Source organism: Pseudarthrobacter sp. NS4, from assembly GCF_024758005.1.
Taxonomy (GTDB): domain Bacteria; phylum Actinomycetota; class Actinomycetes; order Actinomycetales; family Micrococcaceae; genus Arthrobacter.
The window spans coordinates 1540671-1653768 of record NZ_CP103288.1; the positions used below are offsets into that span (position 1 = coordinate 1540671).

The window sequence follows — 113098 nt, forward strand, 5'->3', positions numbered from 1 at the left end:
CAGTTCCTGCAGCGGGCACGTGTATCACTGGAAACCCCTGAAGCCGCAGCCCAGCCGGTGAACAGCGCGGATGTCCGCGCCGTCTCCTTCGACCCGGTCAAAGGCGGGTACTCCGCTTCCGTCGTGGACGCTGCGCTGGACCGGCTCGAAGACGCCTTTGCCCGCAGGGAACGGGACGAACTGATCGCAGCCCACGGCGAGGAAGCCTGGCTCCGGGAGATCGGAAACCTGTCGGCGATCCTGCGTGGCCGGCTCCACCGTCGCGACGGTGACCGTTTCCGCCGGCCTGCCAGGAAGAAGACCCGCAGCTACAACACCACGGACGTGGACAGGCTGTGCCGTGAGCTTGTTGCATACCTGGAACAGGACAAGCCGCTCAGCGTGGACAGCGTCCGCCGGGCCGTGTTCCGCCCCGCCGCCGGGCCTGACGGCTATGAGGAAGCCCAGGTGGACGCGTTCCTGGACCGCGTGGTCGAGCTCATGGCGGCCATCGACTAATAAGGTGCTCGCAGTCCCCAATATGCCCGCTGGCGGGCAACTGGGCCCGCATGGACGGTGGCACCGCCTCCTGCCGGGCTTTCGCCGTAACTGGTCAGGGCGTAGTTGTCCGCCCTATCAGCGTTCGGTAGCCAGCGGTCTTTCGGGGGTATGAAGCCGGGTCATGACCCGCGCCATGGTTTTGGGCACCCGGTTGGCTGTGGCCCGGGAGACGAGCACCATAACCGCAAAGGCAGTGGGCACGCTCCACGCCGCCGGCTGTGCGAGCCAGGCCGGTGTGGAGGCGGCGCCGCCAAGGGCTCCCGCGATCATGGCCCCGCCGCAAAGCACCCCGCCGGAGACCATGCCCGCCACCGCGCCGGCGTCGGTCAGCCCCCGCCACCAGATGCCCAGAAGCAGCACCGGGCAGACAGTGGAGGCAGTAAAGGCGAACACCAGGCCCACGCTCCCGGCCAGGGCAAAGGAATCGGTCATGAACGCAAAGCCGAGGGGCACGACGGCGGATATGACGGCTGCGAGGCGGAATCCACCGACGCCGCCGCCCAGGACGTCCTGGCTGATGACTCCTGCCAGGGAAACCACCAGCCCGGACGTGGTGGACAGGAAAGCGGCGAAAGCGCCTGCCACCACCAGTGCCGAGAGCAGGTCTCCCGCCGTGCCGCCGACAAGTTCGCCGGGGAGCAGCAGCACCATGGCGTCCGCCTGGCCGGCGCGCGCCAGGCCCGGCGCGAACATCCGCCCCACCAGGCCATACGCGGTAGGGAACAGATAGAACACGGACAGCAGCCCCAGGACGATCAGGGTGGTCCGCCGTGCGGACTGCCCGTCGGGGTTGGTGTAGAAGCGCACCAGCACATGCGGCAACCCCAGCGTTCCGAACAGCAGTGCCACCAGCAGGGAGACGTTCTGGTAGAGCCCGGCAGGGGGTGCGTTGGTGGGGTTGACGGCAGGCGGCGACAGCGCGGGGGTCCCGTTGCCGGCCAGCATGAACATGATGAATAGGATGGGGACGGCCAGGGCAGTGAGCTTAAGCCAGTACTGGAATGCCTGGACGAAGGTAATGGAGCGCATCCCGCCTGCGACCACCGTCAGGCATACAACAATTACCACGGCCACTGATCCCACCCAGGACGGAAGTCCCGTAGTGATCCGGATGGTCAGCGCGGCACCATGCAGCTGGGGGACGATGTACAGCCATCCAACCAGCACCACCACCAGGCTGGTGACCTTCCGGACAACCCGCGAATCCAGCCTGGCTTCGGTGAAATCCGGAATGGTGTACGCGCCGGAGCGCCGCAGCGGCGCCGCGACGAAGAGCAGCAGCATCAGGTATCCAGCGGTGTAACCCACCGGAAACCACAGCGCGTCGGTTCCGGACAGCAGGATGAGCCCGGCCACGCCGAGGAAGCTTGCGGCGGAGAGGTACTCGCCGCCGATGGCCGAGGCATTCCACCACGGGCGGACGGTCCGGGACGCAACGTAGAAGTCACCCGTGGTCCGGGAGATCCGCAGCCCGTAGAAGCCGATGACTGCCGTTGCCACCGAAACGACGGCAACGGCGGCTATTGCAACGCCGGGATTCACAGTGCCGTCACCGGTCCTCGGCCAGGTCGCGGTACCGGGCCTCGTTGCGGGCCGCCGTCCGGATGTAGAGCCAGGCGCTCAGGCCAATCACCGGATAAATGCCGGCCCCGAGCAGCAGCCAGCCGAACGGAATCCCGGCTATCCGGGTTTCGGCCAGGCCGGGGACCACGGCCAGCAGCAGCGGAAACGCGCCAAGGATCAGCAGGAACCCGCCGGCCACCACCAGGGCCAGCCGCAGCTGCGACCTGATCAGGGAACGGACAAAGACCTGGCCCACATCCGACTCCTGGGCTGCTTCGCGCGTCTCCTGCGCCGGACGGGCGGCCGTCGTTGGAGCCGTGACCCGCACCCGGGTCATGCCTGCGGCCTGATCCGGTTGGCCTGCAGCTTCTCCCGCACGGTGGGCAGGTGGCGCCTGCTGATGGGAAGGCCGGCGCCTGCCACCGTTACACGGGGCCCGTCCGCGGCCAGCTTCATGGAGGTGACGTGCTTGAGCGCCACCAGGTAGGAACGGTGCGTACGGATGAAGCCGGCGTCCGCCCACTGCTGCTCGAGATCGGCCAGCGGCACCCGGATCAGGTAACTGGCATCGGCGGTGTGCAGCCGCGCGTAGTCTCCCTGCGCCTGGACGTACGTGACGTCGTCGCGCCTGATCATCCTGGTGGTTCCGCCCTGGTCGACGGTGATCATCTCCGGGGCGCTGCCGCCCTCGCGCAATTCACTGATCCGCCCCACCGAACGGGCAAGGCGTTCCGCCCGGACGGGCTTGAGGAGGTAGTCGACGGCGGCGAGTTCGAAGGCTGCCAGGGCATGTTCCTCGTCTGCGGTGACAAAAACAACGGCCGGGGGATGGCTGCTTGTCGAGATGGCACGGGCAATATCCAAGCCCGAAACCGCCGGCATGTGGATGTCCAGGAAAACCGCATCCACGGTTCCGGTCGACAGGGCCCGCAACGCTTCGCTGCCGGACGTGGCGCGGAGGATCTTGCCGATGCGCCCGTCCCTGCCCAGCAGGAATGCCAGTTCTTCCACCGCCGGCAGCTCATCATCAACGACGAGGACGTTAATCATGCTCCTAGATTAGCCTTCCGGGTCCAGTGGCCAGGTCCAAAGGCCAAGTTCAACGGCCAGCTCAGGCGTCGTGGCCCGGCTGCGACTTCGGCACCCGCATGGTGATCAGGGTCCCTTCACCCGGGGCCGTTTCAATGACCAGCCCGTGGCCGGCGCCGTAGACCTGGCGGAGCCGCGCGTCCACGTTCCGCAACCCCACATGCTCGCCGTCGGTATGGCCGGCGAGCATTGACTGGAGCTGTTCCGGGTCCATGCCCACGCCGTCGTCCTCGATGGTCACCTCGGCGAAAGCGCCGGCGTCCTCCGCGGTGATGCTGATGTGGCCCGACCCTTCCTTGGCCTCCAGCCCGTGCCGGACGGCGTTCTCCACCAGCGGCTGCAGGCTAAGGAACGGGATGACCGTGCTGAGCACCTCCGGCGCCACCCGCAAACTGACCTGCACCCGGTCGCCGAACCGGGCGCGCTCCAGGAGCAGGTAACGGTCGATGCAGCGCAGTTCTTCGGCAAGGGTGGTGAAGTCCCCGTGCCGGCGGAAGGAGTAGCGCGTGAAATCGGCGAATTCGACCACCAACTCCCGCGCCCTTTCCGGATCCGTGTTGATGAAGGATGCGATGGCGTTGAGCGAGTTGTAGATGAAGTGCGGGCTGATTTGGGCACGCAGCGCCCGCACCTCGGCTTCCATCAGCAGGGTCCGGGACGCGTCCAGTTCCGCGAGCTCCACCTGCACAGCCACCCAGTCCGCCACCTCACCCGTCGCCCGCACCAGGCCGGCACCGGCGGATGGCGCGAAGGCCGCAACCGCGCCGACCACCCGGGAGCCCGCCCGCACGGGAGCGATCACCGCAGCCAGCTGACTGCCTGTGCCGTCTGCCGCGGCCGGCAGGACCGCCGTTCGGCCACCCGCCAAAACATCTGCCGCAAGGTCCATCAGCCGGGGCTTCAGCTCCTCAGCCTCGCCGTCCCAGGCCAAAACCCCGGACGTATCCGTGATGGCCAGGGCGTCACAACCCAGCAGGCCACGCAACTGGCGGCTGGCTTTCGCCGCACCGGCGGGGTTGAGGCCGCGCCGAAGGTGCTGGCCTGCCTGGGACGCGGCGTGGAGTGTGTGGTAGGTGGCGCGTTCGGCGTCCGTGCCCAGGTCCCGGAAGGAGCGGAGCACCTTCAGTCCCACGCCGACGACGACGGCGATGGCCATGGCGATGACGGCCACGGCCGCGGCTGTCAGGAGGGGGGAGTCCGGCATGGTGCCCAGCGTAACGGCGGGCGCCGTTTGTCGCAGCATCGCGACCGCTGAGCGACCGCAGGCGGCCGAACTCTGGATGTGGCGGCCAGCGCCCAGCACAGTGATTGGAGTCACACTCGTGGTCACCCTGCCAGGGCGGGCCGGCCGGTGTGTCCCGGCAAGTCTCAATGAGGAGGAACGATGGGTCACGATGCCCATACTCCGGACGCAGCAGCGGCGTCCGTGGACTTTGAACAGGTCCAGTCGACCGCGCAGTTCCAGGAACTGCGCAAGCGTCACCGCAGCTTTGTCTTCCCCATGGCAGCTGCATTCCTGCTGTGGTACTTCGCATACGTCCTGCTGGCCGACTACGCGGTGGGCTTCATGTCCACCAAAGTCTGGGGCAACATCAACATTGGCCTGATCCTCGGACTGCTGCAGTTCGTTTCCACGTTTGCCATCACCAGCTGGTACGTGAGCTACTCCAACCGGCGGCTCGACCCGATCGCCGCGGAAATCCGCAATGAAATTGAAGGACACGAATTTGATAAAGACGGCAATCGAGTGGGCGGGGTAAACAAATGATCGGGATCGCCACGGCGGTGGACGTTGCCGCCCTCCAGGAGACAACCCTGCTGAACATGGGAGTCTTCGGCCTGTTCGTTGCCGTGACCATGGTGATCGTTTTCCGGGCCAGCCGGAACAACAAAACGGCAGCGGACTACTATGCGGCAGGCCGCTCCTTCACCGGCTCCCAGAATGGAACCGCCATCGCGGGGGACTACCTCTCTGCCGCCTCGTTCCTGGGCATCACCGGCGCCATCGCCATCAACGGCTACGACGGGTTCATGTACTCCATCGGATTCCTGGTGGCCTGGCTCGTTGCGCTGCTGCTTGTTGCCGAACTCCTGCGCAACACGGGCAAGTTCACCATGGCTGACGTCCTGTCCTTCCGGCTGAAGCAGCGCCCCGTCCGCATCGCCGCGGCCATCTCCACCCTTGCCGTCTGCTTCTTCTACCTCCTGGCGCAGATGGCCGGCGCCGGAAGCCTGGTCTCCCTGCTGCTGGGCATCAGCGACTGGGGCGGACAGGCCCTGGTGATCATCGTCGTCGGCGGCCTGATGATCATGTACGTCCTGATCGGCGGCATGAAGGGCACCACCTGGGTACAGATCATCAAGGCAGTGCTGCTCATCGCCGGCGCCGCCGTGATGACCCTTTGGGTCCTGGCGATCTACGGGTTCAACCTCTCGAGCCTGCTGGGCGCGGCTGTGGAGACGGCCAACAACCCGGCGGTTCTCAACCCAGGCCTGCAGTACGGCAAGACCGAAACGTCGAAACTGGACTTCATGTCCCTGGGCCTTGCACTGGTCCTTGGCACGGCGGCTTTGCCGCACGTCCTGATGCGCTTCTACACGGTGCCCACGGCAAAGGAAGCCCGCAAATCGGTGGTGTGGGCCATCTGGCTGATCGGGCTCTTCTACCTCTTCACCCTGGTGCTCGGCTACGGCGCCGCCGCACTCGTTGGTCCGGAAACTATCCGGACAGCGCCGGGCGGGGTGAATGCCGCAGCGCCGCTGCTGGCCTTCTACCTGGGCGGGCCGCTGCTGCTGGGCTTCATCTCCGCGGTGGCCTTCGCAACCATCCTTGCCGTTGTGGCCGGCCTGACCATCACGGCCGCGGCGTCCTTCGCCCACGACATCTACGCCAGCGTCATCTCCAAGGGCAAGGCCGACGCCGACACTGAGGTGAAGGTGGCCCGCCGCACCGTCGTGGTCATCGGTGTCCTGGCGATCCTGGGCGGGATCCTCGCCAACGGGCAGAACGTGGCGTTCCTCGTGGCGCTTGCGTTCGCGGTTGCCGCCTCGGCCAACCTGCCCACCATCGTCTACTCCCTGTTCTGGCGGAAGTTCACCACCCAGGGTGCGGTGTGGAGCATGTACGGCGGGCTTGCCTCGGCAATTGTCCTGATCATCTTCTCGCCGGTGGTTTCCGGCGGAGCAACGTCCATGATCAAGGACGCCAACTTTGCGCTCTTCCCGCTGAGCAACCCGGGAATCGTGTCCATCCCGCTGGCGTTCTTCCTGGGCTGGCTGGGGACTGTCCTCGACAAGAACCGCGAAGACACCGCCAAGCAGGCCGAGATGGAAGTCCGTTCCCTCACCGGAGTGGGCGCCGAGAAGGCTGTCAACCACTGACGTTCCGTCAGCTGCAAGAGAGGAGCCTCCCGGCCGTGACAAGTTCACGGCAGGGAGGCTCTTCTAGCGTGGGTGGTGTCCGCCGGGCGGGGCGTTGCTGTCGTGTTCCCCGTGGGGGACAGCGAACTGCCCGGCCGTCGAAGCGGCGAGTCCCGGCGTCGTAATTCCAGCCACCAGCACTGCACCCGCGAAGGCGGCCAGCAGCAGCCAGCCGGGCTGCCCGGCCGGGGGAGCTGCAGTCCCGGGTGCCTGGTGCCGCCCGGTGTTCCGGCGCAGCCAGGCCACCGCCGCGATGATCATCAGTGTCAGCAGCAGTGCAGCGAGATGGCTCAGGTTCAACCCGGAAGCGGACGGGGTGCTGATTGCGATGGCTGCTGCATGGGCCGCCGCCGCAACCATGAGGACGGATCTTGCTGTCCGGCTGTCCGGGAAACTTCCCCTGACAAGGTAGACCACCGCAGCGGAGAGCAGTACTGCGCCCCAGAGTCCTGCAATGCCCCCTGCGGCGTATTCGGCCGGTCCCGGAGCCCCGGCTGCCCCTGCGAAGAAGCTCGAGGAGACGGCCAGGTTTACCGACCCCGCCCCGAACACCGCGAAGCCGCTGAAGAGCCGGACGGCGGCAGGTCCGGCGGGCTCCCCGTCCTGCAGCGGCACAGGATGCTGCCGCAGGAGGGACTGTGGACGGGCAGGAAGGAGACTAACCGCGGACGCAGCCCGTCGGGACATGGCGGTAGGGCAGGGAAGTATCCCCGCCGGACTGCGGGTCCCTGGCCGGGACCCCGGAAGCAATTCGGACCATACGGAGGAGCGGATGGGTAAAGATCAGCCACCTTCCTGTGCGGAAGGGCGGTTATGCCGCCGGCCTCAACTTGATGTTGGTCATCTTGAGCTCATCGGTGCCTTCAAAGCGGTAGGCGAGGTCCACGTTCTTGCCATCACAGGTGATGAGCCCGGCAATGTCCGCGGATTTCACGCCGTTCTCCGTGGCCACCTGGAGATCGTTGTAGGCGGGCTGGCAGGTCTCGTCCATTCCCAGGCTTTCGACGCCGGAAATGAAGGCCTCCTTGGACAGCTGCTCCTGCAGCGCCGGGTCCAGGTAGTCATCGTAGGCTCTGGAGCTGTCTCCGGCGATGACCAGTTTGGTGAAGCCGTCCGCCAGGCCTTTTGCCTGGTTGCTGGCGCTGCCTGCCACGTTGACCAGGATGACGACGCCGAGGATCACCAGCAGCAGCACTGCCACCATCGCTGTCAGGATGATCCACAGCTTCTGCCGCTTTCGGGCCGGAGGCTGCTCACCGGGGAGGCCGAATGGCCCGGACCCAGCGTACTGGCCTTGTTGGGGCCGGCCGTACTGATGCTGCGGGTTCCCTGATACGGGCTGCTGCGGGGGCAGGGGCAGCTGCTGCGGCCCGGAGCCGGTGTGGCCACCTGGTTGGTACGGTTCCTGGGGACTGCTCAAGGTGGAGCCTTTCCGGAAGTGGTGCAATGCACGCCTGGTTGCGGGGTCCTCTTCCGGCCCCGACGGATATCCGGGACCAAGCCTATAACCCGGGCCGTCACCATTGCTGGCGCCTCTCCCACTTCGGGCAGCCGTTGGGCTTTGGTGGTTCGGAAACGGGGTTTACTGGCCGGCAGAAAGTGGGTAATTTTTGAACATGCCTCGGCCTTCCCGGAATGTGGCACAAGCCACGCAAATTCTGCTCACGACGCCGCCACTGAAATGCCCTTGACGCGGCGAAGCGCCCTGGCTCTGTTCGGTGCGGGGGCTGTAGCGGCGGGCTTCGGATTGCGAGGGTCCGCTCCCGCCTCGGATTTCAGAAAGACGCTCTACGTCAGCAGCAAGGGCGACGACGGAAACTCCGGCAGTGAGGCGTCTCCGTGGTGCTCCCTGGCACGGGTACGGGCGGCCCTGGAGAGCGGAGAAGCAGGGCGCGGGGACGTTGTCCTGCTGCGGCGGGGAGAAGTTTTCCCGGGCTCGATTGAGATTCCCGCACTGAAAGGCGCTGGCGGCCAGTTCACCCTGGGCGCTTACGGCACCGGTCCCCGGCCCAGGCTCAGCGGCTACAAGGTCAGCGGCAAGGCCTGGGTTCGGCACGCGGCCAACGTCTGGAAGCTGGATATCCGCGCCAACTCGGGGAAGTACACCGGAAACACTGACGAGGCCTCGACAAACGTTGGGTTCCTCCTGATCCCGAACGGATCCGGCGGATACGGGATCAAGGGGCGGAAGCGGTGGAGCCTGGCCGGGCTGGTGGATGACTGGGAGTTCTACAGCGACGAAACCTACGTCTACGTCCGGAAGGCCAAGAGCCCCGGGGCGGGCGTTCAGATGGCTGTGCGGGCAAACGCGATCCGGACTTCTTCCTACAACATCGTCTCGGGCCTGCACATTGACGGCTACGGGGCGCATGGCGTGGCCAACGTCTCCACTCACCGGGTGCGGATCATTGACAACCTGATCGAGAACATCGGCGGATCCCAGCTCTACGAAACCACGCGCTATGGCAACGGCGTGGAAGTCTGGATCGGCTCGGCTGAGGTACTCGTTCAAGCCAACACGATCCGACAGACGTACGACGTGGGGGTGACAATGCAGGGAACCATGGAAGGCACGAACAAGTCCTGGGTTGACTGCCGCTTCGTGGGAAACACCATCGAGAACTGTAACCAGACGTTCGAGGTATGGTCTCGGGGAACACCGGGCGCAGACACCGGCTATATCCGCTGTTCCTTCACCGACAACATCTGCCGGGACGCGGGAATCTCCTGGGCCGCGAACATCCGGCCGGACCGGGACGGGACAGGATCCCACCTGTTGATCTATGACATGCAGTTGCCGGTCGATATCGAGATCACCCGCAATAAGTTCCTGGGAGCAAAGGACCACTACGCCTACTGCAGCGGGAACTGGCAGATCCCGGCAGGGGTCAACACCCACCACAATACGATCGCGCTGCATTCGGGGAGGAAGATCGCGTATCGGAATCCCGAATCGATTGAACAGTACGAAGCCTGGCGCGCCCGTACCGGCAAGGAAAATGGCTCCAAAACTTCCGTACTGCCGGGACGCCGGCCCCAGCGTTTGACGCCCTGACGGTCCCAGCCCTGGGGGCGGCTAGCTCCGCTGCGGCCCGCGTTCCAGCAGCGGCTGCACGCGGAAGGGGATGAGTTCCCCCATTGCCAGGGCCGTATCCGTCCGTTCGACGCCGTCGCACGCGAGGATCTTTCCGTTGATGCGGAACAAATCTTCGGCGTCCAGCGCCACCACGCGCAGCAGCAGGTCCGCGGATCCGGTAAGGCCGTAGCCCTCCAGGATTTCCGGAATGTCAGCCAACTCCTTCGCCAGCCGGGTCAGCTTCTGCTGCTGGACGTGGACGGAAATGAACGCCATCAGCGGATAACCCAGCGAGGCCGGATTGATGCGCCGCTCAAAGGACAGGAAGACGTGTTTCTTTTCCAGCTGGGACATCCGTGCCTGCACCGTGTTCCGGGACAGGCCAAGCTTTTGGGCGAGCGCCACCACCGTTCTCCGGGGGTCCTGCGCCAAAGCCGAAAGCAGGCGGGTGTCAGTGCCATCCAGAGCTTGCATAATGCGCAACGCTAGCACGGTCCTCAGTCTTCAAACAGAGCATTGTGCTCAACGAATGCCATGGTGGTTGTACCTCCTGTGCATTGTGAGTAGGGTCACAATATCCGGGGCAACGGCGCCCGGGAGGCCTGCGGAATACGGGACCACAAGTTCCAACGCTGCGGGTCAACGACGTGAGAAGGTTGCGGGCTATCGTGTCTACAGACGAAGCGGGCCAGGGCGGCGCACAGGCCCAGGGGAGCGCCCAAAGTACCCAGGGAACGGCCCATGGGCTGGTCCAGCTGATCACTCCTTCCGGGGAACGGGTCAGCCATCCGGAATTCGATTTCTGGGTCAGGGACATCACCGACGAACAGCTGTGCTCGCTGTTCGAGGATATGAGCGTCATCCGGCGCATCGACGTGGAGGCTACAGCCCTCCAAAGACAGGGTGAGCTTGCCCTGTGGCCCCCGCTGCTCGGCCAGGAGGCTGCCCAGATCGGATCGGGCCGGTCCCTGCGCCCCGATGACTTTGTCTTCTCCAGCTACCGGGAAAACGGGGTGGCCTACTGCCGGGGCGTGCACCTGACAGATCTGGTCCGCGTCTGGCGCGGCAATGCGTCCGCCGGCTGGGATCCCTACACGGTGAATATGGCAACGCCGCAGATCATCATCGGCGCCCAGACGTTGCACGCCACCGGTTATGCCATGGGCATCCAGAACGACGGCGCCGATTCCGTGGCTGTCACCTATTTCGGCGACGGCGCAACCAGCGAGGGCGACGTCAACGAGGCCATGGTGTTTGCCGCCAGCTTCCAGGTTCCGGTGGTGTTTTTCTGTACGAACAACCAATGGGCAATCTCCGAGCCGGTACGGCTCCAGTCGCACATCCACCTGGCGGACAGGGCCACCGGCTTCGGAATTCCCAGCATGCGCGTGGATGGCAATGATGTCCTTGCCGTGATGGCTGCGACCCGGGTCGCGCTGGACCGGGCACGGCGGGGAGGCGGTCCCACTTTCATCGAAGCCGTCAGCTACCGGATGGGTCCGCACACCACAGCTGACGACCCCACCCGCTACCGTGACCCCAACGAGCTCGAGGACTGGGCTGCCAAGGACCCCATCAGCAGGGTGGCGGGCCTCCTGGAGCGGAAGGGACTGCTCACCGAAGAGCTGCAGCAACAGGTTAGGGACAAGGCCGACGCCGTGGCCCGCGAGATGCGCGACGGCTGCACCACCATGGCGGATCCGCAGCCGCTGGACGTATTCAAGCACGTGTACAGCACGCCCAACTCCTGGCTGGATCGGCAGCAGGACCACTATGCCCGTTACCTGGCCTCCTTCGGTGATCCCGCCGGGGCCACTCTTGAAGAAGGTGCACGCTGATGACCCAGATGACCTTTGCCCGTGCCATTAATGCGGGCCTGCGAAAGTCCCTCGAGAACGATCCCAAGGTGGTCCTCCTGGGTGAGGACATTGGGATGCTCGGGGGCGTGTTCCGGGTGACTGACGGGTTGCAGAAAGACTTCGGAACACACCGGGTTGTGGACACGCCGCTTGCCGAGTCCGCCATCGTGGGGACCGCCGTCGGCCTCGCCTACCGGGGCTACCGCCCGGTGGTGGAAATCCAGTTTGACGGCTTTGTCTACCCCGCGTTCGACCAGATCGTCAGCCAGGTGGCCAAGCTGCACTACCGCACCCGCGGAGCGGTGAAGATGCCCATTACCATCAGGGTTCCGTTCGGCGGTGGCATCGGTTCACCCGAGCACCATTCCGAATCACCGGAAGCGTACTTCACCCACACCTCCGGCCTGCGGGTGGTCACCGTTTCCAACCCGCAGGACGCCTACACCGTGATCCAGCAGGCCGTCTCCTGCGACGACCCCGTCATCTACTTCGAACCCAAGCGCCGGTATCACGACAAAGCCGACGTGGACGAGACCGCCGACGCTCGAACGGCCGTTTCCATGGAGCAGGCCCGGGTCCTCACAGAGGGTACCGATGTCACCCTGGTTGCCTACGGCCCGCTCGTAAAGACTGCCCTGGATGCCGCTGCCGCTGCCGCAGATGAGGGAATCTCCATCCAGGTCATCGACCTGTGCTCACTGGCGCCCGTGGATTACGACACTGTTGTGGCATCGGTCCGGCGCACCGGCCGCCTGGTAGTCACCCATGAAGCCGGCCAGTCAGGCGGCCTGGGCGCGGAGGTGGCAGCCAGCATCACGGAGCGGTGCTTCTACTACCTGGAGGCAGCGCCCGTCCGGGTCACCGGCTTCGACATCCCGTATCCCTACTCAAAACTGGAAATGCACCACCTGCCGGGCCTGGACCGCATTCTCGATGGCGTGGACCGTACCCTGGGCCGGCCCAACTCCCTCAGCGGGCTGGAAGGATGAGCGCTACCATGATCAAGGAATTCCGGCTCCCGGACCTGGGCGAAGGGCTCACCGAGTCAGAGATTCTCAGCTGGAAGGTGGGAGTGGGTGACACCGTCAGCCTGAACCAGGTCATCGCCGAGGTCGAAACTGCCAAGGCAGTGGTGGAACTTCCCTCGCCGTTCGCCGGGGTCATCAAGGAACTTCACGAACAGCCCGGCACCATCGTGGAAGTGGGCAAGCCGATCGTGTCCTTCGAGGTGGCGGACGACGCCGGGACGTCGCCTTCGGTGCCCGCGGACACTTCCGGCGGGGCCGGGGCAACGGTGAGGGAGGCCCCAAAAAGGGAACCCAACCTTGTGGGGTACGGCGCCGTCGTCGAAAGCTCCGGGCGTCCGGCACGCCGTCCGCGCGCCTTGGCGGGGGAGCGTGTCCAAACCAAGCCGGCCGAAGCCGCCCCGGTGGTTGAGTCTCTCGAAACCAAGCCTCTCGAAACCAAGCCTGTCGACACCGGGTCCGTTGAAACCGCGTCCCTGGAAACTAAGCCTGTCGAAACCCTGTCCGGCGAGCGCCCGCGCTCCACACCGCCGGTGCGCAAGCTGGCCAAGGACCTGGGGGTGGACCTGGCCGAAGTTGCGGGTACCGGCCCGTCCGGACTCATCACCCGCGAGGACGTGCAGGCCTACCTTCGCGGCACGCCGGCGGAAGCCGCGGCTGCCCGCCAGCCGGCCCCGGACGTACCGGGGGCCCGGACGGGGGAGCGGGAAACCCGGACCCCCGTAAAGGGTGTCCGCAAATTCACGGCCGCCGCGATGGTGCAAAGTGCTTTCACCGCACCTCATGTCACAGAGTTCCTCACCATCGATGTCACTCCCGCAATGGAACTCCTTGCCAGGCTCAAGGGCAGCAGGGAATTTGCAGCGTTGAAGCTGACGCCGCTGACCCTCGCAGCGAAGGCGGTACTCATCGCCCTGCGCCGCAATCCAGCCCTGAACTCCCGCTGGGACGAAACCAACCAGGAGATCATTACCTTCAACTATGTGAACCTGGGGATCGCGGCGGCCACGCCGCGCGGTCTCACCGTCCCCAATATCAAGGACGCCGATTCGCTGACCCTGCAGCAGCTCGCCGAAGCGCTGGCGGCTCTGGCCGAAACTGCCCGCGCGGGAAAGACCACGCCGGCCGACCTGTCCGGGGGGACCATCTCCGTCACGAACATCGGCGTTTTCGGCATCGACGCAGGCACGCCGATCCTCAACCCGGGGGAGGCCGCCATCCTGGCCATGGGCGCCGTGCGGACCATGCCGTGGGAGTACCGCGGCGAGGTAGCCCTCCGGCAGGTCATGACCCTGAGCCTGTCCTTCGACCACCGGCTGGTGGACGGTGAACAGGGCTCGCGGTTCCTTGCCGACGTCGGGGCCATCCTGGCCGACCCAGGCATGGTCCTGACCATGGTCTAGCGGGAGGACTCCGAAGGCGGAACCGCCGACGGGTTGCCTGCGGTGAGGGCCGCCAGTGCCATCCCCTCAAGCAGCGGACGTGCAGCCGCGGCCGCGATCCTGCGGCCGTGGCTGCGCACCGAGTGGGGTGTGGAATTGATAAGGCCAAAGGTGGCGTGGGCGCGCATCCGGAGCTCTGAAGAGTCAGTCCCCGGGTGGATCCTGGCGAGGACGTCCACCCACACCTCCACGTAGCTGCGCTGGAGGGCACGTACCTCGGACTGGTCCTGCTCAGAGAGGTTGCTGAAATCCCGGTCCTGGACCCGGATTACATCCGGCTTTCCCAGGGCAAAGTCCACCTGGAACTCCACCAGCCGCCGCAGGGCGGCCAGCGGGTCGGGATTGTTCTCCACCACATGCCGGCCGCCCTCCAGCAGCTCCCGGCTGACTGTCACCAGCAGATCCGCCAGGACCGCCTGCTTGCCCGGAAAATGCCGGTATACGGCCGGGCCGCTGACCCCTGCAGCTGCCCCGAGGTCCTCCAGCGACACCCGGTTGAAACCGTCCGCCGCAAACAGCGAAGCGGCAGCGGTCAGCAGCGCCTGGCGCCGGTTCTCCTTGGCCCTGCTGCGCTGGGTTGTACTGCCCTGCTGTGTTGTACTGCCGGGCCGGGTTGTGTTGCCCTTCTGGGCAGGGCTGCGCTCGCTGGTCTGCGTGGCGTCGGTGCTGGGCACATTTCCTCCTCGGACCCGCAGATTCTAGCAAGACGCCTGTGGGTTGGACATCACAGTTAATAGAGACTAACCTGAATTTCAGTTATTGGGCACTAACCGAGTTGGCCTTGGCCGGCCAGGATTACAAAGGAACGGACCCGTCGATGGAGACCCTAGCCAGCCTGCTGGACCCAGCCAGTGAGGCGTTCGGTGCAAACCGCGAAGCGCAGCTCCAGCTGGCCGGGGAGCTGCGGAAAAGGCTTGCTGACGCGGCGCTGGGAGGTCCCCAAAAGTCCCGGGAACGCCACGTTGCACGGGGAAAACTCCTGCCCCGGGAACGCATCGACCAGCTGCTGGATGACGGCAGCCCGTTCCTGGAAATTGCCCCCCTCGCCGCCACCGGCATGTATAACGACGAGGCGCCCGGTGCCGGCGTCATTGCCGGTGTAGGACTGGTGCACGGCCGCCAGGTGCTGGTCATTTCCAACGACGCCACGGTCAAGGGCGGTACCTACTACCCAATGACTGTGAAGAAGCACCTTCGGGCCCAGGAGGTCGCCCTCGAAAACCGGCTCCCGTGCGTCTACCTGGTTGACTCAGGCGGAGCATTCCTGCCGAAGCAGGACGAGGTGTTTCCGGACAAGGACCACTTTGGCCGCATCTTCTACAACCAGGCACGCCTCTCAGCGGCAAAGATCCCGCAGATCGCCGCGGTGATGGGCTCCTGCACTGCCGGCGGCGCGTACGTTCCCGCCATGAGCGATGAAACCGTCATCGTCCGCAACCAGGGCACGATCTTCCTGGGCGGTCCGCCGCTGGTGAAGGCAGCAATCGGTGAGATTGTCACCGCAGAGGAGCTCGGCGGCGGGGAAATCCATTCGCGGATCTCCGGCGTGACCGACCACCTGGCCGAAAACGACGAGCACGCGCTGCAAATCATCCGCGACATCGTGGCTACGCTGCCGCCTCCGGCCCCGCCCGCCTGGCAGGTGGAAGCCGCAATCGGCCCCGCCGCCGACCCCGAGGAGCTGTACGGTGCTGTGCCCACTGACGTGAACGCACCCTACGACGTCCATGAAGTCATCGCCAGGCTGGTAGACGGCAGCAAATTCCACGAGTTCAAAAAGGACTACGGCGCCACGCTGGTCACGGGATTCGCCCGCCTGCATGGGCACCCCGTGGGCATCGTCGCCAACAACGGCGTACTGTTCAGCGAGTCTTCCCTCAAGGGCGCACATTTCATCGAACTCTGTGACCAGAGGGGTATCCCCCTGGTCTTCCTGCAGAACATCTCCGGGTTCATGGTGGGCAGGGACGCCGAGCAGGGCGGCATCGCCAAGAACGGGGCAAAGATGGTCACGGCCGTGGCCACGGCCCGGGTACCCAAGCTGACGGTGGTCATCGGGGGCTCCTTTGGGGCCGGCAACTACTCAATGTGCGGCCGCGCGTATTCGCCGCGCTTCCTCTGGATGTGGCCCGCAGCCCGGATCTCCGTGATGGGCGGCAACCAGGCTGCCAGCGTGCTGGCCACGGTCAAGCGGGACCAGTATGAAGCGGCAGGCGAAGAGTGGACAGCCCAGGCAGAGGAAGAGTTCAAAGCGCCCATCCGCCGGCAGTACGAGGACCAGGGCAGCCCCTACTACTCCACGGCCCGCCTCTGGGATGACGGCGTGATCGACCCCGCGGACACCCGCACCGTCCTGGGCCTCGCCCTGGACGTCGTCTCCCGCACCCCCTTGCCGGAAACCTCTTTCGGCCTCTTCCGGATGTGAGCCAGCCATGACCCTGCATTCAACCGCCAACGTTTCGCCAGCCAGTTCCTCCGCCGCCCGCGAGCCACTGTTCGGCACAGTCCTGGTGGCCAACCGCGGCGAGATCGCATGCCGGGTGATCCGGACCCTGCGCGCCCTGGGCATCCGCTCAGTGGCCGTATACAGCGACGCCGACGCCGGTGCCCGGCACGTGCGCGAAGCCGACACCTCCGTACGGATCGGTCCGGCCCCGGCCGCGGAAAGCTATCTCAACATCGAGGCGGTTATCGGCGCCTGCCGGCAAACGGGAGCCAAAGCCGTGCATCCGGGCTACGGCTTCCTGAGCGAGAACGTTGATTTCGCCCGCGCACTGGAAAAGGCCGGCATCACCTTTATCGGCCCCGGCGTGGAAGCCCTGAATGTCATGGGGGACAAGATCCGCTCCAAGAACCACGTCGCCGGCTACGGCGTCCCGGTGGTTCCCGGCGTGGCCCGCCCCGGGATGACGGACGCCGAACTGGTTGAGGCCGCGGCCGCCGTCGGATTTCCGCTCCTGATCAAACCCTCCGCGGGAGGTGGCGGCAAAGGCATGCACGCCGTGGAAAAAGCGGAAGACCTGCCGGCAGCCCTGGCTACTGCGCGGCGGGTGGCGGCCAGCGCCTTTGGTGACGACACCCTTTTCCTGGAACGCCTGGTCACCACTCCCCGCCACATCGAAGTACAGGTGCTGGCGGACAACCACGGCAACGTCATTCATCTCGGGGAACGCGAATGCTCCCTGCAGCGACGGCACCAGAAGGTCATTGAAGAGGCGCCCTCGCCCCTGCTGGAAAGCCTCCCGGATGGCGCTGCCGTCCGTGCCCGCATCGGCGAGGCGGCCTGCAACGCCGCCCGCAGCGTGAATTACAGCGGCGCCGGAACAGTGGAGTTCCTGGTTTCCGATGACGCCCCGGACGAGTTCTATTTCATGGAGATGAACACCCGCCTGCAGGTGGAGCACCCTGTCACGGAGATGGTCACGGGCACCGACCTCGTCGAATGGCAGGTGCGGATTGCCGCAGGCGGGGAGTTGACCGTCCGGCAGGCCGACGTCGAACTTTCCGGCCACTCAGTGGAGGCACGCGTGTACGCCGAAGTGCCGGAAAAGAACTTCCTGCCGTCAACAGGGCGGGTATACCTGCTGGACGAACTGCCGTCCGGAACCGCCGGGACGGTGCGGGTGGATTCCTCACTGGTCGAGGGGCTGCAGCTGTCGTCGAGCTACGACCCGATGATGGCCAAGGTTGTTGCCTGGGGTGCGGACCGGGCAGCGGCCCTCGACACTTTGGACCAGGCGCTCGCCGGTTACACCGCCCTCGGCCTGGCAACCAACGTGGAGTACCTCCGGCTGCTGATCAACGACCCCGACGTCCGGGACGGGCGCCTGGACACCGGCCTGATTGAGCGGAAGCTGCCGGGGCTGGCTTTCCGCCGTGTCAGCGATGCGGAGTTGGTGGCCGCTGCCCTGTTCGCCGTGCATGCCGGTGAACAGGCTCCGCACGGGCCAGGTCCCTGGCAGGGACGTAGCGGCTGGCGGCTGGGAGCCCCTGCCCCCCGCCGGGTCAGCCTGGGAACGCCCGACGGCGGCCTGGCCACCGTTGCCGTCAGCGGCAGTCCCGGCGGGAGCATCGTGACGGTCGACGGCGGTAAACGCAGCAGGGCCTGCCTCCGCTTTCCTCGGCGCGGCCACATGGAGCTGACCCTCGACGGCGAAGTCCACGAGTATGCGCTGGCACCGGTCTACCCCGGGCCGGGGACCCCGCTGTCGGACGCTCCACTCCAGCTTTTCCTCGGCAACGAAGGCTGGTCCTGCCGGCTGGACGTGCTGACCCGCGAAGCGCGGCTGGAACGGGTCCTCGCGGCCATCCAGCAGGAGGAGGGATCCGCCGACCCGGCCGTACGTTCGCCCATGCCCGGCACCGTAGTGTCCGTAGCGGTTGCCGACGGGGACACCGTGAAAGCCGGCCAGGTCCTTGTTTCGGTGGAGGCCATGAAGATGGAACACCAGCTGCCGGCCCCGCTGGCCGGGACGGTGCACCTCAGCACGCGGCCCGGAGAGCTGGTGAAGGCTGAACAGGTAGTAGCCACCATCCACCCCGACCCGGAGCACAAACCCGGGCCCGGTACTGCCGGCACCTTCCCCGGCGGCGATACAGCCCAGGAACCAACCCACGGCAAAGGAGCCTAGACATGGCAGGTTTTGAACTCAGCGAGGAGTACCAGGACCTCAGCGAAACCGTCCGCGATTTCGCGGACACGGTGGTGGCCCCGGTATCGGCCAAGCACGACGAGGAGCACAGCTTCCCCTACGAAGTGGTGAAGCAGATGGCGGAGATGGGACTGTTCGGGCTGCCCTTCCCCGAGGCGTTCGGCGGGATGGGCGGGGACTACTTTGCCCTTGCCCTGGCGCTGGAGCAGCTCGGCCGGGTGGACCAATCGGTAGCCATCACCCTGGAAGCCGGCGTCTCCCTGGGCGCCATGCCCGTGTACCGCTTCGGTACCGACGCCCAGAAGGAGGAATGGCTGCCAATGCTGGCCTCGGGCCAGGCGCTCGCCGGCTTCGGGCTGACCGAACCCGAGGCCGGTTCCGATGCGGGGGGTACCAAGACCACGGCACGCCGGGACGGCGGGGACTGGGTGATCAACGGCAACAAGGAGTTCATCACCAACTCCGGGACGGACATCACCCGGCTGGTCACGGTCACCGCCGTGACCGGACAGAAGGAACGGGCGGACGGCACCCTGCAAAAGGAAATCTCCACCATTCTTGTGCCCACCGACACGCCCGGCTTCAAGGCGGAAAAACCGTACAACAAGGTGGGCTGGAACGCCTCGGACACACACCCGCTCACCTTGCGGGATGTCCGTGTCCCGGAGGAAAACCTGCTGGGCGCCGAAGGGCGCGGTTACGCCAACTTTCTCTCCATCCTGGACGAGGGCCGCATTGCCATCGCGGCGCTGGCCACCGGCGCCGCGCAGGGATGCGCGGACCTCTCCGTCAAGTACGCCAGGGAGCGCAGGGCCTTCGGCCAGGAGATCGGCAAGTACCAGGCCATCTCCTTCAAGATCGCCCGCATGGAAGCCAGGGCCCACACCGCCCGCCTGGCCTACTACGACGCGGCTGCCCGGATGCTTGCCGGGAAGCCGTTCAAGACGCAGGCGGCCATCGCTAAGATGGTCGCAGGCGAGGCGGCCATGGACAACGCGCGGGATGCCACCCAGGTATTCGGCGGCTATGGCTTCATCAACGAGTTCACCGTGGCACGCCACTACCGCGACTCCAAGATCCTTGAAGTGGGGGAGGGCACCACGGAGGTCCAGCTGATGCTGATCGCCCGCGAACTGGGACTGTAGTACCTGGGACTGCAGCCGGCCTGAAAGGATCAATGATGATTGACAAGGTTGTTGCCAGCGCCGACGAAGCAGTGGCGGACATACCGGACGGCGCCTCTCTGGCCGTGGGCGGGTTTGGACTCTGCGGAATTCCCGTCACCCTGATCGATGCGCTGCACCGCGCCGGCACCTCGGAACTGGAAACCGTCAGCAACAACTGCGGCGTGGACGACTGGGGCCTGGGCATCCTGCTCCGGGATGGACGCATCCGCCGCACCATCAGCTCCTACGTGGGCGAAAACAAGGAGTTCGCCCGCCAGTACCTGGCCGGCGAACTGGAAGTGGTCCTCACGCCCCAGGGCACGCTTGCGGAGAAGCTTCGCGCGGGCGGCGCCGGCATCCCTGCCTTCTACACGAAGGCGGGGGTAGGCACGCAGGTGTCCGAGGGTGGCCTGCCGCAGAAGTACGACGCCGACGGCGGCATCGCGGTGGCATCAGAACCCAAGGAGGTGCGTTCCTTCGGCGATGTGGACTATGTCCTGGAGGAAGCCCTGACACCCGACTTCGGGCTGGTCCATGCCTGGAAGGGAGACCGGCACGGCAACCTCGTCTTCCACGCCACCGCCATGAACTTCAACCCGCTCTGCGCCATGGCCGGCCGGATCACCATCGCGGAGGTGGAGGAACTCGTGGAGCCGGGCGAACTGGACCCCGGGCGCATCCACACCCCCGGGATTTTCGTTCAGCGGGTGGTCCTTGCCCCCAACGCCGAGAAACGGATCGAGAAGCGGACCGTGGCCCTTGCTGTCCCCGCCGGCGGCGGATCCGCAACAGGACCCGGCAGCAACCAGCAGGCAGGAGCATAACGATGGATCCCAACAGCCCCTACGCTCCCCGTCCGGAAGGCGTCCGGCCCGAGTTCCGGCGCGCGCCCTCCCAGCAGCAAGCCGCCCCCGGTGACGGAACCGGTGAGGCCGAAACCAAAGGCTGGACACGCAACGAGTTGGCCGCACGGGTGGCCATGGAGCTCAGCAACGGCCAGTATGTGAACCTCGGGATCGGCATGCCCACATTGATTCCCAACTACATTCCCGAGGGCGTTGAAGTGGTCCTCCACTCCGAGAACGGCATTCTGGGCGTAGGCCCGTATCCGGCAGAGGATGCCGTGGATCCGGACCTGATCAATGCGGGCAAGGAAACCGTCACCGTTAACAAGGGCGCCGCGTTCTTCGACTCCGCAGCTTCCTTCGGAATGATCCGGGGCGGCCATGTGGACGTTGCTGTCCTGGGTGCCATGGAGGTGGCCGCCAACGGCGACCTGGCCAACTGGATGATCCCGGGCAAGATGGTCAAGGGCATGGGCGGGGCCATGGACCTGGTGTTCGGCGCCAAGAAGGTCATCGTGATGATGGAACACGTGGACCGCAGCGGCAACCCCAAGATTGTCCAGCAATGTTCACTTCCGCTGACCGGCAAGGGGTGCGTGGACCGCATCATCACGGACCTCGCCGTCATCGACGTCGTCCAGGACACCTTCGGGTCCCGCCTGGTACTGCGCGAGCTGGCCCCCAACGTCTCGGTGGAGGACGTTGCCGCCGCCACCGGCGCCGAGCTGTTCGAGGAAGACCGGGAACTCACCGTATGACCGGCGGCAGCAACGGTCAGGATGCCCGGCAGAAGGACGACGGCGGACGGCGCGTCATCGAGCAGCGCGGGCTGTACTTCGATGAGCTCGAAGAGGGAGTGGTTTATGCGCATCGTCCCGGACGTACTGTGACGGAGGCGGACAACGTGCTGTTCACCACCCTCACCATGAACACGCAGGCACTGCACCTGGATGCGGCCTGGAGCGCCGCCCAGCCCTTCGGCCAGCGGCTGGTCAATTCCATGTTCACGCTCGCCACTGTGGTGGGCCAGTCCGTCACCCAGCTGACCCAGGGAACCATCATTGCCCAGCTGGGCCTGACTGACGTTTCCTTCCCGCACCCGCTGTACCACGGGGACACCCTCTATACGGAGACGGTGATCGCCGGCAAGCGGCTCTCCGAATCACGGCCGGGCCAGGGGATCGTCACCATGCAGCACACCGGCAGGAACCAGGACGGCACCGTGGTGGCGCTCGCCACCCGAAGCTGCCTGATGTGGACGCGTGAGGCCCACAGGAGGCAGTCCGGCAGCGGACAGGAGAGAATTCCGGTATGACCTTTCTGATGGGCCCTGCCCTGCTCTTTTGCCCCGCTGACCGGCCGGAACGCTACCAGAAGGCTGCCACGCGCGCCGATGCCGTGATCCTTGACCTTGAGGACGCAGTTGCCCCCGCCGACAAGCAGCGCGCACGCGGTGCCATCCTCGCCCAGGTGGGAACCACCGGTGACATCCCGGAGCTGGAGCCCAGCCGGACCATCATCAGGGTGAATCCTGCCGGGACGGAGGAATTTGAAAAGGACCTGCACTGCCTGGCGCACACGCCCTACCGGACCGTCATGCTGGCGAAGGCGGAAAGCGCCGACCAGTTGAAAGCCCTTGGGGGCTACCAGGTCATCGCGTTGTGCGAGACCGCCCTGGGTGTCCTGAATGCCCCGGCCATTGCAGCCGCACCCAATGTGGTGGCACTGATGTGGGGAGCCGAGGACCTGCTGGCGACCCTGGGCGGCACGTCCAGCCGAATGGACGACGGCGGCTACCGGGCAGTGGCGCTGCACGCCCGTTCAACCGTGCTGCTGGCAGCCCGTGCTTTTGGCAAGGAGGCCGTTGACGCCGTCTACGTCAACATCCCGGACCTTGCAGGCCTGGCGGCGGAAGCCGGCGACGCTGTCGCATCCGGATTCAGCTCCAAAGCCTGCATCCACCCCAGCCAGGCGGCAGTAGTACGGGGCGCGTATGCTCCCTCCGAAGCTGACGTGGCCGCGGCAACAGCCCTGCTGGAGGCCGCCCGGACGGCGGGTTCCGGGGTTTTCGAGCACAACGGAAAGATGATCGACGGACCAGTCATCAAACAGGCCGAGGCCATCATCCGTCGTGCAGGGAAGCACGCCTAGAAGCGCCCGACGCCGGGTGTTCGCCTCTGCGGGACGCTCACCTTTGCCCGCTGTTCACCTCTGCGGGATGCCCACCTTTGCCCGCTGCTCACCTTCGCCGGCCGTGGGACCGCCGCAGGGAAATGGGCGGGATGGGTTCGTAGAGCAGTGTCCGCACCCACCGGTTTCCCGTCTCCCGGAACTCCTGCCGGGTGGCGAAGCGATAGTGGTAGCTGAGCACGCGCACCCAGCGGGGTGGCTCGCCGTCGAACGGGTCGTGGCGCAGGAGCCGCAACGTTTTCCGGTCCGCCTCCAGCAGCTTGGTGAGGAACGCGTAGAACCACTCTTCGTGCACCGTCCTCAGCGGCAGGAACCACATCAGCCAGTCCAGCCGCAGGTGGTACGGCGCCCATTGCCGGGGGATGCGCCTCACATCCCCGGGCTTGCCCTTGAAGCCATACTCTCGCCAGTCCGAGGAGTCGTCGGGATCTTCATCCAGGGTCCCCTCCACCACGATCTCGATCCGCTGCTTGGTGACAGTCCCGAAGGCGCCGTACGTGTTGACCAGCTGCCAGCGGTTGAAGCTCGCGTTCATCAGCTGCCGGCGGGAGAACAGGTTCCGCAGTGGCCAGTAGCTGAGCACCACCAGCAACAGGGTGGCTGCGAGCGTGATGGCCAGCCACCAGACCGGAGTTTCCCTGTCCACACCCGCTCCGTGCCAATCCAGGGGGATTGCCGGCAGCACCGCATGGGCCACCGGGTCGCTGACAGCGGCGAAGGCCAGCACAATGGCGATCCAGTTCAGCCAGGCGAAGTTTCCGGTAGCCACCAGCCACAGCTGGGTGAAAATGACAATTCCCGCCGCTACGCTGGCCACCGGCTGCGGTGCGAACAGGAAGAACGGGACCACCAGTTGGGCGAAGTGGTTGCCCACCACCTCCACCTTGTGGAGGGGCTTGGGCAGGAGATGCGCCTGCCGGCTGAGTGGACCGGGCATCGGCTGCGTTTCATGGTGGTAGTACAGGGCAGTCAGGTCCCGCCACTCCCGGCCGCCGCGGATCTTGATCATCCCGGCACCGAATTCCAGGCGGAACACGAGCCACACGATCAGGATCAGGATGGTGCGGGGCGGGTCCGTCTGGTCAGAACCGAGGAACGCCACGGTGAAGCCCGCTTCAAGGAGCAGCATCTCCCAGCCGAAGCCGTAGAACGTCTGGCCCACGTTCACGATGGACATGTACAGCAGCCAGAGCGCCAGGAATGCAATCAGCGGCACCCACGGCGGTCCCAGTTGCGGAATTCCGGCCATAAGCAACGCCGACACCACGAGCCCTGCTGCGCAGACGGCCCGGAGCAGCCCGTCGGAGTACCGCCAACGGAACAGGGTGGGCCGGGGCATCCTGCTGAAGACGCCGAGGTACTGCGGGACCGGGAGGAGCCCCCGCTCACCCAGCAACGCGGGGAACTGGTTCAGTGAGGACAGAAATGCAACAAAGTACAGTGCTGCCACCCCTCGCTGCAGCACTTGCCGGGCGAACTCGTATTCCGGCGCGTCGAACCATGACAGCCAGTCCACGGGATCCACGTTACGCCCGCCCACCGGGAAGCTGCCACTAGGATCGAGGGATGTTTGTACTGGTGCTGATGGCCGTAATCGCAGGCGCGTTGGCCCAGCGGATCGCAGGCCTTGGCTTCGGGCTGCTCGTTGCACCGGTGCTGGTGGTTCTCCTGGGCCCCTTCGACGGCGTCATGATCGTCAATCTTTGCGGTGCGGCCTCGTCCCTGCTCATCCTCTCCCGGGTCTGGAGGCATGTGGCCTGGAAGAAGTACTTCGGACTGGCGCTCGCGGCCCTGGCCGGCGTCCTGCCTGGTGCGTGGCTGGCCAGCAACGTGCCCGAAGCGCCGCTGCAGATCTGCATCGGCATTCTGCTCGTCATTGCCCTGCTCGCTTCACAACGGCTGACCAGGACATCGTGGCGTGCCAGTGGGGCGGTTCCCATGGTGTCGCTGGGGTTTTCCAGCGGTCTCATGAACGCCGCGGCGGGCGTGGGCGGTCCGTCCATCACGGCGTACGCCATCGCCACGCGCTGGGAGCAGAAAAGCTTTAGTGCCACCCTCCAGCCGTACTTCATCACCACGGGCTTAAGCTCGCTCATCAGCAAATACGTGCTGTCGGGCGGGCATGTTCCCGGCCTGGAAGGCTGGCAGTGGCTGGCGATCCTTGCGGCCATGATCGTTGGAATCGTGGCCGGGGATCTGTTGTCCGGCAGGGTGCCTGCAGCTGCCGCGCGGCGGATCGTCACGGCCATCGCCTACGTGGGAGCGGTGGCCACCCTGGGCAAGGGCCTGATGGAACTGGCAGCGGCCTGAGTGCCGCGGTTCCTGCGGGCTGTCCGGGCACCCCGGTGGGAGATACTTAAGCAATGCAGCCACGCAGAATCGTCCTCCTCGGATCCACCGGTTCCATCGGCACCCAGGCGATTGACGTCGTCGACGGCGCCCCGCACCTGTTCGAGGTCGTGGCACTCAGCGCAGGCGGCGGCAACCTGGAACTCCTCGCCCGGCAAGCGGTCCACACGGGTGCTGCAGCGGTAGGAATAGCGGGCGGTGACCCGGGCCGGCTGGCAACGCTGATTGATGAAGCGGCCGCCGCAGCAGGAAAGCCCGGCTACCGGCCGGAGATCGTATCCGGCATCGATGCTTCCACCCGCATAGCGCAGATCGAGGCGGACGTGGTGCTCAACGGGATCACCGGTTCGATCGGCCTGGCACCCACCCTGGCGGCACTGGGCTCCGGCGCCACACTGGCCCTCGCCAACAAGGAGTCCCTTATTGTGGGCGGGGAGCTCGTCAAGGCTGCCGCCCGGGAGGGTCAGATTGTTCCCGTGGACTCCGAGCACTCCGCGATTGCCCAGTGCCTGCGCGCGGGCACTGCCGGCGAAGTGGAAAAATTGATCCTTACCGCGTCCGGAGGGCCGTTCCGGGGCAGGAGCCGGGAGGAGCTTCACGGGGTCACCCCGCAGGAGGCGTTGGCGCATCCCACCTGGGACATGGGCGTCATGGTCACCACCAATTCGGCCACGCTGGTGAACAAGGGCCTTGAGGTGATAGAGGCGCACCTGCTGTTCGATGTTCCGCTGGACCGGATAGACGTTGTTGTCCATCCCCAGTCCGTAGTGCATTCCATGGTCGAGTTCGTCGACGGTTCAGTCATTGCTCAGGCGTCCCCGCCGGACATGCGCCTGCCCATAGCCCTGGGGCTGGGCTGGCCTGAGAGGGTATCCAACGCCGCGGCAGCCTGCGACTGGACCAAGGCCGCCACCTGGACCTTTGAACCACTGGACGTGGCCGCTTTCCCCGCCGTCGAACTCGCCAAGGAGGCCGCCAAGCAGGGGAGCACCTTCCCCGCAGTCTTCAATGCGGCAAACGAGGAGGCGGTAACGGCCTTCCATGACGGCCGCATTCGGTTCACTGACATAGTGGACACCGTGGAAGACGTCCTCAGCGAACACTCAGGCTCCTCACGGCTGACGGTGGAATCCGTACTCGATGCTGAGAGCTGGGCACGTGCCCGCGCACACGAACGTTTAGCAGTCAGCAGTCTCTAGGAAGCAGCAGCACCTCCATGACCCCCGTTCTTCTTTTTGTCCTCGGCGTCGTCTTTGTGGCCATCGGCATCGCTGCCTCCATCGCGCTCCACGAAGTGGGCCACCTGGTGCCCGCCAAGCTCTTCAAGGTGCGTGTGACCAAGTACATGATCGGCTTTGGCCCCACCTTGTGGTCCAAGCGGAGAGGCGAAACCGAGTACGGCGTAAAGGCCATACCGTTGGGCGGTTACGTATCCATGATCGGCATGTACCCACCCAACAAGGACGACGGGTCCGTCCGCCCCTCCAGCACGGGGATGTTCCAGACCCTGGCCACCGAAGCGCGGTCAATGGCGCACGAGGAAGTGGGCCCGGGCGACGAAAACCGCGTCTTCTACCGGCTCCCGGTATGGAAAAAGATCATTGTGATGCTGGGCGGACCGGCCATGAACATGGTCCTCGGCCTGATCCTGACCGCCGTCCTGCTGATGGGCTTCGGGATGGCAACGGCCACCACAACCATCTCCGACGTCTCCAAGTGCCAGGTGGCCGCGGGCGAGACAGTCGATCCTGATTCTGCTGATTGCCAGCTCACGCCTGCTGCTGCCGCGGGCCTGCAGCCCAATGACACCGTCACTTCCTTTGATGGAAAGGACGTGACCAGCTGGGACCAGCTGACCGAGTGGATCCGCGCCTCCGCCGGCCGCGAAGTGGCCATCACCGTGGAACGCGGCGGGGCCCCGGTTTCGACGACGGTCACACCCGTTTTGTCAGCCCGGCCCATCATCGGCGTGGACGGCAGGCAGGAAACGGACGACGCGGGGAACCTCCGTTACCAGGATGTCGGCTTCCTGGGAATCGGTGCGCAGACAGAACTGGTGCCCCAGCCGGCATCGTCCGTCCTGCCGATGGCGGGGGAGAACATCCGCCAGGTGGCCGGGGTGATCTTCAACCTGCCGGCACGGGTGGTAGGCGTGGCGAAAGCTGCCTTCAGCGAAGAGCCGCGCGACCCCAACGGTCCCATCAGCGTGGTGGGTGTGGGCCGGGTGGCCGGCGAAGTCGCTGCCATGGAGGAAATCCCGGTCCAGTCGCGGGTGGCCACCCTGGTCGGCCTGATGGCCGGGCTGAACTTTGCCCTGGCAGTCTTCAACCTGGTCCCGCTTCTGCCGCTCGATGGCGGCCACGTTGCCGGGGCGCTCTACGAAGGCGCCCGTCGACGGGTCGCCAAGCTCTTCGGACGGCCTGATCCCGGTGCCTTCGACATAGCCAAACTGCTGCCCGCGACCTATGTGGTGGTGGTCCTGCTGATGGGGATGAGCGCGCTGTTGATCTACGCGGATATCGTAAAGCCCATCAATCTCTTCGGCTGACCGTCAGTCATAAAAGGGTGATTCACAGGGATCAGTCATTTTTGGTTGATTATTGGTAGTCAGCCTCTTATGGTTGCTTTATGTTCGTAATGACAATCGACCAGCAGGGCAGCACCGGTGACAGGGACCGGGTTCCGGACCTCATCTCGGAGCTTGCGGAACTGACCCCTTCTGCCTTTGAGCGGTCGGTAGGCGACGAGCTCCAGGGAGCAGTCAGAGACGCGGCCGACGTCGTGGACATTGCCCTGCATGCACTGCGTACCGGTCGCTGGTACGTGGGCATCGGCGTAGGCACTGTATCCCTTCCCGCCGGCGCCAGCCCGCGGGAGGGGACGGGCACCGGGTTCGTTGCCGCACGAAAAGCCGTTGAACAGGCCAAAACCTCAGGCCATCAGGTTCCCTTGTCGGTGGTGTCGGGCACCATGGGCAAGGAAGCGGGAAGCCAATCCGCAGGCGGCGAGGGGGTAAGGGCATGTGCAAATGCCGAGGCAGTGCTGCGCCTGCTGGGCCGCCTCGTCCAGGAGCGCACGGAAGCCCAATGGCGGGTGGTGGATGCCCTCCGCCGCCAAGGTACGGGCAGGCATGGTCGCCAAAAACAGGTTGCGGCGGAGCTTGGAATCAGTGAACAGTCGGTGAGCCGTACCGTTCTTCGGTCCGGCTGGCAGGAAGAATGGGCAGCCAGGCCGGCAGCAGCGATGCTCCTGGACTATTCGCATTCAAGGATTGCCGGTTCCCATAGCGAAGGAGCGCAGTGAACGCACTGTGGATCACGGCCGCACTGCTCGTGGCGGGTTTTGCCGGCTGGCCCGTGACGGCGCTTGTCTTCAAGGTCGCCAGGACCATTGACGACAAGGCGGATGCGGCCAAGGCGGCAGAGCAGGCCCGGCGGGCTGCAGAGGATCCGTCCGCCGACGTCACTGTTGACCCTGCACGCGCAGGGCACCCGGACACAGCCGGCCAGAATGTGGACGGCGAGCTGACTGCCGGGCCGGACCATCCGGCGTCGGGCGCTTCAGCTGCAGAACCCTTGCTGCCAAGCCAACGGATCCTGCGCGGCGGGGCCATTATCGGAATCCTTGAACGGCTGGGCGTGTGCCTGGCCATCCTCACCAGCCAGCCGGTGGCCATCGCCTATATTGTGGCCATCAAAGGCCTGGGCAGGTTCGCGGAGTTGAAGGAGACGCCAGTAGCGGCTGAGCGGTTCATTATCGGAACACTGACCTCCATGCTCTGGGCTGCCGGTATCGCGGCTGTGGTCAAGGTCCTCTTCCTCACCTGAAACAGGGTTTGCCGTCCGGCCTGGAAGTGCCACCCGGATGGGTGGGAAGGCAGCCATGGCGATAGGGTAGCGGTATGACAGTTTTTGCCGTTGAGTACGTTTACGCCGCCGATTCCACCGAAGCCCGGAACGAGGCCCGCCCCGCCCACCGTGAATGGACCGGGACCCTGGCGCAGGACGGCGCCATCCTTGCCAGCGGCCCCTACGGCGACGGCGCGGGCGCTCTGCTGATCTTCAAGGCAGCAGACGAAGCCGGGCTCAACTCAATCCTCAAGCAGGACCCCTTTGCAGCCGCCGGAGTCATTGCAGGAATCCGCATCACTGAATGGTCTCCGGTGACCGGCGTGCTTGCCGGGCTCGCCGCGTAACCGCTTCTTCACCCTTTCAACTCTAGGAGTCCACGTGACCTCGGTCAGCCTGGGAATGCCGTCAGCACCGCCACCCGTCCTTGCCCCGCGCCGGAAGACCCGCCAGATCAAGGTCGGATCCGTTGGGGTGGGCTCAGATTTCCCTATCAGTGTGCAGTCGATGACCACCACACCCACCACTGACATCAACGCCACCCTGCAGCAGATCGCGGAGCTGACGGCGTCCGGCTGCGACATTGTGCGCGTTGCCTGCCCCTCTGCGGACGATGCCGAGGCGCTGCCCATCATCGCCCGGAAATCCCAGATCCCGGTTATCGCGGACATCCACTTCCAGCCGAAGTACGTGTTCGCCGCTATCGAGGCCGGTTGCGCGGCGGTGCGCGTGAACCCCGGAAACATCCGCAAGTTCGACGATCAGGTCAAGGAAATCGCCGCTGCCGCGCGCGATCACGGCACATCCATCCGCATCGGCGTCAATGCCGGTTCACTGGAGCCGGGCATCCTCAAGAAGTACGGCAAGGCCACCCCCGAAGCGCTGGTGGAGTCCGCAGTCTGGGAAGCGTCGCTCTTCGAGGAGCACGGGTTCCATGACTTCAAGATCTCCGTGAAGCACAACGACCCCGTCATAATGGTTGCGGCGTACGAAATGCTGGCGGAGAAGGGCGACTGGCCACTCCACCTTGGCGTGACCGAGGCAGGGCCTGCATTCCAGGGAACCATCAAGTCGGCCACAGCTTTCGGAGCACTGCTGTCCCGCGGTATCGGCGACACCATCCGCGTCTCCCTCTCGGCCCCGCCGGTGGAAGAAATCAAGGTTGGAAACCAGATCCTGCAGTCCCTGAACCTGCGCCCCCGCAAGCTCGAAATTGTGTCCTGCCCGTCCTGCGGCCGCGCCCAGGTGGATGTGTACACGCTGGCGGAGCAGGTTACGGCAGGGCTGGAGGGTATGGAGATCCCGCTGCGTGTGGCTGTCATGGGCTGCGTGGTGAACGGGCCGGGCGAGGCACGTGAAGCCGACCTCGGTGTTGCTTCCGGTAACGGCAAGGGCCAGATTTTTGTGAAGGGTGAAGTCATTAAGACTGTCCCCGAGAGCGAAATTGTTGAGACACTGATCGAAGAGGCCATGCGTATCGCGGAAGAGATGGGGGAGGCCGATGGCGAAGATGCTGTCAAGGGTAGCCCCGTGGTTAGCGTCTCGTAGGGACGTTTCCGATCTGGCGGGGATGTCGGTCCGCACGCTGGACGGCCGGGATACTGATGCCCTGAAGCGGCTGGCACAGCAGGATCCGGTCACCAATGTGTTCATCCTGGCCCACCTGCGCGCCGCCGGCACGGCCGCCCCCACCAGCGGCGGTGCCGGCATTTTTGGAGTTTTCGACGACGGCGTCCTGGTGGGTGCGTGCTGGGCCGGTGCCAATCTGGTTCCGGTCCAGCTGGATCCTGCCCTGGCCGGGGCGGTGGCCGAGGCAGCCAACAGGTCCGGCCGCCGCTATGCCTCCGCCTTTGGTCCTGCAGACTCGGTGCTGGCCCTTCACACGGAACTTGTGGAGCGGGGCCACCGCGCACATGAAGTGCGGGCCGAGCAGCCCTTGATGATTATTGACGGGCCTCCCTGCGTTGAGCCGAACCCCGGCCTCGGACTGGGAAACCTCGCGGATTTTGACCGCATCCTTCCCGCCTGCGCCGCCATGTTCGAGGAGGAAGTCGGATATTCGCCTTTCCTGGGCGGGAGGGAATTCTACAGCCGCCGGGTGGAAGGGCTGATCCGGCAGGGCCATTCCCTCGTCCACCTCAATGACGCCCGCGAAGTGGTGTTCAAAGCGGAGCTTGGTGCTGTTACATCGGATGTCACCCAGATCCAGGGCGTTTGGATGAACCCGCTCTTCCGTGGACAGGGTTTAAGCTCCGGCTACATGTCTGCCGTTGTGGAGCAGGCACAAAAGGTTGCACCTGTCACCAGCCTCTACGTCAACGGATTCAACACCAGGGCGCGGTCAACCTACGAACGCGTCGGTTTCCGGCAGGTGGGCACGTTCGCTACCGTTCTCTTTTAGTCCCGCGCTACCGCAGGTCGACAGGCCGAGGCGAAAAATTACTTGTCAACGTGCCGCCCATCACATAGGTTCGATCTAGCTGCGCTGGAGTGGCGTGGGCGGTCTCACCAGTCCTCACCAGTACTTGGGCGATAACGGCGCTGAGCCACGTCCGGATGCGATGACCAGCCTTTTGGGGGGCCAGGGGCTTTGTATTTCCGGGCGTGGCTCTTCTGTGTCCGCCTCAGGACAGCAGCAGTCTGAGCGGGGCGCCGTGTGCCGGTAGATTAGTACCCAGACGAATTGTCCGGCCCTGCTGATCCAGCACTTCCCCAGAAACGGATACCCACCCGTGGTTACACGACTGTCCCAGCTGTTCCTGCGCACCCTGCGTGAAGATCCCGTCGATGCCGAGGTGGCAAGCCACCGGCTCCTGGTCCGCGCAGGCTATATCCGCCGCGCGGCCCCCGGCATCTATACCTGGCTGCCGCTGGGACTGAGCGTCCTGCGCAAAGTGGAAGCCGTCATCCGTGAGGAGATGGCCGGCATCGGGGCCCAGGAGGTTCACTTCCCGGCTCTCCTGCCCCGCGAACCGTACGAGGCCACCAACCGCTGGACCGAGTACGGCGAGGGCCTGTTCCGGCTCCAGGACCGCAAGGGCGCCGATTACCTGCTGGCCCCCACCCATGAGGAAATGTTCACGCTGCTGGTGAAGGACCTGTATTCCTCCTACAAGGACCTGCCGCTGAGCCTCTACCAGATCCAGAACAAGTACCGGGACGAAGCGCGTCCCCGCGCTGGCCTGCTTCGCGGACGCGAGTTCATTATGAAGGACTCTTACTCCTTTGACGTGGACGACGCCGGCCTCGACGCCAGTTACATGGCCCACCGAGGTGCCTACCTCCGCATCTTCGAGCGCCTCGGCCTGGAGGTCATTCCCGTTACCGCCACGGCCGGCGCCATGGGTGGCTCCAAGAGCGAGGAATTCCTCCATCCCACGGACATCGGCGAGGACACGTTCGTGCGCTCCGCCGGCGGATATTCAGCCAATGTCGAGGCCGTCACCACCGTTGTCCCGAAGGATATCGACTTCAGCGCGGCTCCCGCCGCCGAAGTCCTTGACACCCCGGATACCCCCACCATCGAAACGCTGGTGGCCGCGTCCAACGAACTCGCGCCGCGCAGCGAGGCCGACGGCGGCGCATGGACTGCCGCCGATACGCTCAAGAACGTGGTGCTCGCCGTCACCCTGCCCACCGGAGAACGCCAGCTGGTGGTCATCGGCCTTCCGGGTGACCGCGGCGTGGACCTGAAACGCGTTGAGGCAAACATCGGCTCCTTCCTGCCCATCGGCGGCGAAATCGGCCTTGAGGCTGCCAATGACGATGACCTCAAGAAGCAGCCCCTCATCGTCAAGGGCTACCTTGGCCCCGGCCTGTCCCTGGATGAGCCGCTGCTGGGCGCCGAAAGCCCAACCAAGCTCCTGTACCTGGTGGATCCCCGCGTGGTCCGCGGCACAGCCTGGATCACCGGCGCCAACGAAGCCGGCAAGCACGTCTTCGGCCTGGTGGCCGGCCGTGACTTCACCTGGGACGGCGTCATCGAATGCACCGATGTCCGCGCAGGTGATCCCGCCCCGGACGGTTCCGGCCCGCTGGAGATCGCACGCGGCATCGAGATGGGGCACATCTTCCAGCTTGGCCGCAAGTACGCCGAAGCCCTGGAACTGAAGGTCCTGGACCAGAACGGCAAGCAGGTCACGGTGACCATGGGCTCCTACGGCGTGGGCGTTACCAGGGCGGTTGCGGCGCTGGCCGAGTCCAACCACGACGCAAGGGGCCTCGTTTGGCCCCGGACTGTTGCTCCCGCCGACGTCCATGTGGTGGCGGTGGGCAAGGGCGAGGAAATCTTTGCAACCGCGGAGCGCCTGGCAGCGGACCTTGAGGCAGCGGGCCTTGACGTTCTCCTCGACGACCGGCCCAAGGTGTCGCCCGGCGTCAAGTTCGGGGATGCCGAACTGGTGGGTGTTCCCACAATCCTGGCCGTCGGCCGCGGCCTGGTGGACGGCGTTGTCGAAATAAAGGACCGGCGCACGGGCGAGGCAGAGAACGTAGCGGTTGACAAGGCGGTTGACTACGTGGTCAACGCCGTCCGCAACAGCTGATCCCCGGCGGTGGACCTGGGACTTGAATCCCTCCAGCTGACAACGCTCCTCCTGCTGGTGCTGGCAGGTTTCGCTGCCGGCTGGGTGGATGCCGTGGTGGGCGGGGGCGGGCTGATCCAGCTGCCCGCCCTGCTGCTGGTCCCGGGCATCACGCCTGTGCAGGCCCTGGCTACCAATAAACTGGGCTCCATTTTCGGAACGGCCACCAGCGCCACCACCTATTACCGGCGGGTGGGGCCGGACCTGAAGACGGCGCTGCCCATGGCCCTGATCGCCTTGGCGGGCAGTTTCGGCGGTGCCGTGTTGGCGGCCACCCTGCCCGCCAACGTCTTCAAACCCATCATCGTCACCGCGCTGGTCGCCGTCGCGCTTTTCACGGCACTCAAACCCTCTGTCGGAGACCTCACAGCACTGCGGCATGACGGCCACAGGCACTACGTGGTGGCTTGCCTCATCGGCGCCGTCATCGGTTTCTACGACGGCCTCATCGGCCCGGGCACCGGCTCGTTCCTGGTCATCGCCCTGGTCTCGGCCATGGGTTACGCCTTCCTGGAAGCCAGCGCCAAAGCAAAGATCGTGAACATGGCCACCAACGCGGGCGCGCTGTTGTTCTTCCTGCCCCACGGCTCCATTTTGTGGGGGCTGGGGCTGCTGCTGGGCCTGTCCAACATGGCCGGCGGGTACCTGGGCGCACGGACGGCCGTAAAGCAGGGGAGCCGCTTCGTCCGCGTGGTTTTCCTGGTGGTAGTGGCGGCCCTCATCATCAAACTCGGGTATGACATCTGGCAGGAAAATTTTGCCTGACCCTGGCCGGTTTTGGCCCCTCGTGGCTGACCGCGGCGAGGCGTAGCATGCAGGTATGTCACGCGGCGACGAGGACTACGCCCGGGCCATGGCAGCTGCCGTGCGCCACTCCACGGCCTGGCTGCAAAGCCTTCCCGAGCGGCGGGTGGGACCCAGCGCCGCTGCCCATGACCTTACCGATGCTTTCGGCGGGCTCCTGCCCCGGCAGGGAATGCCGGCCGAAGACGTGGTGGACTTCCTGGCGCGGACGGCCGAACCCGGGCTGATGGCAATGCCCTCCGGCCGGTTCTTTGGCTGGGTTATCGGCGGCACCCTGCCGGCAGCACTTGCTTCCGACTGGCTGGTCAGCGCCTGGGACCAGAATGCCGGGCTCCGCTACGCCACCCCGGCCATGGCAGCCATCGAGGAAGGCGCCGGAAACTGGCTTCTGGACTTGCTGGGGCTGCCTGCGGGCTCCGACGTGGGATTTGTCACCGGTGCCACCATGGCCAACTTCACCGGGCTGGCCGCCGGGCGATGGCGGCTTCTCACCGACGCGGGCTGGGACCTGGACCGGGACGGGCTCTCCGGTGCCCCGCGGATCCGCTGCTTCGTGGGCCGGGAGCGGCATGACACTGTGGACCTCGGCCTGCGGTACCTGGGGCTGGGGCGGCCCGCCGTGGTTGACGCCGATGGCCAGGGACGCCTGATTCCGTCAGCGCTGGATGCGGCGCTGCGGGAAGGTGCGGGGCCGGCTTTAGTATGCCTGCAGGCCGGGAACCTTCACTCCGGTGCCTTTGATCCGTTTGCCGACGCGATCGCCGTTGCGAAGAAGCATGGCGCATGGGTCCACATTGACGGGGCCTTCGGACTGTGGGCGGCCGCCGCGCCGGAGCTGCGCCACCTGACCAGCGGCTGCGAGGACGCGGACTCGTGGGCGACAGATGCCCACAAGACATTGAATGTGCCGTATGACTGCGGTGTCGCCATCGTCCGGGACGCCTCCGCACTTCGCTCGGCCATGGGCCTGCACACCAGTTACCTGGTGCACGACGCGGAAGGGCCCGGGGACCCCTTCGAAAGAGTCCCGGAACTGTCCCGCCGGGCCCGCGGCGTGCCGGTGTGGGCTGCGTTGAAAAGCCTTGGCCGCGACGGTGTGGCAGCCCAGGTCAGGGGTCTGGCTGCGGCTGCCTCTGACATCGCCGCCGGACTGGCCGGGCTGGACGGCGTGGAGGTGCTGAACGACGTCGACTACACCCAGGTGTGCGTGGCTTTCGGTGACGATGACACCACCCGCGCGGTAACAGCCCGCATCATCGAGGACGGCAGGGTTTGGATGTCGGGCTCCCGCTGGCGCGACCGGGACATCCTGCGGGTTTCAGTCAGCAACTGGCACACGGCCGGTGAAGATGTGGGCACGGCAGTGGATGCCGTCAGGTCCGCCCTGGCTGCCGTACGCGGTACCTGACCGGAACCCTCATCGGCACTTTATCCGGCGCCGGGTGCCTGTCCTGGTTCGCGCAGAGCATGCGCCGGCGGCAGCCCTTCCAGCGTCCGGCCGGCAAGGGTGCTGGCCACCCAAAGCGAGCGTGCCATGTCGCCCTGGTGGTCCGGCATACCGGCGTACCACAGCGCGTTGGCTACTTCCCTGGCAATGCCCCATTGCCGGGCCACATCAGTGTCCAGGTCCGCCGCCGCGCTGAAGTCGGCACACCGGCGCAGGAGCGCGTCCCCGGGCTGGCTGGCGGGCAGATCCCTGATCCGGTTCCACAGGAGCGGGGCCACGGCAAATTCCGGTTCGCCGATCATGGGCTGGGGATCGATGGCGGCGTATCCCGCCGCCGTCGGCCCTCCATCCATTGCGGGGACGCCGGGCCGGGCCAGGACATTGAGGAAGTGCAGGTCCGTATGCACCAGGGCATCGCGCCCGGAGCGCCGTCCCACCGCGCCGCGGGTCTGGCATACCTCCAGGGCCGCTTCGAGCAGCCAGCGGGGGAAGGGCCGCCCCAGCTGTTCCCAATCGGCGGGGAGGTCATCGCTCCACTGTTCAGCACGCGCTGCGATGTGCTGGAACTCGTGCCACTGGGGCCGGTCGTCCGGGCGGAGGCTTAGCTGCCGGACCAGTCCGCCCCAGACATTCACGGCGTCCTCCAGCGGCACGTTGTTGAGCGAGTGCATTGCCTCCAGCCGCTCCAGGAGCATGGCGCAGGTGCCCGCGTCCGATTCGAGCAAAGTTACCGCCCCGCGGCCCTGCCACAGAGCCAGGGCATGCCGTTCAACCCTTGCTTCATCATGCGGAAAAGCAACTTTGAGGACCGCAGGGGAGCCGTCCGCCTGAAGCACCGGGATCACCACTCCGCCATGGCCGTTCCACGGCAGCGTGCCGTCAGGAAGGTCGGGCTCCAGGCGCCAGTGTTCAAGCCGTCCCTGGATCAGGCCGGGAAGTGAGCCAAGCCATGCCCGTCCTGCACTGCTCCGGCGGTACCGTGCGGTGAGGTCCGGGGGAATGGGTACTGCTGTGTGCTGGCTCATCAGGTCCAGCCTAAGCGCAGCAGGGGCGCGAGCGGCTGCGGCCCGTCGGACGGAGCCGAAAGGCGGAGCTGGTGCCTTACCCGGGGAGGGGCGGAAGCTGTGCCTCATCCAACGCCAGTCCCGGAACCGGACCGGGGTCACCGCCCCAGTGGAGGGCGCGGTCCGCCGCGGACTGCATCGCCGACAGTGCCCATGCGCGGGCAGGACCATGCGTGAGTGCCACCACGTCTCCGTAGGCCGGCAGGGTTGCGGCTTCCAGCCGCGCCAGGCCGGCCGCCGGTGCGGCCAGGAAGCCGGCATCCAGAACATAGCCGGGCTGCTGTGGCGGGGGAGTGCCGCAGTAGAGGCGGCTGAGGGCTTCAGCGTCTACCGCGAGGACCTGGTGCCGGTCCAGGAATTCCGACGCCGGCCCGGCCTCCGCGGGAGGCAGCCGGGTCAGGGCGGCCTGGTAGCCGTAAACCGCCTCTTGTTCGGCGACGGCAGCCGCCGCAAGGGCAGTGCCCGGGCCCGTCGCGGCAGGCGGAACCGATGGGCAGGGTGTGGGGGGTGTCCCGGGCTCCGGTGCATTTGCCGCCGCCCGGCCGTACCCGGCTACAGCCTCCGGCGCGCCCGCGGCGGCTGCGAGGTCACGGGCCGCGAGAAGCTGGGCTGTGCCTGCCCCTGCCAGCAGCCGGGCCATTCCGCCGTCGGCAGTTTCCGCATCCTTCAACCGCTGGGAACCGCTGGCGGCCAATGCGGTGGCAAGCCCGGCCATCGTCATCTCCGGGGCAGCGGAGGCCGGGGGAGCAGTGGACGTGGCGGACGCGGATGCCGGGGCTGCGTCCTCCGGCAGCAGCAGCGCACGGGCCTGGATGGTCAGCAAGGTCACAACCCGGTGTGCGGAGGCGGCAGCACCGCCATCGGTGGTTCCGGCAGCGAGCTGCCGCCCGGCTGTGCGGAGCTTCAGGGCGTCTTCGAAGGCCGCTGTACGCGCCTGCTCGGAGAACGGCGGCGCCTGCGGAGCCGGGGGTTCGGCGGGGATGAGGGCGAATCCCAGGCTAAGGACGAGGAGGGCTGCGAGCGACAGGACGGCGTACCGGAAATAGCGCATCCGGGGGCGGTTTTCCTGGTTGTCGTCGTTCACAACAGACCATGGTGTCACGCCGGGGAGGGAACTCCGTGCACCACTAAGCCGGTAAAATAGCTACGCTAGTACACACAACATCATCTATAGGGAGGCGGCCGGCATCGTGAGCAATGCAGAAGCCACGGCTTCACCAGACCACACCGGAACGGGTCGGCCTGACTCCGCAGCCGCACACAATCCGGAAGCTGCCCGGCTCCGGGCGCTCCTTGAACCCCCGGTCCGGGCAAACCGCCTGTACCTTGAGGACGTCGCCATTAGCGTTGCCGGCTCCCACCGGGTGGTCCACGTTGTGGTGGACCTGCCACAGGAGGAAACCGGCGGGGTCAACCTGGATGTCATTGCCGAGATTTCCAAGGTGCTCTCCGATGTGCTGGATAACGACCCCGGTGACGACGGCCGCCCGTACGATCTTGAAGTGTCCTCACCTGGCGTGGGGCGCCCGCTGACGGAACCACGGCATTGGCACCGGGCCAAGGGCCGGATGGTCAAGGTCAACGTGGTCCAGGGCGACAACATCACAGGCCGCATCCAGTCCGTGGACGACAGCGGCGTGACGCTCATCCCGGAGATCGCGGTCAAGAAGGGCATGAAGCCCAAGCAGGGCGACCCGGTAAAACTTCCTTTCGACAGGATCCGCAGCGGAAAAGTCGAGATCGAATTCAGCCACCTCGATGAGGGCGGTCTGGAACCTGAACACAATGGACCTTCTGAGGAGGCCTGATGGATATTGACATGAGCGCACTGAGACTTCTGGAGCGTGAGCGTGAAATCCCGCTGGACCTCCTGATTCCCACCATCGAGCAGGCGCTCCTGGTGGCGTACCACAAGTCTCCCGGCGCATTTGAAAAGGCCCGGGCCGAGCTCGACCGCAAGAGCGGCCACGTGACCATCTGGGCTGTCGAGATTGACGACGACGGCGCCCCCATTGGCGAGTTCGAGCACACGCCGGAAGGATTCGGCCGCATCGCCGCAAGCACCGCGCGCCAGATCATCCTGCAGCGGCTCCGCGACGTTGAAGACGACAACGTCCTGGGCGAGTTCAAAGGCCGCGAAGGTGAGCTGGTATCCGGCACCATCCAGCAGGGCAACAACCCGCACATGATCCAGGTCAACCTGGGGTCCGTGGAAGCGCTGCTGCCGCCGCCCGAGCAGGTCCCCGGTGAGAAGTACGTCCACGGCAACCGGCTTCGTGCCCTGGTCATCGACGTCCACCGCGGCTCCAAGGGCCCGTCCGTCACGTTGTCCCGGTCCCACCCGGGCCTCGTGCGCAAGCTCTTCGAACTCGAAGTGCCGGAGATCGCCGACCGCTCGGTGGAAATCGTTGCCCTCGCGCGTGAAGCAGGACACCGCACCAAGATCGCCGTCAAGGCCAACATTCCGGGCATCAACGCCAAGGGCGCCTGCATCGGTGAAATGGGTTCGCGGGTCCGTGCCGTCATGACCGAGCTCAACGACGAGAAGATCGACATCGTGGACTTCAGCGAGAACCCCGCCACGTTTATTGCCAGCGCTCTCTCACCTTCGCGGGTGAATTCGGTCACCATTACCGATGAGGCAACCCGGTCCGCGCGCGTGGTGGTTCCCGACTACCAGCTGTCCCTGGCCATCGGCAAGGAGGGCCAGAACGCCCGCCTGGCCGCGAAGCTCACCGGCTGGCGGATCGACATCGTTTCCGACGCCGCTACGGCCAAGGAAAACTGACCACCTTACCGGTGGACCTGCCACGCCGGAACACCAAGTGGTTCGGGCAGAACGGCCCGGAGGGGCTAGAATAGATAGGACCGCGCCTAACGGTCGGCAGCCGTGCGCCTTGGGTGTGCCCTTTCCGTGACAGCGGGAGGGCAATACCTGTGGCCAGCAGAGATGAACGTCAGGACGATGACCGTGGCAGAAGTACTTACCAGCGGGAGTCAACCGGAACGGACCTGCATCGGATGCCGGAAGAAAGGGCTGCGGTCTGAGTTACTCCGGCTCGTCGCCGAAGGCAGCGGTTCAAACGCTGTCCTGGTGGATGAACGACGCCGGATGGCTGGCCGGGGTGCATGGCTGCATCCCAGCGAATCGTGCCTGGCTCTGGCGATCAAGCGGCGAGCATTCGGGCGTGCCCTTCGGGGCGCAACCGGAACCTCCGCCGTGGAACACCGGATCAAGTCGGGCCCGAACGTCGCAGGCGCCCCGGTGGCTGCGACACCAACCGTCCAACCTGAAAGCGGGTCAGAAATCTGATGGAAACCCGATGAGTTCCCAGCGATGAGTGCGTAACGATGACAACTTTGTTGCGCTCTGCAATGGGCCCTTCTGCAGCATGTGCGGCTGGGGCCCGCAGTAAGAAGTAGACGGTTCGTGCCTGGCTCGGTGCGGACCGAGACAGGAGAAATGTGGCCAAGGTCCGCGTACACGAGCTCGCGAAAGAGCTCGGTATTACTTCCAAAGATGCAGTGACAAAACTGCAGGAACTGGGCGAATTCGTTCGCTCTGCCTCTTCCACCATTGAGGCCCCGGTGGTGCGCAAGCTGCGCAACGCCTACCCCGACGCCGCGGCCAAGTCCGCAGCTCCGGCAGCCGCGCCCAAGGCGCCGGCTCCGGCGGCAGAAGCACGCCCTTCAACCCCCGCTCCCGGCCCGGCTGCGCCCAAGGCTCCGGCCCCCACGGCGCAGGCACCTGCACCCGCTGCTGCTCCGGCAGCACCGGCACCGGCCGTTGCTCCGGCAGCACCCGCTGCCAGCACGCCTGAAGCACCGGCTGCACCCGCCGCGCCGTCCACAGGCGCCAAGCCTGGTGCACGCCCGGCTCCCAAGGCTGAAACCCCGGCTGCACCTGCTGCCCGCCAGGGTGGCTCCACTCCCGGTGCATCCGCACCCCGTCCCGGCGGTCCCCGTCCGGGCAACAACCCCTTCGCCACCTCGCAGGGCATGCCCCGCGGCCGTGGCGGCGACGGTGACCGCGCTCCGCGTCCGGGCAACAACCCGTTCGCTACGTCCCAGGGCATGCCCCGTGCGGGCGGCGGCCGTACCGACGGCGATCGTCCCGGTGGTCCGCGTCCCGCAGCCGGTGCCGGTGGTCCCCGTCCGGGTGGTCCGCGTCCCGCAGCCGGTGCCGGCGGCCCCCGTCCCGCAGCAGGCGCAGGTGGACCCCGCCCGGGTGCACCGCGTCCCGGTGGTGCAGGTGGAAACCGTCCTACTCCCGGAATGATGCCCAACCGCACTGAGCGTCCCGCACCTGCCGGTGCCGGTGCCGGCCGTCCCGGTGGCGGTGGCCGTGGTCCCGGACGCCCAGGTGGCGCCCCGGGCACAGGTGCTCCCGGTACCGGCGGCGGTGCTCCCGCCGGCGGTGGATTCGGCAAGGGCGGCCGCGGCCGCGGCGGTACCCAGGGCGCCTTCGGCAAGGGCGGCGCCGGTCGCGGCAAGCAGCGCAAGTCGAAGCGTGCAAAGCGCCAGGAACTTGAGCAGATGAGTGCCCCGTCGCTGGGTGGCGTGAGCGTACCCCGCGGCGACGGCAACACTGTCATCCGCCTGCGCCGCGGCTCGTCCATCACGGACTTCGCTGACAAGATCGAGGCAAACCCCGCAGCACTGGTAACTGTTCTCTTCCACCTCGGTGAAATGGCTACGGCCACCCAGTCGCTGGATGAAGAAACTTTTGCGCTGCTGGGCGAGGAGCTTGGCTACAAGCTCCAGGTTGTGTCGCCCGAGGACGAGGAGCGCGAGCTGCTCTCTGGGTTCGACATCGACTTCGACGCCGAGCTGGAAGCCGAAGGCGACGAGGAACTCGAGGCACGTCCTCCGGTTGTCACCGTCATGGGCCACGTGGACCACGGTAAGACCCGCCTGCTTGACGCCATCCGCAAGTCCGACGTCATGGCCGGCGAGCACGGCGGCATCACGCAGCACATCGGTGCCTACCAGGTCACGCACCTCCACGAAGGCGACGATCGCAAGATCACCTTCATCGACACCCCGGGCCACGAGGCGTTCACCGCCATGCGTGCCCGTGGTGCGAAGGTCACCGACATCGCCATCCTGGTGGTTGCAGCGGACGACGGCGTCATGCCGCAGACCGTTGAAGCCCTCAACCACGCCCAGGCAGCCAACGTGCCGATCGTGGTGGCAGTGAACAAGATCGACAAGGAAGGCGCCAACCCGGAAAAGGTCCGCGGCCAGCTGACCGAGTATGGCCTGGTTCCCGAAGAGTACGGTGGCGACACCATGTTCGTAGAGGTCTCTGCCCGGCAGAACCTCAACATCGACGAGCTGCTTGAGGCTGTCCTGCTGACCGCAGACGCTGCCCTGGACATGCGCGCCAACCCGAACAAGGACGCCCGCGGCATCGCGATCGAAGCCAACCTGGACAAGGGCCGCGGTGCGGTTGCTACCGTCCTGGTCCAGTCCGGTACGCTGCGCGTCGGTGACACCATCGTTGCAGGCACGGCCCACGGCCGCGTCCGTGCAATGTTCGACGACGACGGCAGCGCCCTGACCGAGGCCGGCCCGTCCCGCCCCGTCCAGGTGCTGGGTCTGTCCAACGTGCCGCGCGCCGGTGACACCTTCTTCGTGACCGCTGACGAGCGCACCGCCCGCCAGATCGCCGAGAAGCGTGAAGCAGCCGACCGCAACGCCGCCCTGGCCAAGCGCCGCAAGCGCATCAGCCTCGAAGACTTCGACCAGGCAGTGGCCGACGGCAAGATCGACACCCTCAACCTCATCCTCAAGGGTGACGTGTCCGGTGCCGTGGAAGCCCTCGAAGACGCCCTGCTCAAGATCGACGTCGGAGAAGGCGTGCAGCTGCGCGTCATCCACCGCGGTGTTGGTGCCATCACGCAGAACGACGTCAACCTGGCAACGGTCGACAGCGCCGTCATCATCGGCTTCAACGTCAAGCCCGCCGAGCGGGTTGCCGAACTGGCAGACCGCGAAGGCGTGGACATGCGCTTCTACTCCGTCATCTACTCCGCAATCGATGACATCGAGATGGCGCTCAAGGGCATGCTCAAGCCGGAATACGAAGAATTCCAGCTCGGCACTGCCGAGGTCCGCGAAGTCTTCCGCTCCTCCAAGTTCGGAAACATCGCCGGCTCGATCGTCCGTTCCGGCATCATCCGCCGTAACACCAAGGCCCGCATCAGCCGCGACGGCAAGATCATCGGTGACAACCTCACCGTTGAGACGCTCAAGCGCTTCAAGGATGACGCCACTGAAGTCCGCACGGACTTCGAGTGTGGTATCGGTCTTGGCTCGTACAACGACATCAACGAAGGCGACATCATCGAGACCTTCGAGATGCGTGAGAAGCCGCGCGTCTAAGCGTTCTCACGGTGGGGCGCCTCCGAGTTTTGGGGGCGCCCCGCCCCTACGCTGGGCGGCAAAGGATCTTGCGATCCTTTGCCGCCCAGCTCCGGTAGGCCCGATGCCACTCCCGGGCGCCCCCAAAAATTCTCCGGCATCGTCCCTGACTCACCAAGGCCGCGTGGCAGCGACGGCAACTCTTGAAGCCGAACCGCCTCCGCGCCGTCGTACGTCCCAATTTTTTTAGGAGTTGTTCATGGCTGATCCGGCACGTGCTGCCAAGTTGGCGCAGCGGATTAAGGTTGTTGTTGCTGAGGCCCTGAGCCGGAAGGTTAAGGATCCCCGGCTGGAGGGGATTACTGTTACCGATGCACGGGTGACCAATGACCTTCAGCATGCCACCGTCTACTACACCGTCTTCGGTGACCAGGCTGTGCAGGCTGATGCTGCCAAGGGGCTTGAGAAGGCCAAGGGTGTGCTTCGGCAGGAAGTGGGCCGGAACGTCACTGTCCGGCTGACGCCCAGCCTCGAATTCGTGGCCGACCAGATTCCCGTAGTTGCCTCCAACCTTGAGGAATTGCTTCGGGAGGCCAAGAAGCGTGACGCTGAGGTGGCCGCCCTGGCTGCCAAAGCCAAGCACGCAGGTGACGCCGATCCCTACAAGAGTGACGCGTCCGCCGATGTGGACCTCGACGAAGACGACTTCGACGAAGAGGACCTTGAACCCAGCGACGACGGGGATCTCGACGAAGACGGCAACAAGTAGCCCAGAACGCCAGCAGCAGAAGGCCCGGACCGCAGATGTGGCCCGGGCCTTCTGCTGTGCTGGAAACTGTTTCCTTTGCTACTTCAGGCGGGCTTTGATCACCCTGCCTTGAGTGGGATCAGCGAAGCTGAAGCCAGCCGTGGCATAGAGGCCCGTTCCACGGATTTCCACTGCCGCTGGACCGTCGATCGCGAGGAACTGTGACCTGTGGCACGTGGAGGCGTCGAACTCAATGATCTCGTTGCCGAACAGGGATGCCACGTAGACGTCGCCGTCATCAGCGATGGCCAGGCCGGTCGGGCTCAGGATGTCTTCCACCCATACGTGCGTGCTGCCGGTCGAAGGGTTCACACGGAAGATGGCACCCCGCGTTCCCAGGGAAGGATCCTCGGGCCCGCCGGGAAGGGACGTGACGTACAGCCGGCCGTCCGGACCGAACTCCAGGTCCGTGGGCACGGGTTCAAAGGCGTATTCGTGTCCCACCACGCATGCAGGAACATCCACAGTGGTCCCATCCATATCCACGGGGATCTTGGTCCCGGCGGGGATCACCGCCGGGCGGGGCGGCAGGACTGCCAGCGTGGAAACATCCCCTGTTTCGATGTCCACTTCCAGGATTGCGTTTGCTCCGGCATCCGCGATGTACGCCGTATCACCTCGTATTGCTACGGCGTAGGGATTCGAGTCCAGGCCGCCCTGGTAGCGGGCCGGCGGGAAGGCGGGCCACTCAGCCAGGCATGCATCCGGAACCTCGGGTCCAAAACCGTAGTGCTGGCCGCCGTCAGGGTTCTTTTCCCGTTCATGGCCGGCGAGGTCGGCCAGTGTATCCACGTCTCCCTGTGGGTCGATGGACTTCAAATACCCTTTGAGAGCGGCCGGGTCACCTTCCCCGGCGCCTGTATTCTCCACGAAGTACCTCGTGCCGTGCCGGGTTTCAACGCCTCCAACGCTCCAGCCCTCTGCGCCTTGATAGAGGGTAGTAGTCGAACCGTCGCCGTTGACACGGCTGAGGAGACCGGCGAAATTCTGGGTCACCAGGACGGATTCATCGTAGGTTACGGTAAGGCTCAACGGCGCGGTCAAGCCCTCAGCCAACGTGCGCGGCTCCGAATGTTCAGCGGTGGACACTGCCACGGCGGGCCCGGCAGGAATAACTATCGCCGCAGCAGCGAGACAAGCGACGATCTGAAACTTTGTTTTCATTGGGTACTCCGGTTTGGCGCCCTTGACGGGCCGGATAAGGAGCCTCCCGGTGGGAGGCAAAAAATTCGGAAACCCCCGGCGCCAGATTATTCCTGCCGGGCAGGAAATGTCGCCGGGATTTCCCCCTATTCCACCCCCTAATCTCATCACCCAATGCCAGCGCCTTGGCTAGGATCTAGCTATGACCATGGGAAAAGACTCCGACGCCGCCGCCCATTACCTGAAGCAGGCCGTGGAGTTGGCCACCGGAAACGTTGGGAAAGGCGGCGGACCCTTCGGCGCCGTGGTGGTCACCCCGGACGGCCGCGTGTACGAAGGCGTCAACAGGGTCACACTCGACAATGACCCCACGGCCCACGCCGAGGTGGTGGCCATCCGCACCGCGGCCGCGGCACGGGCCACCTTTGATCTCCACGGCGCCGTCCTCTACGCGAGCTGTGAACCCTGCCCGCTCTGCCTCGCCTCCGCCCTCTGGGCGCGCATCGACCGGGTTTACTTCGCCGCTGACCGGCACGGTGCCGCCGCCGCCGGCTTCGACGACGCCCTCTTCTACGAGTACTTCAGCGGGGCACGTCCGGAACTGATGCCGGTCACGCGCAGTGACATCCCGGCGTCGGACGCCCCGTTCCAGGCCTGGGGAGCCCATGAACGCCGGAAGGAGTACTAGGAATGGAACCAACACTTATCGCCTGCCCTGCCTGCGGAAAGACCAACAGGATCCCTGCCCAGGCGGCCGGCCAGCCGCGCTGCGGCAACTGCAAGGCAGGACTGCCGTGGATCGTGAACGCCGGAGATGCGGACTTCGGGGCAGTAGCGGAACAATCGCCGGTACCGGTGCTCGTGGACTTCTGGGCTGACTGGTGCGGCCCGTGCCGCACGGTGAGCCCCGTACTGGACAAGCTGGCGCGGGAACGGCCGGGCCTGATCAAACTGGTCAAGGTTGACGTGGACAAGTCACCTGCCCTGTCCCGGCGGTTCGACGTGCAGGCCATCCCCACGCTGATGGTGCTGGTTGATGGCAAGGTCGCGGCCCGGCAGGCCGGAGCTGCGCCCGCCGACGTCCTGCGGTCCTGGCTGGACGGGGCACTCGCGGGAGCTGCCCGCTGATTCTGTCCAGCTGAAGTGGCTAGCCGTGCTGCTCCCTGGCCGGCAGCCGGGACAGGCCCTCCATCAGGTCCTGTTTCCGGCCGCACAGCGCGATGCGGACCCAGCCCTCGCCAATGGAGCCAAAAGCTGTGCCGGGTGCCAGGGCCACCCCGGAGTCTGCCAGGAACCGGCGCACCCAGCTCCGCACGTCGCCGCCGCTGACGTGGGAGACGTCGGCCCACAAGTAGAACGCGCCCTGGGCCTGCAGGTAGGGAATGCCGAGGGAATCGAGGATTGCAGAGGCTGCGTCGCGGTTCCCGCGGTAATGCCTGGACGCGTGCTGGACGTAGTCCTGCGGGCCGGTGAGGGCAGCGAGCGCGGCATACTGCGATGGTGCCGCCACGCAGGAAACTATGGATTCCATCACGTTGTCCATCTTCTGCTTGAGCTCCGGCGGACAGACCAGGGCACCGATCCGCAGCCCTGTGAGGCCGTAGGTCTTGGACAGCGTAAGGGAGGTGAAGACCCGCGCCTCCCCGGGCGTCCCGACGTCGAACCTTGCCGGGCTGATATGTGGCACATCGTAGGTAAACGCCTCGTAGCATTCATCCGAAATGACCCAGAGATCGTGCCGGCGGGCCAGCTCCATCAGTTCCCGGGTCAGGTCCCCGGCCAGGACGGCACCCAGCGGATTGGACGGCGAGTTCAGGACCAGAACCCTTGTCCGGTCGGTGATGAGGGCTTCGAGGTCTTCCGTCCTGGGCTGGAAGCCGTGGTCCGGGTAGAGCGGGTAGCCCACAGGGACGGCGTTCAGGAGCCGGCCCGTCATGGCGAACGTGGGATAACCCGGATTGGGGATCAGGATCTCATCGCCGGGGGAGAGCAGCAGGCTCATGGCGAGGTGCAGGCCCTGCTGGGCGCCGGCCACCACGTAAACCCGGTCGGCACCGACGTCGCAGCCCTGCTCTTCCCGGAACCTGGCAGCAAAAGCTTCGCGCAGGGCCGGAATGCCGGCGTTGGGGGTGTAGTTGGTCTCGTCCCGGTCGAGGCAGGCCATCCCGGCATCCAGGACGTGGCGGGGGAGCGGGAAGCCAGGTTCACCGATGCTGAGGACCAGCGCGCCCGGGGTGCGCCACGCCAACTCGGTGATTTCGCGGATCTGGTTGACGGGCACGTCGCGGACATGGGCGGCAAGCTCAGGCATGCCTGCCATCCTAACTGGCGAATTTGCAGCAGTCGGCGTTGCCGCTCTCCGGCCGGCCCCTTGTGTGCGCGGGCGCGCCAACCAGCGCCGATATACTGGGAGGCGTGCTTTCTGGACTGGTGATAGTGGACAAGCCGCAGGGATGGACCAGCCATGATGTGGTTGGCCGGATGCGGCGCCTCGCAGGTACCCGGAAAGTGGGGCACGCAGGGACCCTGGATCCGATGGCCACCGGAGTCCTGGTGGTCGGCATCAACAAGGCCACGCGCCTGCTCACCTACATCGTGGGCACCTCCAAGACCTACACGGCCACCATCCGCCTGGGCCAGTCCACAGTGACGGACGACGCCGAGGGTGAAGTGATTGCCACGGCCGGGACCGCCGCCGTAACAGGGCAGGCAATCCACGACGGCGTTGCAGCGCTTACGGGCGCTATCCAGCAGGTGCCCAGCAGTGTCAGTGCCATCAAGGTCAACGGCGAACGCGCCTACGCACGGGTCCGCTCCGGCGAGGACGTGAAGCTTGCCGCCCGTCCCGTCACCATCCACCGCTTTGAGGTGCATGGCATCCGACGGGATGAAGAGGCCGATGTGCTGGATGTGGACGTTACGGTCGAGTGCTCCTCGGGCACGTACATCCGCGCCCTGGCCCGGGACCTGGGCAATGTGTTGGGCGTGGGCGGGCACCTCACCGCGCTCCGCCGGACGCATGTTGGTCCGTACTCGCTCGACCATGCCCGCACCCTCGAACAGCTGGCCGAGGAGCTCAACGTCCTGGAAATGTCCCAGGCGGCCCGGGCGCTCATGCCAAACCGGGAGCTCACCGCTGAAGAAACAACGGAAATCTCCTTCGGCCGGCGCATTGCCGCCGGCGCAGCTCCCGGAAGTCCCCTGGCAGCCACAGCAGACCATCCGGCCGCTGCTTTCGCCCCCGACGGCAGCCTGGTCGCGCTGCTGGCGGACGCCGGCAGTTACGCCAAACCTGTCCTGGTCTTCGCCCCCGGCAACGGCAGTGACACAGTGCCCAACTCCGCGGAGGCGTAAGTGGACGCATATTTCTGGATCATCCTGGTGACTGGGCTGGTGTCCACGGGCATCTGCCTCGCCGCGGGCATCATGAAGAAGGCCCCCAACGACATCACCATCCTGTCCGTGGCCGCCGTGGAAGTTGCCCTGGTGGTTTACCTGGTGGGTTCCATCATCCGCGTCGTAGCCGGCGAACCCATTGCCGGTGAGGCATGGGAATTCTGGGGTTATCTGGCCACGGCCATGCTCCTGCCCCCGGCCGCCGTCTACTGGTCCATCCTGGAACGGACGCGGTGGAGCAATTTCGTCCTGGCCGCCGTCGGTGTAACCGCCCTGGTGATGGCCGCCCGAATGAACCAGATCTGGTACTGAAGTGGAAGAAGCACAAAACGTGAAAGACCAGCGTTCCTCCGTCCCTATGGGCGACGCCCCCGCCCGGAGCACCCGCAATACGGGTCCGGGGCGCCTGCTGATAGCTGTCTATGCCGTCTTCGCCATCTCGGCCTCGGCCCGTGCCGGCTACCAGATCCTCACCAAGTTTTCCGAGGCCCCGCTGGCATACCTGCTGTCCGCGTTCGCCGCCCTGGTGTACGTGGTGGCCACGGTGTCCCTGGCCAAGGCCGGCAGCACCTGGTTCAAAGTGTCCGTCGCGGCCGTCCTGGTTGAACTCGTGGGCGTGCTGGTGGTCGGTGCGCTGAGCGTCTTCGATTCCGTGGCATTCCCGCATGAAACCGTGTGGTCCCTCTTTGGCCGCGGCTACGGCTTCATCCCCCTGGTACTTCCGGTCCTCGGCCTGGTGTGGCTGTACCGGCGCAGGCCGGGTGCGGAACGCGCCGCTTCCTGACAGCCCGGCCCTCCCTTGTCCGAACACATGAATTATGTTTCACTATTTCATGTTGGAGGGGAGTATCCCCGAATGCCTTGTCGTCAATCCGGCCGCCCCTGAGCGGCCCGGCGGGGCAGGCTTCCCTGGCGGGGCCGGGAAAGACCTCCGGTTGGTACATCTGACTGGAAGTGGGTTCCCCAATGATCGTTCCTTTATGGGCCTGGCTTGCCGTACTTCTCTTCATCGTTCTGATGCTTGCCGTTGACCTTTTTGCCCACCGCAGGGCCCACGTCATCGGGGCCCGCGAAGCGGCGCTGTGGTCGGCGGTGTGGGTCGCCTTCGGGGTTGGCTTCGGGGTCCTCGTGTGGCAGGTCTACGGCGCGGAGTTTGGCCAGCAGTACTTCGCCGGATACCTGATAGAGAAGTCCCTCGCCGTGGACAACGTGTTCATCTGGGCCATCATCTTCACCTACTTTGCCGTGCCCCGCGAATATCAGCACCGCGTCCTGTTCTTCGGCGTCCTGGGTGCACTGGTGTTCCGGGGCATCTTCATCGCAGCCGGCGCTGCCATTATCGCCAGCGCCGGCTGGGTGCTGTACTTCTTCGCCGCATTCCTGCTTGTTACCGGCTACCGGATGCTCCGGCAGCGGAACAGCCACCTGGATCCGGAGAAGTCCCGCGCACTCCGGCTCTTTCGGAAACATGTGCCCATGACTGACGACTTCCACGGGCAGCGGTTCCTGGTCCGGCGGCCGGGAGTTTTACTGGCCACCCCGCTGCTCGCGGTCCTGGTCCTTGTTGAGGCGACGGACATCATCTTCGCCATCGATTCCATCCCCGCTATCTTTGCCGTGACGGACGACGTGTTCCTGGTCTTCACCGCGAACGCGTTCGCCATCCTGGGGCTCCGGGCCATGTACTTCCTCCTGGCCGACCTCATCCACCGCTTCATCTACCTCAAGACCGGTTTGGCGCTGGTGCTGATCTGGGTGGGCATCAAAATGCTCCTCAAAATTGACGTCTACTACATCCCCACTCAGGTCTCGCTGGCCGTCATTGCCGCGATCCTCTCCGTATCGGTGGCAGCAAGCCTGTGGGCTACCCGCGGGCAGGGGCGCCGGCCGCTCCCCGCGCCGGCGCGGCCACCATTCGGGACCGCGTCCCCGCAGGACATCGCGGACCTGGAACCACTGTGGCGTCGTCCCGGGACTGGTTCGGCACCGGTACTTCACGCAGTCCCGAAACAGCAAGGGGACGATGCCATTGACCAGCAGTCACGCAGTGGGCCTGACAACGTATGAAACCGAAAGGGCGGGGCACCGATGACAGCTGAAGATTCCGCCGGCAGCCGCCAGGAGGAAGCCCCGCCTTCGACGCCGGGCGGGCCGGCCCGGCCCGCCTGGACGTTCCTGACGAACCATGGGCACGTCCTGCTGTCCGTGGCGCAGGACCCCGGGATCCGCGTCGCTGACATCGCCGGGCGGGTGGGCATAACCCCGCGGGCGGCCCTGCAGATCCTTAAGGATCTTGAAGACGGGGGCTACCTGCACCGGACCAGGGTGGGACGCCGCACCCGCTACACCATCGAACCCCACCAGCATTTCCGGCACCCCGCCACCGCGTCCCAGGAAGTGGACGGGCTGATCCGCCTGTTCTCCGGGACCGCGCCGGGCACAACATCGGAGCCGCAGGTTGACCGCTGACGGCCCAACCGGGTGCTTCCCGGCCGTCATGGCACAGCCCGGAATGCAGGTAACCTTGAAGAGTTCCGCGGCCGCTTTGGTTGCGGATTGTTGATGCTTGCAGGCAGTTTAAGGCGAGGGTGATGGTCTACATCTGGAACGATCCGTCCGAGGTCCCGGCGGACTTCGGCCCATCTGTTGTCACCTTTGGGAACTTCGACGGCGTTCACCGCGGGCACCAGCAGGTGCTGTCCCAGCTGATCCGCTCGGCACGGCTCAACCACGCCAGGGCGGTTGCCGTGACCTTCGACCCGCATCCCGCCCTGGTCCACCGGCCCGAAGCCGCGCCGGAGATGATCATGGGCCTCGACGACAAACTGGAGGCCCTGGGCGAACTCGGCCTGGACGCCGTCCTGGTGGTGAAGTACTCACTGGACCTGGCCAGCCTGACCGCTGAAGAATTCGTGGAGCAGTACCTGGTGGACTGCCTGCACGCCAGCCACGTGGTGATCGGCCACGACGCCCGCTTTGGCCGCGGCAACTCCGGAGACCTGGATACCATGAAGGCGCTCGGCCAGAAATTTGGGTTCGAGGTGCAGGTGATCAGCGAGTTTGGCTCCGAGGGCTACCCCCTGCACGACGACGACGGCAAGGACCGCCGCTGCTCGTCCACCTGGGTGCGCGAGGCCCTTCAGGAAGGCGACGTCGCCACAGCCGCCGCCGTGCTGGGCCGGCCGCACCGGATGCGCGGCGAAGTTGTCCACGGTGCTGCACGGGGACGCGCCCTTGGCTTCCCCACTGCCAACCTCGCCTCCAACGCGAGCGGCCTGATCCCGGCCGACGGGATTTACGCCGGCTGGCTCGTGGACCAGGCTGGCAAACGCTGGCCCGCTGCCATCTCAGTGGGCTCAAACCCCACCTTCGACGGCGTCAGCCGGCAGGTGGAGGCGCATGTCATTGACCGGCCAAAGGAAGCCGTGGAGGACTTCGATCTCTACGGCCAGACAGTAGTTGTGGAATTCGTGGACCGCCTCCGCGGCATGGTGGCCTATCGTGGGCCTGAGGCGCTGGTGGACCAGATGAAGCTGGACGTCGTCCAGGCGCACGATCTCCTGATCAGGCGCTGACCGGCCACCTGGACAGCAGCAGTCCCGGCCGCGGCCACCCGGCGGCGTGCCCGCCAGGGCGGCAGCAAGGAAAGGCAGAATGTGTCCGTCGAAAAGAACACCCGCAAGCTGGACGAGGGCATCGTCCGTGATTTCAGCTCACGGATGAGCTACGCCTCCTATCTTCAGCTGCCCACCCTGCTGAGCGCCCAGCAGCCGGTCAGCAAACCGGAACACCATGACGAACTGCTGTTCATCATCCAGCACCAGACCACGGAACTATGGCTGAAACTGGTGTTGCATGAACTGCGCAGCGCCGCCGCGTGGCTTCGTACAGACGATCTCGGTTCGGCGCTGAAGGGCATCGCCCGGGTCAAGCACATCCAAAAGACCCTGACGGAGCAGTGGTCCGTGCTGGCCACGCTGACGCCCACGGAATATTCGCAGTTCCGCGGCTTCCTGGGCAACTCTTCGGGCTTCCAGTCCGCCCAGTACCGCGCCGTGGAGTTCGTGCTGGGCAATAAGAACCGCAAGATGCTGCCGGTGTTCGAATCCGATCCAGAGGCGCACGCCATGCTCGAAGAGCTGCTCGGCGCGCCCAGCATCTACGACGAATTCCTCGCCTACCTTGCCCGGCAGGGATTCGACGTTCCGGCCGCCGTTCTGGAACGGGACGTCACCAAGGCACACCAGTTCACCCCCGAACTCGTGCCGCTCTTCAAACACATCTACGAGCATGCGGCGGACAACTGGGGCGCCTACGAGGCATGCGAGGAACTGGTTGACCTTGAGGACAACTTCCAGCTGTGGCGCTTCCGCCACCTGCGGACGGTCCAGCGGACCATCGGCATGAAGTCCGGGACCGGCGGATCCAGCGGTGCGGCCTTCCTGCAGAAAGCCCTGGAGCTGACCTTTTTCCCGGAACTGTTCGCCGTGCGGACGGAGATCGGGCAGTGAACGGACAGCCGCCAGCCGGCACCAGCCAGAAAGTCAGCACTGGCCTGCCGACCACAAGGGAAGAGGCAAACATGAGCCTGCAGCAGCGCGCAGCAGAGCTCGACCGCCAGGATCCGCTGGCCGGTTACCGCAGCCACTTCATCGGCACCGATACCCCGCTGTCCTACCTGGACGGCAACTCCCTGGGCCGTCCACTCAAGAGGACACCCGAGGATATCGGCGTGTTTATCAGGGATGGCTGGGGAGGGCGCCTGATCCGCGGCTGGGACGAGGAGTGGTTGAACCTGCCGCAGGCCATTGGCGACCAACTGGGCCGGGCGGTCCTGGGAGCAGCGCCGGGACAGACCGTCATCGCTGACTCCACCACCGTGGTCCTCTACAAACTGATCCGCGCTGCCCTGGCCGCCGTGGCTGATCCGGACCGCAACGAACTCGTTCTGGACACCGAAAACTTCCCCACCGACCGTTACCTCGTGGAGGGCATAGCGCTGGAGGAGGGCCTCACGCTCCGCTGGATCGAAACGGATCCCGCAGCCGGGGTGACCGCTGAACAGGTGCGCGACGTGACGGGGCCGCGCACCGCCGTGGTACTTCTGAGCCAGATCGCCTACCGCTCCGGCCACCTGGCGGACCTCCCGGCCATCACCGCCGCAGTGCACGACGCCGGCGCGCTGGTGGTATGGGACCTCTGCCATTCCGCGGGGTCGGTGGAGATCGACCTGGACGGCGCAGGCGTGGACTTCGCCGCAGGCTGCACGTACAAGTACCTCAACGGCGGTCCGGGTTCTCCCGCGTTCGCCTATGTCAACCGGCGCCACCTGTCCTCCCTTAACCAGCCCATCTGGGGGTGGATGGGCCGGAAGGACGCCTTTGAGATGGCCGCGGGGTACGAACCCGCGCCCGGCATCCGCGGCTTCCTGAGCGGCACGCCCGCCATCTTCGGGATGCTCGCCACGCGCGGCACCCTGGACCTCATAGAAGAAGCATCGATGGCGGCCATCCGGGAGAAGTCGGTGAAACTGACGGGATTCGCCGTTGAGCTGTTCGACGCCTGGCTGGCACCCCTCGGCGCTGAATTGGCCACGCCCCGTGATCCGGGGGAGCGGGGCAGCCACATCACTGTTGACCATCCACGGTTCACGAAAGCGACGGTGGCATCGCTGTGGGAGGACGATGTGATCCCCGATTTCCGGTCGCCGCGCGGCATCCGGGTGGGCCTTTCGCCGCTGAGCACCAGCTTCCAGGAGGTGCTGCAGGGGATGGCGGCGATCCGGGACCGGCTCCAGGGCTGACGCGGCACGGTCCAGGCATCACCTGTTTCAGGCACTGACTGCCTGGTGCTGCCGGGCTGTTTCGACAACATTAGGCAGGGGCCGGTAAACTGGACGATGGATCCGGCTGCAGTCCGTGGCGGCTGGTTCCTGTTGCGTACGGCACCCCGGTTCTTCCGGGACCAGGCCGCGGCGGCAGACCCGGCAGTGAATTTCTGACCTGGGCCCACACGGCACATTTCTAGGAGTTATTGTGGCACTTGACGCCGCTGTAAAGCAGTCCATCATCAAGGAATACGCAACCGTAGAAGGCGACACCGGTTCACCGGAGGTCCAGGTTGCTGTCCTGACCCAGCGGATCAAGGATCTGACTGAGCACATGAAGGAGCACAAGCACGATTACCACACCCAGCGCGGTCTGCTGGCAATGGTTGGTCGTCGCAAGCGTATGCTGGGCTACCTTAAGAAGACCGACATCGCCCGCTACCGTGCGCTCATCGAGCGCCTCGGCCTGCGCCGCTAGTCGGACTTCGGGGGCGGCCCTTTCCAGTTCGGAACGGGCCGCCTTCTTCAAATAAAACTAAACAGGAGGATCAACCGCATCACGCATTCGCGGTCCTCGGTAGTGATCCCCGGGAAAGGCTTCTTCGACTGAAGCCCCGGCCCGTGGGTCTCGATCGATGACCGGGTGCAGGGCCAGTAGACAGATGCTGGCTGGGTTGATGCGGCTGGACTCCGTGAAACAGAAACGGAGGTGACTCTCTTGGAGGGTCCCGAAATCCAGTTCTCAGAAGCAGTCATTGACAATGGCCGCTTCGGCAAGCGTGTAATCCGCTTCGAAACCGGCCGCCTCGCCAAGCAGGCAGCCGGCGCAGCCATGGTGTACATCGACGATGACACCGCGCTGCTGTCCGCCACCACCGCCGGCAAGCACCCGCGTGAAGGCTTCGACTTCTTCCCGCTGACGGTCGACGTTGAAGAGCGCATGTACGCAGCCGGCCGCATCCCGGGCTCGTTCTTCCGCCGCGAAGGACGCCCTTCCACCGAAGCCATCCTGGCCTGCCGCCTGATGGACCGTCCGCTGCGTCCCGCCTTCATCAAGGGCCTGCGCAACGAGGTCCAGATCGTGGTGACCGTCCTGGCCATCAACCCGGACGAGCTGTACGACGTGGTGGCCATCAACGCCTCCTCGATGTCCACGCAGCTTTCCGGCCTGCCCTTCTCCGGCCCCATCGGCGGCGTCCGCGTTGCCCTGGTCGCCGACGAAAACGGCTCCCAGTGGGTCGCTTTCCCCAAGCACTCCCAGCTGGAAAACTCCGTCTTCAACATGGTGGTTGCCGGCCGCATCGCCGGCGACGACGTCGCCATCATGATGGTGGAAGCAGAAGCTACCGACAACTCCTGGAACCTCATCAAGGAACAGGGCGCCACCGCCCCCACCGAAGAGGTCGTCTCCGAGGGCCTTGAGGCTGCCAAGCCGTTCATCAAGGCACTTTGCGAAGCCCAGGCGGACCTGGCTGCCCGTGCAGCCAAGCCCACCGTCGAGTTCCCGGTCTTCCTCGACTACGAGGACGACGTCTACGCCGCTGTTGAGGCTGCTGCCGCTGAGAAGCTGGCCGCTGTCTTCCAGATCGCCGACAAGCAGGAGCGGGACAACGCTTCGGACGCCCTGAAGGACGAGGTCACCGCTTCCCTGGCCGGCCAGTTCGAAGGCCGCGAGAAGGAGCTGTCCGCAGCATTCCGCTCGGTCACCAAGCACGTTGTGCGCCAGCGCATCCTCAAGGACCAGATCCGCATCGACGGCCGTGGCCTGACGGACATCCGCCAGCTCACCGCCGAGGTTGAGGTCCTGCCCCGCGTTCACGGTTCCGCCATCTTCGAGCGCGGCGAGACCCAGATCATGGGTGTCACCACGCTGAACATGCTGAAGATGGAACAGCAGATCGATTCGCTGTCGCCGGTCACGCGCAAGCGCTACATGCACAACTACAACTTCCCGCCGTACTCCACCGGTGAAACCGGCCGTGTGGGTTCGCCCAAGCGCCGCGAAATCGGCCACGGTGCCCTGGCAGAGCGTGCACTCGTGCCGGTCCTGCCGTCCCGCGAGGAATTCCCGTACGCCATCCGCCAGGTATCCGAGGCCCTCAGTTCCAACGGTTCCACGTCGATGGGCTCCGTCTGCGCCTCCACCCTGTCCATGCTGAACGCCGGCGTGCCCCTGAAGGCTGCCGTCGCCGGTATCGCCATGGGCCTGGTTTCCGACCAGGTTGACGGCCAGACCCGTTACGCAGCCCTGACCGACATCCTCGGTGCCGAAGACGCCTTCGGTGACATGGACTTCAAGGTCGCCGGCACGTCCGAGTTCGTCACCGCCATCCAGCTGGACACCAAGCTGGACGGCATCCCCGCCTCGGTCCTGGCAGCAGCGCTCAAGCAGGCCCGCGAAGCCCGCCTGCACATCCTCGAGGTCCTCAACTCGGCCATCGACACCCCGGACGAGCTCTCCGAGTTCGCACCGCGCGTCATCGCCGTGAAGATCCCCGTGGACAAGATCGGCGAGGTCATTGGCCCCAAGGGCAAGATGATCAACCAGATCCAGGAAGACACCGGCGCCGACATCTCCATCGAGGACGACGGCACGGTCTACATTGGCGCCACCAACGGCCCGTCTGCAGATGCAGCACGCTCCGCCATCAACGCCATCGCGAACCCGCAGGTCCCGGAAATCGGCGAGCGTTACCTGGGTACGGTCGTCAAGACCACCACCTTCGGTGCCTTCGTGTCGCTGACCCCGGGCAAGGACGGCCTCCTGCACATCTCCGAACTGCGCAAGCTGGCCAACGGCAAGCGCGTGGACAACGTGGATGACGTCGTTTCCGTCGGCCAGAAGGTCCAGGTGGAAATCACCAAGATCGACGACCGCGGAAAGCTCTCCCTCGCTCCGGTGGTAGCCGAGGAAGAGGGCGCCGAGGTCGAAACCGAGCGCAGCCACACCACGGAACCCGCTGAAGGCGCTGACGTCTAACAGCTCCGGTTTCCGGCGCACAAGCATGAATCGGCGGGGCCGGTGGATGATCCACCGGCCCCGCCGCTGTTACGATGGCAGCCAGATCCGGCTGCCCGCTTTTTGAAAGGCCTCAATGACTGTTGTACCCCTGCCTCTTGAGCAGAACCACCGCGGCGACACCCTGGTCCACGGTTCGGACGGCGGCTCCGAAGTCCGCCGTTCCGTGCTGCCCGGGGGATTGCGGGTGCTGACAGAGGCGATGCCCGGGCAAAGGTCGGCCACCATCGGTTTTTGGGTTGGCGTGGGGTCCCGCGACGAAGCCCCCGGCCAGCACGGGTCCACCCACTTCCTGGAACACCTGCTGTTCAAGGGCACCAAACGCCGCACCGCCCTGGAAATCGCGTCAGCTTTCGACGAGGTGGGCGGAGAATCCAACGCGGCCACCGCGAAGGAAAGCACCTGCTACTTCGCACGGGTCCTCGATACTGACCTGCCGATGGCTATCGACGTCATCGCAGACATGATCACCGGCGCGGTCCTGGACCCCGCGGAGATGGAGCAGGAACGGGACGTCATCCTTGAGGAAATCGCCATGGACAGCGACGACCCCACCGACGTCGCCCACGAGCACTTCGTTTCGGCAGTCCTCGGCAGCCATCCCCTCGGCCGGCCCATCGGCGGCACTCCGGCTGCGATCAAGGCCGTAGCCCGTGATTCCGTGTGGGAGCACTACCGCCGTTATTACCGGCCCGATGAACTCGTAATCACTGCCGCAGGCGGCCTGGACCACGATGTTGTCTGCGATCTTGTGGTTGATGCCCTTGGATCGGCCGGCTGGGCGCTGGAATCGAACGCCTCGCCCGTGAAGCGCCGCTCCACGGAGCGGGCACTGATTACTGGAAGCGCCGGTCTTCAGGTGGTGAAGCGGGCGGTGGAGCAGGCCAACATCATCATGGGCTGCCCAACCATCGTTGCCACGGACGAGCGCCGCTATGTCATGAGCGTCCTCAACGCTGTCCTGGGCGGGGGCATGTCCTCCAGGCTCTTCCAGGAGATCCGCGAGAAGCGGGGCCTGGTCTATTCCACCTATTCCTTCGCTTCCTCCTACGCTGATGCCGGCTACTTCGGAATGTACGCCGGGTGCACGCCGTCCAAGGTACGGCAGGTGCTGGACCTGTTGGGCGTTGAGCTGGACAAGCTCGCGGAGCACGGCATCTCCGACGACGAGCTCCGCAAGGCGGTGGGCCAGCTCTGCGGCGGCATCGTCCTTGCGCTTGAGGACACCGGCTCACGGATGTCCCGGCTCGGCCGCGCTGAGCTCGTTTCCGGTGAGTACCAGGACATCGACGAAACGCTTCGTCTCATCAAGGCCGTCACGGCCGAGCAGGTCCAGGATCTGGCAGCTGAGCTCGCCGCGGCCCCACGGACCGTTACGGTCGTTGGGCCGTTCGAAGAGACGGAAACGTTCGGTCTCTGACCTACGCCAACTGCACGACCGACTGTAGGACGAAGGCTGTAGCGGGCGGGCTTAGGATGGAGCCATCCGTGGTCAATGTGTCACGGTGTGGGTGAGTGGATCGTGTGAGGGGTGAACGCATGAGCGGATCCCGTCCGGACGACGAGCACCAGAATCATGACCACGAGGGCCATGAGCATCAGAACCACGACCGTCCTGGCGAGGACCATCCGGCCCTTTCCGGCCTGCTCGGCCACTGGCAGGGAACAACGCGCCTCGCCGCAGGCCCTTGGGGTCCGGAGCGCACCGTCCACGCGGAGGTAACGTACAGGGCGGTGGCCGGCGGGTTTGCCGTGGTGCAGACTTACCGTCACAGCGAGGCAGATGGGACGCACTTCGAGGGACACGGTGTTTTCACCGTCGATCCGGATCACCAGGATATTTTCTGGTACTACGTGGACAGCAAAGGCCCGGCGGCCGAAGGCCCGTCCCGTTGCACCTGGCACGACGGCGTCCTTCGCGTGGAGCGCCGTGGCAGTGGCGGATGGACACGGCACGCTCTTTACGTGCGCGGCGACGTTCTCACACACGTCACGGAGCTACGCGTTCTGACACATGCCACCGAACGGCGACCGGACAGCAACCCCCGGGTTCACTTAGGCGGTGCTGACAGCGTTCCAGGAGTGGAAAGCGACGGAACTTCTGGGGAGTACCGGCCTTTTATGGAGTCCCGCTACCGCCGTACCAGCGCACCCTAGGGTCCGACAGTGCCAGCTGGAGATCCCCAGCTGGTATTCCGGCCTGGCGGCTTCCTATCGGACTTTTCCACCACAGTATGCCCGGACAGGGCGAGCATGAGGTAGAACTCCGCGAAGGGATCCTGGGGCAATTCGCTTTCCGGCACCCCTGGATCTTCGGGGAATTCCAGCTCAGGCGCCTCCAGCCCGGCCAAGTCCTCGTCAGCAACGTATCCGCCAGGTAAGACTCTCCCAGGCATGCCCAAGCCGGGTGAAGAGTGTTCCTGAAGACGCGCCACTTCCGCACGATGCGAGACGTGCTCCAGCAGCCGTTGGGGAAGGTGCAGGTCCAGGCTTCGGCTGATCCGGTACAAAACCTGAGGGCCAGTGTGGTGGTTCCCGTCCTGGTGTTTGCTGGTGTAGTGCCGGCCGGTGGGGGAGGTCCAGCCGGGTGGTTCGTTTTTGGTGGCGGGGGTGGGTGTCCAGGTGCTGGTGACCCTTCTATAGTTGTCAACCGCTGCAGGGGCTTGGGTTTGCGGCATTGAGGGTCCGGTAGATTCGTCGGGCGAGATAGCGTTTCACGCACCGGCGAATTTCCCTTGGGGTCCGTCCGCTGGCTTGTCGTTTCTCGACGTATTCGACGGTCCGGGCGTCGAATGTCATCCTGCTGCGAGCGACCATGTGCAGGGCTTTGTTCAGGGTTCTGTCGCCGCCGCGGTTGAGACGGTGCCGGACGGTGTTGCCGGAGGAGGCCGGGATCGGGTTGACCCCGGCGAGGGAGGCGAAGGCGGCCTCGGAACGGACCCGGCCGTGGTGGGACCAGGCGGTGAGGCATATGGCGGCGGTGACAGGACCGAATCCGGTTTCCTGGAGCAGTGGTGCGGCTTCGCTGATTCCGACCAGTTCGGTGATCTGGGCGTTGTTGGTTTTGATGTCCGTGTCGAGCTGGCTGATGTGTTTGGCGAGCCGGACTGCTTCGGAGCGGGCCACGGACAGGGCCAGCGGTTCTTCACGGGCACGCCAGCGGGAGACCTCGGCGATCTGGGTTCCGGTCAGTTTTTTGCGGGCGTCAAGACCGAGCTCGTTCACCCGTGCCAGCGCGGTCAGCGCGTTTACGGCCCGGGTGCGGTCGGTGGTCATGGATTCACGTGCGCAGACCAGGATCCGCAGGGCTGCGCGGACCCCTTCGTTGAGCCGGGGCCGGCGCAGCTGCTGCTCTTCCATGGGCAGGACGGCGGCGGCGATCCGGTGCGCGTCCAAGGTATCGGACTTGCCGACCCCGTGATGGGCCCGGGCATCCATTCGCGGCGCTTCGGCGACATGATAGCCAGCTGCGCCGGCAGCACCGGCCAGCAGCGCCCCGTAGGAGGCGGCGCCCTCGATCACCCACAGGGTGGCCAAGTCAGCGCCGGTAAGCCGCGCGACCCAGGCGATGGCCCGGTTGATGCCGGCGCTCGTGGTGGGGAATTCCCGGGTCTGAAGCAGTTCACCGGTTGCGGTGGCGATGATGGCGTAGACATGGTTTTTGGCGTGAGTGTCGATGCCGACGACAAATGGGCGGGAATGAGCAACGATAGACATAGCGGTTCTGGCACTTTCCTCTATTTCGCGGATATGGTCAGGGCCGCGCACGGCCGGTACCAGTCCGGGTAGAGGTCACTTCGGAACAGCACTGTGACGAGCCACGCCCCCAGTCATTTGAGGGGCGGGCAACCTTCTGATCAAGTTACCGAGGTGGGCCGGGCAGGTACCGGCCGCCCCACCCCACGGACGGACAAGTCACCAGCAGAGCACCCACGGGGGCCATGTGTTTGATGAGTCACGACTACAGGGCAGAACGACCAGTACCTACTCTGCCAGCCAGTCCCAGACCAGCCACCACAATCCTCACAGTGTTTGAGTCTGTGGTGTTTGGGGCAGGCCTGGCCGAGGTTGCTGACCCCGGTGGTTTCGCCGTGGTGCCAGGCGAGGAGGTGGTTGGTTTCGTTGTCGAGGGTGTGGTTGGTGCAGCCGGGGAAGGTGCATTTTCCGTCCCGCATCCGCAGCCAGCGCTTCACCGCTTCCGGGAGCCGGTAGTTCTTGCGGCCGATCTCCAGCGGCGCCCCGTCTCTCGGGTCGACCAGGACCCGGTAGAAGGAGTTGGTTCCGTCCGTGACCAGTTTCCGGGCCCAGCGCGGCCAGCTGCGCTTCCAGCTCCATTGCCGATGCACCACCGTTGCCGATTCCCATACTCACAGCATCCCAGCACCCACCGAGATTTGAGTGCGAGGGGCGATGAGCCCAGGTGGTTCAGGTGGAAGCCCGGACTGCTGGTTGCATTACCCGCCGGCGAACGGGGGCAGCACGTCCACCACGTCATCCGGGCCGAGGACAGCCGACTGGTCCCGGACCGCAACCTCGTTGAGCAGGAAGCTGCTCCTGGACAGGATGCGGGGCAGCGGGGGAGTACCGGCAGGAGGTTCGGGGCGTTCCACGGACAGCACGGCCTCCAGGAGCTCCGCCACGGTGGCGCCTTCCGGCAGGTCGAACTTTTCCTCGTCGAGGCCTGCAGCAGCGCGTGCGGCAGCGAAGTAACGTACGTTCATAGTTGTCAGCCCCCGATGGCGCTCATGCTGCGGTCCGGCTGGACGAAGTCCGGAGCGTCAAGTCCCACATGGTCCATGCCGTGAGCTTTTGGTTTGAGCCACATGGCATCCTGCCACCGCCTGGCCAGGTCATCATCGCCGGCACCTGAACGCAGGAGACCCAGGAGGTCGAACTCCTCCCGCGAGAACAGGCAGCTCATAATCTTGCCCTCGGCAGTGATGCGCGTGCGGCGGCAATCCGAACAGAACGGCTCCGTGACGGAGGCGATGATTCCTACCGTGCCCAGCACCGGACCGGTGGCATCCGCCGACCCGGCCACCCGCCGTCGTACTTCAAAACGCTCGGCAGGGGCGCCGTCGCGGGCCCGGGGATCCGGGGTGAGGACGAAGTCGGCGGACAGCAGTTGGCGAATCTCCGCTGCCGTGATCATGTCGCGGCGCGTCCAGCCGTGGTCGGCGTCCAGCGGCATCTGTTCGATGAAGCGCAGCTCGTAGCCACGGCCCAGCGCCCAGGCGAGCAGTGACGGGGCTTCGGCGTCGTTGATGCCGCGCATCAGTACGGCATTAAGCTTGACGGGGCCCAGCCCGGCGGCCCACGCCGCGTCCACCCCGGCCAGGACCTGGTTTAGGAACGGCCGGCGGGTCAGCTTGGTGAAGGTTTCCTCGTGCAGTGAATCCAGCGACACATTGATCCGGGTCAGCCCGGCTGCCTTGAGCGGCGCCGCCTTCTTCGCGAGTCCCACCGCATTGGTGGTCATGGAGATGGGCAGGCCGGGATGGTTGCGCCGCAACTGGGCGATGATGTCCAGCAGGTCGTGGCGGACCAGGGGTTCACCCCCGGTGAGCCGCAGCTCGCGGACTCCGAGGCTCTCCACTCCGATCCTGACAATCCGGACAATCTCGTCGGCTGACATGACCGCCTGCTTCGCCAGCCATTCGAGGCCTTCAGCCGGCATGCAGTATGTGCAGCGCAGGTTGCATTTATCGGTGAGGGACAGGCGCATGTCCGTGGCGCGGCGCCCGTAGCGGTCCACAAGTCCGGCACCAGCGCCGGCCGGACGGGCAGCAGGCGCGGACAGGGCAGAATTCTGCGCTGCTTCTTCCCGGGGCTGTGGCATGCCTAGCTGGACACTCATGAATTCAGGCTACGCCACGGTGGGCTGTAGATCACACCCATGACCACGGAGTGGGCTGCAGGCAGAATCCGGGAAACACCGGCGCTACCTGCCACCCCCGAACCTAAGCTGGAGGTGTGAACAGCTACCAGCCCCAGCAGGCAATGCACGACGACGGCACGGGCGCTGGGGAGCACGCCGGCGGCCACGTGCAGCAACAGTTAACACAAGGTTCGCGGCGCCGCCTTGCGGCGGCCGCCGGTGCTGTTGCCGTAGGTGCCGCTGTGGTGGTGGGAGAACTCCTGGCGGGAGTGTTGAGTCCCTCGCTCTCACCGCTGACCGCCGTCGGCGGCGCCGTCATCGACACCGTTCCTCCGGGCGTCAAGGATTGGGCTGTGGTGCTGTTCGGGACGGCGGACAAGGCTGCCCTCCTGGTGGGCATGGGGCTGGTCATCGCCGCCCTGGCGGCCCTGGCCGGGAGTGCAGAAGACCGCCGCAAATTTGCCGGCGCAGCGCTTATCGGGGTGTTCGGGGTGGTGGGAGTGGTGGCCGTCCTGACGCGTGCACAGCTCACGCCGGCCGCCCTTGCCCTGCCTGTGGTCACCGCGATCGTTGCGGTGGTCTTGCTGGTATACCTGATCCGCAGGCTGCAGGAATGGGCTGACCCAACCTCCAACAACTCCAGCCCGCCCGCCTCCGGACGCCGCCGCTTCCTGCAGAACCTGGCCGCAGGTGCAGCAGCCACGGTGACCGGCGGAATCTTTGCCGGCATCTGGCGCGGAGCCACTGCGGGAGTCAGCGAAGCCAGGGAGCGCTTGACGCTTCCTGAACCTGCGGTGCAGGCACCGGCCATACCGGCAGGTGCTGAAGCGGGTGTCGAGGGGATGCCGCCCCTGGTCACCCCCAACCGTGACTTCTACCGCATCGACACAGCCTTGTCCGTGCCGACGGTCAACCCTGACACTTGGGTCCTCAAAGTGACAGGCATGGTGGACCGTGAGATCGAACTGGACTTCGCCGGGCTCCTGGCCAAACCACTGACCGAACGCCACGTGACCATCGCCTGCGTGTCCAATAACGTGGGCGGCGACCTCATCGGCAACGCCCGCTGGCTGGGCTGGCCAGTCCGCGATCTGCTGGCCCTGGCCGGCCCACGGGCGGGCGCTGACATGGTGCTCTCGCGCAGCGCTGACGGATGGACTGCCGGGACTCCATTGGACGTACTCACCGACAGTAGGGATGCGCTGCTGGCCGTGGGCATGAACGGAGAACCGCTGCCGCTCGAACACGGTTTCCCTGTCCGTCTGGTGGTGCCGGGGCTGTACGGGTACGTCTCCGCAACAAAGTGGGTCACGGAACTCAAGGTGACCAGGTTCGCCGATGACGTCGCCTACTGGACACCCCGGGGCTGGTCCGGGCGCGGACCCATCAAGACGTCGTCCAGGATTGACGTGCCACGGAGCGGGAGGTCCGTGCGGACGGGCACTGTCATGTTCGGTGGCGTCGCCTGGGCGCAACATACGGGCATCGGAAAAGTGGAACTCCGCATCAACCGCGGACAGTGGCGGGAGTCCGAACTGTCTCCGGGTATCTCAGTGGACACCTGGTACCAGTGGAAGCTTGGCATGGACCTGGCCCCCGGCCAATATGAGGTCCAGGTTCGGGCCACCGACCTCCGTGGCGCAGTCCAGGACGAAGAAACAAGGCCGGTCGTGCCGGACGGGGCCACAGGGTTCCACACAGTTAGAGTGGACGTGAATTCCTGACGGCCGCAACCAAAGGCGTATCCATGACCAGCCCGCATACCCGCAACCATCTTGGGCAGAAAACAGCGCACCGGGCCCGGCCCATCGCCGACCACCTGGCGGCCGTCATCGAGCTCTTGCGCCCCCTTGGAACTCCGTCACGGACCGAAGTCTTGCCGCTTTCCAGGGCACTCGGCAGGGGGCTGGTGCACGATGTCGTGGCGCCGGTGAGCCTCCCGCCCTTCGCCAACTCCCAGATGGACGGCTACGCCATCCGCTGCAGTGACGTGCCCGACGGCGGCGCGGAGTTGCGTGTCGCCGCCCCCGTTCCGGCAGGGGCCAGCGCCGCTGCCTTGGGCCCCGGCATGGCGGTCCCCATCATGACAGGCGCGATGATCCCGGCAGGTGCCGACGCCGTCGTACCTATTGAGCGGGCCGTTCCGGACCGCTTCCTTCCCCCGGGGGAAGGAAGCTTCGTGAAGCTGCCGGCTGCCGTCCCGGGAACGTTTGTCCGTGTTGCCGGGAGCGACATCGCCGAGGGGGAGCGGGCGCTGGCCGCCGGAACGTTCCTGGGTCCTGCCCAGCTGGGGCTGCTCGCCGCATTGGGCATCCCTGAGGTCACGGTGTACCGAAGCGTCAAGGTGCTGCTGGTGGCCACAGGGGACGAGGTGGTGGAACCGGGCCAGGCGCTCTCCGCCGGCAAGATCTATGACGCCAACGGCACGCTCCTGGAAACGGCCATGACGCAGGCCGGACTGCAGGTCCTGCGCGCCGGAATTTCCACGGACAACCCTGAAGCGCTGCAGAACCTGCTGCAGGCTGAAGGTGTGGCAGCTGACCTGATTGTTACCACCGGCGGCGTAAGCAAAGGCGCCTACGAAGTGGTGCGGCAGGCAATGGCCGGCCAGCCTGTCGAGTTCCTGCACGTGGCAATGCAGCCCGGCGGTCCGCAGGGCATCGGCACCTTCGACGGGATCCCGTTCCTGGGTTTCCCTGGAAACCCGGTCAGCTGCCTGGTCTCGTTCGAAATGTTCCTCCGCCCCGCACTGGCGGTGCTACTGGGTGCGCCGGCACCACGCCTCCCCGTCCGCGCCCGGCTCCGCCACGGGCTCACGTCGCCGGAACACAAGCACCAGGTCCGGCGCGGCAGCCTGCAGCCGGACGGCACCGTGCAGCTGGAAGGCGGCGAAAGTTCGCACCTGATGCACGCCCTGGCCGGATCAAACACGCTGGTGCACGTACCGGAAGGGGTCTCCGTGCTCTCAGCCGGGGATGAGGTGGAAGTATGGATGCTGTGAATGCAGAACAGAACCCCGCCGCACTGACGCATCTGCGCCAGGACGGCAGCGCCCAGATGGTGGATGTCTCCAGCAAGGCAGAAACCACCCGCGAGGCCACAGCCGCCGCCACCGTCCGCACCACTCCGGAGGTGATGGGGCTCCTCGGTTCCGGCGGGCTTCCTAAAGGAGACGCCCTGGCCGTGGCCCGCGTGGCCGGGATCATGGCGGCCAAGAAGACCCCTGAACTGATCCCGCTGTGCCATCCGCTGCCGCTGTCGAAAGTCACGGTGGACTTCGAACTGGCGCCGGACTCCGTCGCCATCCTGGCCACCGTGAAAACGCGTGGGGTCACCGGCGTGGAGATGGAAGCGCTCACCGCGGCATCCGTAGCCGCACTGAGCGTTTACGACATGATCAAGGCCGTGGACAAACACGCGGTCCTTACCGATATCAAGGTGCTGGCCAAGAGCGGCGGCAAGAGCGGAGACTGGGCACTGTGACCACCCCAAGCACCCCCACCACTTACAGTGCCCCCGAGCCGCACCGGCACGGCGACGTGCAGGGCCGCAAGGCAGGCGTTGTCATCGCCTCCACCCGGGCAGCCGCAGGAATTTACGACGACGAGACCGGCCCCGTGATCACCGACTGGCTGATCGAGCATGGCTTCGACGTGTTCCCCGCCATGGTGGTTCCCGACGGTGAGCCCGTGGGCGCCGCCATTCGCGCCCTCCTGACCCAGCATCCCGCCGTCGTGATCACCAGTGGGGGCACGGGCCTGAGCCCGGATGACCGCACCCCCGATGTCACACTTCCGCTGTTGGACCGGGAAATTCCCGGGATCATGGAGGCCATCAGGCGCGCCGGCGCGGCCAAAACACCCCTGGCCGCGCTAAGCCGCGGGTACGCCGGGGCTGCGGGAAATACCTTTATTGTTAATTTGCCCGGATCACCGAAGGGGGTCATGGACGGACTGGCCGTCCTGGACCCGGTCATCGGGCACCTTTGCGACCAGTTGGAAGGCGGACATGGGCACTGAATCAGCATTCGAGGTGGTCTCCGCAGTACTCAGCGCGGAACCCATCTCCGTGGACCAGGCCATCGCCGCCGTGGAAAGCGACACCGCCGGTGCCGTGGTCAGCTTCAGCGGCGTGGTGCGCAACCACGACGCCGGGAAACCAGTGGACCAGCTCAGCTACAGTGCGCATCCCACGGCCCATCAGGTGATGGCCGACGTCGTGGCGCGCCTCGTGGCGGAACAGCAGGCAATGGGGCCCGAGGACTCCGAAACTCCGCCGGTCCGCATCTGGGCCGCCCACCGGATCGGCATGCTGGAAATCGGTGACCCCGCACTGGTCTGTGCCGTTTCCGCCGCCCACCGCGGCCAGGCCTTTGCCGTGTGTTCGGAGCTGGTGGACCGGATCAAGGAGCAGGTGCCCATCTGGAAGGAGCAGTTCTTCTCCGACGGAACCGTTGAGTGGGTGGGTGCCGGCGGCTGACGCCCGGACATCCTGCGAGGTAACGCACATCCTCCGGTTCCTTGGCGTGCGGGGCCCGACGGTAGGGTTAAGCCATGACCGAACAACACTCCGATCCCAAGCTGGTGGCCGTGCTCGGCGCCAACGGACGTATGGGCGCCGAAGCCGTAAAAGCCGTTGAAGCCGCACCTGACATGAAGCTCGTCGCAGCCTTGGGGAGGGGCGATGACCTAGGGCAGGTGACAGCCGCCGGGGCCCGGTTCCTGGTGGACCTGACCGTTCCGGAAAGCACCGAAGCGAACGTTCGTTTCGCCGTCGAGAACGGTATCCACGCTGTTGTGGGCACCACGGGATGGGACGCCGGCCGCCTGGCCGCCCTGCAAGCGCTGCTCGCCGAACACCCGGAAACCGGCGTCCTGATCGCGCCAAACTTTGCCTTGGGTTCAGTGCTGGCGTCGGCTTTCGCCGCAAAGGCCTCCAAGTACTTCGAGTCCGTGGAGATTATCGAGCTGCACCATCCGGACAAGGTTGACGCGCCCTCGGGTACAGCCGTCCGTACTGCCCAGTTGATCGCTGCCGAGCGCAGCGGCGCCCAGGTGGCGCCGGGTCCGGACGCCACCATCAGCGAACTTCCCGGCGCAAGGGGCTGTGAGGTTGACGGCGTGCGGGTCCACAGCGTGCGGCTTCGCGGGCTGGTGGCACACCAGGAAGTACTGCTTGGCGGTCCCGGCGAGCAGCTGACGCTCCGGCACGATTCCTTTGACCGTGCCTCCTTTATGCCCGGGGTCCTCCTGGGCGTGCGCAACGTAGCCAGCCACCCGGGCCTCACGGTGGGCCTGGACGGCTATCTGGACCTGGGGCTCTAGGCAGTGGGCGGGTTACTGGCAGCTTTCCGGAAGAACCGCACCAAGATCTGGGTGGGGGCGGTGACGCTGCTGCTGGTCTTCTACCTGGTGGTGTCCTTCCAGCGCTCCATCCTGCTCCTGACGGACAGCAACCTGGCGGCGCAGGCTATTGGAGCGGCATACCTGGTGCTGCCCGTTATCGGCGCCTGGGCGCTCATCCGCGAGCTGATGTTCGGAGCGCGCACCGAGCAGATGGCAAAGGTCCTGGAGGCTGAAGGCGGCCTGCCCGTGGACGAACTGCCGCGTACGCCTGCCGGCCGGATCGTCCGTGCGGCTGCCGACGCAGAGTTTGAAAAGTACCGGGCCGAGGCCGAAGCCGCTCCTGAGGACTGGCGCTCCTGGTTCCGGCTGAGCTGCGCCTATGACGCCGCCGGCGACCGGAAAAGGGCGAGGGCGTCCATGCGTGACGCCGTCCGGCTCTTCCAGGGCAAGGTTCCTGCGTAACTGGGCAGGCATAAAAGTACGGGCAACGGCCTCCAGCGGGCAGAGCCCAAGGGGCCCGGCGTCATCGGATGGCGTTGACCTGGCCCCGGCCCACCTGGCTGGCTGCGTGGCCCAGCCATTCCAGCGGGCCGCGCCACCTGAGCAGGACGAACACCATGCCGACGATGATCGCGGCGGCCGCGTGGGCGAAGTACATTCCGTCCTCCGTCCACCCGGCAGGCAGTGGTTTCAGGTAGAAGCCTGACACCACCCAGACGTGAACCGTGTACAGGGTCAGCGTCATCGCGCCGGCCCCGCGCAGGGGCAGCAACAGGTCCAGGTCAACCCACTCGGCCAGCCGGCCCAGGAGCAGGCAGGCACCGATCACCGCCGCTGCAACACCCGAGGTGTGCAGGAGGTCCAGGGAGGTTGCCGAGTGTGGTGCCGCGGACGCCAGCCACCACCACGAGCCTTCCTGCGGGATTCCCGTCAGGTTGACCTGCAGGACGCTGTCCAGCGGGTACCCCGGAGAATCCAAAATCCCTTCCAGGGCAGCCCTGCCGCCCCAGTTCTCCATCGCCGTTACACCCAGGGCTTTTGCTGCTGCTGCCACTACTGATCCCGCCGCCAGCAGCACCACCGGCACCAGTGCCTTGTTGAGCATCAGGCGGCCGACGACAAGCCCCACCAGCAGGTAAGACAGCCACTGGAACACAGGGTAGTAGCCGGTGAAGAACAGGTCGGCGAGCAACCGGGCAGGGGTTCCCAGGTCCTCCCACTTCGGATTGTGACCCAGCTTGAGGGGAGGTTCGGCGGCCAGCAGCCACGGACGCAGCAGGTAGGCAAGGACCGGCGAAGCCAGGATCCAGCCGCCGGCCCAGGCACAAAGCCGTTTCAGCCCCATGCCCAGGAACGGCAGGACGCACAGGAACAGCACCGCGTAGTGGACCAGGATGATGGCCAGGTTCACTTCCAGGCCGCCCAGGGTGAGTCCGGCGGCGGCGATCACCAGGGCGCGCATTGCCACGCCGCGCTGCGCTGCCGACAGTCCGGTGCCGTCAAGGGGCTTGTGTTTCCCCGTGGACAGTGCCAGTCCGACGCCGGCCAGGACCGCGAACAGGGCTGCCGCCCGTCCCGAGAACGTGAGGCCGATCCACGTAGGGGTGAGGTCCGCATTCGACTCGAAGGTGGGCAGCAGATGGGTGGCCATCATGCCCAACAAGGCAAGCCCGCGGGCAGCGTCGATACCGTTGAGCCGGGCCGGAGCCGCCGTGCCTGCCGTCTTCCGGGATGCTCTGGCGGGGGTGCGGGACGTCATGACCAGATCGTCTCACACCTGCCTTTGAACCTTCTGTCAAGAGCCGGTCCACCTGTTCAAGGCTTGGTGCCTTCCGGAAAAGAATCCTTGTATTCGAATATATGTTCGAATAGGATGGGCGCCATGCACACCCCATCACACGGAATCCCTGGAGACGGACAACACCGCTCCGAATCCGGCAGCACCGGCCTCCTGAAGGCCATGAGCCCGGGAGTCGTGGACTTCCTCTTCCGCCAGATGGTCGCAGGCCGGCCGGCAGAAGACGTCCACTGGGAGCAGGAAGGCATCAGCCTGTCTTCCCAGCCCGAAGGGGCCGAGCTGGCCCGGCGCCTGGCCGAAACGGACCTCGACGCACTGACGCCCGTGGAATTGTTCCACTACGTCAGGGCAGCGCAGCGGCTGGCATCCTGGGCGGAGGGCCTGAGGCAGGCGGCGGTCGGGCGGTATTGCCACACGCCGGGGGAGGTGCCGCGGCAGGACGGGAGCCCTGCCTCCTGACGGTCTGCTGCCCACGGCACTGGATGTTCGGATGCGGCCGGCCCGCCCGGGGCCTTGCCGTCCTGCCTAGGATAAAGACGTGAGCGAGACACTTCCCGTTGCGGTCGTCCAATACGAACCCGTGCACGGGGCCCTTGCCGGGGGGATCGCAAAGAACGCGGCAGAACACGTGCGCCTCATCGAGGATGCCGACTCGCACGGTTCCCGGCTTGTCCTCTTCCCGGAACTGTCCCTCACCGGCTACCGCCTGGACCTTTTGTCAGATGCGGACTGCTGGCTGGTGCCTGGTGACGCCCGGCTGGATCCAGTCCGTGAAATCTGCCGGCGCACCGGAATCACAGCGGTAGTCGGCGCTCCTTTTCGCGAGGCCTCCGGTGCGGCGCGGCTGGCCTCGTTGGTGCTGCACCCCGACGGCAGCACCGAAACAGCGTTCAAAACGCACCTGCATGGCCAGGGGCAGGAGCTGTTTGAGCCGGGGGACGGACCCAGCCTTATTGAGGTGGACGGCTGGCGGATTGCGCTGGCGTTGTGCTTTGATGCCGCAACGCCGGGCCACGCTGCCGCAGCTGCCGATGCCGGGGCGGATGCCTACTGCGTGTCCGCGCTCTACACCCGTAACGAGGAGCACCGGCTTGCCCTGCATCTCGGCGCCCGCGCCATGGACTACCGGATGTTCACCCTCCTGGCCAACCTGGGTGGCAGCACCTCGCTGGGGGAGTCCTGCGGGCTGAGCGGTATCTGGAGTCCCGACGGACTCCGCCTGAAGGGCGCATCGGGTATCCGAACCGAAGTGGTGACCTGCCTCCTGCAGCGCAGCGTCGTCAGGAGATTCCGCAGCAAGTAGGCAATTCCGCACTGGGCAAGGCCTTATTTGACGTTCATCACGCCCGTGGCATTGTCCTAACCAGCCGGGGACAGGGTAACGTTTTTTCCATGGCTGATTCTTCCGCGCACATCCCTGCCCTCGGTACCCTCCTGACCGCCATGGTCACGCCGTTCACCAAGGACGGCGCAGTGGATTACGACCAGGCAGCAGAACTGGCCACCAAGCTGGTCGACGACGGCTGCGACGGCCTCGTTGTCACTGGAACTACCGGCGAAACCTCCACCCTCACGGACGAAGAGAACCTGGGGATGTTCCGCGCCGTCAAGGAGGCCGTTGGTGGACGGGCTGCCATCATCGCCGGCACCGGAACCAATGACACCGCGCACTCGGTACACCTTTCCCAGCAGGCTGCAGCCCTCGGCGTCGATGGCCTCCTGCTGGTCACGCCCTACTACAACAAGCCCAGCCAGGCAGGCGTCCGCGCCCACTTCGAGGCTGTCGCCTCCGCCGTCGACGTGCCCGTCATGCTCTACGACATCCCCGGCCGCTCCTCCATCCCGATCGAACCCGACACAATGATCCGCCTGGCGCAGCACCCCAACATCGTGGCCGTCAAGGACGCCAAGGCCGACTTCGTCGCCGCAACCCGGGTTATGGCAGAAACGGACCTTCTCTTCTACTCCGGCGATGACGGGCTGACCCTGCCGTGGATGGCGCTGGGCGCCGTCGGACTGGTGGGTGTTACAACGCACGTGGCTACGCGGCGCTTCCGCGAACTCATCGATGCGGTCAACGCCAACGACCTCGGAACCGCCCGGAAGATCAACTTTGAACTCCAGCCGGTAGTCCGCGCCACCATGACCCGCGTCCAGGGGGCCGTGGCGGCCAAGCAGATTCTTAAATGGCAGGGAGTCCTGCCCAACTCGATTGTCCGTTTGCCCCTCGTGGAGCCGGACGAAGCCGAGATCGAAATCATCCGCGGGGATTTGGCGGAAGCGGGGCTGGTCTACTCCTGAGGGCGAAGACCGGCACCCTTCCGCCTGGAAAGTAGTGCAATATGACCCAAATCGCCCTAACCGGCCTTGTCACCCCTCCCCGCCTGCCCCAGGGCGCGCTGCGGATTGTTCCGCTCGGCGGACTGGGGGAAATCGGCCGGAACATGGCTGTGTTCGAAATCGACGGCAAGCTGCTGATCGTGGACTGCGGCGTCCTCTTCCCGGAGGAAACCCAGCCCGGCGTTGACCTGATCCTGCCTGACTTCTCGTACATCGAGGACCGGCTGGACGATGTTGTGGCCGTTGTCCTCACGCACGGCCACGAGGACCACATCGGCGCTGTCCCGTACCTGTTGCGGCTCCGCAACGACATTCCCCTGGTGGGCTCGCAGCTGACCCTCGCCCTGATCGAGGCGAAGCTGCAGGAGCACCGCATCCGGCCCTACACCCTCACGGTGGAGGAAGGGCAGGTGGAAAAGTTCGGGCCGTTCGAGTGCGAGTTCGTTGCCGTAAACCACTCCATTCCGGACGCCCTTGCCGTGTTCATCCGCACCGCGGCCGGCACTGTCCTGCACACCGGTGACTTCAAGATGGACCAGCTGCCGCTTGACGGCCGCATCACCGACCTGCGGCACTTCGCCAAGCTCGGCGAAGAGGGTGTGGACCTCTTTATGTCCGACTCGACCAACGCCGACGTCCCCGGCTTCACCACCGCGGAAAAGGAAATCGGTCCCACGCTGGAACGGCTTTTCGGCCAGGCCACCAAGCGCATCATCGTGGCGTCCTTCTCCTCCCACGTCCACCGGGTCCAGCAGGTCCTGGACGCAGCCGCCAAGCACAACCGCAAGGTGGCGTTCGTGGGCCGTTCCATGGTCCGCAACATGGCCATCGCCGAAAAGCTCGGCTATCTGGATGTTCCGCCCGGGCTCATCGTGGACATCAAGAACATCGACAACCTGCCGGACAACCGCGTGGTCCTGATGTCCACCGGCTCCCAGGGCGAGCCGATGGCTGCGCTGTCCAGGATGGCGAATGGCGACCACCGGGTGGTGGTGGGCGACGGCGACACGGTCATCCTGGCCTCCAGCCTGATCCCCGGAAACGAAAACGCCGTGTTCCGGATCATCAACGGACTCCTGAAGCTGGGCGCCGATGTGATCCACAAGGGCAACGCCAAGGTGCACGTCTCCGGGCACGCCGCCGCCGGCGAACTGCTCTACTGCTACAACATCCTTGAGCCGCTCAACGCCATGCCAGTGCACGGTGAGACCCGCCACCTGATCGCCAACGGCAAGATTGCCATCGAGTCGGGCGTTCCGGAGGCAAGCGTCATTCTCGCGGACAACGGCACTGTCATCGACCTGAAGGACCACCGGGCAGACGTGGTGGGACAGGTCGAGGTTGGCTTCGTGTATGTGGACGGCTCAAGCGTGGGCGAAATCACCGACGCCGACCTCAAGGACCGCCGCATTCTCGGCGACGAAGGCTTCATCTCCATCATCACCGTTGTCAACCGGACCACCGGCAAGGTGGTGTCCGGGCCCGAAATCCATGCCCGCGGCGTCGCCGAGGATGACTCGGTCTTCGACGACATCATCCCGAAGATCAACGCCGCGCTGGAGGAAGCCGTCCTCAACCATGCCGACCACACCAGCCACCAGCTCCAGCAGGTGGTTCGCCGCGTGGTGGGCACATGGGTGAACCGCAAGCTCCGCCGCAAGCCCATGATCATCCCCGTGGTGCTCGAGGCCTGACAGCAAGGCGTCGACCGCCAAGTCGCAGCCGCACTCCGTGATGCGGCACCGCGAAAGGCCCGGTTCTCCGGAACCGGGCCTTTCGCGTCCCACCAGGCAGGACCAGCCGCCCGGAAATCCGCGGAATACCGGTCCGGTTCCGGTACCGTGGCTACTATGGCCACACGTACTACTTCCGCGCGCAGTGGAACAGCCAAAGGCAGCTCCGGCAACAAAGCCGGCAGTTCCACGGGCCGCGGTTCCGGGTCGACGGCACCCAAAACCGGCCGGTCCGGAGGCTCCTCCAGCACTGCACGCACCCGCCAGCTTCCCGCCGTCGAACATCACCAGCCGTGGCTCCTGCGGGTGGTGGGCGGCGCCTGGCTGGGCATCGGCCACCTGGTAGGCGGAGGAGTCCGGCGGATTGGCCACGACGTCAGCGACCTTCCCGCAGAGGAGCGCCGTGACGGCGCCGCCCTGTTTAACCTGGTCCTCGGCACTTTCATCGCCACCTTTGCCTGGTGGGGCCTGACCGGCTGGTTCCCGGACGCCGTGCATGCCGTGGTCAACGGCACGTTCGGCTGGATGTCCCTGCTCCTTCCGCTGATGCTGTTCGTGTGCGCCTTCCGGCTCTTCCGGCAGCCCTCCGATGGCCGGGGCAACAACCGGGTGGGCATCGGCTTCCTGATCATGACGTTCGCCGGTTGCGGCCTCGCCCATATCCTGGGCGGCCAGCCCACCGTTGCCCAGGGCTTTGACGGCCTGCGCCAGGCCGGCGGCATGCTGGGATTCCTCGCAGCCACTCCACTGGCAGCCATCCATCCGGCCGTGCCCCTGGTTCTTTACGGACTACTGGCCTTCGTGTCCCTGCTGATCATCACCGCCACGCCGTTCACCGCCATCCCGCGGCGCCTGCGGGGAGCTTACGAGCACCTGATGGGCATCGACCTGATGGATCAGGAAGACCCCGGGAACAGGCACGATCGCAGCTACCTGGAACGCACCCCTCCCGCCGCGCCCAAAAAGAAGAAGCGCCGCTTCTTCGGAAAGGACGAGGAGTCCGACGCCGGGCTGGAAGGCTACGTGGGCGACGAAGCCTTCGAGCACGCCGTCATAGACGACGACGAACCGACGCCCCCGCGCCCCGCGCCCGGAGTCCGGCGGCCCACGCAGGCCGAAATCGCCGTCGAAAAGATCAAGGCGGCACAAGGCCTGGGTGCGGTTGGCGCCTCCGCTACTCCGGTGGAAAACGCCACGGAAGCCATTCCGCTGATCACTCCCGGCATGACGGCACCTGGTGCGCCTGCTCCCGGCGGCCAGACGGGCGCAGTGGCACCCACCGTCCCTTCGAACCCGGTGGCTCCCGCGCCACCGCCCGTTCCGATCCCCCAGCGCACGGAGCAGTTGTCGCTGGCCGGCGACGTCACCTACACCCTGCCTGCTTCGGACTACCTGACCCCGGGCTCAATCCCCAAGGAACGCACCGAGGCCAACGACGCCGTCGTCGCCGCCCTCACCGACACCCTCCAACAGTTCAACGTGGATGCCACCGTGACCGGCTTCAGCCGCGGTCCCACGGTGACCCGCTACGAAATCGAACTGGCCTCCGGTACCAAGGTGGAAAGGGTCACGGCGCTGTCCAAGAACATTTCCTACGCCGTGGCTTCCAGCGACGTACGCATCCTGAGCCCCATCCCGGGCAAGTCCGCCATCGGCATCGAAATTCCCAACACGGACCGTGAGACCGTGTCCCTCGGCGACGTCCTCCGCAGCCAGAACGCCCGCCGGACGGACCACCCGATGGTCATGGGCGTCGGCAAGGATGTTGAAGGCGGCTACGTGGTGGCCAACCTGGCCAAGATGCCCCACCTGCTCGTGGCCGGTGCGACCGGTGCCGGTAAGTCATCCTTCGTGAACTCGATGATCACCTCGATCCTCATGCGCGCCACCCCGGACGAAGTCCGCATGGTGATGGTGGACCCGAAGCGCGTGGAACTCACCGCCTACGAAGGCGTGCCGCACCTCATCACCCCCATCATCACCAACCCCAAGAAAGCCGCCGAGGCGCTCCAGTGGGTGGTCCGCGAAATGGACGCCCGCTACGACGACCTCGCCAACTACGGCTTCAAGCACATCGACGACTTCAACAAGGCGGTGCGCGCCGGCAAAGTCCAGCAGCCGCCGGACTCCAAGCGGGTTATCCGGCCGTATCCCTACCTGCTGGTTATTGTCGACGAGCTTGCAGACCTCATGATGGTGGCTCCCCGCGACGTGGAAGATTCGATCGTCCGCATTACGCAGCTTGCCCGGGCGGCCGGCATCCACCTGGTCCTGGCCACCCAGCGCCCGTCCGTTGACGTGGTCACGGGCCTCATCAAAGCCAACGTGCCCTCCCGCATGGCCTTCGCAACGTCCTCCGTCACCGACTCCCGCGTGGTCCTGGACCAGCCCGGAGCCGAAAAACTCATCGGCCAGGGCGACGCCCTCTTCCTGCCGATGGGTGCCTCGAAAGCCATGCGCGTCCAGGGCGCCTGGGTTACTGAATCTGAAATCCACAAAGTGGTGGAGCACGTCAAGGGACAGCTTCAGGCCGTCTACCGTGACGACGTTGCCCCCGAGGCGGAAAAGAAGCAGATCGACGACGACATCGGGGACGACCTCGAGGTGCTGCTGCAGGCCACCGAACTTGTGGTTACCACCCAGTTCGGGTCCACCTCGATGCTCCAGCGCAAGCTGCGCGTCGGGTTCGCGAAGGCCGGCCGCCTTATGGACCTCCTCGAGTCCAGGGGAGTGGTGGGGCCCTCCGAAGGATCAAAGGCCCGCGACGTGCTGGTGAAGCCGGACGACCTCGCCTCCGTCCTCGCTGCGATGAAGGGCCAGGAGGCTCCGGCGCCGGCAGACCCGCAAACGGCTGCCCTGAGTGACAACGCCAACGCGAACATCGCCCAGGGCGGCTATGCCGAGGATTTGGTGGCAGCTGACCTGGACCAGCGGAAGCAGAAGGTGGAATATTACGACGGCTCGGATTCAGCGCCAGGCGGCTACGGCGACGATGATGAAGGGTCAGAAGACGCCTGGTCACTCACCGGACGGTAGCCTAGGAAGGTGACTAGCACCGATGCAACCGCCGCCGGCCCGGGCCGTGCCGGGGTCTGGAACCTTCCCAACATCCTGACCATGCTCCGCATCGCGCTGGTGCCCTTCTTCGTCTGGTTCCTCATTGCGGATGCCCCCGGGTTGCGCAGCGAGTCCGGGCTGTGGCGCTGGGCGGCCGTGCTGGCGTTCGCCGTCGCCATCTACACCGACAAGCTCGACGGCGACATCGCCAGGAGCCGGAACCTCGTTACGGACTTCGGCAAGATCGCCGATCCCATTGCGGACAAACTCCTCATCGGCTCGGCCCTGGTCATGCTGTCGGTGCTGGGGGAACTGCCGTGGTGGATGACTTTGGTGATCCTGGTCCGTGAATGGGGCATCACCGGCCTGCGTTTCTTCGTGATCCGTTACGGCGTCATTCCCGCGTCCCGCGGCGGCAAGCTGAAGACCGTGGTGCAGACCGCGGCGATCTTCCTCTACCTCCTGCCGCTGGGAGCCTTCGCTCCCTGGCTCACCTGGGTGGCGTTCGCCGTGATGCTGGCCGCCGTTGTCATCACGGTCTGGACCGGCGTCGAGTACGTCATTGAAGCCCTGCGGCTCCGGGCCAGGGGAAAGCTGCAGCCCAGGGCCAAGCGCGGACAGGAGCAGCCATGACCAACCTCCACCACCTGGCCGCACAGGCAGTTCGGCAAGCCCTGGAGTCCGGGCGGACCGTAGGCACCGCAGAGTCACTGACCGCAGGCATGGTGTCGGCTGTCCTGGCCGATACCCCGGGTGCTTCCGGGATGCTGCAGGGCGGCGTGGTCGCCTACCAGAACTCCATCAAGGAATCAGTCCTGGACGTCCAATCCGACCTGCTGGCCCGCGTTGGCTCGGTGGACGGCGGCGTCGCCGAAGCCATGGCGGCAGGAGCCCGCACTGTTCTCGGTGCAGACGTCGGACTCTCCACCACTGGCGTTGCCGGACCTGAGGGACACGACGGGAAACCGGTGGGCACCGTTTACATCGGCATAGCCACCGCCGCAGGAACTTCAGCCTTCGAGTACGCGTTCCAAGGCAACCGTGCCGAGATCCGCGGGCAGGCATGCGGAGCAGCCCTTGAGAGGCTGCTCGAGGCCCTGTCCTCCTGACCCCATGTCCTGGCCACCCTTGTCCTGGCAAAGTTACCGGTCGTAAAGTTACCGGGAACAAAAGCCGGTACCGATTAGTTATTACATTGTGTCGCTTCCGAAGAGCGGAGGCGCCTAGGATGAAAACACCACGACGGTTCGCTCCACGGCGGACCTGACCAATGAGGGAGCAAGGCGATACAGATGGTAAAGCAGCCCGTATCCGTAAACGGCGTTGTCCGCTGGAAGGATGTGGGCCTCGCCGATCAGGGTAAGAGCGAACAGAAGGAGCGCAAGATGGTTGTACTTCGTCACGAAATTGGTGATGTCCTGCGCGATGTCCGCCAGCGCCAGGGGCGCACGCTCCGTGAAGTTTCGCACAGCGCCCGTGTCTCCCTGGGATATCTCAGCGAAGTGGAGCGCGGCCAGAAGGAAGCGTCATCCGAGCTTTTGTCCTCGATCTGCTCGGCCCTGGATGTTCCGTTGTCCAGCATGCTTCGCGAAGTCAGTGACCGTGTGGCAGTAGCCGAAGGCGTTGCCGTTCCGGACACCGTTCCGCAGGAATTCTCGCAGCGTTACGGCCGGGACCTTGAGCGCGACCTTAACACTGAACTCAACGACGAACTTTCCACCGGCCTGCTCTCCGGCGCCCGCTAAGGGCAGCCCCCGCCCGCAGGTGGGCCCTGGAACGTGTGAAGCCCCTGGCCGCAAGGCCGGGGGCTTCAGTTGTTTGTGCGGACTTCGGTCTGGTTCGTCAGTTTTCCGGGGCCACGGGTGATCCCGGCCCGTCCTTCGGGAACCCGTCCCGCTCGTACGTGGAGTTCAACATGGCCATGTAGCGGGCCAGTTCTTCCAGGTCCCGCACTGGCCATTCGCCCAGCCGCTCCCGGAAAACCTGCCGCCGGGCATCCTGTACCTGGTGCATCTTTTCCTCGCCCTTGGGCGTCAGCCGGATGGCCTGGGCCCGGCCGTCCAGCGGGTCAGCCTCCTTGGAGACCAGGCCGATACTTTCCAGGAACGCGATCTGGCGGCTGACCGACGGCTTACCCACCCCGATATTCATTGCCAGGTGTGTGAGGCGGATGGGGCCTTCCCGGCGGATGACGGTCAGCAGGCCGTAGGCTGCCGGTTCCATGTCAGGGTGGACCTGGCGGGACAACTGGTTCGAAATGGCCCGCGCCCGGCGCCAGAAAAGGCTGATCTGGTGTTCGACGTTCTGCAGTGCAGCATCGACCACCGCGTCGTCCGGGCGGCCGTCCGGCAGGGCATCGGGGGAGTTGCTCATGGCAACAATTCTATGGTCCCCGGCCGTGAGAGAATTTTTTGATGCGAATCAGCGACTACTGGCGGCTCATGGATGACGAATTTGGGGCGGGGTACTCCCGCGTGCTGAGCAGCACCCTCGTCCTTGCCGGAGTGGGCGGCCGCACCGCGGACCAGGCACTGGCCGCCGGTGTGGAACCGCGCAGGGTGTGGCTGGCCGTCTGCGACGTCCAGGACGTCCCTGCTGAACGGCGCCTGGGCCGCGATATCAAACCCCTGCGCGACTAGTCCTTCCATGCCGTGATTCCCCGGCAGTTTTCCCCTGACACGCCGCGCCGTTGTTCGAATACCTGTTCGGATAAAGCTATGCTTTTCACAGCAGGTTATCCACATAGCCGTCGTCATCCGGCAGGAATGTCAGTGGGTCCCCTTAGCGTCAGAGATGACCAATAAACGGCCGCTGAGGCCACCATCGAGAAAGCATTAGAGGTGTCAACCATGGCGGCAGCCCCGGATCGTGCAAAAGCGCTGGAAGCAGCGCTTGCCCAGATTGACAAACAGTTCGGCAAGGGCTCGGTCATGCGCCTGGGCGATGAAGTCCGCGCCCCTATTGAAGTCATCCCCACGGGTTCCATTGCCCTGGACGTTGCTTTGGGAATTGGCGGCCTGCCCCGCGGCCGCGTCGTGGAGATCTACGGACCGGAATCCTCCGGTAAGACCACAGTTGCCCTGCACGCGGTGGCCAACGCCCAGCGCCTGGGCGGCATCGCGGCGTTCATCGACGCCGAGCACGCCCTGGACCCGGAATACGCCGCCAAGCTCGGGGTGGACACCGACGCGCTCCTGGTCTCGCAGCCGGACACCGGTGAGCAGGCCCTGGAAATCATGGACATGCTGGTCGGTTCGGGCTCCCTGGACGTTATCGTCATCGACTCCGTCGCAGCCCTTGTGCCCCGCGCCGAAATCGAAGGCGACATGGGCGACAGCCACGTCGGCCTCCAGGCCCGCCTCATGAGCCAGGCCCTGCGTAAGATCACCGGCCGCCTGAGCCAGACCAAGACCACCGCCATTTTCATCAACCAGCTCCGCGAGAAGATCGGCGTGTTCTTCGGTTCTCCTGAAACCACCACAGGTGGTAAGGCGCTGAAGTTCTACGCCTCCATCCGCATCGACGTACGCCGGATCCAGACCCTGAAGGAAGGTGCCGATTCCGTCGGCAACCGGACCAAGGCGAAGATCGTCAAGAACAAGATGGCCCCGCCTTTCAAGGTTGCCGAATTCGACATCATCTATGGCCAGGGCATTTCCCGTGAGGGCGGCATCATCGACATGGGTGTGGAGCACGGCATCATCAAGAAGTCCGGCTCGTGGTTCACCTATGACGGCGACCAGCTCGGCCAGGGCATGGAGAACTCGCGCCGGTTCCTCCGCGACAACCCGGAACTTGCTGCCGAACTGGAGCGCCTGATCAAGGAGAAGCTTGGCGTCGGCGTGAAGCCGGCTGAGCCGGAGTCCAAGGATTCCCCGAAGCTGAAAGCCGTCGACGGGTTCTAGCAGTTGACGGGATTTGAACAGGAACGGCAGACCCGGGGCGGGAGGACCCGCTCACGGCGGGCCCGCCAGGCTACCCCTGGGGATGGGGCGGCGGGCGGGCCCGGTGACCCCGACGCTCCGGGGTTTGGCGATTCCGAGCCCGATCCTGTTTCCGTTGCGCAGGCCATTGTGTACCGCCAGCTGACTGCCTCCTCCAAGAGCAGGCTCCAGCTTGCACGCAAGTTGGCCGAACGCAACATCCCGGAAGACGTGGCCGAGGCGGTGCTGGACAAGTTCCAGGAAGTCCGGCTGATTGACGACGCGGAATTCGCGGACATGTGGGTTCGAAGCCGCTCCCAGTCCCGGAAACTGGCAAAGGGCGCGCTTAGGCGTGAACTGGCAGAGAAGGGCATTGACCAGGAGACTGCCAGTGCGGCGCTGGAGCAGCTGTCGGACGCCGACGAGGAAGCTGCGGCACGGAGCCTGGTTGAGCGGAAGATCCGTCCCGGAATGGATTTCACGGACCGTGCTGAGCGGGACAAATCGACCCGGCGCCTGGCATCCATGTTGGCACGCAAGGGCTACCAGCCCTCTCAGGCGTTCCGGATCGTGAGCGAGGTTCTTGATGCACAGGCCGGCCCTGACAACGACCAGCTGGGAAGCCGGTACCCTTAACAGGTGAGTTTGACCATTCCTCCCCCCCTTTCCGGCGCAAACCCCTCCGAAGCGGCCGGGTCCGCTCCGCAGGCCGGCGTGCAGAAGGCGCGTACCTACCAGGTGCGGACCTTCGGCTGCCAAATGAACGTGCACGACTCCGAGCGCATGGCCGGCATGCTCGAGGATGCCGGCTACGTCCCTGCAGACGGCGAGCAGGCGGATGTGGTGGTGTTCAACACCTGCGCGGTGCGGGAGAACGCCGACAACAAGCTCTACGGCAACCTCGGAATCCTCGCACCCGTGAAGGCGGCGAACCCCGGCATGCAGATCGCGGTGGGTGGATGCCTGGCCCAGAAGGACCGGGAAACCATCCTGAAGAAGGCTCCATGGGTGGACGCCGTCTTTGGCACGCACAACGTGGGAGCCCTGCCGGCACTCCTGGACCGCGCGCGGCACAACAACGAAGCGCAGCTGGAAATCCTGGAATCCCTGGACGTCTTCCCGTCCACGCTTCCCACCAAGCGGGACTCCGTCTACTCGGGCTGGGTATCCATTTCCGTGGGCTGCAACAACACCTGCACGTTCTGCATCGTGCCAGCACTTCGGGGCAAGGAGAAGGACCGGCGGCCGGGGGACATCCTCGCCGAAATCCAGGCCCTTGTAGACGACGGCGCCATCGAAGTTACCCTCCTCGGCCAAAACGTCAACTCCTACGGGGTGGAATTCGGGGACAGGCAGGCCTTCTCCAAGCTTCTGCGTGCCTGTGGCGACATCGAAGGCCTGGAACGTGTGCGGTTCACCAGCCCGCACCCCGCCGCCTTCAACGACGACGTCATTGATGCCATGGCAGAAACCCCCAACGTGATGCCACAACTGCACATGCCGCTCCAGTCCGGCTCGGACAGCATCCTGCGCGCCATGAAGCGGTCCTACCGGTCCACGAAATTCCTCGGCATCCTGGACAAGGTCCGCGAAAAAATCCCGCACGCCGCCATCTCCACGGACATCATCGTGGGCTTTCCCGGTGAAACCGAAGAGGACTTCCAAGCCACCCTGGATGTTGTGGAGAAATCCCGTTTCGCAACAGCATTTACCTTCCAGTACTCCAAGCGTCCAGGGACGCCGGCCGCTGACCTGCCGGACCAGCTGCCCAAGGCAGTGGTCCAGGAACGCTTCGAACGGCTCACCGCCCTGCAGGACCGGATTGCCGCAGAGGAAAACCGGAACCAGCTCGGCCGCCGGGTGGAAGTCATGGTGACAGCACAGTCAGGCCGTAAAGCCGGGGAAACCCACCGGTTGTCCGGCCGTTCCCAGGACCAGCGGCTGGTGCACTTTTCCGTCCCTGAGGGTGCACCCGCCCCGCGTCCCGGCGACCTCGTTACCGTCACCATCACCGGGGCAGCCGCCTTCCACCTCGTGGCCGACCCCACCTTAGAGGACTACAGCCTCCGCCGGTCACGTGCCGGTGACGCCTGGGACAGGTCGCAGGCAGATTCCTGCGGCGCGCCTGCACCCGGAGCCGGCTCCGGCCGTTCAGGCGTCTCCCTCGGCATGCCCTCGCTGCCGCTGCCCACCCGCTGACCCGGTGGGCACGCCGCCAGTCATCGCCGTCGTCGGCCCCACTGGTTCCGGCAAGTCGGACCTGGCCGTCAGCCTTGCCCTTGAGCTGGACGGCGAGGTGATCAACGCCGATGCCATGCAGTTCTACCGCGGCATGGACATCGGCACAGCAAAAATCACCATGGCCGAACGCAGGGGAGTGCCGCACCACCTCCTGGACATCCTGGACGTGACGCAGGAAGCAAGCGTTTCAGATTTCCAGGAGCAGGCACGGAAGCTCATCGAAGATATCCATGCCCGTGGAAAACGCGCCATCCTGGCGGGCGGGTCGGGACTCTACGTGCGGGCTGCGCTTGATGTCCTGGAATTCCCGGGGACCGATCCTGACCTGCGCCGGCAATTGGAGGCCGAACTGGCGGCACAGGGTACCTCCGCGCTGCTGGCACGGCTCCAGGCGGTTGACCCTGTTTCGGCCGGCCGGCTGTCCGATGACCGGCGGATTATCCGTGCGCTGGAGGTCCACCAGCTCACCGGCCGCCCCTTCAGCTCCTTCATGCCCCAGCGGGAGTACCTCCAGCCTGCAGTGCAGATCGGCCTCGCAGTGGACCGTGAGGTCCTCCGGGAACGCCTGGCCCAACGGGTCCATGCAATGGTGGACAAGGGTTTGCTGACCGAAGTCCGGCAGCTGGACGCCCAAGGGCTGCGCCAGGGAAAGACAGCACCCCGGGCGCTCGGCTACTCCCAGTTCCTGCAGGTGATCGACGGCACAGCGACCGTGGCACAGGCGGCCGATGACACGATTGTGGCTACCCGCCAGTTCGCACGGCGCCAGCTCACCTGGTTCCGCGCCGACCCCCGTATTGGCTGGCTGGACTGGCAGGACCCGCAGCTCGTTGACCGGGCTGCGAAGCTCTGCCGCTAGCGGGGTTTCCAGCCCGCCCGGCGCGGCCGGTACCCTTGGAACCATGGATGCAACCCTGGCAGAGACTACCGAGCCCGCCTTCCGCACGCTGGGCGGACTCCGCTTCTCGAAGGGGCACGGCACAGGCAACGACTTTGTCCTGGTCGCGGATCCCGAAGGCATTCACACCATCGCCGCTGACCAGGTTGCAGCCCTGTGCGACCGGCACCGCGGTATTGGCGGAGACGGCCTCATCCGCGCCGTCCCCTCGCGTTTGCTTCCGGAAGGCCGTGAGCTGCTGGCCACCATCCCCGGGGCAGAGTGGTTCATGGACTACCGGAACGGCGATGGTTCGGTAGCGGAGATGTGCGGCAACGGCGTCCGGGTGTTCGTCCACTTCCTCCGGTCAGAGGGACTCATTGAGCTTCCCGACGGCGGCGCCCTCACCATCGGCACGCGGGCCGGGGCCAAGACAGTGGTCCGGACGGGCGATGACTACGCAGTTGACATGGGCCCTTGGGAGTTTATTTTTCCGGGCGAGGCAACGGCTAAGGCCATGGATTCGCTGGTGACTGCCGAGGGGCTGGAAGTTCCCCGGCCTGCACTGTCCGTCAGCATGGGCAACCCGCACACGGTCGTTGCCCTGGCTGAGTTGTCGGAACTGGCGGCGACCCGGCTTTTCATTGCGCCGAGCGTCGAGCCGGTCCCGGCCAACGGCACCAACGTGGAGTTCGTTGTACCGTCAGAGCCACTCGTCCACGACGGCATCGGATCGGTGACCATGCGGGTCCACGAACGGGGCGTGGGGGAGACCCAGTCCTGCGGAACGGGAGCATGTGCCGCCGCCGTCGCCATCCGCCACTGGGCGGGCGCGGAGGCGCCTGACTCGTGGCGGGTCCACGTCCCCGGAGGCGTGGTGGGCGTTAAGTTCTTCGCCGGCCCCGCCGGGCATGAGCACGTAGAGCTGAGCGGCCCGGCCGTTATTGTGGCAACCGGGACGCTTTCCTGACCTTCAGGATGCGGAAGGACTTTGATGTGGATTCGCGGGTCACGCTGAAACTATCGTCCAGTTCGGTTGCCAGCCAGCGCTGAAGGGAGTCTGATCCCAGGTTCTTCTGGACCACCAGCCAGGCCGCTCCGCCGGGGGCCAGCCGCGGCAGCCACATCTTCAGCAGTGAGTGCAGTTCATCCTTGCCGATCCTGATGGGCGGATTTGACCAGATAGTGTCGAAGCGCACGTCCGGATCCACTGCCTCGGGTGTGCTGGCAACAACATTGGACAGCCCAAGCGCCGCGGCGTTTTCGTTGGTCAGGGCAATGCAGCGTTCGTTGACGTCCACGGCATAGACCTGTGCATGCGGCGCGCGCAGGGCCATGGTGAGCGCAATCGGGCCCCAGCCGCAGCCGATGTCCAGCAGGTTTCCGGTGGGGGCAGGTGCCGGGACCTCGGCCAGGAGCACCGCTGTTCCCTTGTCGATCCCGTCCGGGCTGAAGATTCCGCTGGAGGTCTGCAGCCTGCGCGTTTCACCGGCCAGTTCCACCGTAAGGGGCTTGCGGGTAAAGGGGCCGGCAGGTGATGCGCTGAAATAGTGTGCGGACTCCATAACTGGCCAGAGTAGTTCCCCTTGCAGCGTAATGGGAAACCGGGCAGGAGTGGCTTCTGCTAATCTGAAAGGCATGTTCCTGATCTTCGAGTAGTCGGCACGGGCCCTGCCCGTCCCGAGTGCTGTCCCCACCGCGACAGCCCGTCCCACAGCGACGCAGGTTTCCGACCTTCCGCTTGTGCACCGGACCAGACGCATAGCCGTTTGCTCCGGCCGCCGGACAATACTCGAAAGTCAGCTTCCCGCTGGTCTTCCCGCCTTTTCCGGCAGGTTCCTTTCCGCCGCCCATCCCTGATGCGGCTCATCCGCTGCCCCCGCATACCGGCCGGCAGCGCAGAACATCCCAGGAGAACTGCATGACCGCAGGCCGTCAGCCCAGCGCGAATACTTCCCCACAGACCAGCAATCGGCACTATTCTGGAAATGCCGAACCTTCAAAGGAGACCATGACCAGCCAGCCCAACACCGGATCCGATTCAGCCGCACAGGATATGAGCCCTGAGCAAATCCAGGCTGTTATCGACCGGATTCTCTCCAAGGACGTACCGGCCAAAAACCTCAGCACGCCCCGCGGCGAAGAGCGCGGAGACGGAAAGCTGCTGGGCAAGGCCCAAGCGATTTCCCGCCTGGACGAAGAGCACACCACCTACGACGGCGACCAGCAGGACCTCGAGGAACGCCGCGCGCTGCGCCGCACGGCAGGTCTTTCCACCGAACTGGAAGACGTCACCGAGGTCGAATACCGCCAACTCCGCCTTGAGCGCGTGGTCCTCGCCGGGCTCTGGTCCGAGGGAACCCTCGCCGACGCTGAAAACTCGCTGCGCGAGCTTGCTGCCCTCGCAGAGACGGCAGGCTCCGAGGTCCTCGACGGCATGGTGCAGCGCCGGGCCAAGCCGGACCCCGGGACGTTCCTGGGCTCCGGAAAGGCACTTGAGCTCAAGGACATCGTGATGTCCACCGGCGCGGACACGGTTGTGGTGGATGCGGAACTCGCCCCGTCGCAGCGGCGTGGGCTTGAAGACATCGTCAAGGTCAAGGTCATCGACCGCACCGCACTGATCCTGGACATCTTCGCCCAGCACGCCAAGAGCCGCGAGGGCAAAGCCCAGGTTGAGCTGGCACAGCTCGAATACCTTCTTCCCCGCCTTCGTGGCTGGGGTGAGTCGATGTCGCGCCAGGCCGGTGGCCAGGTGGGCAGCGCCGCTGCCGGCATGGGCTCCCGTGGTCCCGGTGAGACAAAGATCGAACTGGACCGCCGGCGGATCCGTACACGCATGGCCAAGCTGCGGCGCGAAATCGCCGCGATGAAGCCCGCCCGCGAAACCAAACGCGCCAACCGCCGTCGTAATGCCGTTCCGTCCGTGGCCATTGCCGGGTACACCAATGCCGGCAAGTCCTCCCTGCTGAACCGGCTGACGGACGCCGGCGTGCTGGTGGAGAACGCCCTGTTCGCCACGCTGGACCCCACAGTCCGCAAGGCTGAAACGGCCGACGGCCTGGGGTACACCCTGGCCGACACCGTGGGCTTTGTCCGTTCCCTGCCCACCCAGCTGGTGGAGGCTTTCCGCTCCACCCTGGAGGAGGTTGCGGACGCCGACCTGATCCTGCACGTTGTGGATGCTTCGCACCCGGACCCCGAAGGCCAGATCGCTGCAGTCCGCAAGGTCTTCAGTGAAGTGGACGCCCGCAAGGTTCCCGAGATCATTGTGCTGAACAAGGCCGACGCTGCTGATCCCTTCGTGGTGGAACGGCTGAAGCAGCGCGAGCACCGCCACGTTGTGGTGTCGGCACGGACCGGTGAAGGTATCGCGGAGCTGCTCAAAGCGATCAGTGATGCCATTCCACGGCCAAGCGTCAAGCTGCAGCTTCTCATCCCGTACGACCGTGGCGACCTGATCAGCAAGCTGCACGAGTCCGACGCCGAAATCATCAGCGTGGAGCATGTCGAGGCGGGTACCCGTGCGGTGGTGATGGTGCGGGAAGGCCTCGCGGCCGAACTGGATTCATTCGTCAGCAATGACTGACCTCGTGGCCGGCGAAGCCACGGACACGGCCGGCGAGCAGTTCGTGATCGAACTGCTCGACCGGGCTGTGGCCGCGATGGGCGGCCAGAGCCGCGCGGGGCAGCACGACATGGCCAAACAGGTTGCACGGGCCATCGAAACAGGCAATCACCTCCTCGTCCAGGCAGGAACCGGTACCGGAAAGTCCCTGGCTTACCTGATACCCCTTATCGCGCATGCCCTGGAGAGCAATAAGCCCGCCCTGGTTTCCACGGCAACGCTGGCACTGCAGACTCAGATCGTGGGCAGGGACCTGCCCCGGCTCCTGAAGGCCATCACGCCTGCCCTTGACCGGCCCGTCAAGGTGGCCTTGGTGAAGGGCCGGTCAAACTATGTCTGCCGGCACAAGCTGGAAGGCGGGTTCCCCTCGGAAGAGCCCGCAGAGGGCCAGCTGTTCTCGCTGGGGGAGGACACCAGCGTTCCCCACTTCGCCGCAACGGTCGGCGGCCCCGCATCTCAGCTCGGAAAAGAAGTGGTGCGCCTGCGCGAGTGGGCGGAAAAGACCGCAACCGGTGACCGCGACGAACTCCTTCCCGGCGTAACGGACCGCGCCTGGCGGCAGGTTTCGGTGACGTCCATGGAATGCCTGGGTGCCCAGAAGTGCCCGATGGCTGAGGAATGCTTCAGCGAGCTCGCACGCCGGGACGCGGCAGAAGCTGATGTCGTCGTTACCAACCACGCCATGCTGGCAGTCAGTGCGTTCGAGGGGCTGGCGGTCCTGCCTGAGTATGACGTGGTGGTGGTGGACGAAGCCCACGAGCTCCAGGACAGGGTCACGGGCGCAGTGTCCGGCCAGCTCTCCGTGGCCATGGTCCATGCGGCGGCTTCCGGCGCGCGGAAGCATACCGCCATCACTGTGGACGCCCTGAACGCCGCCGCCGCCAACCTCGAGACCGCCCTCGCAGGGGTGCCGAACGGGCTGCTTCCCAACGGGTTGAATGATGAACAGCTGGACTGCATCGACCAGCTGCGCGAGGCCTGCCGGGCGGCGCTGTCCGATTCCAAGGGGGACAGCAGCACCACAGCCGACGGCGGAAGGCAGCTTGCCCGGTCCCGGCTGATGCTCATCCTGGAACTTTGCGAACGGCTGCTGGCTGCCCGGGAGAACCGGGAAGTGGTGTGGTTTTCACGCGCCAGCCCGTTTGACCCTGCCCAGGGGTATTCGCAGCCGGATGAATCTGCGCCCGTCCTGATTAACATTGCACCGCTGTCTGTGGCCGGAAAGCTGCGTGAGGGTCTGTTCGCCGGCCACACCGTGGTTTTGACGTCTGCCACGCTGGCCATCGGCTCCGCTTTCGAACCGGCTGCCGGCGGGCTTGGCCTGGTGGGCGACGGTGCTCCCAGCTGGACCGGCGTCGACGTGGGGTCACCCTTCGACTATCCGAAACAGGGCATCCTGTACGTGGCCGGACACCTGCCCAAACCGGGCCGCGGTGCGTCCCCTGAGTCGCTGGCTGAACTGGAAGCACTCATCCGCGCATCGGGCGGCGGCGCGCTGTGCCTGTTCTCCTCCAGGCGGGCCGCCGAAGAAGCGGCTGAAGCCCTGCGCCCCAAGCTGGGCATGACCGTCCTATGCCAGGGCGACTCCACCATGACGGCGCTCGTGAAACAGTTCGCCGACGAGCCCGACACATGCCTTTTCGGCACCATGTCCCTCTGGCAGGGAGTGGATGTTCCGGGCGGATCCTGCAGGCTGGTGGTCATCGACCGGATTCCGTTCCCCCGGCCGGACGACCCCCTGATGACAGCGCGGTCGCGGGCCGTGGCCCAAGCAGGTGGAAATGGCTTCATGTCGGTCTCCGCAACGCACGCCGCGATCCGGCTGGCCCAGGGAGCCGGACGGCTTATCCGGTCCACCGGCGATAAGGGAGTAGTTGCAGTGCTGGATTCCCGCCTGGCCACCGAGCGTTATGCAGGTTTCCTGCGGGGCGCCCTGCCGCCGTTCTGGGCCACCACGGACCGGAAGACGGCAGTGGCGGCCCTTGAAAGGCTGGCCCGGGAGACCAACTGAAAGACGGCACCGTTTCCCTGCCATCGGGAAGGTGCCGTCTCTTGGAAGCGCCGGATGTTGGAGGCCCGGCTTCTACAGTTCCTAGAGGGAGCGCAGGACCGAGACCACTTTGCCCATGATGGTGGCATGGTCGCCAAGGATGGGTTCGTACTGCGTGTTCTGCGGGAGCAACCAAGTGTGGCCGTCCCGCTGGCGGAAGGTCTTGACAGTGGCTTCGTCATCCAGGAGCGCGGCTACGATGTCGCCGTTGGCGGCGTCCGCCTGGCGCCGGACCACCACCCAGTCGCCGTCGCAGATGGCGGCGTCCACCATGGAATCGCCTGCCACCCTGAGCATAAAGAGCTCGCCCTGACCCACCAGTTGCCGGGGGAGCGGCATGACATCCTCCACCAGCTGGTCCGCAAGGATGGGGCCGCCGGCAGCGATGCGGCCCACCAGGGGAACCATGGCCGTATCCAGGGCCGTAGGCAACTCGGTGACTGTTGCCATAGTGCCGGGGGCCAGCGCAGCCGTCGGCTGGCTGGGTGAATTTGCCCCGCCGCCGTCCAGGGTGAGGGGCATCAGCACCTCCATGGCGCGCGGCCGCTTTGGGTCCCGGCGGAGATAGCCCAGTTTTTCCAGTTGTGAAAGCTGGTGCGTCACGCTCGAAAGGCTGGCGAGCCCCACGATATCGCCGATCTCGCGCATGGACGGCGGGTACCCGTTGTCGTTGACCGACCGCTGGATGGTTTCGAGGATTTTCTTCTGCCGCGGGGTAAGACCCTTGGCGGCCTTCTTCGGCTGCGAGGCTGCCCTGCCCCCGGTGGCTGCTGCTGCCATGTTCGCCAATGCCTTTCGGTTGCACCGGGCTTAGGGATGCGCCGGACTGGGTGAGCTGCCCTCATTGTCAGACCCTGCTGATCAACTACAAGGGTGGTTGTTCTTTCCTTCAAAACTAGGCCAGCCACACTGCTTTTTCAAACATTTGTTCTAGCGAGTCTCGACATTGTTCGTTGATAGGTGCTAAAACTGAAGCAGCAGAGTTCGAATATATGTTCTACTCAAGCTTCCGCCATTCGAATACGAAAACGGAATGCCGGCGTCGGGCCGGGGAGCGGGACATAGAAGCAGCAAAGTCGGGCATCACAGTCGGCAGCACAGTACGGTCCAGGAGGGCTCAGTCCATGTCAGCTATATCCGCTTCACAGGCCAACGGCCAGCGCGTTCTTCCCCATCAGCCCACGTCCCATCAGCGCACGTCCCGCCAGCCCGCCGCCCCGTCCAGGCCGATGTCCATGAACCGGCCGGCGCCCCGGCCGCCGTTGCGCCTTACCCGCAGGGGCAAGATCGTCCTGATCGGGATCCCGCTGGTGCTGCTTGCCGCCCTGCTGCTGTCCCTGGCGGGTTTCTTCAACTCGCCTGCGAAGGCTTCCGATTCGCCGGGGGAACTGCTGGTGACTCCCACCGTCACAGTGACCGTCCAGCCCGGGGAGTCGCTGTGGGCCATCGCCGGTACCGTCGACCCCGGGCGGGACGCCCGCGACGTGGTTGCCGACATCGTCCAGCTCAACAACCTTCCGGCCGGGGCAGTACTCCCCGGACAGCAGTTGTTCGTCCCCACCCGCTGACAGCCGCCAGCCGGATGCACGCTCAGCGCGAACATGGGCCGTCACATTTTCCGGTCTCCGGAACGGCCACTAAACTGTTCAGGTGAACGACCAGCTTGAGCGTCTGAACCGGCTTCCCCTCCGCAGCAACCTCCGCGGGCTGACCCCCTATGGGGCGCCCCAGCTGGATGTTCCCATCCTCCTCAACGTCAACGAAAACACCCATGGTGTTCCGGCGGATGTACGTGCTGCCATCAGCGCGGCGGTCTCAGAGGCCGCCGCCGGACTCAACCGCTATCCGGACCGGGAATTCACCGAGCTTCGGAAGGCGTTGGCGGAGTACCTGGGGCACGGGCTGGATGAGACCAACGTGTGGGCCGCCAATGGTTCCAACGAAGTGCTCCAGCAGATCCTGCAGGCCTTCGGCGGTCCAGGGCGTACGGCGCTGGGCTTCCCGCCGACGTACTCCATGTACCCACTGCTCGCGAGCGGCACCGACACCGAATACATCACGGGTGAACGTGCGGATGGCTACGGCCTCAGTGCGGAATCTGCTGCCCGCCAGGTCAAGGAACTGCAGCCCAACATTGTTTTCCTCTGCTCGCCGAACAACCCCACCGGCACCGGCCTCGGGCTGGATGTTGTGGAGGCTGTTTATGAGGCCGGCGAAGAAAGCCAAACCATCGTCATTGTTGATGAGGCCTACCACGAGTTCGCCCATGACGGCACGTCCAGCGCGCTGACCCTCCTGCCCGGCCGGGAGCGGCTTATCGTCTCGAGGACCATGAGCAAAGCCTTCGCCCTCGCCGGTGCCCGTCTCGGCTATATGGCCGCAGCGCCGGCAGTTGCCGACGCGCTGCGGCTGGTGCGCCTGCCCTACCACTTGTCCGCCATCACGCAGGCCACGGCCCTCGCAGCCCTGCAGCACCGTGAGGCCCTAATGGCGGACGTTGAGGACATCAAGAAGCAGCGCGACCGCATCGTCTCCGAGCTGACCCGGATGGGCCTCAAGCCTGCTGCATCGGACTCCAACTATGTCTTCTTTGGAGGGCTGGAGAACCCGCATCAGGTCTGGCAGGAGTTGCTGGACGCCGGTGTGCTGATCCGGGATGTTGGAATCCCCGGCCACCTCCGCGTCACCGCCGGCACTGAGAGCGAAACCACAGCCTTCCTCACGTCGCTGGAAAGCATCCTGGCAAGCCAGGCCGCCCTTCCGGCCTAGACTTGAAGTACCGGGTGCTGGACGCCCCCTTGAATCAAACCTTCTCCCTATAAAGGACACCTGACCATGAGTTCCACCGGATCGAACGCGGCCGCGGCCAGGACTGCGCGCATGGAGCGTGCCACCAGTGAGTCGTCCGTGCTCGTGGAGATCAACCTCGACGGTACCGGCATCTCGGACATCGACACCTCCGTGCCGTTCTACGACCACATGTTGACGGCGCTCTGCAAGCACTCGCTCATCGACATGACAGTGAAGGCCACCGGCGACATCCACATCGATGTCCACCACACCGTAGAGGACGTCGCCATCACCTTCGGGGAGGTGCTGCGTAGCGCGCTCGGGAACAAGGCCGGGATCCGGCGGTTCGGAGAAGCCACGGTTCCCCTGGACGAGGCGCTGGCCCACGCCGTCGTTGACGTGTCAGGACGGCCCTACCTGGTCCACGGCGGCGAACCGGCCGGCCAGGAATACCACCTCATTGGCGGCCACTTCACCGGCTCCCTGACCCGGCATGTCTTCGAAGCCATAACCCTGCATGCAGGGATATGCCTGCACATGAACGTCATCGCGGGCCGCGACCCGCACCACATTGTGGAAGCCCAGTTCAAGGCTTTCGCCCGTGCCCTTCGCGCTGCCGTGGAGCCCGACCCCCGGGTTGAAGGCATCCCTTCCACCAAGGGCGCGCTGTGAGCGGCCAGGTCCTGAAGGACGGTGCCATCATCGATCCGTCCGCTTCCCGGAAGCTGTCCTCACCCGAGGGAAAGCCAACGGTCACCGTACTGGACTACGGCTCGGGAAACGTCAGGTCGGCCGTCCGCGCCCTGGAGAGGGCCGGTGCAGAGGTCATCCTGAGCGCGAAGCCTGAGGATGTCCTCAACGCTGACGGCCTGGTGGTTCCGGGCGTCGGTGCCTTCGAAACGGTCATGCGCGAACTCAAGGCCGTGGACGGCATCCGCCTTATCGGCAGGCGGGTTGCCGGCGGCCGCCCGGTACTTGGCATCTGCGTTGGCCTTCAGGTGCTTTTCGAGGCCGGCGTCGAGCACGGCACGGAGGCCGAAGGCATCGGGGAATGGCCGGGGAAAGTCGAGCTGTTGCCCGCGGACGTGGTGCCGCACATGGGTTGGAACACGGTGAAGGCGCCGGAGGGCTCCAGGCTCTTTGCCGGTGTCGAAAACGAGCGGTTCTACTTCGTGCACTCCTACGGCGTGCAGGAATGGAATTTCGACGTCATCCAGCCCCGGATGGCAGCTCCCCTTGTCACCTGGTCCGAGCACGGCGCCCCCTTCATCGCGGCCGTCGAGAACGGGCCGCTCTGCGCCACGCAGTTCCACCCGGAAAAATCCGGCGACGCCGGTTCCCGGTTATTGCGGAACTGGGTGGAAGCCCTGCGCCGCCCCTCCTCCGGAGACCAGGTTTCCGAAGGCGAAGCTACTGGCCGGGTCTCTGGCGGCCGGCTCCCTGGTGACACTGCGGAACCGGCAGGCGGCAACGCCTAGATGTGGACCGTTGTCCTAATGGGCATCGCCGGCCTGCTGGTGGGCGGGGCCTTGTCCTTCCGGCAGCAGCACAAGCCTCTGTGGACCCAAATATCGTTTTACGTCCTGGCCGGCATGGCACTGCTTGCCGCCTACCTGCTGACGCTGCCGGCCAACTGACCGGAAGCCGGAAACTTCCCGCACCCAACTTTGAGGATGAAGATGACTACCGCATACGATCTGCCGGTTCTTGAACTGCTGCCCGCCGTCGACGTCGTGAACGGGCAGGCTGTACGGCTGGTCCAGGGTGAAGCGGGCAGTGAGACGAGCTACGGCACCCCGCTGGAGGCAGCCCTGAACTGGCAGGAGCAGGGCGCCGAATGGGTGCACCTGGTGGACCTGGATGCGGCCTTCGGGCGGGGCTCCAACGCCGAACTGCTCCGCGAAGTGGTGGGCCGGCTGGACATCAAGGTGGAACTCTCCGGAGGCCTCCGGGACGATGAAACCCTCGAAGCTGCCCTGGACCTCGGCATCGCCCGGGTAAACCTGGGAACCGCGGCACTGGAAAATCCTGACTGGACGCGCCGGGCCATAGACCGCTTCGGTGACAGGATCGCCGTCGGCCTGGACGTACGCGGAACCACCCTCGCGGGCCGCGGCTGGACCAAGGAAGGTGGAGACCTCTGGGAGGTCCTGGGACGCCTCGAAGAGGCCGGCTGCTCCCGGTACGTCGTCACGGACGTCACCAAGGACGGCACCCTCCAGGGCCCCAATGTCGAACTTCTGCGCCAGATGGTGGAGAAGACGGGCAAGCCAGTGGTGGCCTCCGGCGGAATTTCCAGCCTGGACGACCTGAAGGTCCTGCGTTCGCTGGTTCCCCTCGGCGTTGAGGGCGCAATCGTTGGCAAGGCCCTGTACGCCGGAGCGTTCACGCTGCCGGAAGCCCTCGACGTCGCCGGCCGCCGCTAGGCCGGCAGCACCCAGAGGAACAGCTGCGGAATGGCCAGTAAAGAACCAGGCGCCCCCTCGCCACGCCACCTTCCGGGCCACATTGCGGCCGCGCTGGCAGGGGCGGGCGGGGCAACAGACTCGGCCGGCCAGCCCTGGGCAGGCCGCAGCCTCGCCGGTGACGACGCCAAGGTCCACAACTTCGAGGATGACGACGGAACGGCCGACGCCCGCTACATCGCCGCGGTAGCGGCACTCCGGGAGGGAACGGCCGGGGAGGCGGCGGTGATTGGATCGCTGGCCACCGCCCGCGTCTTCATTCCCATCGTGGCCCAGCTTGCCGAGGAAGGGGAATCAGCCCACGGGCTGCACTCGGACAAGCAGGCGGACATGGCTTTGGTCACCCTCAAGGCCGCCGACGGCAGGACCGCACTGCCCGTGTTCACCTCGGCAGAGGCGCTGTCCCGCTGGCATCCGGAGGCCCGGCCGGTAGCCGTGTATGCGGCCCGCGCGGCCCTGTCCGCGGTGGCCGAGGGCGCCGAGCTCCTGGTCCTTGACCCGGGAGCCGACGTCACCTTCGTGGTCCGCCGGCCTGGTGTGTGGGCCCTTGCGCAGCAACAGGACTGGATCCCTTCGTACTTGGACGGGGAGCTGGCAGCTGAAATGGGACGGGCAGCGGCGGATTTTCCCGCTGTCCGCCGGATCGAGCTGCTGCCGGGCAGGGGAGTGGCAACCCGCACCGCCGACGGGGCTGCCCTTTCCGGTGGCGGACCCGGACCCGAGCTGCAGGTGGTGCTCTACATTGAGGACGGGCTGGATGCGGACGGCGTTCAGCACCTGGTGGCGGGACTCCAGGCCGAGTGGTCACGGAATGTATTGTTTGGGGAGCGGGTCGACTCAATCGAGATCAAGTTGCGGCGCGCAGCACAGTAGCCGGCAGCCAGGCGGGGTGATCCCCGGTCCGCTGCGGCAGACGTAAGGACCACCTCGTGAATTTCGCTCTCTACCGGGAGTTGCTTGCCGTCCAGCCCATCCGGCGCCTGCTGCTTGTGGGCATGGTTGCCCGTATCCCGCACTCAGCCGCCGGAGTGCTGCTGACCCTCCACATTGTCCTGACCCTTGGGCAGGGATATGCCGCAGCCGGGGCCGCGGCCGCCGTTATGACCATTGGTATTGCGCTTGGCGCCCCCTGGCGCGGCAGGCGCGTGGATACCGCCGGGCTGCGCAGGGCCCTGATTCCTTCGGTCATCTCCGAGACGGTGATCTGGTCGATCGTTCCGCACGTGTCCTACCAGTGGCTCCTTCCGCTGGTGTTCGTGGGCGGCCTGCTCACCCTGCCCATCTTCAGCGTGGTGCGGCAGTCGCTGGGGGTGCTGGCGGACGGCGACCAGCGGCGTACCGCCTTCGCCCTCGATGCCATCACCACCGAAATAGTGTTCATGATCGGTCCTGCCGCGGGCGCCGTGGTCGCCACGAGCGGCTTCACCACGCAGGGCCTGACCGTGGTGGGCGTCTCGACGTCGCTGGCCGGGCTCTTCCTGATCTGGTTCAATCCGCCCACCCGGAGCCCTGGGCAGAGCCGGGAGAGTGCCGCCGACCAGCGCCATGCCGCCGAAGCCGCCGTGGTGTCGTCCGCCCCGGCCCACCTTCAGGAGGCAGCAGCCGAACTGGTGCCGGCAGGGGCCACAGCCCCGGCCGGGATCCGCAGTAAGGTAGCCCGGAACTTCGCCTGGTTCACCGCCACGGTGGGTGCGCTCTTTGCCGTGGCCGCGGGCGCCGGAATGGTCCTTAGCGGCACGGACGTCGGTATCGTCGCAGCCCTCGAAACCGGCGGACGGCAGAGCGAAATCGGCATTGTCTTCCTTTTCTGGTGCGCCGCGTCTGTGGTGGGTGGCCTGATTTACGGCGCAATGCACCGGCCCGTCCCGCCGATTGTCCTGCTCCTCGGCATGGCCGCCCTGACCATCCCGATGGGGTTCGCCACCGACACCTGGACACTTGCCCTGCTCTCGCTCCTGCCCGGACTTTTGTGCGCTCCGGTGCTGTCCTCAGCATCCGAAAAGGTGGCGGACCTGGTATCGGAAGAACGCCGCGGCGAAGCCATGGGCTGGTATGGCTCGGCGCTCACAGCGGGCGTTGCGCTGGGCGCACCGCTTGCGGGAGTCTTCATTGACGGTACGGGTCCGTCCGGCGGGTTCGTCTCAGTAGGTGTTGCCGGCGTTGCCCTGTGCCTTGTCGGTCCGGTTCTCCAGCGCCGCCGCGGCAGGGTGGCGGCCTAAGCACCGCTTCCGGCACGAACAGGCCTGGGAACGACGACGGCGGGCCGACCTGTGAAGGTCGGCCCGCCGTCGCGTTCTGGTCCCGGGCTTTGCCTTGGAATCAGTCGCCCGGCGTCAGGTGCCGGCAGGAGAAAGCTGATATCAGTTGACGGCTCCGGTGTACTTCTCGCCCGGACCCTTGCCCGGGGCATCCGGGATGAGGGACCCTTCGCGGAACGCAAGCTGAAGCGAACGCAGGCCGTCACGCAAGGGCCCTGCATGCTGGGAACCAATCTCGGGGGCGGCGGCAGTCACCAGGCCTGCCAGGGCAGTGATCAGTTTCCGGGCCTCATCCAGGTCCTTCAGTTCCTCAGCGTTGTCTTCAGCGGCAAGACCAAGCTTCACGGCGGCGGCGCTCATGAGGTGGACAGCGGCGGTGGTGATGACCTCGATGGCCGGTACCTCGGAAATGTCCCGGATCTCCCGGGAGACGTCGGCGCCGGCATCGGCGGGCTCGAAAACGTACGAATTACTGTCTGGGGTGCTCATACTGGTAAGCTTGACACAGACCAACTGGATGTCGTTATTTCAGAGAACCAGGTTCCCACCGGCGCTTCGCTGCGTTGACGGGAATTTTTTCTGTAGAATTGCATTCAGTTTGCAAGCGGAGTTCTCTCCCACCCGCGTCAGCCGCTGTTCCGGCGTTCTCCTTGAACGTTTCCGGGGCGCAAGGTTGCCGGGTACCTGGTTGGGCATGGAACCGGCATCCGCCGGAACCCTGCATGCTGTCCTTTCTTGGGACGGGCATTACCGACCTTTCAGAGGCCTTCGATTGCTCCGGCAGTTGGGGGCCTTCTCTATTTGCCGGATTCCACAACAAAAACAGGAGCTTTAACATTAGCGAGCCAAGAATCAATGAGCGTATCCGCGTCCCCGAGGTGCGGCTGGTCGGCCCTGCAGGTGAACAGGTAGGCATCGTCCGTATTGATGATGCCCTCCGTCTGGCTGCCGAGTCCGACCTTGATCTCGTTGAAGTTGCACCTCAGGCGAAGCCTCCGGTGTGCAAGCTGATGGACTTCGGCAAGTACAAGTACGAGGCCGCGGTCAAGGCACGCGAAGCACGGAAGAACCAGACGAACACAGTTCTGAAGGAAATCCGGTTCCGCCTGAAGATTGACACCCACGACTACGAGACCAAGCGCGGCCATGCACTGCGCTTCCTCGGGGCCGGGGACAAGGTCAAGGCCATGATCCAGTTCCGCGGCCGTGAGCAGCAGCGTCCGGAAATGGGCATCCGCCTGCTCCAGCGCTTTGCCGACGACGTCGCCGAAGTTGGAGTGGTTGAGTCCAGCCCCCGCATTGACGGCCGCAACATGGTCATGGTTGTTGGCCCGCTGAAGAACAAAGCTGAAGCCAAAGCTGAAGCCCGACGTGCGACCCAGCGCGCTGAAGCCAAGGCGCAGAACGAAGCCAAGGCATCCGGCCGTGTCGACGTCTCCGGCGACGACCAGGCACCGCTGACGCAGTCACTGGCGGACCTGCTCCCGGAGGGGTTCGCCATCACCACCGAGCCGGAAACCGAAGCACCTGAGCAGACGCCGGCACCCGCCGTCGAGACTGCCGTGGCCGAAGCACCCGCTAAGGTAGCGGAAGCTCCCAAGCAGGAAGCGCCGAAGCAGGCGGCTCCCAAGCAGGAAGCGCCGAAGCAGGCGGCTCCCAAGCAGGAAGCGCCGAAGCAGGCGGCTCCCAAGCAGGGAGCGCCGAAGCAGGCAGCCCCCAAGGCTGCCGCGCCGGCTCCCAAGCCTGCCTCGGCCGAGAAGCCCGAAGCTGCCCCGGCAGCTGCGGCTCCGAAGCCGGCAGCGGTTCCTGCTCCGCCGAAGCCGGTGGCCAGGCCTGCTGCGCCGAAGCCCGCCGCCCGTCCTGCCCCCAAGGCAGTGCCGAAACCGGCCGGTAAGAAGACCACTTAGTCCACAGCTGCCGGAGGCGCCGTCCTCCGGCAGTCAGCAACCAGCAAGCCGCCCGCAGGGGCGGCTGCGCGATAGAGCTGCAGGCATAGCCTGCGGATACGTAAGGAGATCGGTCCCCATGCCGAAGATGAAGACCCACAGTGGTGCTAAGAAGCGCTTCAAGCTGACCGGCAGCGGCAAGCTGCGCCGCCAGCAGGCCAACCGCCGCCACTACCTGGAGCACAAGTCCTCCCGCCTGACCCGTCGCCTCGCCGGCGACAAGATCGTCTTCAAGGGCGACGCCAAGGTCATCCGGAAGATGCTCGGCATCTAATTTCCAAGTTCTTTGACTGATAGCCACCTGGTTGTCAGTCACCTGCCAAACAGCCTTCTCAGGCCGCCGGGAAACCGGCAGTAGATGCTTGGGATCAGATTTTCGAAGGAGTACGCACGTGGCACGTGTGAAGAGGGCGGTCAACGCCCACAAGAAGCGCCGGGTTATCCTTGAACGCGCAAAGGGCTACCGTGGACAGCGTTCACGCCTGTACCGCAAGGCCAAAGAGCAGCTGCTGCACTCGTTTGTGTACAGCTACGGCGACCGCAAGAAGAAGAAGGGCGACTTCCGCCGCCTGTGGATCCAGCGCATCAACGCTGCGTCCCGCGCCAACGGCCTGACCTACAACCGCCTCATCCAGGGCCTGAAGGCCGCTGAGGTTGAGGTTGACCGCCGCATGCTGGCTGAGCTGGCCGTCTCCGACGCCAACGCTTTCGCTGCGCTGGTCCAGGTTGCCAAAGACTCCCTGCCTGCTGACACCTCCGCCAAGAAGGCTGTCGCCTGACAACTGTCGGTTAACCGCACAGGGACGGTTCAGGAACGGGTGGCACCAGCCACTACAGTTCTTATATGAACGAAACCGGGCGCCCGCAAGATTCTCCACTCTCCAACCCCCGAGCTGATCGGGTCAGGGACGTGGCAAAACTTGCAGGGCGCCCGGCCCGTTTAAAGCGTGGACAGTTCCTCGCGGAGGGGCCCCAGGCCGTGCGTGAAGCACTGAAACTCCACCAGGAGCGCCTCGCCTCGGGGGCTCCCGGCCTGGTCACTGAATTATTTGCCAGCGAAGCCTGCCTTGACCGGTTTCCCGAGTTCGAGGAGCTTGCCGAGGGCACCAGTGCCCGGCTGGCCACCGACGAGGTCCTTGCAGCCATGGCGGACACGGTCAACCCGCAGGGCATCATCGCCGTGTGCCGGTTTGTTGACGTTTCCCTGGAGGAAGTGCTCGACGCCGGACCCAGCCTGATCGCCGTGCTCTGCCAGGTCCGGGACCCCGGGAACGCCGGCACAGTGCTCCGGGCGGCTGACTCGGCGGGGGCCGACGCCGTGGTCCTTACTTCCTCCAGCGTGGACATCTACAACCCCAAGGCCGTGCGTTCCACGGCGGGTTCCCTGTTCCACCTGCCGGTTGTGCTGGGTGCCGGCGTTGCCGAACTCGTGGCAGCCTGCAAGGCCCGGGGGATCGGCATCCTGGCGGCTGACGGTTACGGACAGCTGAACCTCGATGCGCTGCAGGACGAGAACGCGCGGCGCCGGCTGACCGGTACCGGTCCGGAGCCGGCCTACGACCTGGCAGCTCCCACCGCCTGGCTGTTCGGCAACGAGGCCCAGGGGCTCTCTCAGGACGAGCTTGCGCTGGCAGACCACAGGGTGGCGGTCCCCGTCTATGGGGCAGCCGAAAGCCTTAACCTGGGTACCGCCGCTACTGTTTGCCTCTATGCCAGTGCACGGTCGCAGCACACGACTGCCGGCATCCCCAACTAAAACGCTGAGCTTCCGCGAGTGCTTTGGCGGCACAAATAAAGGCCCCGGATTACCCGGGGCCTGTTGTGTATCAGTCGACGGAACATCAGGGTGCGCGGGTGGCCTTTCCGCGTCCGGTGATGGCTCCGTAGATGCCGGCAACTACCAGTCCGCCGACTATAGCGAGAATCCAGGTGCCAAGGTCGAAGAAGGCAAGATCGCCCCTGTTGAACACGAGGCTTCCGATCCAGCCGCCAACGATGGCACCCACCACGCCCAGAACAAGGCTGGTGACCCAACCGCCGCCAACCCGTCCAGGCATGACCGCCTTAACGATGGCCCCTACAATGAGGCCCAGAATAATCCAAGCAAGAAAACCCATGTCTCCTCCTTTTTGGTTACCGGGATTTAATGCCCGATGAGCCTCAAGCTAACATAACGGCACCTTGATGTCAGCAGGCTTACGGCAGGAGTGCTGATGCACGCTTGGCTCCGCGTGAATACGTATCCACTGGGCGGAACCAGGCCTGACAGGCCATAAACCGACGGACTCCGTCTGAGCAGGGTTCAGGACACGAAATGGTCACGAAGCCACAGCCTGAAGACCGCTGGCCGCCTGCCCCGAAGGGGAATCAGGCGGTCAGCGGCTTTTTGCGTTCCAGGGCGCCGCTGATGATGGCGACGCCGAAGCCAAGGACGGCCAGGACGGCACCCACCAGCGCCGGGGCCACGTAGCCCCAGCCCAGCGCGATGACGAGTCCGCCCAGGAAGGCCCCGAGCGCATTTGCGACGTTCAGCGCAGCGTGGTTCAGGGACGAAGCCAGGGAGGGTGCCTCGGGGGAGGCGTCGAGCAGCCTGGTCTGCAGCGCGGGAATCAGCATGGACCCGGCAGCGCCCACCACGAACACCATGACAAAGGCCGACCATGGCCATTGCACCGCCACGGCGTAGACCACCAAAGCCACTGCTATGGCCGGCAGCACCTTGTAGAGGGTTCCCATGACCGACTTGTCAGCCATCCGGCCGCCCACGATGTTGCCCGCCACCATGCCCAGCCCGTAGAGGGCAACCACCACGGGAATCAGCGACGACGGGATCCCCGCCACCAGCGTCATGGTGTGGGCGATGTACGTGTAGGTGGCGAAGAAGCCGCCGAAGCCCACCACGCCGATCAGGATGGCAAGCCACACCTGCAGCCGTTTGAGAGCGCCCAGTTCCCGGACAATGCTCGCATCGGGGTGGGCCTGCTGGAAGGGGACAAACCGCCACACCAGTGCCAGCGTCAGCAGCCCGATCATGCCCACCAGGACAAACAGCAGCCGCCAGCCGTACGCCTGGCCCAGCCAGGTAGCGAACGGGACACCAATAACGTTGGAGATGCTCAGCCCGGCCATCACCATCGAGATGGCCCAGCCGCGCTTCGTGGGCGGAACCAGGGATGCGGCGATGACCGCTGCGACCCCGAAAAACGCCCCGTGCGGCAGCCCGGCGGCAAATCGCGAAACCAGCATGGTCCCATAGTCGGGGGCGATGAACGATGTCAGGTTGGCCACGGTGAAGAACAGCATGAGTCCGAGCGCCAGGTGCTTGCGGGGGAGTTTCGCGCCAACCGCGGCCAGCAACGGGGCTCCCACCACCACGCCCAGTGCGTAGGCGGAAATAAGGTGCCCCGCTTCCGGGGTGGTGATTCCGAGGCCCTGCTCCACCTCCTTCAGCAGGCCCATCATGGTGAACTCGGTGACGCCGATGCCCACACCACCCATCGCAAGAGAGACGATGGCCATCGCCAGGTTGTGGGACGTGGCGGGGGTAGCCGTGGACGTTTGGAGGGCGCTGCTCATAAGCCTGCTTTTCGAAGAATTACTGGTGGGGAAGGACTGTTGCCACGGCAGCGGGGCGGACGGGCTGGAACCCTGATGGGAAACCATCACAGCCGGAGGAGTATTCCCGGCATTGGGTCAAGTACCCGGGTGCATCCATTGTCCCCCATAGAATAAAGCGGTGACTGGACTGATTCAGGTGGTGGGCGGCGCCGTAGTGGACAACTTGACGGAACCGGCCATGCTGCTGGTGGCGAGGCGCAGTGCGCCCGAGAAACTGGCGGGCCTGTGGGAGTTTCCCGGCGGCAAGGTGGAGCCCGGCGAGGACCCGGAAGCGGCCCTGACCCGGGAACTGTTCGAGGAACTGGGCATCACTGTCCGACTGGGCCCGGAACTTCCCGCTGAAAACGCCGACGGGTGGCCGCTGAACGAACGGGCGTCCATGCGGGTCTGGTTTGCGGAAATCATCCGCGGCCAGCCCCGGCCTTTGGAGGACCACGATGAACTGCGCTGGGTGCCGCTGGCGGACCCGGACGCGGTCCTTGGGCTGCCCTGGATTCCTGCGGATTTCCCGATTGTCCGGGCGCTGCTGACAACGCTGGCCGTCCCTGCCGGACCGGCATTCAGCTAGGACCTAAAGCTGGAAAAGGGACCCCTGGGTTGCCTGGCCTGTTTGTCCGCCTGCGGGTCCACTGCCCTGGGCAAGGCCGCCCGCAGGAGCCTCCGGAATGATGCCTGCCGGGTATTCCGCTTCCTCGCCGCGCGGATCGTCCAGGTCCCGATGGCTGAAACCAGCCGAATGGGAAAATCCGTGCCGCGCCTTGAAGTAGCGGACCTTTCCCGCCAGCCAGCTGCGGTACTCCTTGGACGCATAAGAGCCCGTTTCGTACAGGCGCCGGTAGCGGCCGGCCAGCTCCGGATGGTTCGCCGCAATCCACTTCATAAACCATTCACGGGTTCCCGGCTTCAGGTACAGCGCCCCGGCGGTGACGCCCGTGGCACCCGCGGCAGCCAGGGAAGCGAAAAGCGCATCCAATGCTTCGTCGCTGTCGGAGAGCCACGGGAGGATGGGCATGGCCATCACACCGCAGGGCAGGCCGGCCTCGCGGAGCCGGGACACGAGCTTCAGCCGCGCCCGGGGTCCGGGCGTGCCAGGCTCGATGGCTTCGGAAAGGGCTTCGTTGGTCATGGCCAGCGATATGCCCAGACCCACCGGCACCTGGGTGGCGGCACTCTTCAGCAACGGAATGTCCCGCGCCAGCAGGGTGCCCTTGGTGAGGATGGAGAGGGGTGTGCCCGAGTCGGCAAGGGCGGAGATGATTCCGGGCATCAGGCGGTACCGCCCCTCGGCCCGCTGGTAAGGGTCCGTGTTGGTGCCCAGTGCCACCTGCTGGCGGCACCAGGATGGCTTGGCGAGTTCCTTGCGGAGGACCTCGGCCGCATTGACCTTGACCACCACCTGACTGTCAAAGTCCAGGCCGGCGTCGAAGTCCAGGTACGTGTGGCTTTTGCGGGCGAAGCAGTAAACGCACGCGTGGCTGCAGCCCCGGTAGGGGTTGACGGTCCACTCGAACGGCATGCGCGAACCGGTGGGAACCCTGTTAAGCACCGATTTTGCGGTCACCTCATGAAACGTGATGCCGGCGAAGTCGGGCGTGGTCACCGAGCGGACCAGCCCGGCAAGGGGGAGGAGCGCCGGCACAGGGCCGCTGGCTTCCTGCGCGGGTGCCGGCACCAATGCTTGTGCGTCCCATCTCATAGACCTATTCGAAGACATGTTCGAATTTAAGTCAAGACGGCATTCCTCAGGCCGGCAGCCCTGGCTGCAGCTCCCAGACCACCGTCACGGCGGAATCCACCCTGCTTTCGCCCGGTTCAATGGCGACACTTTCCACCGCACTGGCACGCTGAATCCCTGCGAGCGGTGCCGGACCCTGCCCGGGGCTATGCTCCGTCACGGAAACTACCTGCCCCAACGTGGCTGAAGCCAGGCCGGCGAACTGGCGGGCGGCCTGGAGCGCATCCTGCCACGCGGCTGCGCGCGCCTGCTCCCTGACTGCGAAGTCATTCGAAAGGGTCAGCTGGAGGCTGTTGAGCCGGACATTGTTGCCGCCGGCCCGGACTGCGTCGGCTATGGTGCCCGATGCAGTCCCCACATCCAGAAGGCGGACACTGAGGGAACTGACGGCGATATAACCCGCAACCTGCTGGCCTTCGCCCTCGCGCCAGACCAGGTCGGCGCGCACCGTGAGGCCGGTTGTGCGGATGTCCGCGGCAGCAACGCCACGGCTGCGGAATACGTCCGCAACTGCCGCCAAATCTGCGCCCGCGGCAGAATAGGCAGCATCAACCGACCTGTCGCGGCATTCCACACCGATGGAGACCAGCATCACATCCGGGGCCGCTTCTGCCCATCCTGCCCCCGTCACAGTGACGGTGCCTGCTGCTCCAACCTGCTCCTTGTTCTCCCGGCCCATGATCAGCCCCGGCTTTCCGGAAAGCGGGTGGGCCTCCGGCCCGGCATGGACGGCCACACAGGCCTCGGGGGAAAGACCCTCCTGCGGCCCAGGTGAGCGGCGTCCACGGAAGGGTAACCTCCAGCGGCCAGGCCGGCCTGCCGTTCAAAGACGTTGGCGGTCCCCGGATTGCCGGTCCGCACGACGGACCAGCCGGCGGCAACAAAATACAGCGGGATGAGAGGGACTCCCAGGCACCAGGCGTACTGCGTGCAGTGCTTTTCCTCGTGGCGCAGCAGCCCGGGCAGGGACAGCAGGTCCTCAGCCGGGCCCCGGCAGAGCACCACGTTCCCCAGCGTAAATGCCCGGGCGAAGGGCAACTGCCACCTGTAGTCCCCGGCAAGGAGCAGGCCACGTGGTCCCTTGCTGAGGCGGGCACGTGCGGCAACTGCCACAGCCACGCCCAGCAACGTACTGCCGTTGACCAGGTTCGCGGCCTGCCTCAGCCGCTGCCCAGCGGAAAGTGGAGGTAGGGATCCCGGACGCTGCCGCAGTGTCATGAGGCCATGGTAGCCGGAGGGTTCAATTAGACTGGAGGGCAGTGGCCGCCGGTTTTGCCGGTGAGCCCTGACCTGGTCATTGAATGAACTGAAATTGAGGACATTCATCCATGACCTGCCAGTGACGGACGCGCCGCCGGGAGACCGTGCAGGGCCGCTCTGCTCGCCGGCAGCCACGACTCTTAGCTAAGAACAGTAGATGACTGAAACTTTGCCGGGCGCAGCCATTCCGAACCCCACGGATGAAGCCGCCATCAACGCCGCTGTAGACCAGGCCATCACCGCCATTGCCGGTGCGGGCACCCTTGACGACCTGAAGGCGGTGAGGCTCGCGCATACGGGAGAAAAGTCCCCGCTGAGCCTCGCCAACCGCGAAATCGGCCGGCTGCCGAAAGACCAGAAGGCGCTCGCCGGAAAACTGATGGGCGCATCCCGCGGCCGTGTCAACAAGGCGCTTGCCGACCGCACGGCAGAGCTTGAGGCAGAGAACGACGCGCGGATCCTCCTCGAGGAGACGGTGGACGTTACGGCCGCTCCGCGCCGCCGTCGTGCCGGTGCCCGGCACCCGCTGTCCACCCTCCAGGACCGCGTTGCGGACATCTTCGTGGGAATGGGCTGGGAAATCGCCGAAGGCCCCGAGGTCGAATCGGAGTGGTTCAACTTCGATGCACTGAACTTCAAACCGGACCACCCGGCCCGGGAAATGCAGGATACCTTCTTCGTGGAGCCGCCCGAAGCTCACCTGCTGATGCGCACGCACACCTCCCCGGTACAGGTCCGTTCCATGCTGGAACGCGAACTGCCCATCTATGTGCTGTGCCCGGGCAAGGTCTTCCGCACCGATGAACTCGACGCCACCCACACCCCGGTGTTCCACCAGTTCGAGGGCCTGGCCATCGACCGCAACCTCAGCATGGCGGATCTGCGCGGAACCCTGGAGCACTTCGCCCGGCAGATGTTCGGCGACGAAGCCCAGATCCGGCTGCGCCCCAACTACTTCCCCTTCACCGAGCCCTCAGCCGAGCTGGACATCTGGCACCCCGGCGCCAAGGGCGGCCCGCGCTGGATCGAGTGGGGCGGCTGCGGCATGGTCAACCCCAATGTCCTCCGGGCAGCCGGCATCGACCCGGACGTCTATTCAGGTTTTGCCTTCGGCATGGGCATCGAACGCACCCTCATGTTCCGCAATGAGGTGGGGGACATGCGCGACATGATCGAAGGCGATGTACGTTTCAGCGAGCACTTCGGGATGGAGATCTAACAGTGCGTATCCCACTTTCCTGGCTGCGTGAATTCGCAGCGGTACCGGCCGGGGCAACGGCCGAAGACGTCATGGCCGAGCTGGTCAAGGTCGGTTTCGAAGAAGAGGACGTCCACCGTCCCACGGACACCCTGCAGGGGCCCATCGTGGTGGGCCAGGTCCTGAGCCTGGTCAAGGAACCGCAGACCAACGGCAAGACCATCAACTGGTGCCAGGTCCGGGTTGTCCCCGAGGGCCAGGAACAGACCCTCACCGGCGACGGCATCGACCCGTCCGGCGTGCAGGGCATCATCTGCGGCGCCCACAACTTCGTGGAAGGCGACAAGGTGGTGGTGACGCTTCCGGGCGCCGTGCTGCCCGGTAACTTCCACATTTCTGCGCGGAAAACCTATGGCCACCTGTCGGCCGGCATGATCGCCTCTGTGCGCGAGCTGGGCATCGGCGAGGACCATGACGGCATCCTGGTGCTCTCGCGCGTCGGCCTGGACCCGGAAATCGGCACTGATGCGATGGAGCTCCTGGGCCTCTATGACCAGGCAGCGGAAATCAACGTGACTCCGGACCGCGGCTACGCCTTCTCCATTCGCGGCGTGGCCCGCGAGTACGCCCATGCCACCGGAACCACATTCACGGACCCGGCCGGCAAAGTGAAGGCCCCGGCTGAACTTTCCGGCGGCTATGGCGTCAAGATCAACGACGACGCGCCTATCTACGGCAAGCCCGGCTGCGACCGCTTCGTGGCCCGCACCGTCCGCGGCGTGGACGCCACCAGGCCAACTCCGCCGTGGATGACGTCCCGGCTCCGGCTCGCCGGTATCCGCTCCATTTCGCTGCCCGTGGACATCTCCAACTACGTGATGCTGGAACTTGGCCAGCCGCTGCATTTCTACGACCAGGAGAAGCTGTCGGGCGACATCGTGGTTCGGCGCGCCGTGCCGGGAGAGAAGCTCACCACCCTCGATGGCAAGCAGCGCACCCTTGACCCGGAGGACCTGCTGATCACCGACGCTTCGGGCCCCATCGGCGTCGCCGGTGTCATGGGCGGAGCCGCCACCGAGGTCTCGGACGCCACCTCCACGGTGCTGATCGAGGCTGCCCACTTCGAGGAAGTCTCCATCGCCCGTTCACGCCGGCGACACAAACTTCCGTCGGAGGCGTCAAAGCGCTTCGAGCGCGGCGTCGACTGGCAGGTTGCCAACATCGCCGCCCAGCGGGCAGCCGACCTGCTGGTGGAACTTGCAGGCGGCACGGCAGACGAGGCGGGAACCGACGTCGGGACTGCTCCTGATTCCGTCACCATCCAGCTCCCTTCATCCTTCGCTGCCGCCCGGATCGGCATCGATTTCACCGAAGAGCAGATCGTCACGTCCCTGGCGGACCTGGGCGCCGCAGTGGTGAAGAACGACGACGGCTGGAGCGTCACTGCCCCGAGCTGGCGGAACGACTTGGAGACCAAGGAGGACCTCTCCGAGGAAATCGCCCGGCTGGTGGGTTACGACAAGATTCCCGCCACGCTTCCCGTTGCGCCCCCCGGGCGCGGCCTGACGCGGGTCCAGCAGCAGCGCCGCCGCCTGATCCAGGCCCTGGCGGACGCCGGCCTCACCGAGGTGCTGTCCTACCCGTTCGTCTCAAAGGCGGCCAACGACACCTTCGGCATCCCTGAAGAGGGTGCTGCCCGCAGCGCCGTCAAGCTGGCCAATCCGATCAGCGAGGAGCAGGGCTTCCTGCGCACCTCCATCCTGCCCGGCCTGATCGAAGTCGCCAAGCGCAACCATTCCCGCGGCTTCCGCGACCTGGCACTCTTCGAGTCCGGCCTGGTGTTCCTGCCTGCTGAAGGGATGGGCACCGACTCCATCCCGCCACTCGGCGCCAAGCCCGCCGACGACGTGCTGGACGCGCTGTACGACGGCGTCCCGGCACAGCCCTTCCACCTCGCCGCCGTCCTTACCGGACACGATTCGCCGGCCGCCGCAGCCCATACCCCGCGGGCATGGGACTGGGCTGATGCGCTGGATATCGCACGCCTTGCCGGCGACGTCCTGGGCGTTGAAGTGGTGGTCACCCAAGGCAGCCACCAGGCATTCCATCCCGGCCGTACCGCCCGGTTGGAGCTGAGGACCGGGGAAGTGGTGGGCTACGCCGGAGAACTGCACGCCAAGCTGCTGGCTTCCTCGGATATGCCTGCCCGGTCCGTGGCCCTTGAGGTCAACGCTGACGCGCTGTTCGAGGCCGCGCCGGACGTGATTGTGGCCCGCCATATTTCCGGGTTCCCGGTGGCCACCCAGGACGTGGCTCTTGTGGTTCCGGCAGAAGTGCCGGCGGATGACGTCCTGGCCGCGCTCCGCGAAGGCGCCGGCGAACTCCTGGAGGACGTCGCACTCTTTGACGTCTACGCAGGCAAGGGCATTGAAGAAGGCAAGAAGTCGCTGGCCTTCGGATTGCGCTTCCGGGCCGCAGACCGGACGCTGACGGCTGACGAAGCCTCCGCCGCGCGTGAAAGTGCGGTAGCACTGGCCGGCGAACGGTTCGGGGCCGTCCAGCGCTAGCAGCCGTTCCGGCGGGCAGCTCCTGAAAGGGCGGGTGCATGGTGTCGCAGCTTGTGGTGCGTGCCGTCCCGCCCTTTCTGCTGCCCCGGGAAGCCGGAACGGTCCTGCCTGATGCAGAAAACATGCTTGACGGGCCCGAGCTGGCAAGGGCGCGGGCCATGGCACCGGCGGCCCGGGACCGGTTCCTGGCGGGGCGGATTGCGCAGCGGCTGTTCGTTGCAGAACTGCTGGCTGTGCCAGCCACGCATCTGACAGCCACCTACAGTTGCCTCCGCTGTGGCGCGGGACCCAATGTCAGCCACGGCCGGCCGGGTTACCTGGTGGACGGGGTGCCGGCACCGGTGGCCCTCAGCCTGTCCCGGGCGGACGGCTGGACACTGCTCGCCGCCGTGACTGCCCCCGCGCCGGAACTTCGGCTGGGAGTGGACGTGGAGGATCCGGCCCGCACCGGCTTCGACGGCTTTACGGATGTGGCCCTCACCGCTGCCGAGAAACGCACCGTAAGGCACCTCACGGACAGCCCGCTGCTTGCGGCGAGGGCACGGTTGTGGGCGCGGAAGGAAGCCTGGCTGAAGATGAACGGGGACGGACTCCGCACTGCACCGGCAGGCGTGGACGTCCTGGCGCGCCGGGAGCTCAGGGACCTCGACCCGGCTGAAAGCGGGCTGCCCGCCTACCTTGCGGCCGCCGTCGCGCTTTCCGCCTGATGCCCTTACCCCGCGGGGAGGGGTGGCAGGACTTCCTCATAAAGCCACGGGTGCAGCAACGACTCGGCGTCAAGGTCAGTTGCCCTGTCCACCGCCACAAAGAAGTCATGCGTGGAGACTGACCCGTGGCGGTGCTGCGTGAGCCATCCCTGGAGCAGGGCAAAGAAGGCGAGGTCTCCGCATGCCATCCGGACGGCGTGCACGGCCAGTGCCCCCCGCTTGTAAACCCGGTCATCGAACATGTGCTCCGGCCCGGGGTCGCCCACCAGGAGGTCCTGTGCGTCCGCCTTCAGGCGGCGCCAGGCGGCATCGGCGCGGGCGGCCACGGACATGATCCCGGCTTCCTGGGACCAGATCCATTCTGAATAGCAGGCAAAGCCCTCGTGCAGCCAAATGTCCTGCCAGGATGCGGCCGTCAGGGAATTTCCAAACCACTGGTGCGACAGTTCGTGGGCTATCAGCCGCTGCGATTCCCAGTCCTGGTCCAGATGGTTGGGCCCCAGGATGGACATGCCCTGGGCTTCCAGCGGGATTTCCAGCTCGTCCTCCGTCACCACCACCGTGTAGCCGGGGAACGGATACGGGCCGAAGCAGTTGATGAAGGTCCGCATCATGGCGGGCTGCAGTGCCAGCCCAAGCCGGGCACGCTCCGCCAGGCCGGGCGCCACCGCCACGGACTGCGGCACCTGGGCAACGTGCTTTCCCGTTTCCAGTTCCAGCAGCCCGTAACGGCCGATCTGCACGGTGGCCAGGTAGGTGGGCATGGGCTCCGCCTGCTCGTAGACCCACGTCTCCCGGCTTGAGCGGGTGGTTCGGGACTGCAGGAGGCCGTTGCAGACGGCACGGTAATGCGCGTCCGTGGTGACGGTGAACCGGTAGCTGGCTTTGTCCCGGGGGTGGTCGTTGCAGGGGAACCAGGAAGGCGCCCCGTTCGGCTGGTTGGCCACCAGGACGCCGTCGGACAGTTCCTCCCAGCCCACCTCGCCCCACAGGCCCTTCCGAGGCGAGGGACTGCCTTCGTATCGGATCTCAAGGGTGAAGGCCTGCCCCGGCTGCAGTGCAGCCTGCGCACTGACCACCAGTTGCTCCCGCCGCTGGCTGAACCGTGCGGTCTTCCGGCCGTCGAGCTGCACCTTGGTGGCCCGCAGGCCGGCCAGGTCCAGGACAATGGCCGACGTCGGCACAAGGACTACGCCGTGCAGAACCGCCCTGCCGCTGAGCCGGTTGCTGCTGACTTTGTAGTCAAGCTCGAGTTCGTAGCGGTCCACCCGGTAGGCGGTGCTGCCGGACCCGGGCAGGTACGGGTCCGCGGCTGCGCCGCCGTAGGCGGGGACAGGGCCACCGGCGGTCGATGCTGGAGAACTCATGGAAAACCTTTGGTCGCTTAGTCAGGGTGTGCCGCGGGCCCGCGCCACGGACTGACCGGATTGCCCATCCAGTACGTTGCGGCGGGGATCGTTTCGCCGCGCATCACCAGGGACGCAGGGCCCACGGTTCCGCCGGCGCCAACACTGGCCTGCGGAAGGATGACTCCGTGCGGGCCCATGGTTGCCCCGTCTTCGAGCGTAACAGTGTCCATGCTCATCACCCTGTCGTGGAACAGGTGCGTCTGCACCACGCAGCCGCGGTTCACCGTGGCATTCCGGCCCAGGGTCACCAGGTCGGCCTCCGGCAGCCAGTAACTCTCGCACCAGGTGCCGGACCCGATCTTGGCGCCCAGTGCACGCAGCCACCACACCAGGGCAGGTGTGCCGGTTGCAGCCCGGGCGAACCAGGGCGCGCTGACCAGTTCGATGAAAGTGTCCACCACTTCGTTGCGCCAGATGAAGGAACTCCACAACGGGTGCTCGCCGGGACGGATCCGTCCCACCAGGACCCATTTGGCGAGCACTGACGCGCCGGCCGCCACCGCCCCGGCCACGAGCATAACGATGCCGCTGAGGATGGCCGCCACCCCATAGTTGAAAGCCGCCGCCAGCCAGTCAAAGGCAAGCATGGTTCCGGCTGCTATTCCGACGGTGAGCATGACCGGCAGGAATCTTCCCAGCTCCCAGAGGGACCGGGCCACCCTTAGCTTCAGCGGGGGCTGGAACGTCCGGGCGTGGTCAGAGGCGATGGCGGTCCGCCGCAGCCTGACGGGCGGGCTGCCCAGCCAGGATGTGC

Annotated in this window: 112 protein-coding genes and 1 pseudogene (2 of these 113 only partly in view); 83 read left to right on the top strand and 30 right to left on the bottom strand. The window is 65.7% G+C overall.

From position 1 onward, the window contains the following. Positions 1-498, top strand: partial view of a DivIVA domain-containing protein gene (locus tag NXY83_RS07195; RefSeq protein WP_258805400.1) — the 3' portion only. It extends 87 nt beyond the left edge of the window; the window shows 498 of its 585 coding nt (coding positions 88-585); the start codon falls outside the window, past its left edge; the stop codon is at positions 496-498. Positions 499-615: 117 nt separating this feature from the next. On the opposite strand, the gene NXY83_RS07200 is transcribed toward NXY83_RS07195, so the two are convergent. The 4 genes from NXY83_RS07200 to NXY83_RS07215 form a co-directional block, all read right to left on the bottom strand. Beyond that, a complete protein-coding gene (locus NXY83_RS07200) occupies positions 616-2082 on the bottom strand; it encodes a cation acetate symporter (RefSeq protein WP_258805401.1) in 1467 nt (488 codons plus the stop codon). Positions 2083-2089: 7 nt separating this feature from the next. Then, positions 2090-2440 (bottom strand): hypothetical protein, encoded by a 351-nt coding sequence (locus NXY83_RS07205; protein WP_258805402.1) that lies wholly within the window; start codon positions 2438-2440, stop codon positions 2090-2092. Beyond that, entirely contained in the window at positions 2437-3153 is a 717-nt protein-coding gene (locus NXY83_RS07210) for a LytR/AlgR family response regulator transcription factor (RefSeq protein ID WP_258805403.1), read from the bottom strand. Before NXY83_RS07210 ends, NXY83_RS07205 begins: the two co-directional genes overlap by 4 nt. 61 nt (positions 3154-3214) lie before the next feature. Continuing rightward, positions 3215-4396, bottom strand: coding sequence for a sensor histidine kinase (locus NXY83_RS07215; protein WP_258805404.1), 1182 nt, complete (start codon positions 4394-4396; stop codon positions 3215-3217). A gap of 180 nt (positions 4397-4576) precedes the next feature. Between NXY83_RS07215 and NXY83_RS07220 the strand changes: the two genes are divergently transcribed. Further along, complete coding sequence (locus NXY83_RS07220; RefSeq protein WP_258805405.1) at positions 4577-4960, top strand: DUF485 domain-containing protein; 384 nt, start codon at positions 4577-4579, stop codon at positions 4958-4960. Then, on the top strand, positions 4957-6573 hold the full coding sequence (locus tag NXY83_RS07225; RefSeq protein WP_258805406.1) for a solute symporter family protein: 1617 nt from the start codon (positions 4957-4959) through the stop codon (positions 6571-6573). The genes NXY83_RS07220 and NXY83_RS07225 overlap by 4 nt, the downstream gene beginning before the upstream one ends. 63 nt (positions 6574-6636) lie before the next feature. On the opposite strand, the gene NXY83_RS07230 is transcribed toward NXY83_RS07225, so the two are convergent. Then, positions 6637-7227, bottom strand: coding sequence for a hypothetical protein (locus tag NXY83_RS07230; protein ID WP_258805407.1), 591 nt, complete (start codon positions 7225-7227; stop codon positions 6637-6639). Positions 7228-7423: 196 nt separating this feature from the next. After that, positions 7424-8032, bottom strand: coding sequence for a hypothetical protein (locus NXY83_RS07235; RefSeq protein WP_258805408.1), 609 nt, complete (start codon positions 8030-8032; stop codon positions 7424-7426). Positions 8033-8299: 267 nt separating this feature from the next. On the opposite strand from NXY83_RS07235, the gene NXY83_RS07240 reads away from it, so the two are divergent. Then, the gene (locus NXY83_RS07240; protein ID WP_258805409.1) at positions 8300-9667 is read left to right on the top strand and encodes a hypothetical protein; all 1368 of its coding nucleotides are present in this window, start codon (positions 8300-8302) and stop codon (positions 9665-9667) included. Positions 9668-9688: 21 nt separating this feature from the next. On the opposite strand, the gene NXY83_RS07245 is transcribed toward NXY83_RS07240, so the two are convergent. Next, positions 9689-10162 carry an Lrp/AsnC family transcriptional regulator gene (locus NXY83_RS07245; RefSeq protein ID WP_258805410.1) on the bottom strand — a complete coding sequence of 158 codons (474 nt, stop codon included), beginning with the start codon at positions 10160-10162 and terminating at the stop codon, positions 9689-9691. Between the two features lie 194 nt (positions 10163-10356). On the opposite strand from NXY83_RS07245, the gene pdhA reads away from it, so the two are divergent. Genes pdhA through NXY83_RS07260 form a run of 3 tightly spaced genes read left to right on the top strand, consistent with a single transcriptional unit; the run spans position 10357 to position 13975 of the window. Next, a complete protein-coding gene (gene pdhA / locus NXY83_RS07250) occupies positions 10357-11526 on the top strand; it encodes a pyruvate dehydrogenase (acetyl-transferring) E1 component subunit alpha (protein ID WP_258805411.1) in 1170 nt (389 codons plus the stop codon). Then, positions 11526-12536, top strand: a complete 1011-nt coding sequence (locus NXY83_RS07255; RefSeq protein ID WP_258805412.1) for an alpha-ketoacid dehydrogenase subunit beta — start codon at positions 11526-11528, stop codon at positions 12534-12536. Before pdhA ends, NXY83_RS07255 begins: the two co-directional genes overlap by 1 nt. A gap of 8 nt (positions 12537-12544) precedes the next feature. After that, a complete protein-coding gene (locus tag NXY83_RS07260; protein WP_258805413.1) occupies positions 12545-13975 on the top strand; it encodes a dihydrolipoamide acetyltransferase family protein in 1431 nt (476 codons plus the stop codon). Here NXY83_RS07260 and NXY83_RS07265 read toward each other — a convergent pair. Further along, the gene (locus NXY83_RS07265; RefSeq protein ID WP_309484126.1) at positions 13972-14688 is read right to left on the bottom strand and encodes a TetR/AcrR family transcriptional regulator; all 717 of its coding nucleotides are present in this window, start codon (positions 14686-14688) and stop codon (positions 13972-13974) included. The two genes, NXY83_RS07260 and NXY83_RS07265, sit on opposite strands and share 4 nt — an antisense overlap. Positions 14689-14831: 143 nt before the next feature. Between NXY83_RS07265 and NXY83_RS07270 the strand changes: the two genes are divergently transcribed. Genes NXY83_RS07270 through NXY83_RS07300 form a run of 7 tightly spaced genes read left to right on the top strand, consistent with a single transcriptional unit; the run spans position 14832 to position 22828 of the window. Next, a complete protein-coding gene (locus tag NXY83_RS07270) occupies positions 14832-16439 on the top strand; it encodes a carboxyl transferase domain-containing protein (RefSeq protein ID WP_258805415.1) in 1608 nt (535 codons plus the stop codon). A 7-nt stretch (positions 16440-16446) separates the two neighbouring features. Further along, a complete protein-coding gene (locus tag NXY83_RS07275; protein ID WP_258805417.1) occupies positions 16447-18645 on the top strand; it encodes a biotin carboxylase N-terminal domain-containing protein in 2199 nt (732 codons plus the stop codon). A gap of 2 nt (positions 18646-18647) precedes the next feature. Then, complete coding sequence (locus NXY83_RS07280) at positions 18648-19811, top strand: acyl-CoA dehydrogenase family protein (RefSeq protein ID WP_258805418.1); 1164 nt, start codon at positions 18648-18650, stop codon at positions 19809-19811. A 35-nt stretch (positions 19812-19846) separates the two neighbouring features. Then, a complete protein-coding gene (locus NXY83_RS07285; RefSeq protein ID WP_258806095.1) occupies positions 19847-20656 on the top strand; it encodes a CoA transferase subunit A in 810 nt (269 codons plus the stop codon). 2 nt (positions 20657-20658) lie between these two features. Next, positions 20659-21435 carry a CoA transferase subunit B gene (locus NXY83_RS07290; RefSeq protein ID WP_309484127.1) on the top strand — a complete coding sequence of 259 codons (777 nt, stop codon included), beginning with the start codon at positions 20659-20661 and terminating at the stop codon, positions 21433-21435. After that, complete coding sequence (locus NXY83_RS07295; protein WP_258805419.1) at positions 21432-21992, top strand: MaoC family dehydratase; 561 nt, start codon at positions 21432-21434, stop codon at positions 21990-21992. The genes NXY83_RS07290 and NXY83_RS07295 overlap by 4 nt, the downstream gene beginning before the upstream one ends. Beyond that, positions 21989-22828 (top strand): HpcH/HpaI aldolase/citrate lyase family protein, encoded by an 840-nt coding sequence (locus NXY83_RS07300; RefSeq protein ID WP_258805420.1) that lies wholly within the window; start codon positions 21989-21991, stop codon positions 22826-22828. Before NXY83_RS07295 ends, NXY83_RS07300 begins: the two co-directional genes overlap by 4 nt. An 88-nt stretch (positions 22829-22916) precedes the next feature. On the opposite strand, the gene NXY83_RS07305 is transcribed toward NXY83_RS07300, so the two are convergent. Further along, entirely contained in the window at positions 22917-24383 is a 1467-nt protein-coding gene (locus NXY83_RS07305; protein WP_258805421.1) for a lipase maturation factor family protein, read from the bottom strand. 50 nt (positions 24384-24433) lie between these two features. Between NXY83_RS07305 and NXY83_RS07310 the strand changes: the two genes are divergently transcribed. The 11 genes from NXY83_RS07310 (at position 24434) to NXY83_RS07360 (ending at position 35859) form a co-directional block, all read left to right on the top strand. Further along, positions 24434-25177, top strand: a complete 744-nt coding sequence (locus tag NXY83_RS07310) for a TSUP family transporter (RefSeq protein WP_258805422.1) — start codon at positions 24434-24436, stop codon at positions 25175-25177. A 53-nt stretch (positions 25178-25230) separates the two neighbouring features. Continuing rightward, positions 25231-26415 (top strand): 1-deoxy-D-xylulose-5-phosphate reductoisomerase, encoded by a 1185-nt coding sequence (gene dxr / locus NXY83_RS07315; protein ID WP_258805423.1) that lies wholly within the window; start codon positions 25231-25233, stop codon positions 26413-26415. 17 nt (positions 26416-26432) lie between these two features. Next, a complete protein-coding gene (locus NXY83_RS07320) occupies positions 26433-27764 on the top strand; it encodes a M50 family metallopeptidase (protein ID WP_258805424.1) in 1332 nt (443 codons plus the stop codon). Between the two features lie 80 nt (positions 27765-27844). Next, entirely contained in the window at positions 27845-28519 is a 675-nt protein-coding gene (locus tag NXY83_RS07325; protein ID WP_258805425.1) for a MarR family transcriptional regulator, read from the top strand. Continuing rightward, positions 28516-29043, top strand: a complete 528-nt coding sequence (locus tag NXY83_RS07330; RefSeq protein ID WP_258805426.1) for a hypothetical protein — start codon at positions 28516-28518, stop codon at positions 29041-29043. The genes NXY83_RS07325 and NXY83_RS07330 overlap by 4 nt, the downstream gene beginning before the upstream one ends. Positions 29044-29117: 74 nt before the next feature. After that, the gene (locus NXY83_RS07335; RefSeq protein WP_258805427.1) at positions 29118-29411 is read left to right on the top strand and encodes a YciI family protein; all 294 of its coding nucleotides are present in this window, start codon (positions 29118-29120) and stop codon (positions 29409-29411) included. A 34-nt stretch (positions 29412-29445) separates the two neighbouring features. Further along, the gene (gene ispG / locus NXY83_RS07340; RefSeq protein WP_079595518.1) at positions 29446-30612 is read left to right on the top strand and encodes a flavodoxin-dependent (E)-4-hydroxy-3-methylbut-2-enyl-diphosphate synthase; all 1167 of its coding nucleotides are present in this window, start codon (positions 29446-29448) and stop codon (positions 30610-30612) included. Next, a complete protein-coding gene (locus tag NXY83_RS07345) occupies positions 30575-31465 on the top strand; it encodes a DUF4081 domain-containing GNAT family N-acetyltransferase (protein ID WP_258806097.1) in 891 nt (296 codons plus the stop codon). Before ispG ends, NXY83_RS07345 begins: the two co-directional genes overlap by 38 nt. 331 nt (positions 31466-31796) lie before the next feature. After that, entirely contained in the window at positions 31797-33608 is a 1812-nt protein-coding gene (locus NXY83_RS07350; RefSeq protein ID WP_258805428.1) for a proline--tRNA ligase, read from the top strand. A gap of 9 nt (positions 33609-33617) precedes the next feature. Continuing rightward, positions 33618-34412, top strand: coding sequence for a sulfite exporter TauE/SafE family protein (locus NXY83_RS07355; RefSeq protein ID WP_258805429.1), 795 nt, complete (start codon positions 33618-33620; stop codon positions 34410-34412). A 55-nt stretch (positions 34413-34467) separates the two neighbouring features. Then, a complete protein-coding gene (locus NXY83_RS07360) occupies positions 34468-35859 on the top strand; it encodes a pyridoxal phosphate-dependent decarboxylase family protein (RefSeq protein ID WP_258805430.1) in 1392 nt (463 codons plus the stop codon). A 20-nt stretch (positions 35860-35879) separates the two neighbouring features. Here NXY83_RS07360 and NXY83_RS07365 read toward each other — a convergent pair whose 3' ends face one another. Both NXY83_RS07365 and NXY83_RS07370 read right to left on the bottom strand, forming a co-directional pair. Beyond that, positions 35880-36923, bottom strand: a complete 1044-nt coding sequence (locus NXY83_RS07365; RefSeq protein WP_258805431.1) for an aminoglycoside phosphotransferase family protein — start codon at positions 36921-36923, stop codon at positions 35880-35882. 76 nt (positions 36924-36999) lie between these two features. Beyond that, positions 37000-38046, bottom strand: a complete 1047-nt coding sequence (locus NXY83_RS07370; protein ID WP_258805432.1) for a ferritin-like domain-containing protein — start codon at positions 38044-38046, stop codon at positions 37000-37002. A 106-nt stretch (positions 38047-38152) separates the two neighbouring features. Between NXY83_RS07370 and rimP the strand changes: the two genes are divergently transcribed. The 5 genes from rimP (at position 38153) to rbfA (ending at position 44097) form a co-directional block, all read left to right on the top strand. Beyond that, positions 38153-38770, top strand: coding sequence for a ribosome maturation factor RimP (rimP, locus tag NXY83_RS07375; RefSeq protein ID WP_258805433.1), 618 nt, complete (start codon positions 38153-38155; stop codon positions 38768-38770). Further along, positions 38770-39750: a transcription termination factor NusA gene (nusA, locus tag NXY83_RS07380; protein WP_258805434.1), complete on the top strand. Its 981-nt coding sequence runs from the start codon at positions 38770-38772 to the stop codon at positions 39748-39750. Before rimP ends, nusA begins: the two co-directional genes overlap by 1 nt. 177 nt (positions 39751-39927) lie before the next feature. Beyond that, positions 39928-40275, top strand: coding sequence for a YlxR family protein (locus NXY83_RS07385; protein ID WP_258806098.1), 348 nt, complete (start codon positions 39928-39930; stop codon positions 40273-40275). A 152-nt stretch (positions 40276-40427) separates the two neighbouring features. Further along, positions 40428-43349: a translation initiation factor IF-2 gene (infB, locus tag NXY83_RS07390; RefSeq protein ID WP_258805435.1), complete on the top strand. Its 2922-nt coding sequence runs from the start codon at positions 40428-40430 to the stop codon at positions 43347-43349. A gap of 238 nt (positions 43350-43587) precedes the next feature. Next, the gene (gene rbfA / locus NXY83_RS07395) at positions 43588-44097 is read left to right on the top strand and encodes a 30S ribosome-binding factor RbfA (protein ID WP_258805436.1); all 510 of its coding nucleotides are present in this window, start codon (positions 43588-43590) and stop codon (positions 44095-44097) included. Between the two features lie 78 nt (positions 44098-44175). Here rbfA and NXY83_RS07400 read toward each other — a convergent pair whose 3' ends face one another. Then, a complete protein-coding gene (locus tag NXY83_RS07400) occupies positions 44176-45300 on the bottom strand; it encodes a ScyD/ScyE family protein (RefSeq protein WP_258805437.1) in 1125 nt (374 codons plus the stop codon). A gap of 181 nt (positions 45301-45481) precedes the next feature. On the opposite strand from NXY83_RS07400, the gene NXY83_RS07405 reads away from it, so the two are divergent. Together NXY83_RS07405 and trxA are read left to right on the top strand one after the other, a co-directional pair. Continuing rightward, the gene (locus tag NXY83_RS07405) at positions 45482-45967 is read left to right on the top strand and encodes a nucleoside deaminase (RefSeq protein ID WP_258805438.1); all 486 of its coding nucleotides are present in this window, start codon (positions 45482-45484) and stop codon (positions 45965-45967) included. Between the two features lie 2 nt (positions 45968-45969). Continuing rightward, positions 45970-46407 carry a thioredoxin gene (gene trxA, locus NXY83_RS07410; protein WP_258805439.1) on the top strand — a complete coding sequence of 146 codons (438 nt, stop codon included), beginning with the start codon at positions 45970-45972 and terminating at the stop codon, positions 46405-46407. A 19-nt stretch (positions 46408-46426) separates the two neighbouring features. Here the strand turns inward: trxA and NXY83_RS07415 are convergent, their stop codons facing one another. Continuing rightward, positions 46427-47590 (bottom strand): pyridoxal phosphate-dependent aminotransferase, encoded by a 1164-nt coding sequence (locus NXY83_RS07415; protein ID WP_258805440.1) that lies wholly within the window; start codon positions 47588-47590, stop codon positions 46427-46429. 104 nt (positions 47591-47694) lie between these two features. On the opposite strand from NXY83_RS07415, the gene truB reads away from it, so the two are divergent. The 12 genes from truB to NXY83_RS07475 all read left to right on the top strand — a co-directional run bounded on the left by truB (position 47695) and on the right by NXY83_RS07475 (position 59678). Next, a complete protein-coding gene (truB, locus tag NXY83_RS07420; protein ID WP_258805441.1) occupies positions 47695-48633 on the top strand; it encodes a tRNA pseudouridine(55) synthase TruB in 939 nt (312 codons plus the stop codon). After that, a complete protein-coding gene (locus NXY83_RS07425) occupies positions 48634-48987 on the top strand; it encodes a hypothetical protein (protein WP_258805442.1) in 354 nt (117 codons plus the stop codon). A 46-nt stretch (positions 48988-49033) separates the two neighbouring features. Then, a complete protein-coding gene (locus NXY83_RS07430; RefSeq protein ID WP_258806099.1) occupies positions 49034-49459 on the top strand; it encodes a hypothetical protein in 426 nt (141 codons plus the stop codon). A gap of 182 nt (positions 49460-49641) precedes the next feature. Further along, on the top strand, positions 49642-50742 hold the full coding sequence (locus tag NXY83_RS07435) for a TerC family protein (RefSeq protein ID WP_258805443.1): 1101 nt from the start codon (positions 49642-49644) through the stop codon (positions 50740-50742). A gap of 21 nt (positions 50743-50763) precedes the next feature. Continuing rightward, positions 50764-51144 carry a helix-turn-helix transcriptional regulator gene (locus NXY83_RS07440; protein WP_258805444.1) on the top strand — a complete coding sequence of 127 codons (381 nt, stop codon included), beginning with the start codon at positions 50764-50766 and terminating at the stop codon, positions 51142-51144. A 122-nt stretch (positions 51145-51266) separates the two neighbouring features. Next, entirely contained in the window at positions 51267-52250 is a 984-nt protein-coding gene (locus tag NXY83_RS07445; RefSeq protein WP_258805446.1) for a bifunctional riboflavin kinase/FAD synthetase, read from the top strand. A gap of 81 nt (positions 52251-52331) precedes the next feature. Further along, on the top strand, positions 52332-53186 hold the full coding sequence (kynA, locus tag NXY83_RS07450) for a tryptophan 2,3-dioxygenase (RefSeq protein ID WP_258805447.1): 855 nt from the start codon (positions 52332-52334) through the stop codon (positions 53184-53186). A gap of 71 nt (positions 53187-53257) precedes the next feature. Beyond that, complete coding sequence (locus NXY83_RS07455; RefSeq protein WP_258805448.1) at positions 53258-54478, top strand: kynureninase; 1221 nt, start codon at positions 53258-53260, stop codon at positions 54476-54478. A 232-nt stretch (positions 54479-54710) separates the two neighbouring features. Next, a complete protein-coding gene (gene rpsO / locus NXY83_RS07460) occupies positions 54711-54980 on the top strand; it encodes a 30S ribosomal protein S15 (protein WP_258805449.1) in 270 nt (89 codons plus the stop codon). Between the two features lie 240 nt (positions 54981-55220). Continuing rightward, positions 55221-57482 (top strand): polyribonucleotide nucleotidyltransferase, encoded by a 2262-nt coding sequence (locus NXY83_RS07465; RefSeq protein WP_258806101.1) that lies wholly within the window; start codon positions 55221-55223, stop codon positions 57480-57482. 115 nt (positions 57483-57597) lie between these two features. Continuing rightward, positions 57598-58941: a M16 family metallopeptidase gene (locus NXY83_RS07470; RefSeq protein WP_258805450.1), complete on the top strand. Its 1344-nt coding sequence runs from the start codon at positions 57598-57600 to the stop codon at positions 58939-58941. 119 nt (positions 58942-59060) lie between these two features. Beyond that, positions 59061-59678, top strand: a complete 618-nt coding sequence (locus NXY83_RS07475; RefSeq protein ID WP_258805451.1) for a DUF1579 domain-containing protein — start codon at positions 59061-59063, stop codon at positions 59676-59678. Here NXY83_RS07475 and NXY83_RS07480 read toward each other — a convergent pair. The 5 genes and pseudogenes from NXY83_RS07480 to moaA form a co-directional block, all read right to left on the bottom strand. Next, positions 59675-60199 (bottom strand): hypothetical protein, encoded by a 525-nt coding sequence (locus tag NXY83_RS07480; RefSeq protein ID WP_258805452.1) that lies wholly within the window; start codon positions 60197-60199, stop codon positions 59675-59677. The genes NXY83_RS07475 and NXY83_RS07480 overlap by 4 nt on opposite strands. Then, the gene (locus NXY83_RS07485; protein WP_258805453.1) at positions 60168-61238 is read right to left on the bottom strand and encodes an IS110 family transposase; all 1071 of its coding nucleotides are present in this window, start codon (positions 61236-61238) and stop codon (positions 60168-60170) included. Before NXY83_RS07485 ends, NXY83_RS07480 begins: the two co-directional genes overlap by 32 nt. Positions 61239-61378: 140 nt before the next feature. Then, positions 61379-61825 (bottom strand): annotated as a pseudogene (locus tag NXY83_RS21025) (HNH endonuclease signature motif containing protein); the annotation flags it as partial. Between the two features lie 150 nt (positions 61826-61975). Next, positions 61976-62242, bottom strand: a complete 267-nt coding sequence (locus tag NXY83_RS07495; RefSeq protein WP_258805454.1) for a MoaD/ThiS family protein — start codon at positions 62240-62242, stop codon at positions 61976-61978. A 5-nt stretch (positions 62243-62247) separates the two neighbouring features. Further along, the gene (gene moaA, locus NXY83_RS07500) at positions 62248-63378 is read right to left on the bottom strand and encodes a GTP 3',8-cyclase MoaA (protein WP_258805456.1); all 1131 of its coding nucleotides are present in this window, start codon (positions 63376-63378) and stop codon (positions 62248-62250) included. A 143-nt stretch (positions 63379-63521) separates the two neighbouring features. Between moaA and NXY83_RS07505 the strand changes: the two genes are divergently transcribed. The 7 genes from NXY83_RS07505 (at position 63522) to NXY83_RS07535 (ending at position 69206) form a co-directional block, all read left to right on the top strand. Beyond that, positions 63522-65123: a molybdopterin-dependent oxidoreductase gene (locus NXY83_RS07505; protein WP_397427597.1), complete on the top strand. Its 1602-nt coding sequence runs from the start codon at positions 63522-63524 to the stop codon at positions 65121-65123. 23 nt (positions 65124-65146) lie between these two features. Beyond that, the gene (gene glp / locus NXY83_RS07510; protein ID WP_258805458.1) at positions 65147-66400 is read left to right on the top strand and encodes a gephyrin-like molybdotransferase Glp; all 1254 of its coding nucleotides are present in this window, start codon (positions 65147-65149) and stop codon (positions 66398-66400) included. Continuing rightward, the gene (gene moaC, locus NXY83_RS07515; protein WP_258805459.1) at positions 66388-66882 is read left to right on the top strand and encodes a cyclic pyranopterin monophosphate synthase MoaC; all 495 of its coding nucleotides are present in this window, start codon (positions 66388-66390) and stop codon (positions 66880-66882) included. The genes glp and moaC overlap by 13 nt, the downstream gene beginning before the upstream one ends. Further along, positions 66879-67418, top strand: coding sequence for a MogA/MoaB family molybdenum cofactor biosynthesis protein (locus NXY83_RS07520; RefSeq protein WP_258805460.1), 540 nt, complete (start codon positions 66879-66881; stop codon positions 67416-67418). The genes moaC and NXY83_RS07520 overlap by 4 nt, the downstream gene beginning before the upstream one ends. Further along, complete coding sequence (locus NXY83_RS07525) at positions 67408-67878, top strand: molybdenum cofactor biosynthesis protein MoaE (RefSeq protein WP_258805461.1); 471 nt, start codon at positions 67408-67410, stop codon at positions 67876-67878. Before NXY83_RS07520 ends, NXY83_RS07525 begins: the two co-directional genes overlap by 11 nt. 74 nt (positions 67879-67952) lie before the next feature. Next, positions 67953-68723: a 4-hydroxy-tetrahydrodipicolinate reductase gene (gene dapB / locus NXY83_RS07530; protein WP_258805462.1), complete on the top strand. Its 771-nt coding sequence runs from the start codon at positions 67953-67955 to the stop codon at positions 68721-68723. 3 nt (positions 68724-68726) lie between these two features. Next, positions 68727-69206 (top strand): hypothetical protein, encoded by a 480-nt coding sequence (locus NXY83_RS07535; RefSeq protein WP_258805463.1) that lies wholly within the window; start codon positions 68727-68729, stop codon positions 69204-69206. A 61-nt stretch (positions 69207-69267) separates the two neighbouring features. Here NXY83_RS07535 and NXY83_RS07540 read toward each other — a convergent pair whose 3' ends face one another. Continuing rightward, positions 69268-70503, bottom strand: a complete 1236-nt coding sequence (locus tag NXY83_RS07540) for a heparan-alpha-glucosaminide N-acetyltransferase domain-containing protein (protein WP_258805464.1) — start codon at positions 70501-70503, stop codon at positions 69268-69270. Positions 70504-70626: 123 nt separating this feature from the next. Between NXY83_RS07540 and NXY83_RS07545 the strand changes: the two genes are divergently transcribed. The 8 genes from NXY83_RS07545 (at position 70627) to NXY83_RS07580 (ending at position 79417) form a co-directional block, all read left to right on the top strand. After that, a complete protein-coding gene (locus NXY83_RS07545; RefSeq protein ID WP_258805465.1) occupies positions 70627-71001 on the top strand; it encodes a hypothetical protein in 375 nt (124 codons plus the stop codon). Between the two features lie 79 nt (positions 71002-71080). Then, positions 71081-71845, top strand: a complete 765-nt coding sequence (locus NXY83_RS07550; protein WP_258805466.1) for a carbon-nitrogen hydrolase family protein — start codon at positions 71081-71083, stop codon at positions 71843-71845. Positions 71846-71934: 89 nt separating this feature from the next. Further along, positions 71935-72843 carry a 4-hydroxy-tetrahydrodipicolinate synthase gene (gene dapA / locus NXY83_RS07555; RefSeq protein ID WP_258805467.1) on the top strand — a complete coding sequence of 303 codons (909 nt, stop codon included), beginning with the start codon at positions 71935-71937 and terminating at the stop codon, positions 72841-72843. Positions 72844-72884: 41 nt separating this feature from the next. After that, positions 72885-74576, top strand: coding sequence for a ribonuclease J (locus tag NXY83_RS07560; protein WP_258805468.1), 1692 nt, complete (start codon positions 72885-72887; stop codon positions 74574-74576). Between the two features lie 156 nt (positions 74577-74732). After that, entirely contained in the window at positions 74733-77651 is a 2919-nt protein-coding gene (locus NXY83_RS07565) for an FtsK/SpoIIIE family DNA translocase (RefSeq protein ID WP_258805469.1), read from the top strand. A gap of 9 nt (positions 77652-77660) precedes the next feature. Then, complete coding sequence (pgsA, locus tag NXY83_RS07570; protein WP_258805470.1) at positions 77661-78305, top strand: CDP-diacylglycerol--glycerol-3-phosphate 3-phosphatidyltransferase; 645 nt, start codon at positions 77661-77663, stop codon at positions 78303-78305. Further along, positions 78302-78781: a CinA family protein gene (locus tag NXY83_RS07575; RefSeq protein WP_258805471.1), complete on the top strand. Its 480-nt coding sequence runs from the start codon at positions 78302-78304 to the stop codon at positions 78779-78781. The genes pgsA and NXY83_RS07575 overlap by 4 nt, the downstream gene beginning before the upstream one ends. Positions 78782-78964: 183 nt before the next feature. Beyond that, a complete protein-coding gene (locus NXY83_RS07580; protein WP_041652016.1) occupies positions 78965-79417 on the top strand; it encodes a helix-turn-helix domain-containing protein in 453 nt (150 codons plus the stop codon). Between the two features lie 97 nt (positions 79418-79514). Here the strand turns inward: NXY83_RS07580 and NXY83_RS07585 are convergent, their stop codons facing one another. Next, the gene (locus NXY83_RS07585) at positions 79515-80045 is read right to left on the bottom strand and encodes a MarR family winged helix-turn-helix transcriptional regulator (RefSeq protein WP_258805472.1); all 531 of its coding nucleotides are present in this window, start codon (positions 80043-80045) and stop codon (positions 79515-79517) included. 41 nt (positions 80046-80086) lie between these two features. Here NXY83_RS07585 and NXY83_RS07590 point away from each other — a divergent pair, with 41 nt between their 5' ends. The 6 genes from NXY83_RS07590 (at position 80087) to dapF (ending at position 85683) form a co-directional block, all read left to right on the top strand. Further along, the gene (locus NXY83_RS07590; protein WP_258805474.1) at positions 80087-80311 is read left to right on the top strand and encodes a DUF3046 domain-containing protein; all 225 of its coding nucleotides are present in this window, start codon (positions 80087-80089) and stop codon (positions 80309-80311) included. A 210-nt stretch (positions 80312-80521) separates the two neighbouring features. Next, positions 80522-81577: a recombinase RecA gene (recA, locus tag NXY83_RS07595; protein ID WP_066274884.1), complete on the top strand. Its 1056-nt coding sequence runs from the start codon at positions 80522-80524 to the stop codon at positions 81575-81577. Positions 81578-81742: 165 nt separating this feature from the next. After that, positions 81743-82231, top strand: coding sequence for a regulatory protein RecX (locus tag NXY83_RS07600; RefSeq protein WP_258806102.1), 489 nt, complete (start codon positions 81743-81745; stop codon positions 82229-82231). Positions 82232-82234: 3 nt separating this feature from the next. Beyond that, on the top strand, positions 82235-83794 hold the full coding sequence (gene miaB, locus NXY83_RS07605; protein WP_258805475.1) for a tRNA (N6-isopentenyl adenosine(37)-C2)-methylthiotransferase MiaB: 1560 nt from the start codon (positions 82235-82237) through the stop codon (positions 83792-83794). Between the two features lie 4 nt (positions 83795-83798). Next, on the top strand, positions 83799-84695 hold the full coding sequence (gene miaA, locus NXY83_RS07610) for a tRNA (adenosine(37)-N6)-dimethylallyltransferase MiaA (RefSeq protein WP_258805476.1): 897 nt from the start codon (positions 83799-83801) through the stop codon (positions 84693-84695). Positions 84696-84738: 43 nt separating this feature from the next. Next, positions 84739-85683: a diaminopimelate epimerase gene (gene dapF, locus NXY83_RS07615; protein ID WP_258805477.1), complete on the top strand. Its 945-nt coding sequence runs from the start codon at positions 84739-84741 to the stop codon at positions 85681-85683. On the opposite strand, the gene NXY83_RS07620 is transcribed toward dapF, so the two are convergent. Next, positions 85655-86278: a class I SAM-dependent methyltransferase gene (locus NXY83_RS07620; protein WP_258805478.1), complete on the bottom strand. Its 624-nt coding sequence runs from the start codon at positions 86276-86278 to the stop codon at positions 85655-85657. The two genes, dapF and NXY83_RS07620, sit on opposite strands and share 29 nt — an antisense overlap. Before the next feature lie 446 nt (positions 86279-86724). On the opposite strand from NXY83_RS07620, the gene hflX reads away from it, so the two are divergent. Together hflX and NXY83_RS07630 are read left to right on the top strand one after the other, a co-directional pair. Beyond that, complete coding sequence (hflX, locus tag NXY83_RS07625; protein WP_258805479.1) at positions 86725-88302, top strand: GTPase HflX; 1578 nt, start codon at positions 86725-86727, stop codon at positions 88300-88302. After that, on the top strand, positions 88295-90352 hold the full coding sequence (locus NXY83_RS07630; RefSeq protein WP_258805480.1) for an ATP-dependent DNA helicase: 2058 nt from the start codon (positions 88295-88297) through the stop codon (positions 90350-90352). Before hflX ends, NXY83_RS07630 begins: the two co-directional genes overlap by 8 nt. A gap of 81 nt (positions 90353-90433) precedes the next feature. Here the strand turns inward: NXY83_RS07630 and lexA are convergent, their stop codons facing one another. Continuing rightward, on the bottom strand, positions 90434-91171 hold the full coding sequence (gene lexA / locus NXY83_RS07635) for a transcriptional repressor LexA (protein ID WP_258805481.1): 738 nt from the start codon (positions 91169-91171) through the stop codon (positions 90434-90436). A 449-nt stretch (positions 91172-91620) separates the two neighbouring features. Between lexA and NXY83_RS07640 the strand changes: the two genes are divergently transcribed. The 8 genes from NXY83_RS07640 to NXY83_RS07675 all read left to right on the top strand — a co-directional run bounded on the left by NXY83_RS07640 (position 91621) and on the right by NXY83_RS07675 (position 97865). Next, on the top strand, positions 91621-91959 hold the full coding sequence (locus tag NXY83_RS07640) for a LysM peptidoglycan-binding domain-containing protein (protein WP_258806103.1): 339 nt from the start codon (positions 91621-91623) through the stop codon (positions 91957-91959). 82 nt (positions 91960-92041) lie between these two features. Further along, positions 92042-93160, top strand: coding sequence for a histidinol-phosphate transaminase (locus tag NXY83_RS07645; RefSeq protein ID WP_258805482.1), 1119 nt, complete (start codon positions 92042-92044; stop codon positions 93158-93160). 66 nt (positions 93161-93226) lie between these two features. Next, positions 93227-93853, top strand: a complete 627-nt coding sequence (hisB, locus tag NXY83_RS07650) for an imidazoleglycerol-phosphate dehydratase HisB (protein ID WP_258805483.1) — start codon at positions 93227-93229, stop codon at positions 93851-93853. Continuing rightward, positions 93850-94659: an imidazole glycerol phosphate synthase subunit HisH gene (hisH, locus tag NXY83_RS07655; RefSeq protein ID WP_258805484.1), complete on the top strand. Its 810-nt coding sequence runs from the start codon at positions 93850-93852 to the stop codon at positions 94657-94659. The genes hisB and hisH overlap by 4 nt, the downstream gene beginning before the upstream one ends. 18 nt (positions 94660-94677) lie before the next feature. After that, positions 94678-94818, top strand: a complete 141-nt coding sequence (locus NXY83_RS07660; RefSeq protein ID WP_258806412.1) for a hypothetical protein — start codon at positions 94678-94680, stop codon at positions 94816-94818. Positions 94819-94860: 42 nt separating this feature from the next. Beyond that, positions 94861-95607 (top strand): bifunctional 1-(5-phosphoribosyl)-5-((5-phosphoribosylamino)methylideneamino)imidazole-4-carboxamide isomerase/phosphoribosylanthranilate isomerase PriA, encoded by a 747-nt coding sequence (gene priA, locus NXY83_RS07665; RefSeq protein ID WP_258805486.1) that lies wholly within the window; start codon positions 94861-94863, stop codon positions 95605-95607. A 30-nt stretch (positions 95608-95637) separates the two neighbouring features. Then, complete coding sequence (locus NXY83_RS07670) at positions 95638-96519, top strand: SseB family protein (protein ID WP_258805487.1); 882 nt, start codon at positions 95638-95640, stop codon at positions 96517-96519. Between the two features lie 56 nt (positions 96520-96575). Further along, complete coding sequence (locus NXY83_RS07675; protein ID WP_258805488.1) at positions 96576-97865, top strand: MFS transporter; 1290 nt, start codon at positions 96576-96578, stop codon at positions 97863-97865. A 141-nt stretch (positions 97866-98006) separates the two neighbouring features. On the opposite strand, the gene NXY83_RS07680 is transcribed toward NXY83_RS07675, so the two are convergent. Further along, positions 98007-98393 carry a DUF1844 domain-containing protein gene (locus NXY83_RS07680; RefSeq protein WP_258805489.1) on the bottom strand — a complete coding sequence of 129 codons (387 nt, stop codon included), beginning with the start codon at positions 98391-98393 and terminating at the stop codon, positions 98007-98009. A gap of 389 nt (positions 98394-98782) precedes the next feature. Between NXY83_RS07680 and infC the strand changes: the two genes are divergently transcribed. The 4 genes from infC (at position 98783) to NXY83_RS07700 (ending at position 101606) form a co-directional block, all read left to right on the top strand. Next, entirely contained in the window at positions 98783-99811 is a 1029-nt protein-coding gene (gene infC / locus NXY83_RS07685; protein WP_258805490.1) for a translation initiation factor IF-3, read from the top strand. A 118-nt stretch (positions 99812-99929) separates the two neighbouring features. Then, positions 99930-100124, top strand: coding sequence for a 50S ribosomal protein L35 (rpmI, locus tag NXY83_RS07690; RefSeq protein WP_009358635.1), 195 nt, complete (start codon positions 99930-99932; stop codon positions 100122-100124). 118 nt (positions 100125-100242) lie between these two features. Next, a complete protein-coding gene (gene rplT / locus NXY83_RS07695; RefSeq protein ID WP_102976206.1) occupies positions 100243-100629 on the top strand; it encodes a 50S ribosomal protein L20 in 387 nt (128 codons plus the stop codon). Between the two features lie 65 nt (positions 100630-100694). Beyond that, positions 100695-101606, top strand: a complete 912-nt coding sequence (locus NXY83_RS07700) for a TrmH family RNA methyltransferase (RefSeq protein ID WP_258805491.1) — start codon at positions 100695-100697, stop codon at positions 101604-101606. 85 nt (positions 101607-101691) lie between these two features. On the opposite strand, the gene NXY83_RS07705 is transcribed toward NXY83_RS07700, so the two are convergent. Further along, positions 101692-101967 carry a GlsB/YeaQ/YmgE family stress response membrane protein gene (locus NXY83_RS07705; RefSeq protein ID WP_258805493.1) on the bottom strand — a complete coding sequence of 92 codons (276 nt, stop codon included), beginning with the start codon at positions 101965-101967 and terminating at the stop codon, positions 101692-101694. A 250-nt stretch (positions 101968-102217) separates the two neighbouring features. Next, positions 102218-103426 carry an MFS transporter gene (locus NXY83_RS07710; RefSeq protein ID WP_258805494.1) on the bottom strand — a complete coding sequence of 403 codons (1209 nt, stop codon included), beginning with the start codon at positions 103424-103426 and terminating at the stop codon, positions 102218-102220. Positions 103427-103586: 160 nt separating this feature from the next. Between NXY83_RS07710 and NXY83_RS07715 the strand changes: the two genes are divergently transcribed. Beyond that, a complete protein-coding gene (locus NXY83_RS07715) occupies positions 103587-104036 on the top strand; it encodes a (deoxy)nucleoside triphosphate pyrophosphohydrolase (RefSeq protein WP_258805495.1) in 450 nt (149 codons plus the stop codon). Between the two features lie 3 nt (positions 104037-104039). On the opposite strand, the gene NXY83_RS07720 is transcribed toward NXY83_RS07715, so the two are convergent. From NXY83_RS07720 to NXY83_RS07730, 3 genes are read right to left on the bottom strand one after another with little or no spacing between them, the layout of a single operon-like run. Continuing rightward, positions 104040-105164 (bottom strand): Rv2578c family radical SAM protein, encoded by a 1125-nt coding sequence (locus NXY83_RS07720; protein WP_258805496.1) that lies wholly within the window; start codon positions 105162-105164, stop codon positions 104040-104042. Positions 105165-105210: 46 nt separating this feature from the next. Further along, positions 105211-105882, bottom strand: coding sequence for an SIMPL domain-containing protein (locus NXY83_RS07725; protein ID WP_258805497.1), 672 nt, complete (start codon positions 105880-105882; stop codon positions 105211-105213). Between the two features lie 2 nt (positions 105883-105884). Then, the gene (locus NXY83_RS07730; protein ID WP_258805498.1) at positions 105885-106421 is read right to left on the bottom strand and encodes a hypothetical protein; all 537 of its coding nucleotides are present in this window, start codon (positions 106419-106421) and stop codon (positions 105885-105887) included. Between the two features lie 199 nt (positions 106422-106620). Here NXY83_RS07730 and pheS point away from each other — a divergent pair, with 199 nt between their 5' ends. The 3 genes from pheS to NXY83_RS07745 are packed head-to-tail and all read left to right on the top strand — an operon-like array spanning position 106621 to position 110935. Continuing rightward, entirely contained in the window at positions 106621-107682 is a 1062-nt protein-coding gene (pheS, locus tag NXY83_RS07735; protein ID WP_258805499.1) for a phenylalanine--tRNA ligase subunit alpha, read from the top strand. Positions 107683-107684: 2 nt separating this feature from the next. Then, the gene (gene pheT, locus NXY83_RS07740) at positions 107685-110228 is read left to right on the top strand and encodes a phenylalanine--tRNA ligase subunit beta (protein ID WP_258805500.1); all 2544 of its coding nucleotides are present in this window, start codon (positions 107685-107687) and stop codon (positions 110226-110228) included. A gap of 38 nt (positions 110229-110266) precedes the next feature. Beyond that, entirely contained in the window at positions 110267-110935 is a 669-nt protein-coding gene (locus tag NXY83_RS07745; RefSeq protein ID WP_258805502.1) for a 4'-phosphopantetheinyl transferase family protein, read from the top strand. A 5-nt stretch (positions 110936-110940) separates the two neighbouring features. Here the strand turns inward: NXY83_RS07745 and NXY83_RS07750 are convergent, their stop codons facing one another. Both NXY83_RS07750 and NXY83_RS07755 read right to left on the bottom strand, forming a co-directional pair. Then, positions 110941-112302, bottom strand: a complete 1362-nt coding sequence (locus NXY83_RS07750) for a M1 family metallopeptidase (protein ID WP_258805504.1) — start codon at positions 112300-112302, stop codon at positions 110941-110943. A gap of 17 nt (positions 112303-112319) precedes the next feature. Further along, positions 112320-113098 carry the final stretch of a Pls/PosA family non-ribosomal peptide synthetase gene (locus NXY83_RS07755; protein WP_258806105.1) on the bottom strand. It continues 3157 nt past the right edge of the window, so the window shows 779 of its 3936 coding nt (coding positions 3158-3936); its start codon lies off the right edge, out of view; its stop codon occupies positions 112320-112322.

Bases quoted from the DNA above. Each gene is read 5' to 3' on its own strand.
- NXY83_RS07700 (WP_258805491.1), top strand. From the start codon at position 100,695: ATGAACGAAACCGGGCGCCCGCAAGATTCTCCACTCTCCAACCCCCGA.
- recA (WP_066274884.1), top strand. From the start codon at position 80,522: ATGGCGGCAGCCCCGGATCGTGCAAAAGCGCTGGAAGCAGCGCTTGCC.
- NXY83_RS07505 (WP_397427597.1), top strand. From the start codon at position 63,522: ATGCACGACGACGGCACGGGCGCTGGGGAGCACGCCGGCGGCCACGTG.
- NXY83_RS07470 (WP_258805450.1), top strand. From the start codon at position 57,598: ATGACTGTTGTACCCCTGCCTCTTGAGCAGAACCACCGCGGCGACACC.
- NXY83_RS07300 (WP_258805420.1), top strand. From the start codon at position 21,989: ATGACCTTTCTGATGGGCCCTGCCCTGCTCTTTTGCCCCGCTGACCGG.
- NXY83_RS07545 (WP_258805465.1), top strand. From the start codon at position 70,627: ATGCACACCCCATCACACGGAATCCCTGGAGACGGACAACACCGCTCC.
- NXY83_RS07480 (WP_258805452.1), bottom strand. From the start codon at position 60,199: ATGCCGCAAACCCAAGCCCCTGCAGCGGTTGACAACTATAGAAGGGTC.
- pheS (WP_258805499.1), top strand. From the start codon at position 106,621: ATGACTGAAACTTTGCCGGGCGCAGCCATTCCGAACCCCACGGATGAA.
- NXY83_RS07455 (WP_258805448.1), top strand. From the start codon at position 53,258: ATGAGCCTGCAGCAGCGCGCAGCAGAGCTCGACCGCCAGGATCCGCTG.
- NXY83_RS07285 (WP_258806095.1), top strand. From the start codon at position 19,847: ATGATTGACAAGGTTGTTGCCAGCGCCGACGAAGCAGTGGCGGACATA.
- NXY83_RS07345 (WP_258806097.1), top strand. From the start codon at position 30,575: ATGCTGTCAAGGGTAGCCCCGTGGTTAGCGTCTCGTAGGGACGTTTCC.
- NXY83_RS07730 (WP_258805498.1), bottom strand. From the start codon at position 106,421: ATGACACTGCGGCAGCGTCCGGGATCCCTACCTCCACTTTCCGCTGGG.
- nusA (WP_258805434.1), top strand. From the start codon at position 38,770: ATGGATATTGACATGAGCGCACTGAGACTTCTGGAGCGTGAGCGTGAA.
- NXY83_RS07720 (WP_258805496.1), bottom strand. From the start codon at position 105,164: ATGAGATGGGACGCACAAGCATTGGTGCCGGCACCCGCGCAGGAAGCC.
- NXY83_RS07215 (WP_258805404.1), bottom strand. From the start codon at position 4,396: ATGCCGGACTCCCCCCTCCTGACAGCCGCGGCCGTGGCCGTCATCGCC.
- NXY83_RS07245 (WP_258805410.1), bottom strand. From the start codon at position 10,162: ATGCAAGCTCTGGATGGCACTGACACCCGCCTGCTTTCGGCTTTGGCG.
- NXY83_RS07405 (WP_258805438.1), top strand. From the start codon at position 45,482: ATGACCATGGGAAAAGACTCCGACGCCGCCGCCCATTACCTGAAGCAG.
- NXY83_RS07585 (WP_258805472.1), bottom strand. From the start codon at position 80,045: ATGAGCAACTCCCCCGATGCCCTGCCGGACGGCCGCCCGGACGACGCG.
- NXY83_RS07475 (WP_258805451.1), top strand. From the start codon at position 59,061: ATGAGCGGATCCCGTCCGGACGACGAGCACCAGAATCATGACCACGAG.
- NXY83_RS07745 (WP_258805502.1), top strand. From the start codon at position 110,267: ATGGTGTCGCAGCTTGTGGTGCGTGCCGTCCCGCCCTTTCTGCTGCCC.
- NXY83_RS07275 (WP_258805417.1), top strand. From the start codon at position 16,447: ATGACCCTGCATTCAACCGCCAACGTTTCGCCAGCCAGTTCCTCCGCC.
- trxA (WP_258805439.1), top strand. From the start codon at position 45,970: ATGGAACCAACACTTATCGCCTGCCCTGCCTGCGGAAAGACCAACAGG.
- NXY83_RS07205 (WP_258805402.1), bottom strand. From the start codon at position 2,440: ATGACCCGGGTGCGGGTCACGGCTCCAACGACGGCCGCCCGTCCGGCG.
- dapF (WP_258805477.1), top strand. From the start codon at position 84,739: ATGGATGCAACCCTGGCAGAGACTACCGAGCCCGCCTTCCGCACGCTG.
- NXY83_RS07440 (WP_258805444.1), top strand. From the start codon at position 50,764: ATGACAGCTGAAGATTCCGCCGGCAGCCGCCAGGAGGAAGCCCCGCCT.
- NXY83_RS07680 (WP_258805489.1), bottom strand. From the start codon at position 98,393: ATGAGCACCCCAGACAGTAATTCGTACGTTTTCGAGCCCGCCGATGCC.
- NXY83_RS07485 (WP_258805453.1), bottom strand. From the start codon at position 61,238: ATGTCTATCGTTGCTCATTCCCGCCCATTTGTCGTCGGCATCGACACT.
- NXY83_RS07670 (WP_258805487.1), top strand. From the start codon at position 95,638: ATGGCCAGTAAAGAACCAGGCGCCCCCTCGCCACGCCACCTTCCGGGC.
- NXY83_RS07705 (WP_258805493.1), bottom strand. From the start codon at position 101,967: ATGGGTTTTCTTGCTTGGATTATTCTGGGCCTCATTGTAGGGGCCATC.
- rpmI (WP_009358635.1), top strand. From the start codon at position 99,930: ATGCCGAAGATGAAGACCCACAGTGGTGCTAAGAAGCGCTTCAAGCTG.
- dxr (WP_258805423.1), top strand. From the start codon at position 25,231: ATGCAGCCACGCAGAATCGTCCTCCTCGGATCCACCGGTTCCATCGGC.
- NXY83_RS07575 (WP_258805471.1), top strand. From the start codon at position 78,302: ATGACCAACCTCCACCACCTGGCCGCACAGGCAGTTCGGCAAGCCCTG.
- NXY83_RS07630 (WP_258805480.1), top strand. From the start codon at position 88,295: ATGACTGACCTCGTGGCCGGCGAAGCCACGGACACGGCCGGCGAGCAG.
- NXY83_RS07335 (WP_258805427.1), top strand. From the start codon at position 29,118: ATGACAGTTTTTGCCGTTGAGTACGTTTACGCCGCCGATTCCACCGAA.
- NXY83_RS07560 (WP_258805468.1), top strand. From the start codon at position 72,885: ATGACCCAAATCGCCCTAACCGGCCTTGTCACCCCTCCCCGCCTGCCC.
- dapA (WP_258805467.1), top strand. From the start codon at position 71,935: ATGGCTGATTCTTCCGCGCACATCCCTGCCCTCGGTACCCTCCTGACC.
- NXY83_RS07260 (WP_258805413.1), top strand. From the start codon at position 12,545: ATGATCAAGGAATTCCGGCTCCCGGACCTGGGCGAAGGGCTCACCGAG.
- NXY83_RS07320 (WP_258805424.1), top strand. From the start codon at position 26,433: ATGACCCCCGTTCTTCTTTTTGTCCTCGGCGTCGTCTTTGTGGCCATC.
- NXY83_RS07590 (WP_258805474.1), top strand. From the start codon at position 80,087: ATGCGAATCAGCGACTACTGGCGGCTCATGGATGACGAATTTGGGGCG.
- NXY83_RS07565 (WP_258805469.1), top strand. From the start codon at position 74,733: ATGGCCACACGTACTACTTCCGCGCGCAGTGGAACAGCCAAAGGCAGC.
- glp (WP_258805458.1), top strand. From the start codon at position 65,147: ATGACCAGCCCGCATACCCGCAACCATCTTGGGCAGAAAACAGCGCAC.
- rbfA (WP_258805436.1), top strand. From the start codon at position 43,588: ATGGCTGATCCGGCACGTGCTGCCAAGTTGGCGCAGCGGATTAAGGTT.
- NXY83_RS07540 (WP_258805464.1), bottom strand. From the start codon at position 70,503: ATGACGTCCCGCACCCCCGCCAGAGCATCCCGGAAGACGGCAGGCACG.
- hisB (WP_258805483.1), top strand. From the start codon at position 93,227: ATGAGTTCCACCGGATCGAACGCGGCCGCGGCCAGGACTGCGCGCATG.
- NXY83_RS07525 (WP_258805461.1), top strand. From the start codon at position 67,408: ATGGGCACTGAATCAGCATTCGAGGTGGTCTCCGCAGTACTCAGCGCG.
- moaA (WP_258805456.1), bottom strand. From the start codon at position 63,378: ATGAGTGTCCAGCTAGGCATGCCACAGCCCCGGGAAGAAGCAGCGCAG.
- NXY83_RS07620 (WP_258805478.1), bottom strand. From the start codon at position 86,278: ATGGAGTCCGCACACTATTTCAGCGCATCACCTGCCGGCCCCTTTACC.
- NXY83_RS07365 (WP_258805431.1), bottom strand. From the start codon at position 36,923: ATGAGCCAGCACACAGCAGTACCCATTCCCCCGGACCTCACCGCACGG.
- NXY83_RS07270 (WP_258805415.1), top strand. From the start codon at position 14,832: ATGGAGACCCTAGCCAGCCTGCTGGACCCAGCCAGTGAGGCGTTCGGT.
- priA (WP_258805486.1), top strand. From the start codon at position 94,861: ATGACTACCGCATACGATCTGCCGGTTCTTGAACTGCTGCCCGCCGTC.
- NXY83_RS07435 (WP_258805443.1), top strand. From the start codon at position 49,642: ATGATCGTTCCTTTATGGGCCTGGCTTGCCGTACTTCTCTTCATCGTT.
- NXY83_RS07255 (WP_258805412.1), top strand. From the start codon at position 11,526: ATGACCCAGATGACCTTTGCCCGTGCCATTAATGCGGGCCTGCGAAAG.
- NXY83_RS07310 (WP_258805422.1), top strand. From the start codon at position 24,434: ATGTTTGTACTGGTGCTGATGGCCGTAATCGCAGGCGCGTTGGCCCAG.
- NXY83_RS07640 (WP_258806103.1), top strand. From the start codon at position 91,621: ATGTCCATGAACCGGCCGGCGCCCCGGCCGCCGTTGCGCCTTACCCGC.
- NXY83_RS07660 (WP_258806412.1), top strand. From the start codon at position 94,678: ATGGGCATCGCCGGCCTGCTGGTGGGCGGGGCCTTGTCCTTCCGGCAG.
- NXY83_RS07400 (WP_258805437.1), bottom strand. From the start codon at position 45,300: ATGAAAACAAAGTTTCAGATCGTCGCTTGTCTCGCTGCTGCGGCGATA.
- NXY83_RS07290 (WP_309484127.1), top strand. From the start codon at position 20,659: ATGGATCCCAACAGCCCCTACGCTCCCCGTCCGGAAGGCGTCCGGCCC.
- NXY83_RS07725 (WP_258805497.1), bottom strand. From the start codon at position 105,882: ATGGGCCGGGAGAACAAGGAGCAGGTTGGAGCAGCAGGCACCGTCACT.
- NXY83_RS07220 (WP_258805405.1), top strand. From the start codon at position 4,577: ATGGGTCACGATGCCCATACTCCGGACGCAGCAGCGGCGTCCGTGGAC.
- NXY83_RS07325 (WP_258805425.1), top strand. From the start codon at position 27,845: ATGTTCGTAATGACAATCGACCAGCAGGGCAGCACCGGTGACAGGGAC.
- hflX (WP_258805479.1), top strand. From the start codon at position 86,725: ATGACCAGCCAGCCCAACACCGGATCCGATTCAGCCGCACAGGATATG.
- moaC (WP_258805459.1), top strand. From the start codon at position 66,388: ATGGATGCTGTGAATGCAGAACAGAACCCCGCCGCACTGACGCATCTG.
- NXY83_RS07580 (WP_041652016.1), top strand. From the start codon at position 78,965: ATGGTAAAGCAGCCCGTATCCGTAAACGGCGTTGTCCGCTGGAAGGAT.
- NXY83_RS07385 (WP_258806098.1), top strand. From the start codon at position 39,928: ATGACCGTGGCAGAAGTACTTACCAGCGGGAGTCAACCGGAACGGACC.
- NXY83_RS07445 (WP_258805446.1), top strand. From the start codon at position 51,267: ATGGTCTACATCTGGAACGATCCGTCCGAGGTCCCGGCGGACTTCGGC.
- NXY83_RS07280 (WP_258805418.1), top strand. From the start codon at position 18,648: ATGGCAGGTTTTGAACTCAGCGAGGAGTACCAGGACCTCAGCGAAACC.
- NXY83_RS07210 (WP_258805403.1), bottom strand. From the start codon at position 3,153: ATGATTAACGTCCTCGTCGTTGATGATGAGCTGCCGGCGGTGGAAGAA.
- NXY83_RS07295 (WP_258805419.1), top strand. From the start codon at position 21,432: ATGACCGGCGGCAGCAACGGTCAGGATGCCCGGCAGAAGGACGACGGC.
- NXY83_RS07415 (WP_258805440.1), bottom strand. From the start codon at position 47,590: ATGCCTGAGCTTGCCGCCCATGTCCGCGACGTGCCCGTCAACCAGATC.
- NXY83_RS07750 (WP_258805504.1), bottom strand. From the start codon at position 112,302: ATGAGTTCTCCAGCATCGACCGCCGGTGGCCCTGTCCCCGCCTACGGC.
- dapB (WP_258805462.1), top strand. From the start codon at position 67,953: ATGACCGAACAACACTCCGATCCCAAGCTGGTGGCCGTGCTCGGCGCC.
- NXY83_RS07710 (WP_258805494.1), bottom strand. From the start codon at position 103,426: ATGAGCAGCGCCCTCCAAACGTCCACGGCTACCCCCGCCACGTCCCAC.
- NXY83_RS07495 (WP_258805454.1), bottom strand. From the start codon at position 62,242: ATGAACGTACGTTACTTCGCTGCCGCACGCGCTGCTGCAGGCCTCGAC.
- NXY83_RS07225 (WP_258805406.1), top strand. From the start codon at position 4,957: ATGATCGGGATCGCCACGGCGGTGGACGTTGCCGCCCTCCAGGAGACA.
- NXY83_RS07360 (WP_258805430.1), top strand. From the start codon at position 34,468: ATGTCACGCGGCGACGAGGACTACGCCCGGGCCATGGCAGCTGCCGTG.
- NXY83_RS07430 (WP_258806099.1), top strand. From the start codon at position 49,034: ATGGGCGACGCCCCCGCCCGGAGCACCCGCAATACGGGTCCGGGGCGC.
- lexA (WP_258805481.1), bottom strand. From the start codon at position 91,171: ATGGCAGCAGCAGCCACCGGGGGCAGGGCAGCCTCGCAGCCGAAGAAG.